The following is a 115,343-nucleotide window of genomic DNA, read 5'->3' as shown; positions in this document are numbered from 1 at the left end:
ACCGGGGAGACGGGGGGCGGACCCGTCTCCCCGGTCGTTTTCCGGGGTGTTGCGCGCAATCGCGCGGGGGGCTACTTCAGACCGTTGTTGATCGCGCCGACGAGTTCACCGTTGGCGGTGTCACCGCTGAACTCCCAGAAGAACGCGCCTCCCAGGCCCTGGCCCTTCGCCCAGGTCATCTTGGTGGCGATGGTGGCCGGGGTGTCGTAGCTCCACCAGTTGGTCCCGCAGTGCGCGTACGCCGTGCCGGCGATGGTGCCGGTGGCGGGACAGCTGGTCTTCAGGACCTTGTAGTCCTCGATGCCCGCCTCGTAGGTGCCGGGTGCGGCGCCGGTCGCGGTGCCGCCGGGCGCGTCCTGGGTGACCCCGGTCCAGCCGCGGCCGTAGAAGCCGATGCCGAGCAGCAGCTTCGAGGCGGGGACGCCCTGGGCCTTCAGCTTGGCGATGGCGTCGGCAGAGTTGAAGCCGGCCTGCGGGATGCCGTTGTAGGAGGTGAGCGGGGAGTGCGGGGCGGTCGGGCCCTTCGCGTCCCAGGCGCCGAAGAAGTCGTACGTCATCACGTTGTACCAGTCCAGGGACTGGGCGGCGCCCGCGTAGTCGGTGGCGTCGATCTTGCCGCCGGCGGAGGCGTCGGCGGTGATGGCGGCCGTCACCAGGTTCTTGGTCCCGAACTTCGCGCGCAGGGCCGAGGTGATGCCCTTCAGTGCGGCCGGGCCGCTGGTGTCGCAGGTCAGACCGCAGGCGTTGGGGTACTCCCAGTCGATGTCGATGCCGTCGAAGACATCGGCCCAGCGGGGGTCCTCCACCAGGTTGTAGCAGGACTCGGCGAAGGCGGCCGGGTTCTTCGCGGCCTCACCGAAGCCGCCGGACCAGGTCCAGCCGCCGAAGGACCACAGGACCTTGATGTTCGGGTACTTCGCCTTGAGCTTGCGCAGCTGGTTGAAGCTGCCGCGCAGCGGCTGGTCCCAGGTGTCGGCGACGCCGTCGACGGACTTGTCGGCGGTGTACGCCATGTCGTAGTCGGCGTAGGAGTCACCGATCGCGCACTTGCCGCCGGTCACGTTGCCGAAGGCGTAGTTGATGTGCGTGATCTTCGCGGCGGAACCCGAGGTGTCGAGGTTCTTGACGTGGTAGTTCCGGCCGTAGACGCCCCAGTCGGTGAAGTATCCGAGGTTGACCTTGCCGCCGGTGCCGGGGTCGGGGTTGCCACCGCCACCGGTGGTGTGGACCTTGACCGCGCCGCTGACCGGACCGGTCTGGTCAGCGGTGTCACGGGCCTGCACGGTGTACGAGTAGTCGGTTCCGGCCTTGAGGCCGGAGTCGGTGTACGTCGTGCCGGTGACGGTCGAGACGACGGCGCCGTCGCGCAGGACGTCGTAGTTCTTGATGCCGTGGTCGTCGGTCGCGGCGGTCCAGCTGAGCGTCACCGAGGTGTCGGTGACGGCGCTCGCGGTGGGGGTGCCGGGCGCCGAGGGGGCGTTGTCACCCGGGACGCTGCCGCCGTCGCAGGAGGCGCCGTTCAGCTTGCAGCCGGTGGGGGCGCCGGGACCGGTGCCGTTGAAGCCGAAGGAGACGCTGGCGCCCGGTGCGACCGAGCCGTTCCAGCCGAGGTTCTTGGCGGTCCAGTGGGTTCCGGAGCTGGTGACGGTGGCGTCCCAGGCGGAGCCGACCGCGGTGCCCGAGGGGAAGTCCCACTCGATGGTCCAGGAGGTGAGGGCGGTGGTGCCGGTGTTCTTCACCGTCCACTGGCCCTCGAAGCCGCTGCCCCAGTCGGACTTCTTGAGGTACGTGGCGGTTGCCGAGGTGGCGGCTTCGGCGGGGGAGGCCAGGCCGACCATCGCGGCGAGCGGAAGAAGCAGCGCGGTGAGTCCCGCGACCGCTCTGGATCTGGTGGCTCTTCCGGTCCCGAGTCCGAATCGGGTCCGGCGTAGGGGGGTTTCAGTGCTCAACGGTGCTCCTCGGGTGAGGTCCGGACAAACGGGGGTGGTCCGTGGACTGCAAACCCTGCGCCGCCCTGAGCGCGCCTTGTCATGGCGCACTCACCGCAGTGTGCTCGGTGAGATTAGGAAGGTCTGGACCAATCGTCAAGAGGTCCAGACCAAAGATCGTGATCGGAACACACGCTCCTGCTCCAGCCGAGCCGTCCCCGATCGCTGCGACTTGTCACCTCAGATGCCCAACTCCTGGGCCAATACCGCTGCCTGGACCCGGCTGCGCAGCTCCAGCTTGCCCAGCAATCGGCTGACATGCGTCTTCACCGTCGCCTCCGCCATCGAGAGCCGGACCGCGATCTCGGCGTTCGACAGTCCCGCGCCGAGGCAGCCGAGCACCTCCCGCTCCCGCCGGGTGAGGGCGTCGAGAACCGCCGGATCGGGGGTGTTCGTCACCCGCGCGGGGGTGGTCCCGGCGAACTCCGCGATCAGACGGCGTGTCACGGCCGGGGCGATCAGCCCCTCGCCGCGCGCCACGACGCGTACCGCTTCGAGCAGATCGCGCGCATCGGCGTTCTTCAGCAGGAAGCCCGCCGCCCCCGCCCGCAGCGCCCCGAAGACGTACTCGTCCAGATCGAACGTCGTCAGCACCAGCACGTCCGCGAGTCGCTCGGCCACCACCTGCCCGGTCGCCGACACTCCGTCGAGGCGCGGCATCGACACATCCATCAGCACCACGTCCGGACGCAGTTCACGTGCCAGACGCACCGCCTCCTCGCCGTCCCCGGCCTCGCCGACGACGTCGATGTCCGGTGCGCTGCGCAGAATGAGCACCAGCCCGGCTCGGACGGCCGACTGGTCCTCGGCGACCACAACCCGGATCGTCATGTTTCCAACGCCCCTTCCTCCGCAGGCAGTTCGGCCCGCACTTGCCAGGTTTCCGTCCCGTCGGCGGGACTGACCGGACCGGCCTCGATCGCGCCGCCCAGCAGCGCCACCCGTTCCCGCATCCCCACCAGGCCGGCCCCCGATCCGGGGGCGCGCGGCCCGGAGCGGTCCCCGAGCACACTGCTGACCTCCACGGTGAGCAGCGGCCCGTCCCGGCCCAGACGCACCACGACCGGGCCGGGCGCGGCGTGCTTGAGCGCGTTGGTCAGGGACTCCTGGACGATCCGGTACGCGGCCAGCTCGACCGGCGCGGGCAGCGGTCCCCGCTCGCCGCGGGTGTCCTCGAAGGTGCAGGTCAGTCCGCTCGACACGGCGTTCGTACGGGTCTGCTCGACCAGCGCGTTCAGCGAGGCGAGCGTCGGCGAGGCGCTCGGCTCACCGGCCGCGCCACCGGTACGCAGCAGTCCGATCAGCCGGCGCATCTCGGCGAGCCCGTCGACGCTGTTCTCCCGGATCACGCCGAGCGCCTCGCGCGAGGTCTGCGGCTCGTCGATGGAGAGCGCGGCGGTGGAGTGGATGGCGATGGCGGAGAGGTGGTTGGCCACCATGTCGTGCAACTCGCGGGCCATCCGGGCGCGTTCGGCGGTCACCGCCTGGGTACGGTCCATCTCGGCCAGCAGCGCGGTCTGATCGGCGCGCAGCCGGGCGCCTCGGCGGCGTCCCGGTGGTTGCGGACGCTGACCCCGGTGATGGCGGGCAGGAACGAGACCATGCCGGTGACGACGCCGATGAGCAGTGCCTGGGGATCGCGGAACCACGCCAAAAATCCGATGGTGACCGCGATCGTGATCAGGATCGTGGTCACCGGAATGCGGCGGGCGGCGGCCGGTGTCCCGTACAGCACGGCCGCGTACATGAGGTCGGTGAACATCATCACCGTCGCCAGGTTCCCGATCGTGAACTGGTCCGCGACCAGTGCGAGCGTACCGACGACCAGCGCCGTCTGTGGAGCGGTCCTGCGTACCAGTTCGAGGCCCGAGACGACGGCGAGCGGCAGCAGGGAGACCCAGGGCGCGACGAAGGCCCGGTCGCCCTGCGTGTGCAGCCCGAGCAGCCACAGGAACAGGCCACCGGACAGACCGGTGGCGGCGATGAGTACGTCGTGGCGGTGCGGGCGGGCGAGGGGGAGCACCCTCCCATCCAACGCGGCGGCCCGGCCCGGGACCTCCGTACCGGGGGTGAACAACAGTTCCCATTTCTTTCAGTGGATATCGGTCATTCTCGGTGAATATCCTGATGTTGTGAAGCTTTCCGAGTGGGCGGCGCGCAACGGCGTGCACTACCAGACCGCGTGGACCTGGGCGAAGGAGGGCCGTATGCCGGTCCCGGTTGTGCAGACGCCGTCGGGTACATGGCTTGTGGCCGAGTCGGTCCCGCACGCTGTGGGACGGGCCGTGGCGTACTGCCGTGTCTCGTCCGGTGACCAGAAAGCGGACCTGGAGCGCCAGGTCGCCCGGACCGTTCAGGGCGCAACGTCCCGGGGTCTCACGGTTGCTGACGTGGTGACGGAGATCGGTTCCGGCTTGAACGGGCGCCGTCGCAAGCTGCACCGGCTGCTCGCCGACCCGGGTGTGGGGACGATCGTGGTCGAGCACCGTGACCGCCTCGCCCGGTTCGGCATCGAGCACCTGGAGGCCGCCCTCTCGGCCTCGGGGCGGCGCCTGCTCGTCCTTGACCCGGCGGAGACGGCCGACGATCTTGTACGGGATATCACCGAGATCCTGACCTCGATGTGCGTACGCCTGTACGGCCGGCGTTCCGCGAAGAACCGTGCCGCCCAGGCAGTCGCCGTTGCCACCGGCCCGGAAGCGGCCGGATGAAGAAGTTCAAGTCCCGGCCCGGTTTCACCGTCCTCGCGCACAAGCTCGCGCTGGACCCGAACGCCACGGCCGGCCGCCGCCTGCACTCGCACGCAGGTGCCGCGAGGGCCGCGTACAACTGGGCCGTCGAGTACGTCACCGCCGCGTGGTGGCAGCGCAAGGCCGAGCAGTCCTACGGCATTCCCGAGGGCGAGCTGACACCGTGGCGGTCGTGGTCGCTGCCGTCGCTGCGGAAGGCGTTCAACGAGGACAAGCGCACCAACCCGCGTTTCGCCGGCTGGTGGGAGGAGAACTCCAAGGAGGCATACAACACCGGCCTGGCAGGCGCGTCGGCAGCGTTCGACAACTACGCGAAGTCGAAGAGGGGGAGGCGCAAGGGTCGCAAGATGGGCATCCCGCGCGTCAAATCGAAGCGGAGAGCACGCCCGGCCTGCCGGTTCACCACCGGGACGATTCGTGTCGAGCCTGACGGACGCCACGTCACCCTGCCGAGGATCGGCCGCGTCCGCGTCCACGAGAGCGCCTCCCGACTGCGGGCCCTCGTCGATGCCGGGCACCTGCGGATCCTGTCTGCGACAGTGCGCCAGGACCGGGGCCGCTGGTTCGTGTCGTTGCAGGCCGAGGAGAAGCACCAGCTGGTGAAGGTCGCCCGCCCGGACACGGCGGTCGGTATCGACCTCGGCATCAAGACCCTCGCCGTCCTCGCGGACAGCGACGGTGCCCTCGCTATGGAACCCAACCCACGCCACCTCGACCGCGCGCAGAAGCAGCTGCGCCGCGCCGGCCGTGTCCTCTCGCGCCGCCAGGGCCCCGACCGGCGCACCGGGCAGCAGGCATCGAAGCGCTGGGAGAAGGCCAACCGGACCCGGAACAAGGTGCATCACCGGGTCGCGAACCTCCGTGAGGACACTCTCCACAAGATGACGACCCGCCTTGCCCGCGAGTACGGCACGATCGTTGTCGAAGACCTCAACGTTGCCGGAATGGGCCGCAACCGGAGCCTGTCCCGCCGCGTCGCGGATGCTGCGTTCGGCGAGATCCGACGCCAGCTCACCTACAAGACCCGTCGGCACGGCACACGACTCGTCGTCGCCGACCGTTGGTTCCCCTCCTCGAAGACCTGCTCCCGCTGCGGTGCGGTGAAAGCCAAGCTGCTCCTCAGCATGCGCGTCTTCGAGTGTGACAACTGCGGCCTCGTCATCGACCGGGACGCCAACGCCGGACACAACCTGGTCGCTCTCGCGGCCCGCACAACAGGTACCGGAGTGGCCGGAGACCTGGACCCCGCCAACGCGGAGTCGAAGCCCCGTGGAGCCGACCACAAGACCCGCAGCACCCGCCCGCGCCGCAAGGCCGGGACGGGGCGGGCAGGTGGCACAACCCCCAGCCCCCGGGCCGGGAAGGAAACGGGAGACCGTCAACAAGCCACCAGGGCACAACTCGCACCCTGGTGACCCGTTACGGACCATTCCGGTGGAAACACCGGAATTACTGAGATCACTTGATGATCAAAGCAACGGTGAGGCATGAGTACATCGAAGGATGCAGTCGCGGTTCGTCACTGGTGACGACGATTCCGGGCGCCCCGGTGAGGAGGCTGGAGGGGACGGGAAGGAGAAGTGCCGTGATCGTCACGCTGATCGTGCTCTGTGAAGTCGGCTTCTGGGTGTTGCTGGCCGTGGGGCTCGCGCTGCGGTACCCGGCGAGGAAGCCGTGACTGGGCGCGGCCGTGCTGCTGTGCGAGCCGCTGCTGGAGGTCGTGCTGCTGGTGGTGACGGCCATCGACCTGAAGAACGGGGCGGAGCCCGACTGGAAGCACGGACTCGCCGCGGTCTACATCGGTTTCACGGTGGGGCTCGGCCACTCCACGATCCGCTGGGTCGACGCCCGGGTCGCCCACCGTTTAGCGGGCGGCCCGCCGCCGGTGAAGCCGCCGAAGTACGGGAGGGAGCGTGCGGCGCACGAGTGGCGGACCGCGGCGCGCTGGACGGTCGCGGCGGTGGTGGCGCTGGCGCTGCTGCAGGTGGCGATCTGGTACGTGGGCGGGGACGGGGACGTGTCGTCGCTCCAGGCGTGGCAGCAGAGGATGCTGTTGGTGATCGGGATCAATGTGGTGATCGCGGGGAGCTACACGCTGTTCCCGAAACGGGAGGGAGCGCGGCGCTGAACGGCCGGACGGATCCCGTGGACCGGGCCCGTCCGGCGTCTTCGCCGCGCATGGCTACCGCTCGCCGCCCGGTACCCACAGCACGTCGCCGACCTCCTTGTTCGCCGTCCTCGCGAGGATGAACAGCAGGTCGGAGAGCCGGTTGAGATACGTCGCCGTCAGCGCGTTCATCACCTCGCCGTGCACCTCCAGCGCCGCCCACGTGGACCGCTCCGCTCGCCGGACCACGGTGCACGCCTGGTGCAGCAGCGCCGCCCCCGGCGTACCGCCCGGCAGGATGAAGCTGCGCAGCTTCTCCAGCTCCTCCAGGAAGTGGTCGCAGTCCGCCTCCAGCTTGTCGACGTAACCCTGCTCGACCCGCAGCGGCGGGTACTTGGGATTCTCGACGACCGGGGTCGACAGATCGGCGCCCACGTCGAACAGGTCGTTCTGCACACGGACGAGCACCTTCACGACGTCCTCGGGGAGCCGGCCGAGCGCGATCGCCGTACCGATGACGGCGTTGGCCTCGTTGGTGTCGGCGTACGCCGAGATCCGCAGATCGGTCTTGGCGGTCCGGCTCATGTCGCCGAGGGCGGTGGTGCCCTGGTCGCCGGTGCGGGTGTAGATGCGTGTCAGGTTGACCATGCGGCCAGCCTAAGGGCTGTCCCCCGGATCAGGCCGGGCCCGCGTGCCCCGGCGTGATCCGGACGAGAGGCTCTAGGCCCGGTGGAAGACGCGGGTGCCCAGCGTCACGGCGAGGGCGGCGAAGCCGAGCGCCACCAGGACGCCGTACAGCATGTGCGCGGTGGCGTACGAGCCCACGTACGCGTCCCGCACCGCGTCCACGAGATAGCGGAACGGGGTGAGGTGGGAGAGCACGTCCAGCCAGTCGGGGCCCAGCGCCATCGGCAGCATCAGACCGGAGAGCAGCATGGCCGGCATGGTGATCGAGTTGATCACCGGTCCGAACTCCTGGGGCGTACGGACCTTCATCGCCAGGGCGTACGACAGAGAGGCCAGCGAGACCGTCAGCAGTCCGACGAACGCGAAACCGATCAGCACCCCCCACAGCGGTGCGCGCAGCCCCATGAGTACGGCGGCGAGGACCAGCAGCACCGCCTGGAACATGAACAGCAACGCATCCCGCAGGACCCGGCCCAGCAGCAGGGCCGCCCGGCTGACCGGGGTCACCCGCATCCGCTCCACAACCCCGTTCGTGTTGTCGATGATGAGGGCGAACCCGGCGAACGAGGCGCTGAACAGGCCGAGTTGGAGCAGCAGTCCGGGGACCAGGATCTGCCAGGAGTCACCGGCCGGACCGAGTGGCAGTCCGGTGAGCAACGGGCCGAAGAAGAGCAGGTACAGCAGCGGCATGAGGATGCCGAAGAGGATCTGGAACCTGGAGCGCAGGGTCTGCCGGGCGTACCGGCCGAAGATGAGTGCGGTGTCGTGGAGAAGCATCGGATTCCTCTGGGGCGGTCGGTCACAGTGCTGAGGGCTGTCCCGTCATCCGGGGCGCCCGCCAGGGATGACGGGACAGCCCTCAGACGGCGAGGGGCTGGGCGTCGGCGGGCGCGGGGGAGCGCCCGGTGATCGCGAGGAAGGCGTCCTGGAGCGAGGCGTCGGCCGAGCCCGCGTATCGCGTCTTCAGCGCGGCGGGTGTGCCCTCTGCCGCCACCTCACCGCCGTCGACCACGACCAGCCGGTCCGCGAGTGCGTCCGCCTCATCGAGGTAGTGGGTGGTGAGTACGACGGTCGTGCCGGATTCGTCGCGCAGTCGGTGGACCAGTGCCCACAGATCGGCGCGGCTGCCCGGGTCGAGTCCGGTGGTCGGCTCGTCGAGGAAGAGCACGACGGGGCGGTGGGTGAGCCCCATCGCGATGTCGAGCCGCCGCCGCTGGCCCCCGGAGAGCGTGGCCGTCTTGCGGTCGAGCAGCTCCGCCAGGCCCAGCTCGTCGGCGAGTTCTCCGGCGCGGGCCACCGCGGCGGACTTGCCGAGCCGGTACATCCGGCCCTGGGTGACCAGCTCCTCCCGCACGGTGATGTGGGGATCGACGCCACCGGACTGCGCGACGTAGCCGCACTTCTCCCGTACGCCCGCCGGATCCGTGAGCAGGTCGCAGCCGGCGACGGTGGCCGCGCCGCCGGTGGGGGCGAGCAGCGTGGTGAGCATGCGGAGGGTGGTGGTCTTGCCCGCTCCGTTGGGACCGAGAAGGCCGACGATCTCGCCGCTCGCGACCTTCAGATCGATGGAGCGTACGGCCGTCACCGGGCCGCTCCTGGTGTCGAAGGTCCGGGCGAGGCCGGCCGTGCTGATGATTGGCATAGTGACCACAAAAACAGAGTCACTGAAAAAATACAATGACTCCAAATATTCATGAACCCCATGAGAGCCCTACGATGGGCCCATGGCTGAGGGACTCAGGGAGCGCAAGAAGCGCCAGACCAGGCAGCACCTCTCGGATGTGGCGACCGGTCTCTTCCTGGAGCGGGGCTTCGACGCGGTCACGATCGCCGAGATCGCCCGCGCCGCCGACGTCTCGGTGAACACGGTCTACAACTACTTCCCGGCCAAGGAGGACCTCTTCCTGGACCGCAGCCGCGGCATCGTCGACCGCCTCTCCCGCTACGTCCGGGGCCGCGACAAGGGCGAGTCCGCGGCCGACGCCGTCCTGCGCGAACTGCGCATCCAGGTGGAGGGCGTGTCCCCGACCGTCGGTCTGATGGAGGGCTACGCGCAGTTCGCGCGGGTCATCGAGGGCGCCGACGGTCTCAAGGCGCGCCTCTGGCACGTGCAGCAGGAGGCCTTGCTGCACCTGGAGACGACGCTCCAGGAGGAGTCCGGAGCCGCGGCCGGTGACCCGACCCCGATCCTGGTGGCCGGTCAGCTCTCCTGGGTGCACAGCACGCTGATGGGGTATATCGGCCGTGAGATGGTCGCGGGCCGCAAGGCCGCCGATGTGTCGCGCGACGCGCTTGTCCTGCTCGACGAGATCGAGGACCTCCTCGGCGAGAAGGTCCTCAACTACGCCCGGCGCGCCGCCGAATGACGGGTGCCGGTGTGATGTCCGTCATGTGAGACGTGACGCGCATCTCTTCACGGCCACAGGGCCGCTCGCGGGTACTAATCTCCGCCGGAGAGCATGCGAACAACCATCAGGACCGGGCCGTGCAGGGACCAGCTGCAGGGGCGAACAGAAACCAAGGGGTGCATACGTGGCCAGGAAGCTCGCCGTCATCGGAGCCGGACTCATGGGATCCGGCATCGCGCAGGTCTCCGCCCAGGCGGGCTGGGACGTCGTGCTGCGGGACGTCACCGACGAGGCTCTGACCCGTGGTCGTGACGGCATCAAGGCCTCGTACGACAAGTTCGTCTCCAAGGGGAAGCTGGAGGCGGCCGACGCCGACGCCGCGCTGGCCCGCATCACCACCACCACCGACCTCGACGCGGTCGCCGACGCGGATGTCGTCGTCGAGGCCGTCTTCGAGAAGCTCGAGGTCAAGCACGAGATCTTCCGGGCCCTCGACAAGATCGTCCGGGACGACGCCGTCCTCGCGTCCAACACCTCCGCCATCCCGATCACCAAGATCGCGGCCGTGACGGAGCGCCCCGAGCGCGTCGTCGGTGTGCACTTCTTCTCGCCGGTCCCGATGATGCAGCTCTGCGAACTGGTCCGCGGCTACAAGACCAGCGACGAAACCCTCGCCACCGCACGGGAGTTCGCCGAGTCCGTCGGCAAGACCTGCATCGTCGTCAACCGTGACGTGGCCGGCTTCGTCACCACCCGGCTGATCTCGGCGCTCGTCGTCGAGGCCGCCAAGCTGTACGAGTCGGGCGTCGCCTCGGCCGAGGACATCGACATCGCGTGCAAGCTGGGCTTCGGCCACGCCATGGGGCCCCTCGCCACGGCGGACCTGACCGGCGTCGACATCCTGCTGCACGCCACGAGCAACATCTACACCGAGTCGCAGGACGAGAAGTTCGCCGCTCCGGAGCTGATGCGCCGGATGGTGGACGCAGGTGACATCGGTCGCAAGAGCGGGCAGGGCTTCTACACGTACTGATCGTTTTCGGTACTCCGGTCGCCTGATCTGCCGTTGGTCAGGCCCGGACGTCCGGGGGGCGTCTTTCGGATTCGGTGGGCCCGCTCGGGTCGTCGCCGGGCCTTGGCCACTCCACGGAGTGAATTCGGTATCGCTTCGCTTACAGACGGCAACTTCCCTGTCTCCACCGCAGTCAGTTGTGGGAGAGACAGAACAGACAGACGAACCTTGCTACGGAGTATTCCCGGGGAGCGCATATGCACATCAGGGGCGACCACGCCGAGCTGGTTGTCGGGGGCCGCCTCGACGTCCGAAGCGCGGCGGACGCCCGTACGGTCCTGCACTCGGCCCTCGACGACGGAGTCGGCGACCTGGTCCTCGACCTGACCGAGCTGGATTCCTGGGACGCCACCGGGCTCGGCGTCATCATGGGCGCACACCGCCGGGCCGGACGGGCCGGACGACGACTGGTGCTCCGCGGCGTGCCGCCGCAGATGCAGCGCCTGCTCGTGGCGACCCGGCTGCACCGCATCCTGGCGATCGAGGGCGGAATCGCCGCGGACTCCCTGCCGCGCGTGTAAGAGGAGCTCACGCAAGGGGAGTCCGATCCGCGAGCCGGGCGCCCATTGGGTGAGCTTCTCCAAGGGCATGTCCCGACCCGGCCAGGCGGACGGGTCGTGCCCGTACGGTCGGCCGAAGGCGCACATTCCGCACGAGAACGCGCGCTTCGGGCGGCGTGGCCCCCCAACTGTGCGCGGAGACAGTACGACGGTCTAGGGTTCGGCCGTCCGCCGATTGACGGGAACCCACCGGGCGGACACCGGACCAGAAGCGACAGCGGGGCGTGCGAGGCCGGGAGGGGCAATCGTGCGCGACGCGTCTGGGGGCTTTGGTGATGGACCCGACACATCGGGGGCCGGAAGAGTACGGCCGGGACAACGGCGGCTTCGGCGAGGAGGCCGACCGGCTACGGCTGTCCGGCGATCCTTCCCCAAGCTCTCAGCCCCGTTCGAGCAGGGGAGGCCCCATGAGTCCGGATTTCGGTCCGCAAACGCCGCAGCAGGCGCGTGTCGTCCGGCTCACATCGGGTGCCCACCTGCTCACCGTCAACCCGGTCGACGGCAGCGAGGTCGAGCTGTGCCCGCCGGGGGAGCAGCCCGAGCCCCCGGCCCGGCGCACCGCTGCCCAGCGCGCCGAACGCGAACGCGCCACCGCGCCGCCCGTGCCGCCGGGGCCGCCCGCCCCCCGGCTGCCGCTCCTCGAACGCGACGAGGAACGCGAACGGTTGGTGCGCCTGCTGGCCCGAGGCCGCTCGGTACGGCTCACCGGACCGGCCGGATCCGGTCGTACAGCACTGCTGAACGCCGTCGCCGCCGACTGCGCGGACCTCGCGCCCGACGGAGTCGTACGGCTCTCCGGCTACAAGCGGACCGTCACCGACCTGCTGTACGGGCTCTTCGAGGCCGTCCATGACGCACCGCTGCACCGGCCCGACCGCGCCGGTCTCCTCGACGGGGTCCGGCGCATCGGCGCCGTCGTCGTACTCGACGACCTGGAGGTCGGCGGAGCCGCCCTGGAGGAACTGCTCGACGCCACACCGGAGTGCGCGTTCCTGTTCGCGACGGATCCGGATGTCGCCGCATCCACCGCCGACTCGTACCTCGAAGAGGTCTTCCTCGCGGGCCTGGGCCGCGGCTCCTCGATCGAGCTGCTGGAACGGGTCGTCGAGCGTCCGCTCACCGACGAGGAGGCGAACTGGGCGGGAGACCTCTGGTTCGAGTCCGAGGGGCTGCCGCTGCGCTTCGTCCAGGCCGGCGCGCTGCTGCGCCAGCGCGACATGCTGCGCACCGACCCGGAGGCCTACGAGGGCCTCGACGACCGGATCGCCGACGTGCCCTTCGGGCACGACGAGGCCGTCGACGGCATCCACATACCGCTGCCCAGCCTCGGCGAGGGCGCGGCGCCCGCCGCGCTGCTCGCCTCGCGGCTGAGCGGACCCGCCCGTGACACCCTGCGCTTCGCGGTCGCACTCGGCGGCGAGGTGCCGCACCAGGCGCATCTGCCGGCGCTCGTGGGGGACACCCACGCCGACGCCGCACTCGGCGAACTGGCCGGCTGCGGGCTGCTCTCCCCGGCCGGCTCGCGCTACCGGCTGGCCGCCGGAGTCGTCGCCCAGCTGGAGGCCGCCGGATACGGAGAGGACAGCACCGACCGGGCCCGGACGGCGGCCCAGCATTATGCCTGGTGGGCCGGCCACCCCTCGGTCACCCCCGCACGGGCGACCGCCGAGGCCGATGCCGTCATCGCGGCCATGACGCGGCTCGTCCCCGGCGACGGGGCGGGCCGGACCAGCGCGGCCGTGCTGCTGGCCCGCAGCGCCTCCCCGGCCTTCGCGGCAGGACTGCACTGGGGTGCCTGGGCGCGGGCGCTGAGGATCGGTCAGGAGGCGGCCAGGATCGCCGGAGAAGTCGCCGAGGAGGCGTACTTCCACCACGAGTTGGGTGTCCTGGCACTCTGCGACGGCAATCCGGACCGGGCCAGGGCGGAGCTGGAGACAGCGATCAGCATGCGCGGGGCGCTCGCCGACAAGTCGGGCGCGGTGGCCGGACGACGCGCGCTCGCGCTGGTCGCCGACCTCTCCGGCGGCCCGCTGCCCGGCGGCCGTACCCCGGGCGTCGAGGACACGCCCGCCGCGCCGTACGAAGCGACCGTGCCGCCCGTCGCCGGTCCCGCGACGGCCGTGACACAGGCGCTGTCGAGGCCGTACGAGGACGCCACCGCGGTCATCTCCCGGCAGAGCGCCCCCGTGGGCCCCCGAGGCGCGCGGCGCGGTCGGTTCGCGGCGCTGCGCGGGGCCCGGCGCAATCTGGCCGCTGCGGGCGCGGGCGTGCTGCTCGTCGGCGTGCTCGGCACGGTGGTGGCGCTGGGGATGACGGGTGACCGTGACACCCCGGGGAACCCCGGTGTCACGACCGAGGAGTCGGTGGGCCGGGACGACGCCGGAGACGGAGCCCCGGCCGACAGCTCCACGGACGGCCCGGTCCCCGGAGGCGTGGCACCCAGTGGCAGCGCCGGGACGCCGGGCCCCTCGGGCGGGCAGACGACATCGAGCGGGAGCTCCACACCGTCCACGGACCCGACGGGGCCGGACGAGACCCCGTCGTCGTCCACGCCGGCCGGCGACAAGCCGTCGTCGGGCAGGCCGACCAAGACGTCCGGCCCGACGAAGTCGTCCACGCCGACGAAACCGGAGAGTCCGAGCCCGAGTCCGTCGGAAACCGACTCCCCGGACCCGACGGAATCGGCCAGCGAGCCCCCGCCGACCTCGCCGGACACCTCCGACTCGGCGAGCGGGCCCGCCGCGTCCTCCCCGGCGGCGACGAGCACGGACAGCGGTCCGACGGTGGCCTGAGCCGCCCCCAGAACCGCCGGACGCCGGACGGGCCAGGCCCGTCCGGCGTCGGCAGGGACCGGAAAACTCAGAACAGACGCAGCTTGTCGTCCTCGATGCCGCGCAGCGCGTCGTAGTCGAGCACCACACAGTCGATCCCGCGGTCCGTCGCCAGCACCCGGGCCTGTGGCTTGATCTCCTGCGCCGCGAAGATGCCCTTCACGGGGGCGAGATGGGGATCGCGGTTGAGCAGCTCCAGATAGCGGGTCAGCTGTTCCACGCCGTCGATCTCGCCGCGCCGCTTCAGCTCCACGGCCACGGTCTGCCCGTCGGCGTCCCGGCACAGGATGTCGACCGGTCCGATGGCGGTGAAGTACTCGCGGCGGATCAGGGTGTAGCCCTCGCCGAGTGTCTCGATCCGGTCAGCGAGGAGTTCCTGCAGATGCGCCTCGACGCCGTCCTTGATCAGGCCCGGGTCGACGCCCAGCTCATGGGACGAGTCATGGAGGATCTCCTCCATCGTGATGATCAGTTTCTCGCCCGCTTTGTTCACCACGGTCCACACACCGGCGGTGTCGTCCGTGCCCTCTTTGAGCGTGCAGGGCGGTGACATCCAGTTGAGGGGTTTGTACGCCCTGTCGTCGGCGTGGATCGAAACACTCCCGTCCGCCTTCACCAGGATCAGACGGGGAGCGGAGGGCAGGTGGGCCGTGAGCCGGCCGGCGTAGTCCACGGAGCAGCGGGCGATGACGAGACGCATGGTCGGCAACGCTACTCGACGACGGGGACTCCACGCGATTCTCCCCCGTCGCCCGCGACCACCCCGGACCAGGACGTTCCGGGCTTGCCCCTCTTTGTTCCCCTTCGTTATTGGCCGGTTGTGTTCCCAATCTCCTGGTGCGGCCAGGACTGCGCCCTTACCGTGTAAGCGGGAGGTCGCCGTGTGTGCACGCTGCGTCGCCGTCCTCCTTCCCTGCCCGTAAGGCCCCGGCTCGCTGTCGGGGTCGCGAGAGGAGAACCCATGTCGCTCGACGTCTCACCGGCGCTGTTGGAACAGGCCGAGCGAGGCGAGGTCGACGAAGCCGACTTCGTCGACTGCGTCCGGACCTCCCTGCCCTACGCATGGGAGATGATCAGCTCTCTGGTGGCTCAGCTGAAGGTCGACGGCGGCGAGTTCGCCGACAACCAGACGCCCCCGCCGGACGAGCAGGCACGTGGTCAGCTGCTGCGCGCGCTCGCGAGTGATGCGATACGCGGCGCGCTGCAGCGGCACTTCGGGGTGCGCCTGGCATTCCAGAACTGCCACCGCGTCGCGGTGTTCCCGCTGGACGCCTCGGTCGACGAGCGTCTGGCCCGCTTCACCTCGGTGAGGGGCCAGTTGCTCAATCAGTCGCCCGAACTCCGGGACTGCTAGGCCGTGTCGTCCTGGGACGACACCACTTAGGGGCGTTCTCGCGCCTGTGCCGGCGGATCAGGGTCGGACAGGGCGCGGCGTCCCGTGCGGTGCGTCGCGAGATGCCGGAACGTCCAGGACGGGATCACCCCTGCTCGAACGAGGTCGAGTGCTCGGGCAGGGTGCCGTTCGGATGTTCCGGCACGGCCGCGAGGTGCCGTGCCGGGCGTCGCATCCCGGCCATGAGCCGCCGGACACGCGCTGAACGCTTCTGCCGCTGTTCCGGGCCGTTGGGGGCGCGACCGGCTCCGGGGCGGCAGCCCCCGTACCCCTGACGAGTTCTCATGTGAGCAGTGGCAGTACTTCGGTGCCCAGCCGCGCTACGTTCTCCTCCGTGGCCGCCAGATCTCCCGAACCCTCCGTCAGGAGCGCGAATCGGGTGATGCCTGTCCGCTCGGCCGTGGCCGCGAGCCGGTCGGCCGCGAGCCGGGGCGGGCCCACCGGATGAAGGCCGCAGAGCAACTCCGTATAGGCGACCGGGTCGCGCATCACCCGGTGCCGGCCGTCGACCGTCACATGGGCGTCCAGGCCCTGCCGCAGCCAGCCCGGCATCGCCTTCACGAGCGTCTCCACGGCGTCCTCGGAACGGTCGGCGATCTGGGCCACCCCCGCGGACACGTGTCCGGCCTCGCGGACGCTCTCGGGCGAACGGCCCGCGGCGAGGGCCGCGGAGCGCCACAGAGCGATCATCCCGGCCTTCTCCTCGTCACCGCAGTGCATCCCGAGCAGTATCGGCAGACCGTTCTCCGCGGCGAGCCGTACCGTCTTCGGCGAGGTGCACGCGACGACGACCTCGGGGCCGCCGGGGCCCTCGCCGCCGTCCCGTTCGAGCAGTTCGTCGGCCCGGGGGACCACCGCCACCTCGCGGAAGTCGTAGCGCTCGCCGTTGCCCGCGACCCGTGGTTCGCTCAGCCAGTCCAGCAACAGCTCCAGGGCCTCCGGGAAGCCCTTCTCGTACGCCTCCAGGCCTCCGCCGAACACCTCCAGGTCCACCCAGGGGCCGCCCCGGCCGACGCCGAGCGTGAATCTGCCGCCGCTGGTGAGATGGAGCAGCGCGGCCTGTTCGCCCAGCGCGACCGGGTGCTGGGTCGGCAGCACGCTCACCGCCGTACCGACCCGGATTCTCCGGGTCCGGCCGAGCAGCAGCGCGGCCAGTGTGACGGCGGACGGGCAGACCCCGTACGGCACGAAATGATGTTCTGCCAGCCAGACCGAGTCGAGGCCGGATTCCTCCGCGACCTCGGTGGACCGGATCGCGCGATGCAGCGCTTCCCCCGGTCCCTGCCCCGGAAACTGGGCTGCCAGTACGAACGTTCCCACACGCATGGCCAATTGCCTCCTTGCGGCCGACGCGGCTCTCCCCTACCGGCAACAACGTCTGACACGTGCCAAAGGCACGGTCCAGTAGCAAGTTGTTGCGATTTTCCGGTAACTCACTCCGTCCGCGAAGCCGCCCCGGACGGTACGGACGCCCGCATCGGCCGAATGGCCCTACGCTGGACGGGAACTGCCCAGCCTGCCCCGTGAGGTGTCACGTGTCCCCGCGCCGCAACCGCCCACGAGGCGGCGAGAGTCCCCACGACAGCCCGGTGGAGCCCGGGGCCCGGTACGGGGGCGGCGGTCGGACGGAGGAGTGGCGCGGCGAGGAGTGGTCGGTCCGCCCGGTGAGTGGTGCGAGCGCGGCCGGAAAGCGCTACCGCTGCCCCGGCTGCGACCAGGAGATCCCGTCCGGCGTCCCGCACCTGGTGGCCTGGTCGGAGTACGGCGGGATCGACGACCGCAGGCACTGGCACAAGGCATGCTGGAACGCGAAGGACCGCCGCACCACACAGGTGCAGCGGTCCAGGAACGCGCCTCGCTACTGAGGTCCGGCGGCCGGCCCGACCGACCGGCGACCGGTCACACGTCGCGCTGGTCCAGCGTCGCGTAGGCGGCGGCCATGGCCACGGCCGTCAGCCCGAGCATGATCCACAGCGGGTCCCAGCCGGACGGCCCCGACCCGGTGACCGACGTGTCGTAGAACGCGCTGAGCTGGCTGGGGATCGAGTACTCGAGGAGTGCCTGGCGCAGACCGGCCAGCGAGTCCGAGAACATGAAGATGGCCAGCACGAGCGGCAGCAGCACCACCCCGATCATGATCGTGATCGCGCCCGCGGAATGCCGGACGAGCGCACCGATCGCCAGCGAGAGCAGGCCCAGCAGCGCGATGTAGAGGCCGACGCCGACCGTGGCGCGCAGCCAGTCGTCGCCGCTGGGCTCCTTGCCGTCCAGCATGGCCACCTGTACCGCACCGACCACGGCGGTCACCACGGTCGTGAGGATGAAGGTGAGCAGGAAGAAGACGATCGCCTTGGCGGTGAGCACCCGGCTCCGGCTGGGGCAGGCCGTCAGCGTCGTGCGGAACAGGCCCGTGCTGTACTCCGAGGCGGTGGTCAGCACGCCGAGCGTGATCACGCAGATCGAGCCCAGGAGCACGCCGAAGAAGCCGAAGCTGAGCTCCGGGACATCGCCGATGACGGCGTGGGTCATGGTCAGCAGGACCGCTGCCATGATGCCGAAGCCGAGGAGCAGCACGACCAGGACGCCGAGCGTCCACATCGTGGAGCGCACGGAACGGATCTTGGTCCACTCGGAGGCGAGCGCGTCGCCGAGGGTGGCGCGGCGGACCGGGATGGGGGAGGCGTAGAGCCCGTGCGCGTTCTGCTGCGGGGCGGGGGGCTGCTGGTACGGCGCCTGCGGGGGCGGCGGTGTGGTCATCGGGCGTCCTCGCTGGTCTCGCTCTTGGTCAGGTCTGCGGGGGCTGCGGCGGTCCCGGAGGGGGCCGGGGCGGTCTCGGACGGGGCCGGGGCGACGAGAGCCGCTGGGGCCCCCGCGTACGGGTTCTGTCCGGGCGGCGGCGGGGCGTACCAGCCCTGCTGCGGCATCTCCGGGACCGGCTGCTGAGGCGGTGCCCCGTAACCGGGCTGCGGTCCGTACCCGCCGTGCACCGGCTGCTGCAGCCCGGCCTTCTGGTCCTCCGTCGAGCGGTAGTCCACGGCGCCCTGCGTCATCCGCATGTACGCCTCCTCCAGCGAGGCCTGGTGCGGCGAGAGCTCCCACAGCCGGACGTCCGACCCATGGGCCAGATCGCTGATCCGCGGCAGCGCGAGCCCGGTGATCCGCAGCGCCCCGTCCGGCTCCGGCATGACCTGGCCGCCCGCCTCGGTGAGCGAGGCGGTCAGCTTCTCCCGCTGCTCCCGCGCGCCGTCCGCGACCCGCACCCGGGCGAAGTCGGCCGAATTGGCGGAAATGAAGTCCTTGACGCTCATGTCGGCGAGCAGCTGCCCGCGGCCGATCACGATCAGATGGTCGGCGGTGAGCGCCATCTCGCTCATCAGATGGCTGGAGACGAAGACCGTACGGCCCTCGGACGCCAGCGTCTTCATCAGGTTGCGGACCCAGAGGATGCCCTCGGGGTCGAGGCCGTTGACGGGCTCGTCGAAGAGCAGCACCTGCGGGTCGCCGAGCAGCGCCGCCGCGATGCCGAGCCGCTGGCCCATGCCGAGCGAGAAGCCCTTGGACCGCTTCCGCGCGACCTCGTGCAGACCGACGACACCGAGCACCTCGTCGACCCGGGCGGCCGGGATGCCGGCGAGCTGGGCGAGCGAGAGGAGGTGGTTACGGGCGCTGCGGCCGCCGTGCACCGCCTTCGCGTCCAGTAGCGCACCCACCTGTCGCGGGGCGTTCGGCAGGCTGCGGAAGGGGTGACCGCCGATCGTGACATGGCCGGCCGTCGGTCGGTCCAGGCCCAGCATCATGCGCATGGTGGTGGACTTGCCCGACCCGTTGGGACCCAGGAATCCGGTGACGGCACCCGGCCGCACCTGGAAGGAAAGGTTGTACACGGCCGTCTTCGCACCGTAGCGCTTCGTCAGGCCGACTGCCTCGATCATGCTCCAGCCCCATCGACTCTTGTCCGTCGTCGGGGCCCAGGCCGTCCGGCCACACGCCCCCCGTAAGAGTTAGGAGGATATCCAGGCCTTGACGGTTCCGGCCAAGTCGTTACAGGAGCGCGTCGCTCCGCGTCGGAGCGGACGGGATGCTTCCGGCCGGGGCGCGCAAGTCGCTCACCGGCCGTGCGCCCCGCCCCCGGCGAGCGTCCCGCCCGCACCCGTCACGCGTCCCGCGCCTTCAGTACGAGATAGCCGCCGACCAGTGCGGCCGCCACCCAGGCGAGCAGAATGCCGAACCCGCCCCACGGCCCGTACGGGGCTGGATTGCTGTTCATGGCGTCGGGCACCACCTGCATGATCTTGGACCCGGCTTGGTCGGGGAAGTAGCGGGCGACCTTCTTCGCGCCCGGTACCGCCGACAGGATCTGGGAGACCAGGAAGAAGAACGGCATCAGAATGCCGAGCGACAGCATGGAGCTGCGCAGCATCGTCGCCACACCCATGGAGAAGATCCCGATCAGGCCCATGTAGAGGCCACCGCCGACGACCGCGCGCAAGACGTGTTCCGCACCGATGTCCGTGCGGTGGTCGCCGAGGAGCGCCTGACCGAGGAAGAACGAGGCGAAGCTGGTGACGATGCCGACCACCAGGGCCAGCACCCCGGCCACGGCGACCTTGCTGAAGAGGAACGAACCGCGCTGGGGCACGGCGGCCAGCGAGGTACGGATCATGCCCGAGCTGTACTCCGTACCGACCACCAGCACACCGAAGACGACCATGGCCAACTGGCCGAGGACCATCCCGGAGAAGCTGATGAGCGTCGGGTCGAAGGTGGCCTGCTCCGCCAGGGGAAGGTCCTTGAACTGGGCGTTCATCAGGGCACAGAGCGCCGCGCTCATCGCGACGGTGACGACGAACGCGGCGATCAGGGTCCAGACGGTCGAGGAGACCGTGCGGATCTTGGTCCATTCGGAGGTGAGGACCGCGGGTACCGATGCCATCGTCGTCACACCCCCTTGCCGGTGCCGGAGACGTCGGAGATGCCGGAGGTACCGGAGATGCCGGAGGTGCCGGGCGCGCCCGGCACGCCGGGACCGGCCCGGTCGGAGGCCGTCCGCTGGTCGTACTGATCGCCCCAGTGCGGGCCCACGGGCGGTGCCTCACCGAGGTCCGAGTGCGCGTGGTACTCCACGGAATCCGCCGTCATCTGCATGAACGCTTCCTCCAGCGACGCCCGCTGGGAGCTCAGCTCGTGGAGCACGATCTGATGCCGGGCGGTGAGTTCGCCCACCGCCTCGGTGGTGGCGCCGTCGATCTCCAACGTGCCGCTGCCCGCCTCGACCACGACCATGCCCTCCTCGTGCAGCACATCGCGCAGCCGCTCCTGCTGCGGGGAGCGCAGCCGTACGTAACTGCGCGAGTTCTGGTGGATGAAATCGGCCATCGAGGTGTCGGCAAGCAGCCGTCCCTGACCGATCACGATCAAGTGGTCGGCGGTGAGTGCCATTTCGCTCATCAGATGCGAGGAGACGAAGATCGTCCGGCCCTCCGCGGCGAGCGCCTTCATCAGATTGCGGATCCAGTGAATGCCCTCGGGGTCGAGGCCGTTGACGGGCTCGTCGAAGAGCAGCACCTGCGGGTCGCCGAGCAGCGCCGCCGCGATGCCGAGTCGCTGGCCCATGCCGAGCGAGAAGCTCTTGGACTTCTTCTTCGCCACCGCGCTCAGACCCACGGTGTCCAGCACCTCCGCGACCCGGCTCTCCGGGATGCGGTTGCTCTGCGCGAGACAGAGCAGATTGTTGTACGCGCTGCGCCCGCCGTGCATCGACTTGGCGTCCAGCAGCGCACCGATGTACTTGAGGGGTTCTGCCAGGTCGCGGTAGTGCTTGCCGTCGATGCGCACCGAACCGCTGGTCGGGTTGTCGAGATCGAGCATCATCCGCATCGTCGTGGATTTGCCCGCCCCGTTGGGGCCCAGAAAGCCCGTCACCATCCCTGGCCTGACCCGGCACGAGAGCCGGTCGACGGCGACCTTGTTGCCGAAGCGCTTGGTGAGACCATCGAGCTCGATCATGCGTTCACGCTAGAACGGCCGCGCGCCCGGCGCCACCACAAAGGCGGAACCGGGCGCGCAAGAAGTACACGTGCGGTACTGCGGGGTCGGCCGGACAGCTGAGCGGTCAGCGAGTCCGCGCCGAGAGACTCAGCGGGTCTGCTGAGCCGGGACGCCGCGGGTGGCCGGCTCGTCGTCGGCCGGGGCGCCGGCGGCGGCCACCGCCGCACCGGTCAGCGTCGCCAGCATCTCGCGGACGTTGGTCAGCTGGGCGTTGATCGAGTCGCGGCGGTTGGTGAGCGCCGCCAGCTCGCGCTCCGATTCGCTGCGGATCCGGTCGGCCTTCGCGTTCGCGTCCGCCACGATGTCCTCGGACTGGCGCTGCGCGGTCTCCACCGTCTGACGGGCCCGGCGCTCGGCGTCCGTGCGGAGCTTCTCGGCCTCCAGACGGAGCTGCTCCGCGCGGTGCTCGATCTCGGCGAGGCGCTTCTCGGCCTTGGCCTGACGGGACGCGAGGTCGCGCTCCGACTGGTCGCGGCGCTTGGCCAGATTGGTCTCGAAGTCCGCGGCGGCCTGGGCGGCCTTGGCGCGGGTCTCCTCGAAGAGGGCGTCCGCCTCCTCGCGCTTCTGCGCGGCGTCCTTCTGAGCCTCCGTACGCAGCGAACCGGCCTCACCCTTGGCCTTCTCGACGATACGAACGCCCTCGTCCTCGGCCTTCGCCTTGCGCTCGGCGGCGAACGACTCGGCGTCGTTGCGCACCTGCTGGGCGGCCGACTCGGCGAGCTCACGGTGCTGCTCGGCGGCGCGACGGGCCTCCTCGCGCAGGTCCTTCGCCTCCTCCTCGGCCAGGCGGAGAATCTTCTCCACGCGTGCACCGAGGCCGGCGTACGACGGCTCCGCGTCGTTCACCTGCGCCTGGGCGTTCTGCGTTTCGAGGTGGAGCTCCTCGATGCGCTTTTCCAGAGACGTGATGCGGGTGAGAGCACTATCACGATCGGCGACGAGCTTGGTAATGCGGTCATCCACCTGACCGCGGTCGTATCCACGTCGCACGAGCTCGAAGCCGAAGGGGGAGGAAGGGTCGCTCATGAGGTTCCTGTCGAATGAGACCGGTGAGGTGTTAGGGGGAATCCTAGGGGTCCGGACGGCGTGTCATCGAGTGGATGCCCGTTTGATCTGGAGAATGACACCCCTTTTGAGTGGCTGACCCCCGTAACCCTTGCCACTCTCAGGGTTGAACGTCCTTGACGAAGCACGGGAGATGACAGGACGACTACCCCTCGGACGACTTGCCACTCGAACGAGTGCCGGCCGAGGCCCCGGCTTTGACGCCGCTCGTGGCGCCGCCGCCCGAGCTCTTGCCGCCTGTCGGCGTCTCGAACGACTCCAACGCCTCCAGTACGTCCTGGACTCGGGAGATCTCGGTGTTGATGTCCGCGCGCCGACGCACCAGCAGATCGAGCTCGCGCTTGCCCTCGTCCACCGTGCGCTTCGCCTCCGCCTCGGCGTCGGCCCGCAGCTTCTCGGCCTCGCGGACCAGCGTGGCCTTCTTCTGCTCGGCCTCCTTCAGCAGTGACTCGGCCCGCTTCACCGCCGCGATCCGGACCTTGCTCGCCTCCGAATTCGCGTCCGCCAGCAGCTCCTTGGCCTTGGCCGCCGCCTCGTCGCGCTGCTCGGTCGCCGCCTTCATCAGGTTGTCGACGCGCTCGCCCGCCGTCTTCATCTGCTCGGAGGTCTCCCGCCGGGCCCGGTCGTGCAGCTCCTCGATCTCGCCCTCGGTCCGGGTCCTGAGCTCCTCGACCCGTTCCCGGATGGCGGTGGCGTCCCGACGCGCGCCGACCAGCAGCTCGTCCGCGTCCGTACGGGCGCGCTCCACCAGGGAGTTGCCCTCGACGGTCGCCTCCGAGGTGATCCGCACGGCCTCCTTGCGGGCCGCGCCGACCATCGTGTCGGCCTGCTCCTCGGCCTCGGTGGCAGCGCGCAGCGCCTCCTCCTGGGCCTTGTTGACGAGCTGGTCCGCCTGCTCGGCGGCATCGGCACGGCGCTTCGCCGCGGCCTCCCGCGCCTCGTCCAGCAGCCGGTCCGCCTCCTGACGGGCCTCCGCCCGCATCTGCTCGGCCGCGGCCTCCGCCTCGGCACGCACCCGCTCGGACTCCTCGCGGGTACGGACCGCGTGCTCCTGCGCCGAACCGACGGTGGCCGCCGCCTCCGCGCGCATCCGCTCGGCCTCGTCCGCGGCCTCGTCCGCCAACCGGGCCGCCTGCTGCGTCGCCTCCTCGACCAGCCGGCGGGCCTGCTGCGTCGCCTCCTCGACGAGCTGGGTGGCCTGCTGCGTCGACTCCGTACGGATCCGCTCGGCCTCGCTCGTCGCCTCGCCCACCAGCCGGTCGGCCTGGGTCGCCGCGTCGGAACGCATCCGGTTGGCGTCCTCGCGGGCCTCGGCCCGGCTGCGCGCCGCGTCCTGCTCGGCCGAGGCCAGCGCGTCGGACGCCTCGGTGCGCATCCGCTGGCTGTACTCCGAGGTGTCCGCGCGCAGCCGCTCCGACTCGCTGATCGCGTCGGCGACGGTCCGCTCGGCCATCGCCTTCGCGGCCTCGGACTCCTCCCGCGCCTCCTGACGGATCCGGGACGCGTCCTCGCCGGCCCGCTCCCGCTCCGCGTGCGCGTCGGCGCGGACCCGGTCCGCCTCCTCCTGCGCCTCGGACTTCGTCCGCTCCGCGACATGCTCGGCGGTGGAGCGCAGCCCGGCGATCTCCTTCTCGGCCTGCTCCTGCAGCCCGCTGACCGAATCCCGTACCTGCTGGGCGGTCTGCTCGGCCGTGGAGACCAGTTCCGTCGCGCGGCTGTCCGCCTCCTCGACCAGGCGTTGCGCCTCGGCCTGCGCCTGGTCGACCCGCTTGCGGGCGGAGGCGAGGAGCTCCTCGCTCTGTTCGCGGGCGCGCTCGCGCTCCTGGTTCGCCTCGGTGCGTGCCCCGTCGAGGGTCTCCTCGGCCTCCCGGCGGCGGCGGTTGGCCTCCTCCTGGGCGGCGGCCAGTGCCTCGGCGGCCTCCGTGCCCACCCGCTCCGCGGCCGCGGCGGCCTCGGACCGCACCCGGTCGGCGCTCTCCTGCGCCTCGGACTTGAGCCGCTCCGCCTCGGCGGCCGCCTCGCCGCGCAGCCGCACGGCGGTGGACTCGCCCTCCGCACGCGACTGCGACGCGTCGGCCGCGGCCTCGTCGCGCAGCCGCTCCGCCTCGGTCTCGGCCTGCTCCCGCAGCGCCCGCAGCCGCTCCGCGGCCTCCGCGCGCAGCTGCTCGGACTCCTCGTTCGTCTCACGCCGGATGCGCTCCGCCTCGGCGCGCGCGTCGGTGAGCGCCTGCTCGGCGGTGGTGACCCTGGTCTCGGCCTCGGTATGCAGCCGGGTCAGCTCCTCGGCCGCCTCCGCCTGCCGGGCCGCGACCGCACGCTCGGTCTCCTCGCGCAGCTCCTGCGCGGCCTGCTCGGCCCCGGTGATGGTGGACCGGGCCTGCTCCTCGGCCTCGCCGCGCAGCTGCTCGGCCTCGGCGCGGGCGCGTTCCAGCCCCTCCTCGGCCTGCTTGCGCAGCACGCCGGCCCGCTCGGCCGCCTCGGTGCGGACCCGCTCGCTCTCGGTGGACGCGGTGCCGCGCAGCTCCTCCGCGTCCGCCTTCGCCTTGGAAAGCAGCTCCTCGGCGGTCTTCGCGCCCTCCTCGATCTGCTGCACGGCCTCGCGACGGGCCTCGCCGCGGATCCGCTCGCCCTCGGCGACGGCCTCGGAGCGCAGCTGCTCGGCCTCGCCGCGCAGCCTGCGCGCCTCCTCCTGCAGCTCGACCGTCTTGGCCCGGTACTCCTTGGTGTCGTCCTTGGCCGCGCCCTTGAGCTGGTCGGCCTGCTCGGCGGCCTCGCCGCGCAGCCGGTCCGCCTCGGCCTCCGCCTCGCGGCGGATCCGGTCGGCCTCCTCGCTCGCCGCGCCGGTGGTGGACTTCGCGTCCTCGGACGCCTTGGTCAGCACCTCCTCGGCGGCCCTGGCGGCCTTGGCGAGCTGGGCCGCGGCGTCCTCGGCGGCAGCCGTGCGGGCCTTCTCGGCCGCCTCGGACTTCAGCCGGTCCGCCTCGGCGCGGGCATCGGCGAGAGCCTGCTCGGCCTCCGCCTTGAGGTTCTCGGTCTCCTTGGTGGCCTCGCCGACCAGCCGGGCGATCTCCGACTTGGCCGTACGGGTGCGCTGCTCGTTCTGCGACTCGGCGGCGGCCAGCCGCTTGACGGCGGCCTCCTTCGCCTCCGCGGTGACCTTCTCGGCCTCCAGCCGGGCCTCGCGCAGCCGGGTCTCGGCCTCCTGCATGCGCTGCTCGGCGGCCCGGTTCAGCTCGGCGGTCTGCTGCCGGGTCTGCTCGGTCTCGGCCGTCGTCGACGTACGCAGCCGCTCGGCGTGGCTGGTGGCCTCCTGCGCCTGGCTGGAGGCGGCGCTCAGCAGCCGCTCTGCGTCCTTGCGGGCGCGCAGCAGGATCGACTCGGCCTCGGCACGGGCCGACTCCGCCTCGGCGCCGAGCCGCTGCCGGGTCTCGTCGGCCAGCCGGCCCGCCTCGGCGCGCGCGGCCCTCAGGGACTGCTCGGCCTCGGCCCTGGACTCCTCCAGCAGCCGACGCGCCTGGGACTCCGTCCGGGCCCTGAGCTGTTCGGCCCAGGCGACGTTCTCGTTGACATGGGACTCGACGGTCTGGCGGCGCTCGGCCAGCTCCTGGTCGAGCTGCTGGCGCCGCTGCACGGCCTCGTTGTGCAGCTCGGCCTGGAGCCGTGCCTGGTGCTCGGCGTGCTCCTGCAGGATCCGCTGCGTCTGCGCCCGCGCGTCGCGAAGCTCCCGCTCGGCGTCGGTCCGCAGCTGCTCGGCCTGGATCTGGGCATTACGGAGCAGCTGGTCGGCCTGGTAGCCGATGTCCGCGCTGTCGTAGGCGGGACGGGTCGCGAGATTGCGCCGAGCCTCGTGCAGCTTGGCGCGCAAGACCTCGACCTGGTAACCGAGGTCCTCGGCGTGCTGGACGGCCTTCTCCCGGTCGGTCTTCAGCCGGTCCATCTCGGCCTCGAACCGCGAGAGATGGTCGTCTTCAGCTCGGTGGCTCTCCTGGCGTTCGTAGCCCCGCACTGCGCGGTCCCATCCGTCCCCTGGTCGCAACTCTCCAACGAGTACCGTTCGCCGGCGAACGGTCCCCCGGGGAATGGTGACAGATCATCGGCTGGGGACGCGGCGCGGCCCCGACCCGGCCCCGGCCCGGAACGGCTCACTCTACCGGGCCGGGTATCCGGAGGTCAGTGCTCAGCTGCGGACGTGACCAGTTCGGTGAGGACGCCGTGGCAGTCCTTGGGGTGCAGAAAGGTGATGCGTGACCCCATGGACCCGGTCCTGGGCTCGTCGTAGAGCACCCTGACCCCCTTCTCCCGGATGTCCGCCGCGTCGGCGTCGACGTCCGCGGTGCCGAAGGCGATGTGATGGACGCCCTCCCCGTTCTTCGCCAGCCACTTGCCCACGGCCGAGTCCTCCCGCGTCGGCTCCAGGAGCTGGAGGTAGGAAGCGCCGCCGTCGGACGTATCGTTGATCTTGAGCATGGCCTCCCGCACGCCCTGCTCCTCGTTGATCTCGGAATGGAACACCTCGAACCCGTAGGTCGAGCGGTAGAACTCGACGGTCGCGTCGAGGTCGAAACAGGCGATCCCGATGTGGTCGATTCGCGTCAGCATGGAACCAGTGCAGCGCTCCGCCGATGGTTACGCAACGTGCGCGCGATCACACCCGCTGCTGGATGACGGGTGAGGTGGCGCTCAGTACATTCATGTAAACCCTCGTTCACTCCTCATCCCAAGGGGCTGCCCCTCATGTCAGGAACGACCGGTAACACCTCAGTGATCGTCGCGGGCGCGCGTACGCCCATGGGCCGCCTCCTCGGCTCGCTGAAGAGCTTCTCCGGGGCCGACCTCGGCGGTATCGCCATCAAGGCCGCGCTGGACCGGGCCGGCATCGGCGGCGACCAGGTCGAGTACGTGATCATGGGCCAGGTGCTGCAGGCCGGTGCGGGCCAGATCCCGGCACGCCAGGCCGCGGTCAAGGCGGGGATCCCGATGAACGTCCCCGCGCTCACCGTCAACAAGGTGTGTCTGTCCGGGCTCGACGCGATCGCGCTCGCCGACCAGCTGATCCGTGCGGGTGAGTTCGACGTCGTCGTCGCCGGCGGCCAGGAGTCCATGACGAACGCCCCGCACCTGCTCCCGAAGTCCCGCGAGGGCTACAAGTACGGCGCGATCGAGATGCTCGACTCCATGGCGTACGACGGTCTGACCGACGCCTACGAGAACATCCCGATGGGTGAGTCCACCGAGAAGCACAACACCCGCCTGGGCCTGTCCCGCGCCGATCAGGACGAGATGGGCGCCCTCTCCCACCAGCGCGCCGCCGCCGCCCAGAAGAACGGGCTCTTCGAGGCCGAGATCACCCCGGTCGAGATCCCGCAGCGCAAGGGCGACCCGGTCCTCTTCTCCAAGGACGAGGGCATCCGCCCGGAGACCACCGCGGAGTCCCTCGGCAAGCTGCGCCCGGCCTTCACCAAGGACGGCACGATCACCGCGGGCACCTCCTCGCAGATCTCCGACGGAGCCGCCGCGGTCGTCGTCATGAGCAAGGCCAAGGCCGAGGAGCTGGGCCTGGACTGGATCGCCGAGATCGGCGCCCACGGCAATGTGGCGGGCCCGGACAACTCGCTCCAGTCGCAGCCGTCCAACGCCATCAAGCATGCCCTGAAGAAGGACGGGCTGGAGGTGGCGGACCTCGACCTCATCGAGATCAACGAGGCGTTCGCGGCGGTCGCCGTCCAGTCGATGAAGGACCTCGGCGTCACCCCGGACCAGGTGAACGTCAACGGTGGTGCCATCGCGCTCGGTCACCCGATCGGCATGTCCGGTGCCCGGGTGGTGCTGCACCTGGCGCTGGAGCTGAAGCGGCGGGGCGGCGGCACCGGTGCGGCGGCGCTGTGCGGCGGCGGCGGGCAGGGCGACGCGCTGATCATCCGCGTTCCCAAGTAGGCAGGAACGGCCGCGGCAGGCCGTACGTAGTACGTAGTGCACGTGGAACACGCAGCGAGCGAACGGAGCGGTGATGGTAGACGTCCCCACCCTGGTCGAGCAGGCCCGTGCGGGCAGGCCGCGGGCCGTGGCCCGGCTCATCTCCCTGGTGGAGGGGGCGTCGCCGCAGCTGCGCGAGGTGATGGCGGCCCTGGCGCCGCTGACGGGCAACGCCTATGTCGTCGGCCTCACCGGTTCACCCGGTGTCGGCAAGTCGACATCGACGTCGGCTCTGGTCTCCGCCTACCGGAAGGCGGGCAAGCGGGTCGGCGTCCTCGCCGTCGACCCGTCCTCCCCGTTCTCCGGCGGAGCGCTCCTCGGCGACCGGGTCCGGATGTCGGAGCACGCCTCCGACCCCGGCGTCTACATCCGCTCGATGGCGACGCGCGGGCATCTGGGCGGCCTGGCCTGGTCGGCGCCGCAGGCGATCCGGGTGCTGGACGCGGCGGGCTGCGAGGTCATCCTGGTGGAGACGGTCGGCGTGGGCCAGTCGGAGGTGGAGATCGCCTCGCAGGCCGACACCTCCGTCGTCCTGCTGGCGCCCGGCATGGGCGACGGCATCCAGGCGGCGAAGGCCGGAATCCTGGAGATCGGCGACGTGTACGTCGTCAACAAGGCCGACCGGGACGGCGCGGACGCCACCGCGCGCGAGCTCAACCACATGCTGGGCCTCGGTGAGTCCCGAGGGCCCGGCGACTGGCGGCCACCGATCGTGAAGACGGTCGCCGCCCGGGGCGAGGGCATCGACGAGGTCGTCGAGGCGCTGGAGAAGCACCGGGCGTGGATGGAGGAGCACGGGGTGCTCGCCGAGCGGCGCACGGCGCGTGCGGCCCGCGAGGTCGAGACGATCGCCGTCACCCGTCTGCGCGAGCGGATCGGCGATCTGCACGGCGACCGCCACATCGGCGCGCTCGCCGAACGCATCGTGACGGGCAGCCTCGATCCGTACGCGGCGGCGGACGAACTGGTGGCGGGGCTCACCGAGGCCTGATCCGACGGTTCGACCGGACGGGACGACCGGGGGCGGCGTGCGGGCCGCTCCCCGGGGCCGCCCGGACGCGTGCGTTCGGGCTGGGCCTCGCCGTCGCCCGCGACGTCGCCTCCCGGCACGGGGGCCGACCGACGGTGGAGGGTGCGCGGGAGGGCGGCGCACGGTTCGAGCTGTGGCTGCCGAGCGTCGGCTGAACGCCGTCCCGGCGCGGGTCACGTCCCCGGCGACGCGCGGCCGCCGTCCGGGCGCGGGTCATGCCCCGGGCGACGCATTGCCGCCGTCCCGGCGCGGAGCACCTTCCGAGCAGCGTGGGGCCGCCTCGTCGCCGTCTCGTTCCGAGCCGTGCGAGCGCGCCGTCCTGCCGCGGGTCACACCTTGCCGCGTCGCCCCCGCAGGTGGTCGGCGACCGGGGCCAGCGCCGCGTGCAGATTCGCCAGCGCCTCCGGCGTCAACAGGTCCATGAAGTGCTTGCGTACCGACGCCACGTGATGCGGAGCCACTTTCCGCATCATCTCCGCGCCGTCCTCGGTGAGGACCGCGTACAGACCGCGTCGGTCTGATTCGCAGTTCTCCCTGCGGACCAGGCCCGCGCTCTCCATACGGGTGATCTGGTGCGAGAGCCTGCTCTTGGACTGCAGCGTCGCGGCGGCGAGGTCGCTCATCCGCATGCGCTGGTCGTCCGACTCCGAGAGGTTGACCAGGATCTCGTAGTCGTTGTTGGTCAGGCCGAACGGCTGGAGATCCTTCTCCAGCTGGTGCATCAGCAGCCTGCTGACGTCCAGGTGGGTGCGCCAGGCGCACTGCTCCGCGTCGTTCAGCCAGCGGGTGGCCGTCTCGGTCTCCATATATGGATTCTACCTAAGAAGTTGAAAGCCGGACGAAGTGGGGAAGTGTGACGCCCGGCACTCGCTCGGAGGCGGGCTCAGGTGCGGGGGTGCAGACGTTCGACGTCACACTCCGCAGACTACCGTTCACCAACCGAAGCGACGCTGGAGGTCCCCGAGCCGGCCGGGCGGACGGGGTGCGGAGCCAGGTTGACCCGGACCTCCGGGCACCCCGGCCTACGCCGGTGTCGCCCCCGTCGGCCGCTCGGGCATCAGCACCTCGGTCGACTGGAGCAGCACCGTCCCCGCCCCGACGAACTCGAACTGGTGCTCCTCGCCGGAGGTGCCGCCGAACCCCGTTATCGCCCGCAGCCCGCCCAGCACACCCGTCATGTAGCCGTGGTCGTAGTGGTGGCACGGCGAGGGGCAGTCCGCCCAGCCCACCAGGGCCTGCGGGTCGACCCGCAGCGGCGGCTCCATGAAGACCACCGGACCGTTGGAGGCGGCCACGAACCTGCCCGTGCCGATCAGCGTCAGAAAGCCCGGCACGATCGACTCCTTGAGAGCCAGTGTCGGCTCGTACGCCAGCAGGTTGCCGGACCGGACCGTCAGGTTCCCGTCGTCCAGGTCGTACGAGTTCACGTCGAAGGCGCGGTCCGCGAGCAGCATCTTGCCGCTGCCCTCGGCCACCACCCAGTCGCTCGCGTGCAGCGGCGAGTGGAAGCTCGTGCGGAGCAGCCGCTCGAAGTGGCCGTGGCCGATGCCGTCGAACTCGATGTGCCCGTAGTAGGCGATCATCTTGCCCTTCTGCAGGAACCACTGGCTCCCCTTGAGCTCCACACAGAAGGTGTACGCGTTGACGTTGTCGTCCGACGGCAGCGTCATCGGGTCGAAGACCACGGGCGTGCTCACAGCTTCTCCTCCGAGGCCTGGACGTACACCGTGCCACTGCCGCTCAGCTCCAGCTGGAACGCCTCGCCGGAGCCGCGCCCCACCATGTCGCGCCAACCGAGCGCGGTGGAGAGCTTGTTGCGCACGTCGCCGTGGTGCGCGACATACGCCTGCGGGTCCACGTGCACCTCGCGGCCCGGGGTGATCGGCAGCTCGATCACCCCGCCGTGTGCCATCACGGCGACCGCGCCATGTCCCTGGAGCGTGGTGGTGAACAGCCCCTGCCCGGTCACCTGGCCGCGCACCATGCCCATCACCCCGCCCTGCGAACCCATGAACATCGTGCCCTGTTGGAGCGTCCCGTCGAAGGCGAGCAACCGTTCGGCCTCCACGTACAGGGTGTCGCCGGACAGGTTGATCACCTGGATGTGGTGGCCGCCGTGGCCGAACATCACCGTGCCGCTGCCCTCCACCGTCATCAACGGGGTCGCCTCGTTGGCCACCCGGCGGCCGATCATCGACATCACGCCGCCCTGGCCGCCCTGGATGTTCGGCGTGAACGACACCTCGCCGCGACAGGCCAGCATCGCTCCGCGCTGGCTGTACATCTTCTGGCCGGGAAGCACCGTCGCCTCGACCATCTTCGAGTTGATCTCACGGAACGGCATCAGACGTCGCCCCCGATGGTGTTGCGCTCGCTCGGCTGGACGTAGACGACTCCCTCGCCCTCGAACCTGATCTGGAAGGACTCGCCCGAACCCTCGCCGATCAGCGTCCGGAAGTTCACCCCGGACTGGAAGTGCTGCTGCAGGCCGCCCTGGTGCGCGATGTAGGCGCCGGGGTCGACGAACAGTGGGTACTGGGCGGAGACCCGCAGCGCCACGGCGGAACCGTCCGACATGATCGCCACCTGGCCGGTGCCCTCGACGGTCGTGGTGAACAGGCCGTTGCCCGTCGCCCCGCCGCGCAGGCCGGTGAAGGTGGTGCCGGTGCGCAGCCCGGCCTCGGTGCACAGCAGATTGCTCGCCTCGACGTAGAGCTTGTCGCCGTGCAGCGAGACGAGGCTGATCTCGCTCGCGCGGTCGGCGAAGTAGCAGGTGCCCTGCCCCTTCACCTCCATCACGGACATGTGTTCGCCGGTCAGCCGGCGGGTCACCATGCCGCGCAGTCCGTCGCCACCACCGGTCATCTTCTTGAACGTCATCCGGCCGTCGTACGCGACCATCGAACCGTTCTTCGCCTTGACGGCGTCGCCGGTCAGGTCGACGGCGAGCGTTCTGCTGCCTTGGAGTCGGAACATTGCCACGGAGCCGACGGTAGCGGCCGGGCACCGGCCGGAACAGGGCCGCGGGGCGGAACCGGCACCCTGAACCGCCCCTGATACGCATTCGGTACGGGACCCGGACGCGATCGGGACGTGTCCGGTACGCCGCGACGGCGGAACGGGACGTGGCCCGGCGACACACGGCGGGGAGCGACGGTGGCCGCTCGTCCGGACACGACGGCGGAACGTGACCGGAGACATACGGCCCCCGACGCCGAGCACGCCCCGTGTCGATGCCACAATGGGGTGCGCTTGTGCCTCCATTCACAAGCTGTCACGACCCTCCCACCGAAGGTGCCCTCGTGGACATCAAGACCGCTACCGCCCTGCACCGGCTGCGCCTCATCTCGATTCCCGAGGCGCTCTCCTTCCCCGCGCTGATCATCTTCGGCTCGATCCTCAGCCGGGTCTCCGACATCGACTTCCTGATGATGCCGCTCGGCATCCTGCACGGCGTGCTCTTCGTGATCTACGCCGTCCTGCTCCTCGACGTCTGGTCCAAGACCAAGTGGCCGCTGAAGCGCGTCGCGTTCTTCTTCCTCCTCGCGCTGCTGCCGTTCGGCGGCCTGTACGGCGACAAGGTGCTCAAGCGCTACGAGGCCGACGGCGTCATCGCCGCCCGCGCCCGCCGGGAAGGCGTGGTCAGCGCATGATCGTCGCGTTCTCGGTCAGCCCGCTGGGCGTCGGTGAGGATGTCGGCGAGTATGTCGCCGACGCCGTCCGGGTCGTCCGCGAGTCCGGGCTGCCCAACCGGACGGACGCGATGTTCACCTCGATCGAGGGCGAGTGGGACGAGGTCATGGACGTCGTCAAGCGGGCCGTCGCCGCCGTCGAGGCCCGTGCCGGACGCGTCTCCCTCGTACTGAAGGCCGACATCCGCCCCGGTGTCACCGACGGCCTGACGTCCAAGGTCGAGACCGTCGAGCGGTACCTCGCCGACTGACGCAGCTGCGCACCCCCCAAAGGCCCCTCTCGCCGCACGGCGAGGGGGGTCTCCGTCACCCGGGGTGCGTTTTTTCGGGCTCCACCGCCAGCGCGATCCCGAGCGGCGTCCGCTCGTACAGCACCTGGTGCCCGTACCGCCGCGAGGTCAGCAGCCCGGCCGCCCGCAGCACGGACAGATGCTCCGACACGGAGGAGGGCGCGAGGCCGAGCCGGTGGGCGAGGGCGCTCGTCCCTGCCGGTTCGTCGAGCATGCACAGGACATCGGCCCGAGCCCGCCCGAGCAGCCGCGCGAGCGTCTGAGGCGTACGGTCAGCGGGTTCCGTCCACAGACCACCGATCCCGCGGGCCGGATAGATCACCGCGGGCTGGTAGGGCGGCTCGTACCCGCTGACCACATCCGGCCAGGCGAAGACGCTCGGCATCAGGACGAGACCCTGCCCGCCGAGCACCCGGGAGTGCCGGCCCCGCATACCGACGAGCGTGAGCGTCGAGTCCGCCCAGCTCAGCTGGGGACTCAACTCACCGAGCAGCCGCGCGAAGCCGACTGCGGCGAGCCGACGCGAGTGGTACGCGATGTCCGCCTCCAGCAACGCGCGCAGCCGCGGCCAGTCCGGCTCGACCAGGACCCGCCACGCCTGTTCCAGAAGCGCGGACAGCTCCCGCTGCGCGCGGGCGGGATCGTCGAGCATCGCCCGACCGGCGGGGGAATCCAGCGCCCCCGGCCGGTCGGCGAGCGTCAGCGCCAGATCCTCTTGGATGAGCTGCGGATCGATGGCGCGTACACCGGCGATCTCCTCCTCGAACGAGGCGTAGGGCCCGATCGGCGGCGGGCAGAGGAAGTCCGGATTGTGTCCGCTCTTCGGCATCAGCGACCACAGTGGTCCGAGGTCGAGCCCGGCTGCGGCGCTCCGGATGCGCCGCAGCCACGGCTCGTGGTAGCCGTGGTTCCCGGGGCGCAGGAGGGTGCGGACCGCCTGTTGCGTCTCCCAGAGCGGGGAGAGGGCGAACCTGCAGCGCAGCAGATCGCTCTCGTCGAAATGCAGATGGAACGGCATCGGCGCACCTCGCGAAGATTCGGTGTCAGCCGAAAGTCTATGGAGTGCGGGCCGTGCTCCTCCACGCTGCGTCCATGCCGAGCAACAGCCCCGCCCCTGCGGGCGGCCCCCGCGATGAGGTGGACCCCCCGAGCGGCCCGACGGGCCCATCACCCCAGGCATCGTCAGCCCCATGCCGCACAGCGAAGGTCGACCCCACGGGAGCGGCGCCGTCCCCGGCTCCGTCCCCGGAGCCCGCCGACCCCATGGACCCGAACCCGTCACCCGGACTCCGGGCTCCGGCTTCCGTCCCGGACCCCGGGACTCCCCGCGGTTACCGTGCCGTCTTCGCCGTAGGGGAGTTCCGTGCCGTCTTCGCCGCGCACCTGCTCTCCCTCCTCGGCGTCGTCGTCAGTGAACTCGCCCTCACCGTCCTCGTCTACGACCTCACCGGCTCTCCGCTGCTCTCCGCCCTCACCTTCGCGCTGGGCTTCCTCCCCTACCTCGTCGGCGGCACGCTCTTCGCCGGGGTCGCCGACCGCTACCCCGCCCGCCGGGTCCTGGTCACCTGCGATCTGATCTGCGCGGGCTGTGTCGCCGTCATGGTGCTGCCCGGCACCCCCGTCGGCGGACTCCTCGCGCTGCGCTGTGTCGTCGCCTCCGTGTCGCCCGTCTTCACCGGGACGCGTACGGCCGCGCTCACCTACATCCTCGGCGAGGGTGACCTCTATGTACTGGGCCGCTCGCTGCTGCGGATCGTCTCGCAGAGCGCCCTGCTGATCGGCTTCGGCGTGGGCGGTGTGCTGCTCGCCGCGGTGTCCGCGCGCGGGGCGATCACGATCACCGTCGGGACCTTCCTCTGCTCGGCGGTGCTGCTCCGCTTCGGGACCCGGGACCGGCCCGCGCGAAGCGGCGGCGACGGAGGTGGCGCCCTGCTCAAGGACTCGCTGGCCGGAGCCCGTACCGTCCTCGCCGACCGCAGGATCCGCGCCCTGATGCTGCTCTTCTGGCTGCCGGCGATGTTCGTCGTGGCACCGGAGGCGCTTGCCGCGCCGTACGCGGACGAGATCGGTGTCGGTCCGGTTGCGCTCGGACTCCTCATGTGCGCGATGCCGGTCGGCCACATCGGCGCCGAGCTGTACGCGGGCACCGTGCTCGCCCCGCGCCTGCGCTCCAGAATCGTGCTGCCGGCCGCCGCCACCGGGCTGCTGCCCCTCGGGCTGTACGGGTTCCGTCCCGGCGTGGTGCTGAGTCTCCTCGCGCTCGCGCTGGCCGGGGTGGGGGCGGCGTACATCATCGGTCTCGACCAGTGGTTCGTCGACGCCGTTCCGGAGGAACTGCGGGGCCGGGCCATGACCCTGCTCACCGCCGGGCTCATGACGGTCCAGGGCATCGGCATGGCACTGGCCGGGCTCGCCGCCGAATTCGTCCCCGTGCATCAGGTGGTCGCCGGGGCCGCTGTGATCGGTACGGTGTGCACGCTGCTGGTCGTCCGAGAGGTCAGGAGAACCGCGTCCGCCGACCGCATTCGGACCGAAGTTCGAGACGGAGCTGACCAGCATATGACCAGTGGGTAAGGTCGATGCCGTGCCGAAGCCGCTCAGTCTCCCCTTCGATCCCATCGCCCGCGCCGACGAACTCTGGCAGCAGCGCTGGGGCCCGGTGCCCTCGATGGGGGCGATCACCTCGATCATGCGCGCGCAGCAGATCCTGCTCGCCGAGGTCGACGCGGTCGTCAAGCCGTACGGACTGACCTTCGCGAGGTACGAGGCACTGGTGCTGCTCACCTTCTCCAAGGCGGGTGAGCTGCCGATGTCCAAGATCGGTGAGCGGCTCATGGTCCACCCCACCTCCGTCACGAACACGGTGGACCGGCTGGTGCGCTCCGGACTGGTCGCCAAACGTCCCAACCCGAACGACGGCCGCGGAACCCTCGCCTCCATCACCGACCGGGGCCGCGAGGTCGTCGAGGCGGCGACCAAGGACCTGGTCGCCATGGAGTTCGGGCTCGGGGTGTACGACGCCGAGGAGTGCGCGGAGATCTTCGCCATGCTCAGACCCCTGCGGGTGGCAGCGGGGGATTTCGAGGACGCGGGCTGAGGCCGGGGCGTAGCTTGGCGGCAGGTCGGCGTACGAAGGCCCTGCGCATGCGGGGATGGTCCGACCATTCAGGTGCGGAGCACCAGAAGCATGACGTGCTCCCCGTGCATGCGGGGATTTTTCGGGCGGTTACGCTCGTCTCCATGAAACGAAGCGTGCTCACCCGCTATCGGGTGATGGCCTATGTCACCGCCGTCATGTTGTTGATCCTGTGCGTGTGCATGATCTTCAAGTACGGCTTCCACACCGGTGAGGATCTGACGCTCGTCGTCTCCCAGATCCATGGCGTGCTCTACATCATCTACCTGATCTTCGCCTTCGACCTGGGCTCCAAGGCGAAGATGCCGATGGGCAAGCTGCTCTGGGTGCTGATCTCCGGCACCATCCCGACGGCCGCGTTCTTCGTCGAGCGCAAGGTCGTCCGCGAGATCGAGCCGCTGATCGCCGACGCCTCCCCGGTGACCGTCGAGGCCTGACCGCGCGGGCCGGGAGCCCGGCCGCACCGCACCACCGAACCGCCCCGTGCGAAGCACCGGGCGGTTTGCCATCGACATTTACTAGGACGTCCTAGTAAATTCGATGGTATGGACGCTGACGCGATCGAGGAGGGCCGCCGCCGCTGGCAGGCCCGTTACGACAAGGCCCGCAAGCGCGACGCGGACTTCACCACGCTCTCCGGGGACTCCGTGGAGCCCGTGTACGGCCCCCGCCCGGGGGACACGTACGAGGGCTTCGAGCGGATCGGCTGGCCCGGCGAGTACCCCTTCACCCGGGGGCTCCACCCGACCGGCTACCGGGGCCGGACCTGGACCATCCGCCAGTTCGCCGGCTTCGGCAACGCCGAGCAGACCAACGAGCGTTACAAGATGATCCTCGCCGCGGGCGGCGGCGGGCTCAGTGTCGCCTTCGACATGCCGACTCTGATGGGCCGCGACTCCGACGACCCCCGCTCGCTCGGCGAGGTCGGGCACTGCGGCGTGGCCATCGACTCCGCCGCCGACATGGAGATCCTCTTCAAGGACATCCCGCTCGGCGACGTCACGACGTCCATGACGATCAGCGGACCCGCCGTCCCCGTCTTCTGCATGTATCTGGTCGCCGCCGAGCGCCAGGGCGTCGACCCGGGCGTTCTCAACGGCACGCTCCAGACGGACATCTTCAAGGAGTACATCGCGCAGAAGGAGTGGCTCTTCCAGCCCGAGCCCCATCTGCGCCTCATCGGCGACCTGATGGAGCACTGCGCCCGCGACATCCCCGCCTACAAGCCGCTCTCCGTCTCCGGGTACCACATCCGCGAGGCCGGGGCGACGGCCGCGCAGGAGCTCGCCTACACCCTCGCCGACGGCTTCGGTTACGTGGAGCTCGGCCTCTCCCGCGGGCTGGACGTCGACACCTTCGCGCCCGGTCTCTCCTTCTTCTTCGACGCGCACCTCGACTTCTTCGAGGAGATCGCCAAGTTCCGCGCGGCCCGCCGGATCTGGGCCCGCTGGATGAAGGAGACGTACGGCGCGAAGACCGACAAGGCGCAGTGGCTCCGCTTCCACACCCAGACCGCCGGTGTCTCGCTCACCGCCCAGCAGCCGTACAACAACGTCGTGCGGACGGCGGTCGAGGCGCTCTCCGCGGTCCTGGGCGGCACCAACTCGCTGCACACCAACGCCCTCGACGAGACCCTCGCGCTCCCCTCCGAGCAGGCCGCCGAGATCGCGCTGCGCACCCAGCAGGTGCTGATGGAGGAGACCGGCGTCGCCAACGTGGCCGACCCGCTGGGCGGTTCCTGGTACGTGGAGCAGCTCACCGACCGGATCGAGGCCGATGCCGAGAAGATCTTCGACCGGATCAAGGAGCGCGGCACCCGGGCCCACCCGGACGGGCAGCACCCCATCGGGCCCATCACCTCCGGCATCCTGCGCGGTATCGAGGACGGCTGGTTCACCGGCGAGATCGCCGAGTCCGCCTTCCGGTACCAGCAGTCGCTGGAGAAGGGCGACAAGCGCGTCGTCGGCGTCAACGTCCATCACGGCTCGGTCACCGGCGACCTGGAGATCCTGCGGGTCAGCCACGAGGTCGAGCGCGAGCAGGTCCGGGTGCTCGGCGGTCGCAAGGACGCCCGCGACGACGCCCGGGTCAAGTCGGCGCTGGACGCGATGCTGGCCGCCGCCCGTGACGGCTCCAACATGATCGCGCCGATGCTCGACGCGGTACGGGCCGAGGCGACGCTCGGTGAGATCTGCGGGGTCCTGCGTGAGGAGTGGGGCACCTACACGGAGCCGCCAGGCTTCTGACGGGCGGGCGGCGGTCGCTGTCGCCTCCGGGGCGGCTGGGTGCAGCCGCGCTGCCCGTACCGCCTCCGGAGGCGGTACGGGGGCGTCGCCGTGCCTGGCCGCCGTGGACCGCCCCGGTCACGCGGAGGCCGCCGCGCCCAGCCCCGCGAGCAGCAGTACGGTGAAGCGCCGGGCCCAGTCCGTGTCGACGGGCTCGGCGCTCACCAGGACCCGGTGCACGACCGCGCCGGCGATCACATCGAAGATCAGATCGGCGGTCGTCGCCGCCACGGCCTCGTTCTGCTCGACGGGCAACTCCCCGCGTTCCTGGGCTCGTTGGCGCCCCTGGAGCACCAGCCGCTTCTGCCGGTCCACGATCGAGTCGCGGATCCGGGTCCGCAGTGCCTCGTCGCGGGTCGACTCCGCGACCACCGCCATCAGCGCCGTCCGGGTCTCCGGGCGCTCCAGCAGCGCGGCGAACTGCAGCACCACCGCCTGCACATCGGCCGACAGACTGCCCAGATCGGGCAGTTCCAGCTCGTCGAAGAGGACCGCGACGGCGTCCACGACCAGCTCGTTCTTACCCGCCCACCGCCGGTACAGGGTCGTCTTGGCGACTCCGGCCCGCGTCGCCACGTCGCCCATCGTCAGCTTCGACCAGCCGAGGTCGACCAGGGAGGCTCTGGTCGCCTCCAGGATCGCTTCATCGGCCGCGGCGCTTCGCGGACGCCCCGTTCGAGCGGGTTTGGGGTGGCTGTGGCTCAGCATGCCGCGACCATACCGGTCAGTAAGTAGAACCGACCGGCCCCGTTCACCGTGAGACAGATCACCGAACGCACTTGTGCGCGAAGGGTGCCCGGCAGTTACGCTACGGGTCGTAGCGTAAGGACGACGGTTGTGCCGTCATGACGCCACGAGCGAACGACAGCCGCAGGCACCGGGTGGGGACCCGGCGCCGGAACGGGTCTTTCAGGGGCCCTCGGACCGTGTCCGTCCGTGTCCCCCGCACACCGGCGGGGACCGCGGACGGGTGTGGTTCCCGTATCGCTTTCCGTATCGGTGCGCCAAGGGGGGAGGATGTACGTATGCAGCCTAGGAACATGTCCATGAGCGGCGTCGTCGACCTCGCCGCGGTGAAGGCGGCCGGCGAGGCCAAGGTGAAGGCGGAGCAGGCCCGTGCCGAGTCCGCCCGGCAGGGCGGTGGCGGTGCCGTGTCGCCGTCCGCCCTGGTGATCGACGTCGATGAGGCCGGCTTCGAGAGCGATGTCCTGCAGCGCTCCGCCGAGGTCCCGGTCGTCATCGACTTCTGGGCCGAGTGGTGCGAGCCGTGCAAGCAACTGGGCCCGCTCCTGGAGCGCCTGGCCCGTGAGTACAACGGCCGCTTCGTGCTGGCCAAGGTCGATGTCGACGCCAACCAGATGCTGATGCAGCAGTTCGGCATCCAGGGCATCCCGGCGGTCTTCGCCGTCGTCGCCGGGCAGGCCCTCCCGCTCTTCCAGGGCGCGGCCCCTGAGGCCCAGATCCGGCAGACGCTCGACCAGTTGATCCAGGTCGGCGAGGAGCGGTTCGGGCTCACCGGGATCGTGGTCGACCAGGACGCCGCCGCCGAGGGGGCCGACCAGGCTCCGGTCGAGGCGCCCGCGGGGCCGTACGACGCCCTGCTCGAATCGGCCGTACAGGCCCTGGACGCCAGTGACTTCGCCGGTGCCATCCAGGCGTACAAGAACGTCCTGTCCGACGACCCGGCCAACACGGAGGCCAAGCTCGGCCTCGCCCAGGCCGAACTGCTCGCCCGGGTCAAGGACATGGACCCGCAGCGGGTCCGCAAGGACGCCGCGGACAACCCCGCCGATGTCGCGGCACAGCTCGCGGCCGCCGACCTGGACCTCGTCGGCGGGCACGTCGAGGACGCCTTCGGCCGGCTCGTCGAGACGGTGCGCCGTCACTTCGGTGACGACCGGGACACGGCGCGGCTGCGGCTGCTGGAGCTGTTCGAGGTGATCGGCCCCGACGATCCGCGGGTCGGCGCCGCGCGCACGGCGCTGGCACGGGTCTTGTTCTGATCTGACAACGCGGCCGTGGCGCCCCCTGGGTGTCACGGCCGTTTTCGCGAGCGGGCGATAAGAGACGCCCCTGCTTTACCAAATCTTGATAAAAGTACGGCCTGTTACTCGCAGTAAATCGCCCCTCGGGATCTGTCCGCATAAGGGGCTCGATCCTCCCTTTCGTCCTCCCGTTCGGCACCACCCTGTGTGGCCGGGCGATGCCACCCGGTCGCGCATCGGTTATCGGGCCATTACTAGCGAGTAACGAACCCTCTTGTGTCACGGGCGGGAATGCACCACGATCGGCCACGCTCGGTCCAATAACGCCAGCCCGGCTGCCAGTCGGCGCGGCGGCCCTGTTGGGTCCCCACCGAGTGGGTCGGCGGTAGTGGCGCCGACTCCGGACAGGGGGGTTCCTGCCGCCTGGCAGGGCCTGTCCGAACAGGTTGCGCGCATGCGTGGCCAGTGGTTGTCGCTCGGGGGTGATCGCCGGTGATTCGGACGCGGTTCCTGCCTCCGTGCGCGGCGCTCTCTTTCCGAGGACGTAGCACTTCTCCCATCCCAGGACGGGCCGAGGCCCGGACCGGAGATGTACGTCCGAGAAGGAGGAAAATTTTATGAGTTCCCAGGTTCGTGGTGGCACCAGATGGAAGCGTTTCGCTCTGGTCATGGTGCCGAGCGTGGCGGCGACCGCAGCGGTGGGCGTCGGCCTGGCGCAGGGTGCGCTCGCGGCTTCGTTCAGCGTGTCCGGTCAGAGCTTCAAGGTAAGTGCGGACAGTCTCGTCGGCCACAACTTCGTGCAGTACGGCAGCGTGGCCACCGGCACGGACCCCGAGGGCAAGAACGGGGCGCACGCCGTGGCCGTGTCCGGCTTCAGCGACGCCACGATCACCAACATGTGCCAGTCGGTGGTCACTCCGAACCTTCCGTTCGGTCTCGGCACTGTCACGCTGGTGCTGAACGCGGGTACGAACCCGAAGAAGCCGGTCAGGGCGACCAACCTGTACCTGGATGTCGCCGAGCTCGACGCGGACGCCTCGTTCAGGAACATCGACATCGGTGTTGCTGCGGGTTCCCTCAAGGACCCGAACAACCCCAAGTCGATCGGCATCCAGCCGCGCACCCAGGCGAACCCGAACGGCTTCGCGCAGCGCGCCGAAGAGGCCAAGCTGACCAACGTGCAGCAGACGGCGTGGGCGACCACCGCCGGCACCTTCAAGCTCAGCAACCTGAGCCTGCGGCTGAAGTCCGGCGACAAGCCTTGCTACTAGGGCACTTGCCCAGGGTGGCCGGGGTGCCCGCCACGGACCTCCGGCCGCCCGCCCTTTCTCTTCTCACAGCAGTACCGGTTCCAGGGAGCTGTTTTCCATGAGCCCCGAGTCCACAGGGCAGAACGAGCACTACCTCCGCGTCTTCCGGCGGAGATTCCGCACCTGGCGGGGTAACCGGCCGTTCTGGGCGGGCCTGTTCACCATGGTGGGTGGTCTGCCCATCGCGTACTTCCCGTACGCCAACATGCACCTCGGCAACGTCACACTGGCGATGTCCACGACCGCCGGTGCCGGATCGCTGATCATCGGGGTCCTGCTGATCACGCTGGGCCTGACGATGTGGTTCCACCACATCGTCAGAGTGTTCGCCGGAGTCGCCGCGATCCTGCTGGCGCTGATCTCCATACCGGTCGCCAACATCGGCGGGTTCCTGGTCGGCTTCCTGTTCGCCCTGCTCGGTGGAGCGCTCTCCATCTCCTGGGCCCCGGGTGAGCCGAAGCCCGAACTCGTGGACGCCGGTGCGGAAGGCCACATGTCCAAGGACTCCGGTCCCGGCACGCAGCAGCCCGAACCCGAGTTCCACAGCACGGCGGCGGTGCCACAGCAGCGGCCGGAGCAGTACGACACGACAGTTGAGGTCGACGGCGGGAGGCATCGTGCGGGGTGACGAGACGCAGCTGAACTCGACCGGGGAGAATCTGCGGACGAGAAGCGGGCCGCGCCACGCGGCCCCCAGGAAGTCGTTGCTGACGAAGCTGCACATACCCGCGGGCAAGGCCTTCGCGCTCGCCGCGATGCCGACGGCCGTCTTCGTGGGCATGGGGCTCACCCCCAAGCTCGCGCTGGCCGACGACCACACGGATATTCCCTTCGCGCCCGGCCCCTGCGTGACCCGCTCCGACGAGCCGAGCGAGTCCCCGTCCCCGTCCTCGTCGGAGACGAAGTCGCCGTCCCCGTCCTCGTCCGCCACCGATTCCGGTGGCAAGGGCGACACGGCGACGCCGAAGCCCACGGCGACCCCGTCGGCGAGCGACGCTGCGAAGCCGGAGACGAAGACGAAGGCCGCCGACGCGGCCGCCGCCGTCGCGCCGGGCGCCTCGCCCACCCCCACGAAGTCGACGAACCCGCTCGACCCGCTGGGCGTCGGCGACGCGCTGAAGAACCTCTTCGACGGACCGGACAAGGCCACGGCGAGCCCGTCCCCGAGCGCGAGCACCGCGTCCCCGAAGCCGTCGCAGAGCGACACCGCCAAGCCGGCGGAGAAAGCCACGGAGAAGGCCGCAGGCGCCGCGAAGGAGACCGCCGACAAGACCGCCGCCGCCATCCGTGACGCCGCGGACAAGGCAGGCAAGCCGGTCAAGGAGCTCGACGACAGCGTCAAGGGACTCGACGCCAAGAAGGACGAGGACATCCCGGACGGCGCCAAGGAGCGTTTCCCGTGTCCGACGGCCGACCCCGAGGCGCTGGCCGCGGCCGATCTGGACACGGGCATCCCGCTCCTCCCGACCGACCCGTGGATCCTGGAGAGCTCGAAGCTCACCCTCAAAGGGCTCGACTACAAGGGCATCGTCGAGGTGAAGACGTACGACGGCACCGTCAAGAAGGTGCTGAAGTTCACCGCGAGCTCCATCGACATCGAGAATCTCCACCAGAAGACGGTCGGTCCGGCCGGTACCACGGCCCATGTCGAGGCGCGGAAGGGCTCCGAGTCCACTATCCGCAACGGCACGGTGACCATGTACACGGAGGAGCTGAAGGGCAACCTCTTCGGCCTCATCCCGGTCACGTTCAGCCCGGAGACACCGCCGCCACTGAACGTACCCTTCGCCATCTTCACCAAGGTCAAGGTGACCCAGGCGGGCCAGTTCGGCGGCACGCTCACGGTCCCTGGGCTGCACAACTACTTCACCGGCACCAACAGCTAGGGTCTTTCGTTCGGATCGAGCCCGGCATGATCCGAACGAGGGGCTCCGGCCGACACCGACCCGTTCGGGAGCCGCACAAAGGCTTGTGGGCCGCACTCCTTCCGGAGCGCGGCCCACAGGCCCTTCCGTACGGGTACGGGTCGCGTCAGTCGCGCGCCCCGCCGCCGACATGGTGCACCCGCACCATGTTCGTCGTGCCCGGGATGCCGGGGGGCGAGCCGGCCGTGATGACCATGGTGTCGCCCTCGTTGTAGCGGTCCAGCTTGAGGAGTTCCGCGTCGACCAGGTCGACCATCGCGTCCGTGTTGTCCACGTGCGGGACGACGTGGGCCTCGACGCCCCAGCTCAGGGCGAGCTGGTTGCGGGTGGACTCGTCCGTGGTGAAGGCCAGGATGGGCTGTGCGGCGCGATAGCGGGAGAGTCGACGGGCGGTGTCGCCGGACTTGGTGAAGGCGACCAGCGCCTTGCCGTTGAGGAAGTCCGCGATCTCGCAGGCGGCACGGGCCACCGAACCGCCCTGGGTGCGGGGCTTCTTGCCCTGCACCAGCGGCTGGAGGCCCTTGGAGAGCAGCTCCTGCTCGGCGGCGACGACGATCTTCGACATCGTCTTGACCGTCTCGATCGGGTAAGCGCCCACGCTGGACTCGGCCGAGAGCATGACCGCGTCCGCACCGTCCAGGATCGCGTTGGCGACGTCGGACGCCTCGGCGCGCGTCGGCCGCGAGTTGGTGATCATCGACTCCATCATCTGGGTCGCCACGATCACCGGCTTGGCGTTCCGCCGGCAGAGCTCCACCAGGCGCTTCTGCACCATCGGGACCTTCTCCAGCGGGTACTCGACGGCCAGGTCGCCACGGGCGACCATCACGCCGTCGAACGCCATGACGACGCCCTCCATGTGCTCGACGGCCTGCGGCTTCTCGACCTTGGCGATGACGGGGACCCGGCGGCCCTCCTCGTCCATCACCTTGTGGACGTCCTTGACGTCGCTGGCGTCCCGTACGAAGGAGAGTGCCACCAGGTCGCAGCCCATCCGCAGGGCGAAGCGCAGGTCCTCGACGTCCTTCTCGGACAGGGCCGGGACATTGACCGCCGCCCCGGGCAGGTTGATGCCCTTGTGGTCGGAGATGACACCGCCCTCGATGACGATGGTCCTGACCCGGGGCCCGTCGACCGCGACGACCTTCAACTCGACGTTGCCGTCGTTGATCAGGATCGGGTCGCCCTTGGCGACGTCGCCGGGCAGGCCCTTGTAGGTCGTGCCGCAGATCGACTTGTCGCCGGGGACGTCCTCCGAGGTGATGGTGAACTCGTCCCCGCGGACCAGCTCGACGGGGCCCTCGGCGAACTTCGCCAGGCGGATCTTCGGACCCTGGAGGTCGGCGAGGACGCCGACCGCACGGCCGGTCTCGGCGGCGGCCTTGCGGACCCGGTCGTAACGACCCTGGTGCTCCTCGTGGCTGCCGTGACTGAAGTTGAAGCGGGCCACGCTCATGCCGGCCTCGATCAGAGCGACGAGCTGCTCGTGGGAGTCGACGGCGGGACCGAGTGTGCAGACGATTTTGGAACGGCGCATGAGGCGGATCCTATCGGTTTGTTTCGCTACGGAATATTCCGTCTGGTGGAAGGTACAAAGGGGCGCGGGGGTGCTCAGTTGTGGTCCTGTCCGACGAGCGCGAAGGTCTGGACGGCGATCTCCAGCTCCTCGTCCGTCGGTACCACGGCGACCGCGACCCGTGCGTAGTCCGGCGAGATCAGCCGCGATGCGCCGGACCGTACGGCGTTCAGATCCGCGTCCACCGCCAGGCCGAGCTCCTCAAGACCGGCGATCGCAGCCTCCCGTACCGGTGCCGAGTTCTCCCCGACCCCCGCCGTGAACACCACGGCATCCACCCGCCCGAGGACCGCCGAATAGGCGCCGATGTACTTCTTCAGCCGGTGCACGTAGATGTCGAACGCCAGCGCCGCGCGCTCGTCGCCCGCGTCGATCCGGCGCCGGATCTCCCGCATGTCGTTGTCGCCGCAGAGCCCGAGCAGGCCGCTCCTCTTGTTGAGCAGTTCGTCGATCTCGTCCGTCGACATCCCCGCCACCCGCTTGAGGTGGAAGGTGACGGCCGGATCGATGTCGCCGGAGCGCGTCCCCATCACCAGCCCCTCCAGTGGGGTCAGCCCCATCGAGGTCTCCACGCACCGGCCGCCCGCCACTGCCGAAGCCGAGGCGCCGTTGCCCAGGTGCAGCACGATGACATTGACCTCCTCGGGGGTACGTCCCAGGAGCTCGGCGGCCTTCCGGGAGACGTACGCGTGCGAGGTGCCGTGGAATCCGTAGCGCCGGATCCGGTGCGCGTCGGCGGTCTCGGTGTCGATCGCGTACCGCGCCGCGTACTCCGGCATCGTGGTGTGGAAGGCCGTGTCGAAGACCGCCACCTGGGGAAGGTCCGGGCGCAGGGCCCGCGCGGTACGGATGCCGACGACGTTCGCCGGGTTGTGCAGCGGGGCCACCGGGACCAGGCGCTCGATCTCCGCCAGCACCTCGTCGTCGATGACCACCGGCTCGGTGAAGCGCAGCCCGCCGTGCACCACCCGGTGTCCGATCGCCGCCAGCGCGGGGGAGTCCAGGCCCAGCCCGTCGGCGGCCAGCTCCTCGGCCGCCGCCTTCAGCGCGGACTCGTGGTCGGCGATCGGGCCGACCCGCTCACGGGACTCGGCTCCCGCCCGTCGCCCACCACCACCCTCGATGGAGACCCTTCGGGCCGCCTCTTCTGATTCGACCAGCGGGGTGTGCACCAGCCGGGAGGTCTCCTCGCCGATCCGCTCGACCAGTCCGGCCGCGAGCCGGGAGTGGTCGCTCATGTCCAGGAGCTGGTACTTCACCGACGACGAACCGGAGTTGAGAACGAGAACGCGCTGCGCGGCCACGGTGGAAGGGCCTTCTGCAGTCGGGGTGCTCATGCGGTTCGCTCCTCGCTCTGTGCCTGGATCGCCGTGATGGCCACGGTATTGACGATGTCCTGGACCAGCGCGCCCCGGGACAGATCGTTGACCGGCTTCCGCAGACCCTGGAGCACCGGGCCGACGGCCACCGCGCCCGCCGAGCGCTGCACGGCCTTGTAGGTGTTGTTGCCGGTGTTCAGGTCCGGGAAGATCAGCACCGTCGCCTGGCCCGCCACCTCGGAGCCCGGCAGCTTCGTCGCGGCCACGCTCGGCTCCACCGCGGCGTCGTACTGGATGGGGCCCTCGATCCGGAGGTCCGGCCGGCTCTCGCGGACCCGGTTCGTCGCCTCGCGCACCTTGTCGACGTCGGCGCCCGATCCCGAGGTGCCCGTCGAGTACGACAGCATGGCGATCCGCGGCTCCACGCCGAAACGGGCGGCGGTGGCGGCCGACTGGATCGCGATGTCCGCGAGCTGTTCCGCGTCAGGGTCCGGGTTGACCGCGCAGTCGCCGTACACCAGGACCCTGTCGGCGAGGCACATGAAGAAGACGGAGGAGACGATCGAGGCGTCCGCCGGGGCCTTCCCGTCTCCCGCCGCCCCGCCCGCCGCGCTCGGGGCGGCCCCCTTGGTCTTGATGATCTCGAAAGCGGGGCGGATCGTCGCCGCCGTGGAGTGCACGGCCCCGGAGACCATGCCGTCCGCGAGCCCCTCCTGGACCATCAGCGTGCCGAAGTAGTTGACGTCCGCGACGACGTCGTACGCCAGCTCCAGAGTGACCCCGCGATGCGCGCGCAGCTGCGCGTACCGCTCGGCGAATGCCTGGCGCAGTTCGGAGGAGTGCGGGTCGATGAGCTGGGTGGCGGCGAGATCGATGCCGAGGTCGGCGGCCTTCTTGCGGATGACGTCGGGATCACCGAGGAGCGTGAGGTCGCAGACGTCGCGGCGCATCAGTACGTCGGCGGCGCGCAGCACCCGTTCCTCGGTGCCTTCCGGCAGGACGACCCGGCGCCGGTCGGCGCGGGCCTGTTCCAGCAGTTCGTGCTCGAACATCATCGGGGTGACACGGCCGCTGCGGGCCACCGAGATCCGGTCCAGCAGGGCGCCGGTGTCCACATGGCGCTCGAAGAGGCCGAGCGCGGTCTCCGCCTTGCGGGGCGTCGCCGCGTTCAACTTGCCTTCCATCGCGAAGAGTTGCGCTGCTGTGGGGAAGGAGCCGCCGGCCACCGAGATGACCGGGGTGCCCGGTGCGAGTCGCGCGGCCAGCTTGAGTATCTCCTCGCCGGGGCGTTCGTCCAGGGTCAGCAGCACACCCGCGATCGGCGGGGTCCCGGCGCTGTGCGCGGCCAGTGAGCCGATCACCAGGTCCGCCCGGTCCCCGGGCGTGACCACCAGACAACCCGGCGTCAGCGCGTTCAGCATGTTCGGCAGCATCGCGCCGCCGAAGACGAAGTCCAGCGCGTCCCTGGCCAGCCCGGAGTCGTCGCCGAGCAGCACCGTGCCGCCGAGCGCCGCGGTGATCTGGGTGACGGTCGGCGCGGAGAGCGCGGCATCGTCCGGCAGCACCGAACAGAGGACGGGGAGCTGGGCCGCCAGCCGTTCGGCGATGGCATCGCGGTCCTCGGCGGCCACCCGGTTCACGACCATCGCGAGGACGTCGCAGCCCAGACCTGCGTACGCGCGGTAGGCATTGCGGGCCTCGGCCCGTACGGACTCCGCGGTCTGGTCCTTCCCGCCGACCACCGCGATCACGGAGGCGCCGAACTCATTGGCGAGACGGGCGTTGAGCGCCAGTTCGTCGGGCAGCTGGGTGGCGGCGAAGTCCGTGCCGAGGACCAGTACCACCTCGTACTTCTGGGCCACCTGATGGAAGCATTCCACGAGCTGGGAGACCAGCTCGTCCGTACCCTGTTCCGCCTGGAGCGCGGACGCCTCGTGATAGTCCAGGCCGTAGGCCGACGCGGGGTCCTGGGGGAGCCGGTAGCGGGCCCGCAGCAGCTCGAACAGCCGGTCGGGTCCGTCGTGGACGAGCGGCCGGAACACTCCGACCCGGTCCACCTGACGCGTCAGGAGCTCCATGACTCCCAGATCGACGACCTGGCGGCCGTCTCCCCGGTCGATACCGGTCACGTACACGCTGCGCGTCACGCGTGCTCTCCCGTCCATTTTTGCGGTTTGGGATGGTATTGCCTTGTTGACGATACCTGTGGGGGTCGAGGCGCCGCCCGCCGGGCGAAAGGCCCTGTGCACAGTGGCTACAGACCCCCCGCCCGTCCGGTCGGACCGGCGTCGGATCCACTGCCACGTCCGGCGGAGCACCCGTGCGGGCACCTCGCGACGATCGGGAGCGCGAGGCCCGGACCTGACGTGGGACAATCGTGGTGGCTCACGGTACGGGGGATTCTGTAGTCGCCCCCGAAATGCACGACACTAGCGAGCAGGAGATACAGCACGATGCGCATCGGAGTTCTCACCGCAGGCGGCGATTGCCCAGGCCTGAACGCAGTGATCCGGTCGGTCGTGCACCGGGCCGTGGTGGGTCACGGCGATGAAGTCATCGGGTTCGAGGACGGGTTCAAGGGGCTCCTCGACGGTCACTTCCGCCCCCTCGACCTCAACGCGGTCAGTGGCATCCTGGCCCGTGGCGGGACCATCCTCGGCTCGGCCCGGCTGGAGCGCGACCGGCTGCGCGAGGCCGCCGAGAACTGCGCCGAGCTGAGCCGCCGTTACGGCATGGACGCGCTGATCCCGATCGGCGGCGAAGGCACTCTCACCGCCGCGCGGATGCTGTCGGACGCCGGAATGCCCGTCGTCGGCGTTCCCAAGACCATCGACAACGACATCTCCGCCACCGACCGCACCTTCGGCTTCGACACGGCGGTGGGCGTTGCCACCGATGCCATAGACCGCCTCAAGACCACCGCCGAATCGCACCAGCGGGTCATGGTCGTCGAGGTGATGGGCCGCCACGCCGGCTGGATCGCGCTGGAGTCCGGAATGGCGGGCGGCGCGCACGGCATCTGCCTTCCTGAGCGCCGCTTCCAGGTCGAGGACCTGGTCAAGATGGTCGAGGAACGCTTCGCGCGCGGCAAGAAGTTCGCGGTCATCTGCGTCGCCGAGGGCGCGCACCCGGCCGAGGGCTCCATGCCGTACGCCAAGGGCGAGATCGACCAGTACGGTCACGAGCGCTTCCAGGGCATCGGCAACCGGCTGGCCATCGAGCTGGAGACCCGGCTCGGCAAGGAGGCCCGGCCGGTCATCCTCGGCCATGTGCAGCGCGGCGGCACGCCGACGGCGTACGACCGGGTGCTCGCCACCCGCTTCGGCTGGCATGCGGTGGAGGCCGCGCACCGGGGCGACTTCGGCCGGATGACGGCCCTGCGCGGCAATGACATCGAGATGGTTCCGCTCGCCGATGCCATCACCCGGCTCAAGACGGTGCCCGCGGACCGGATGGACGAGGCCGAGTCGGTCTTCTGATCCCGGGCCCACGCGCGGCTGCGGCGCGTTGCGCCGCGGCATGGTGCGCCGCGGCGACGTAAGGAGTGGTCGACGGCCCCGCCCGTCCCTCGTGGACGGTCGGGGCCGTTTGCCGTGGGCGGTCAGGGCCGTTTGTCGTTCCCTCCGGTGGCCGGGGCCGATCTGCTCGCCGGAGAGGGCGTCGGCGCCGTCCACGGACGTGGCGATGGCGGCGATGACGGCGGCCCGGCCCGTGCTCCAACTGCTCCACGGTTTCGTGGAGTTCGCCGATCCGCTGCCGGGTGCCTTCCGGTCCGAGCGACGGCGGCGGCGCGGTCGCCGGGCGGTCGCTGGGCCGCCGGGCTGTCGCCGGGCTGTCGTCGAGCGGTCGCGCCCGGTGCGGCGCGTCGCCGCGTAGGCGGGGTGAAAATGCCAAAGGCGTACCCGACGCACCCGGAATGGAGAATTCCGCCCCTGTGTGATCATCCCAAACCGGTGTCGAAAAGTTGATGATCTTCTGGTTGATATCCCGGAAATAAACTCACGAGTAAAGTGCTACTTTTTCGTAGGACGCGCGGGTCCTCGTCGCCGGGGCGGGGGCCGGGGCGCTCACGGCCGCCCGCACCCTGCTGCGCAACGGCGTCACGCGGATCGCGCTGCTCGGCCCCTCCATCGCCGACCCGGGCGGCGTGCGAGCCCTCGACGAAGAGGTGCGCGCCCTGGTCGGAGCCGGGGTGTCCGCCCAGGTGGAGCAGCTGTCGCCGGACTGGGCCGACGGCTGGACGGACCAGGTGGCCGCCTGGCGGCCGACCGTCGTCCTGGCCACCGCCTACGGTGTGCCGGGGGCGCTGACCGGTCCGCTGGCCGGTCTCGCCCGCGACGCGGGCGCCGCCTTCCTCGCCGCCCGCGGCCTTGGGCGGATCGTCGTCAAGGGGCCGCTGGCCGGGCCGGGCGGCGGATCGGCCTGCTGGGACTGCCTGCGGCTGCAATTCGCCGCGAACGCCCCGGACGAGCTGGCCGCCCGGATACTGCGGGACGAGTCGCCGACCGGCGTCCACCACCGGCTCTTCGCCACACCGGCATCCCCGGCCGGGAATTCCGCACTCACGGCGATCGTGGATTCCGCCACCGGCAGTGAATTGGCCACGGAACTCATCAAATTCCTCTCGGGTGCATTGGATTCCGATCTCGTCGGCGCCGTGGTCGTCCAGGACGCGGAAAATCTCGAAACATGGTGCGAGTTGATTCCGCTTCGCGCGGACTGCCCTTCCTGTGGGCCAAAGGAATACGAAGAATCAGTCGGACTCAAGGCATTTCATAATGGCGATGCCGACCTCGACGAAAGCGCGGAGGAGCGGACGGCCCGCTACAGTGCGGTCCTCGCCCCGACCACCGGTCTGCTGCGCACGTTCGACGACGACGATTTGCCTCAGGCGCTCCTGCGCGCGGCCAGGCTGCTCACCTCGGCGTCCGCCGCGACCGACGTGTACGGGTTCAGCGTCGGCACCTCCCTCGACGCCCGTGCCGACGCCGTCGAACGCGCCCTGCGCCACGCCGCCGCCCACGCCCCCTCGCCCGTGCCCGTGAGCCGCACCACGGCTGCCCTGCTGCGCTCCGAGGGAGCCGTCGTGGCGCAGGCGCAGCCGCCGGGCCGTTCGGACGACGCCGCCCTCGTCACCGCCGCGAACGACGACCCGCCGAGGCCCTGGACACCGGCGCTGCGCCTGCGCGACGACGCCACCGTTTGGGTGCCGCTGGACCGTCCGGTCGCGGACGGCCCCACCGCGCTCGCGGGGTTCGGCGCCGGGGCGACCGCCCGGGAGGTCATCGGCGCTGCCCTGACCTCGGTGCTTCTGGCCGAGCGGCTCGACGACTGGCTCGACGGCGCGGCCCCTGCCGTGCCGGTCGACGCCGCCCGCGACATCGACGCCCTGCACGCACCACTCGCGCTCGCCCTGCGACGCACCGGCGTGCTCCGCGTCCAGGCCCTCACGGACCCCGAAGGTGACGACGGGGACGTCGCGGACGTGGTCGTCGCCCGCTACGAGGCCGAGGGGCGCGGCCTCCAGGTCGCGGCGGCAGGCCCGACGCGCCGGGCGTCCGTCGGTGCGGCCCTGCTCGAACTGGCCGGCAGGGCGGAGCAGTCCGATCCGTACGCCCATCCGGACGGCCCCGGGACCGTCCTGTGCCCTGCGCACTGGCCCGCCGTGGACCGCGTACCGCTCGGGGCGCCGGCACAGCCCGCGGACCGGCCGGACGCCGAGCCGTACGGCGCGGCCCCCGACCGGGTCGGGCGGGTGTCGACACCCCGCCGCCGCGCGCCCGACTCGAACGCTGGGACCTGCGCACCCGTACGCTCGCCACCGTGCGGGAGGGCGTCGACGCGTACGAGCCGGCCGGCGACGGCGGCCACCTGCTGGTCCACGACGGCCAGGACCTGCTCGTCCGTCCCACCGGCACCGACCGGCCGGACCGGCCCGTCGACCTGTCCCGGGTCCGTACCACCGTGGACCCGGCGGCCGAGTGGGCTCAGGCCTTCGCCGAGGACGAGCGGCTGATGCGGGACAACGTGTGGCGCCCCGACCTCCCCGAGCTCGACAGCGGCGAGGGCGGCCCCTGGGCCCGGCGCCGGCCGCTGCTCGAACGGATCGGCACCGCCGACGAGTTCACCGACCTGCTCTGGGACACGCACGGCGACCTGCGCTGCTCGCACGCCTACGTCTGGCCCCGGGCCGCCACCGGCCCGGTCGCCGAGCGGCCGGGCCTGCTCGGCGCCGACCTGGCCCGGGACGCGGACGGAATCTGGCGCATCGCGCGGATCGTGCCGGGGGAGAGCTCTGCACCGGGCGCCCGGTCGCCGCTGGCCGTTCCCGGTGCGGGACTGCGCGCGCGGGACGCGCTCCTGGCCGTGAACGGTTGCCCGGTGGACCCCGCGGCCGGGCCCGCGCCGCTGCTGCGGGGCACGGCGGAGCAGCCGGTCGAACTGGCGGTGCGTCCGGCGGCGGGCGGCCCGGTCCGGCGGGTGACGGTCCTGCCACTGGCCTCCGAGGCGGCCCTGCGCTACCACGACCTCATCCGTGGCCGGCGTGCCCGGGTGCGTGAGCGCAGCGGCGGGCGCCTCGGCTACCTCCACGTGCCGGACATGGTGCCGAACGGCTGGGCGCAGCTCCACCGGGACCTGCGTGCCGAGGCGGGCGCCGACGGTCTCCTGGTCGACTTCCGGGAGAACAGCGGCGGCCACCTCTCGTCCCTGGTCCTCGAACGCCTCGCCCGACGTCCCGTGGGCTGGCAGCTGCGCCGCGGCAGTCGGCCGCAGCCCTGTCCCGAGCCGGCGGCACGCGGTCCGCTGGTCTTCCTCGCCGACGAGCTGTCCGGCTCGGACGGCGACAACGTCGTGGCCGTGGTGCGCGCGACGGGCCTGGGCCCGGTGGTGGGCGTACGGACCTGGGGCGGGGTACGGGGGATGGAGGTCCGCCACCGGCTGGTCGACGGCACCCGCCTCGTCCACCCGCGTGGCGCCTTCTGGTTCGAGTACGGCGGATGGGGGCTGGAGAACCATGGCGTCGAACCGGACGTGGAGGTGCCGGTCGCCCCCCCCACGACCGGGCGGCGGGCCGGGATCCCCAGCTGGAGCGGGCCGTCGAGATCGCCCTGCGCTCCCTGGCCACCAGCCCCGCCCTCCGGGCTCCGGCGCTGCCCGCGCAGCCCGGATGACGGTGCCGGCCGCACCCCGGCCGCGGCCCGGCGGGCGTTCCGGGCCCTTGGGCCGCCCCGCCGAGGGCTACCGCAACCGCCGCGCTCACACTCACCCGGGCGGAAGGGGGGAGTCGGTTCTCCTTGCCCCGGCGGGCCCGGACACGGCCGGCCGCCGACGCGCGGCGCGGCCAGCGGAAGCGGGACGGTTCACACGGCCGTCCCCTGCACCCCCGCCGTCTGCCAGAACCGTTCCACGATCCTTGCCAGGAAAGCCCGTCCGGCGTCGCCCGTCGCCCCGGCGCTTTCCGTGCCCGTGCTGCTCCAGCTGAGCGTCGACACCATCAGCGCCTGGTAGTCGGCGTGCAGCTGTTCCAGTACGTCCTGCAGGAACCCGCGCTCCAGCGGCACCAGCTTCGCCACCGGCCGGACATGGGCCTGCCAGCGCGTCGTCACCGCGCCGCGCAACAGCTCCGCCAGCTCCTCCTCCCGGCCGGAGACCGCCACGAACCCGGCGGCCGTCAGCCCCAGCAGCTCGCTGAGAGCCGCGGACTGGCGTTCATTGCCGCGCCAGCGCCCCGACTCCTCCATCCGCAGATACGCCGAGGCGGTCAGCCCCAGCAGACGCGCCAGCTCCTCCACGGCCAGCTCCCGGGCCACCCGGTGCTCCCGCAGGGTGCGCGCGGCGGTGAGCAGCTCGCCCGGCGAGCACCACAGCACCCCGGCCAGCGCCGTGAGTTCGTGCTCGCTCGGAACGGCGAGCCCACGCTCCCAGGCGATCACCGTCTCGGCGCTGACGCGGAGTCCGTACTGGGCTCCGAGGCCGTACGCGACATGACCGGGAAGCATCCCCAGGGCCTCGCGGAGTCGGCGCGCGGCGGGGGCGTTGAAGGGCGGGGAGGGGTGCACGGCCCCACCGTAGGAGTCGATACGCCGTCTGACCACGGTGTGTTCCACCGATATCACGACTCGTAGGAACGTCCTAGGGTGTTCTACGGGAACGGCGTCATCCGTGCGGAGCGGGCGGACGGGACTTTCGAGACACCCCCTCGCGTCGCACGGCGCTCAGTGCGCCTGGGCCACCCACCGGTAGTGCAGCTCCGGACGCCCGATCTGGCCGTACTGCGGACTGCGCACCGCGCGCCCCACCGTCACCAGGTGCTCCAGGTACCGGCGCGCGGTGATCCGCGAGATGCCCAGCTCCGCCCCGGCCGCACCCGAGGTCACGCCGTCCGGCGCGGCCCGCAGGACACGGGTGACGGCCTCCAGCGTCGGGCCGCTCAGCCCCTTCGGCAGCCGGGACGGCTGCGGAGCGCGCAGGGCGCCGAGCGCCCGGTCCACCTCGTCCTGGCCGCTCGCCTCACCGGCCGCCGCGCGGAACTCGGCGTAGCGGACGAGCCGGTCGCGCAGGGTCGCGAAGGTGAAGGGCTTCAGTACGTACTGGACGACACCGAGCGACACCCCTTCCCGGACCACCGCGAGATCGCGCGCCGACGTCACCGCGATGACATCCGCCGAGTGCCCGGCCGCGCGCAGCGAGCGCAGCAACTGTAGACCGTGCCCGTCGGGCAGATACAGATCCAGCAGCAGCAGATCGACCGGCGTGCGGTCCAGCGCCCGCACGGCCTCGGCACGCGAGTGCGCGACCGCGGCCACCGTGAATCCGGGGACCCGGCCCACGTACAGCCGATGGGCGTCCGCCGCGACGGGATCGTCCTCGACGACCAGCACCTGGATCACGCGGTGGCCTCCTTCGTGGTCTGCGTCGTGCGGTCGCCGACGGCCAGCGGCAATCGCACCGTGAACTCCGCACCGCCGTCGGGGCCGCGGTCCAGCGTCACCGTCCCGCCGTTGCGGTGCACCGCCTGCTGGACGAGGGCCAGGCCGATGCCCCGGCCCGCGCCGCGCGTCGACCAGCCCCGGTCGAACACCTCGGCGGCGTCGTCCGGATCGATCCCGGCCCCGGTGTCGGCGACCCGCAGCAGCAGCTCGCCCTCGTCGGCGAGCGCGGTGACGGTGACCCGCGCACGGGCGCTCCGGCCCGGCCCGGCCGCTCGCGGGGCGGGCACGGATTCCGGACCGGGTGCACCGGTCACCGCCTCCGACGCCGCGTCCACCGCGTTGTCGATCAGATTGCCGAGGACCGTCACCAGATCCCGGTGCGGCAGCCTCGCGGGCAGGGCGCCGTCGTCGATCAGACTGTCGTCCGCCAGCACCAGCTCCACCCCCCGCTCGTTCGCCTGCGCCGCCTTGCCGAGCAGCAGCGCCGCCAGCACCGGCTCGGCGACCGCGTCCACCACCCGGTCGGTGAGGGCCTGGGCCAGCTCCAGTTCCGCGGTGGCGAACCCCACCGCCTCCTTGACCCGGCCCAGTTCGATCAGCGAGACGACGGTGTGCAGCCGGTTCGCCGCCTCGTGCGCCTGCGAGCTCAGTGCCTGGGTGAACCCCCGCTCGGAGTCCAACTCGCCGGACAGTGCCTGGAGTTCCGTGTGATCGCGCAGCGTCACCACCGTGCCGCGCTGCTCCCCGCCCACCACCGGGCGGGTGTTGACCACGATCACCCGTTCCGCCGTCAGATGCAGCTCGTCGACCCGCTCCTCGGAGGCGAGCAGCGCACCGGTCAGCCGGGCCGGCAGATCCAGCTCGGTGATCCTGCGCCCGACCGCCCCCGGCCCAAGACCGAGCAGCTCCCGGCCCGCGTCGTTGATCAACGCGATCCGGCGCCGCCCGTCGAGCATCAGCAGCCCCTCGCGCACCGCGTGCAGCGTGGCCTGGTGGTAGTCGTGCATCCGGCTCAGCTCGGCCGCGTTCATGCCGTGCGTGTGCCGCCGGAGCCGGGCGTTGATCACGTACGTCCCGAGGCCGCCGAGCGCCAGCGCCCCGCCCGCCGCCGTCCCCAGCGCCCCGAGCTGCGCCCGCACCTGCGAGGAGACCCGGTCGACCGTGATGCCCGCGCTGACCAGACCGGTGATCCGGCCGCCGTCCCGGATCGGGGTGACGACCCGGATCGAGGGGCCGAGCGTGCCGGTGTACGTCTCCGAGAACGTCTCGCCGCGCAGCGCCCGCGCGGTGTGCCCGAGGAACTTCTCCCCGATCCGGTCGGTATCCGGATGTGTCCAGCGGACCCGGTCCGGGGACATGATCGTGACGAAGGCGATCCCGGTGTCCGCGCGCACCGTCTCCGCGTACGGCTGCAGCACGGCGGACGGGTCCGGGGTGCGGATGGCCTCCCGTACGGACGGCGAGTCGGCGATCGCCAGCGCGGCGGCCCTGACCTGCCGGGTCGCGGTCTGGTTCGCCTGCTCGCGGCCGGAGACGTAGGCGAAGAACGCACACCCGACCACCACGGCCGTGAGCAGCACCACCTGCATGGCGAAGAGCTGGCCGGCCAGGCTGCGCGGGCGGGTACGGGGGCGGGGGAAGCGCATGGCCACAGTGTGCCTGGCCGAAAACATATGAACGAAATGTACGTAACAGTGACCGGCGTCACAGCGAAGCGGGATAGTCGCCAAGCCCCCCAGGGACGGGGGAGCGACCCTGACGAGCCGAGGAGAACCCCGTGGGAGTGGCAGCCGCCAAGCGGGACCGTACGCATTATCTGTATCTCGCCGTGATCGCGGCTGTGGGCCTCGGCATCCTCGTGGGCTTCGCGGCCCCGGACTTCGCCGTCGAACTCAAGCCGATCGGCACCGGCTTCGTGAACCTGATCAAGATGATGATCTCGCCCATCATCTTCTGCACGATCGTGCTGGGCGTCGGATCGGTGCGCAAGGCCGCCAAGGTCGGCGCGGTCGGCGGCCTCGCCCTCGGCTACTTCCTGGTGATGTCGACCGTCGCACTCGCCATCGGGCTGCTCGTCGGCAACCTCCTGGAGCCCGGCCAGGGCCTCCACCTCACCGAAGCGGTGCGCGCCGCCGGTGAGAAGCAGGCGGCGGGCGCGAGCGAGTCCACCGTCGACTTCCTGCTCGGCATCATCCCGACGACGATGGTCTCCGCCTTCACCGGGGGCGAGGTGCTGCAGACCCTGCTCATCGCCCTCCTCGCGGGCTTCGCACTCCAGGCCATGGGCTCGGCGGGCGAACCGGTCCTGCGTGGCATCGGCCACATCCAGCGCCTGGTGTTCCGGATTCTCGCCATGATCATGTGGGCGGCCCCGGTCGGCGCGTTCGGCGCGATGGCGGCGGTGGTCGGTGAGACCGGTGTCGACGCGCTGAAGTCGCTCGCGATCATCATGATCGGCTTCTATGTCACCTGCGCGATCTTCGTCTTCGTGGTGCTCGGCACGATTCTGCGGCTGGTCGCCGGGGTGAACATGATCTCTCTGCTGAAGTACCTGGGCCGCGAATTCCTGCTGATCCTCTCCACCTCCTCGTCGGAGTCCGCCCTGCCGCGGCTCATCGCGAAGATGGAGCACCTCGGGGTCAGCAGGCCGGTCGTCGGCATCACCGTGCCGACCGGCTACTCCTTCAACCTCGACGGCACCGCGATCTACCTCACGATGTCCTCGCTCTTCATCGCCAACGCGATGGGCGACCCGCTGAGCGCCGGTGAGCAGATCTCGCTCCTCCTCTTCATGATCGTCGCCTCGAAGGGCGCGGCCGGAGTCACCGGCGCGGGTCTCGCCACTCTCGCGGGCGGCCTCCAGTCGCACCGCCCCGGACTGGTCGACGGCGTCGGGTTGATCGTCGGCATCGACCGCTTCATGAGCGAGGCCCGTGCCATGACGAACTTCGCGGGCAACGCGGTGGCCACCGTCCTGGTCGGCACCTGGACCAAGGAGATCGACAAGGAGCGGGTGGACCAGGTCCTCTCCGGCGCGCTCCCGTGGAACGACGAGATGCTCAACCAGGACGCCGGGCACGGCGACGGCACGGACAGCGTTCCCCGGCCGCGCGACGGCGAGCGGGAGCCGGCCACGGCGAAGGCCTAGATACCCCCGGCCACACCACACGGGCACAGGGCCGTCGCGGAAGCCTCCGCGACGGCCCTGTGCCGTCTTCCGCTGCGCCTCCTCCTTGCCTTGACGTCCGCGTCAAGGTCTACGGTCGAGGACATGCGAATCGGGGAGCTGGCCGAACGGGCCGGGACGACCACGCGGACTCTGCGGTACTACGAGTCACGCGGACTGCTGCCCGCGCGGCGGGCCGACAACGGGTACCGCGCCTACGACGAGGACGATCTGCGCCTCGTCCAGCAGATCCGGACCCTGCAGGACTTCGGGTTCGAACTGGAGGAGACCCGGCCGTTCGTCGAGTGCCTGCGCGCCGGCCACCCGGCCGGTGACGCCTGCCCCGCCTCGCTCGCCGTCTACCGGCGCAAGCTCGGCGAGCTCGACTCGCTCATCGAGCAGCTCCGGGCAGTACGCGCCCAGGTGGGCGCACAGCTCGCGAGAGCCGAGCTGGAGGCCGCGGCAGAACTTCCGGGCGGCCCGGAACCACGTTGTGAACTGGGAGGATGACAGATGATTCATGCAGCAGAGGGTGTGGCCGAGGTCACCGATGCCACCTTCGACCACGAGGTGCTCGGCGCCGACCTGCCCGTCCTGGTCCAATTCACCGCCGACTGGTGCGGCCCGTGCCGCCAGCTCGCCCCCGTCCTCGGCGCCGTCGCCGCCGAGGAGGCCGGGCGTATCAAGATCGTCCAGATCGACGTCGACACCAGCCCCGGGATCGCGAGCCGGTACGCGGTGCTGGCGACACCGACCCTGATGGTGTTCCGCTCCGGCGAACCCGTGAGGTCGATGGTGGGCGCCCGGCCCAAGCGCAAGCTGCTCCAGGAGCTGGAGGACGTGTACGCGACGGTGTGAGCGGCGCGACTCCCGGGGGCCGGCCCCGCCGGGGCCCATTGCTTACCTCCCGGTGGGTATCCGACTTGGAAGTCGGTTCTTGTCGGCCGGTGTCACGGCGATGAGCATGGTCCGCATGACCGCCACGAACACCTCGTCCACACCCGTCACCGTCACCGTCATCGGCCTCGGCTCCATGGGCCGGGCCCTCGCCGGCGCTCTCCTGGACGCCGGCCGCCGCACGACCGTCTGGAACCGTTCCCCGGGCAAGGTCGAAGAGCTCGTCGCCCGGGGTGCGGTCCGCGCCGCGTCGGCCGAAGAGGCCGTACGCGCAAGCGAGTTGGTGGTCGTCTGCGTCGTCGACCACGAGGCCTCGCGGCAGTTGCTCGGCCCGCTGACGGACGCTCTCGCCGGGCGCGTCCTGGTCGACCTCACCTCCGACACCCCGGACCGGGTCCGCGCCTCCGCGGCCTGGGCGCAGGCTCATTCGCTCGACTACCTGGCGGGCGCGATCATGGTGCCCATCGAGGTGGTCGGTGGGCCGGAGGCGCTGATCTTCTACTCGGGTTCGCGGTCCGCGTACGGCAGGCACGAGGCCGTGCTCAAGGCGCTCGGCGCCAACGCCCCGTTCCTGGGGCCCGAGCACGCACTCGCCGCGGCCTACGACATGGCGATGCTGGACTTCTTCTACGGGAGCATGGCGGGGCTGGTCCACGCCTTCGCCCTGGCCGGGGCGGAGAACATCCCCGCCGCGGCCATCGCACCGTATCTGCGGACCATCGTGGACATCCTGCCGCCCATCGTGGCCGGGACAGCGGCCGACGTCGACGCGAAGCAGTACGACGGGGCCGGAGCCAACCTCGCCATGATGGCCGCCGGCGTCGATCATGTGCTGCACGCCGCCGCCGGCAGGGGCCTGGACACGTCCCAGCTGGAGGCGATCAAGGCCGTCTGCGAGCGTGCCATCGGCAAGGGGCACGGCGCCGATTCCTGGGCGAGCACGGTCGAGGCGCTCCGGGGCTGAGCGGGCCGGCCCGGCGGGGCCCGCGACCGGGAGGCGGCCGTGGGCCCCCGCCATCCGGTTCACACCGGCTTGAACCAGACCGTCGCCAGCGCTGGCAGCGTCAGCAGGATGCTGCCGGGGCGGCCGTGCCAGGTGACCGGCTCGGGCTTCAGCGGTCCGGGATGGCGCACATCGCTGCCGCCGTACCGCGCGGCGTCCGTATTGAGGACCTCCGCCCACGCGACCTGGTCACCGAGGACGTCCGGGACGCCGATGCGGTAGTCGTGCCGCACCACGGGGGAGAAATTACTGACGGCGAGCAGCGGCGAACCGTGCTTGCCGTAGCGCAGGAAGACGAAGGCGTTGTCCTCGGCCGCACCGCCGTCCACCCAGTCGAAGCCCCCCGGGTCGGTGTCGCGCTGCCAGAGCGCCGGGGTCGCCCCGTACACCGCGTTCAGGTCGCGGACCAGGGTGCGTACGCCCCGGTGGTCGGCCTCCGCCTCGTACGAGGGGTCGAGCAGCCACCAGTCCGGACCGTGCCCCTCCGACCACTCCGCACCCTGGGCGAACTCCTGCCCCATGAAGAGGAGTTGCTTGCCGGGGTGGGCCCACATGAAGCCGAGGTACGCCCGGTGGTTGGCGCGCCGCTGCCACCAGTCGCCCGGCATCTTGCTGACCAGAGCCTGCTTCCCGTGCACCACCTCGTCGTGCGAGATCGGCAGGACGTAGTTCTCGCTGTACGCGTACACCATCGAGAAGGTCATCTCGTTGTGGTGGTACTTGCGGTGCACCGGCTCCTTCGACACGTACTGCAGGGAGTCGTGCATCCAGCCCATGTTCCACTTCAGCCCGAAGCCGAGCCCGCCGAATCCGTCGGGGCCGACCTGATGGGTGGCGCGGGTGACGCCGTTCCAGGCGGTGGACTCCTCGGCGATGGTGACGACACCCGGATTGCGACGGTAGACGGTGGCGTTCATCTCCTGGAGGAACGCGACGGCGTCCAGATTCTCCCGGCCGCCGCGCTCGTTCGGCGACCACTGCCCGCTGTCGCGCGAGTAGTCGAGATAGAGCATCGAGGCGACGGCGTCGACCCGCAGGCCGTCGACGTGGAACTCCTCGCACCAGTAAGTGGCGTTGGCCACCAGGAAATTGCGTACTTCCGTGCGTCCGTAGTCGAACTCCAGGGTGCCCCAGTCCGGGTGCGCCGCCCGCGACGGGTCGGAGTGCTCGTACAGCGGGCGGCCGTCGAACTCCGCGAGCGCCCAGTCGTCGCGCGGGAAGTGCGCGGGCACCCAGTCGACGAGGACGCCGATTCCGGCCCGGTGCAGCGCGTCGACGAGGAAACGGAAGTCGTCCGGCGTGCCCATGCGCGAGGTCGGCGCGTAGAAACCGGTGACCTGATAGCCCCAGGAGCCGCCGAAGGGATGCTCGGAGACCGGCATCAGCTCCACATGTGTGAACCCCAGGTCCTTCACATACGGGGGGAGTTGCGCGGCCAGCTGACGATATGTCAGGCCCGGTCGCCAGGAGGGCAGATGCACCTCGTACACGGAGAACGGCGCCTCGTGCACCGGTACGTCCCCGCGGTGCGCCATCCACTCCTGGTCCCGCCACTCGTGGTGCGAGGCCGTCACGATCGAGGCGGTGGCGGGCGGCACCTCGGTGCGGCGGGCCATCGGGTCGGCGCGCTTGGTGTGCGAACCGTCCGGGCGGCAGATGTCGAACTTGTAGAGCGTGCCCTCCCCGATCGCGGGCAGGAACAGCTCCCACACCCCGGAGGAGCCGAGCGAACGCATCGGGAAGCCGGTGCCGTCCCAGTAGTTGAAGTCCCCGACGACCCGCACACCGCGGGCGTTGGGGGCCCAGACGGTGAACCGCGTGCCGACGACGCCCTGATGCTCCATGGGCTGCGCGCCGAGGGCCGTCCACAGCTCCTCGTGCCGCCCCTCGCCGATCAGATGCAGATCGAGCTCGCCGAGGGCGGGCAGAAAGCGGTACGGGTCCTGCACCTCGGTCTCGTCGTCCTCGTAGGCGACCAGGAGCCGGTACTCGGGAATGGAGGTCATCGGCAGCAGGCCCGAGAAGAGGCCGTCGCCGTCGTCGTGCAGCCGCGCCCGCAACCCCTTGGCGAGGACGGTCACGGATCGCGCGTACGGGCGCAGCACCCGGAAGGTCACACCGCCGCGGCCCGGATGGGCGCCGAGCAGGTCGTGCGGGGCATGGTGCTCGCCGGAGAGCAGCCTGGCCCGGTCGCCGGCGTCGAGCGGGCGTGCCTGGCGCACGCCCTGGCTGCCGACGGCTCCCCGGGGACGCGACGGCGCGGCCCCGGCGCCCAGCCCGGCCGCCGGCTTCTGCCGCCCGGCCGGGTCGGTGGAGGCGGTCGGGTCGGCCGGGGCTGCGGAGTCGGCTGTGGCCGCGGGGACGTCGGGGGCGGCCCGGGATGCCGGGGATGCCGTCTTCGCCGGTGCCGGCGGCCGGACTTCGGGGACCTCGGGCTCGGTGGGGGCGGGCGTCTTGCGGGACGGCTTGCGGGCGGTCACAGGGACAGCCTCCTCGGAGGTGTTGTCGGGGCGGAACGGGGCGAGGTGGGGGCGGGGCCGGGCGGTGGAGCGGGTGCGGCGACGGCGGGACCGCGCACGGCGGTCGGCACCCGGGCCGTCAGTCGGCGACGGTGGCCAGGCGGTGGATCGCCGCCATCGGGACCGGCAGCCAGTCGGGCCGGTGCCGTGCCTCGTACAGCACCTCGTAGACCGCCTTGTCGGTCTCGTGGGCGCGCAACAGCTCCGGTTCGCTGCGCGGGTCGACCCCCGCGGCCTTGGCGTACCCCTCGCAGTAGGCGGTCCGGCAGCACGCCGCCCACTCGGCGTTCCACGGGCGGTGCGAGCGGGCCGCGTAGTCGAAGGAGCGGAGCATGCCGGCGATGTCGCGCACCGGAGGCTGCGGCCGGCGGCGCTCGGTCAGCGGTCGGGCCGGCTCGCCCTCGAAGTCGATCAGCGACCAGAAGCCGTCGGCCGCGCGCAGGGTCTGGCCGAGGTGGAGATCGCCGTGCACCCGCTGCGCGGCCCAGCCGTGGCCCCGGTGTCCCAGCGCGGCCACGGCGTCGAAGGCGGCGCGCAGCCCGGGGACGTACGGCACGAGTGCCGGCACCGCCTGCGCGGCGGCCTCCAGCCTGCGCACCATCGCGGCGGCGAGATGCTGGGTCTGGGCGCGGCGCAGCGCGGGCGTCGGCAGGGCGGCGGCGAGCGCGGTGTGCACCTCGGCGGTGGCCCGGCCCAGCGCGTGGGCCTCGCCGGTGAAGTCGCGGCCCGCGGCGAGGGCGCGCAGGGCGAGCTGCCAGCCGTCCTGCGCGCCGCGCAGGAACGGCTGCAGGACACCGAGGGTGAGCGGCTCCGGGGCGGTGGCCTCGAACCAGGCGACGGGGGCGGGCACCCGTCCGCAGCCCTCGCGGGCGAGCGCGAGCGGCAGTTCCAGATCGGGGTTGGTGCCCGGGGAGATCCGGCGGAAGATCTTGAGGATGTAGGCGTCGCCGTAGACGAGCGAGGTGTTGGACTGCTCGGTGTCGAGCAGGCGCGGTGCGAGCTCCGCGGCGATGGGGGCGCCGCCCCGGTCGAAACGCAGGACGCCGAGGGTGCCCGGCGTGCGGAACCGCTCCAGCAGGAATGCGGCGAGACGCGGGTCGTGCAGGCCCTCGTAGACGGTGCGGCCCGCGAGCGGCCCGTCCGTCACATGGCCGATGAGCGCGGGCGCCAGCCGTGGCGGCAGCGTGGCCCTTACGCCGAGCAGCAGTTGGTAGCAGTCGTCCGGCGACTGGGCCGGCATGGACGGCTGGTGGGCCCGGACCAGCAGATGCAGCAGCCCGGCCCCGGTTCGGGCGCCGGTGGAATCGGTGTCCACCGGCAGTATTTCGGTCGCCGACACCAGCGAGAACGCGGTGATCGGTTGCCCCTTGCCCGCGAACCACCGCTGCCTGGGCAGCCATTCGTGCAGCAGGGGAGCGAGAGACGGGAGCAGGGCTGTGCTGGCGGCAGCCAGGGCGACCCGAGTGGAGGCAGCCTCCGACATGGCATCGCGTCCTTTCCCCGGGCACACCACAGGATGCGAAGAGTGTCCCGGATTGCGGCAATAGCTGTCCGGCTGTGCGGGACGTGTCGGGTCAGGATGGTCCGTACGGACTCGACTCGAAGGGATCGAAACGCCAGAGGGGCCCCGGAAGAGACCGGAAGCGCTCGATATGGGGGAGAGGGTGCCCCGTGCGGGGCGGTGGAAACCGCCCCGCGACGGGTGGTGCGCGGTGGCACCGGGTTAGCTCGGCGGCACGTCCTTGCGCAGTCGGAACCAGTAGAAACCGTGTCCGGCGAGAGTCAGCAGGTAGGGCCACTGACCGATGGCCGGGAACCGTACCCCGCCGATCAGCTCCACCGGATGCCGCCCGTCGAACGACCGCAGGTCGAGCTCCGTCGGCTGCGCGAACCGCGAGAAGTTGTGTACGCACAGCACGAGATCGTCCCCGTGCTCCCGGGTGAAGGCGAGCACCGCCGGGTTCGACGAGGGCAGTTCGTTGAACGAGCCGAGTCCGAAGGCGGGGTTCTGCTTGCGGATCTCGATCATCCGCCGCGTCCAGTGCAGCAGCGACGACGGCGAGGCCATCGACGCCTCGACATTGGTGACTTGGTAGCCGTAGACCGGATCCATGATGGTGGGCAGGTAGAGCCGCCCGGGATCACTGGAGGAGAATCCGGCGTTCCGGTCGGGCGTCCACTGCATCGGCGTGCGTACGGCGTCCCGGTCGCCCAGCCAGATGTTGTCGCCCATCCCGATCTCGTCCCCGTAGTAGAGGATCGGGGAACCGGGCAGGGACAGCAGCAGCGCCGTGAACAGCTCGATCTGGTTGCGGTCGTTGTCGAGCAGGGGTGCCAGCCGCCGGCGGATGCCGATGTTGGCCCGCATCCGTGGATCCTTGGCGTACTCCGCGTACATGTAGTCGCGTTCTTCGTCCGTGACCATTTCGAGGGTGAGCTCGTCGTGGTTGCGCAGGAAGATGCCCCACTGGCAGTTCTTCGGGATCGCCGGGGTCTTGGCCAGGACTTCGGAGACCGGATAGCGGCTCTCGCGCCTGACGGCCATGAAGATCCGGGGCATCACGGGGAAGTGGAATGCCATGTGGCACTCGTCGCCGCCCGCCTGGAACTCGCCGAAGTAGTCGACGACGTCCTCCGGCCACTGGTTGGCCTCGGCCAGCAGCACGGTGTCCGGGTAGTGCGCGTCGATCTCCTTGCGGACCCGTTTGAGGAAGTCGTGGGTCTCCGGGAGGTTCTCGCAGTTGGTGCCCTCGCGCTGGTACAGGTACGGCACGGCGTCCACGCGGAACCCGTCGATGCCGAGGTCCAGCCAGAAGCGCAGCGCGGAGATGATCTCCTCCTGCACCGCCGGGTTCTCGTAGTTGAGATCGGGCTGGTGGGAGAAGAACCGGTGCCAGTAGTACTGCTTGCGGACCGGGTCGAAGGTCCAGTTGGACGTCTCCGTGTCGACGAAGATGATCCGGGCGTCCGGGAACTGCTTGTCGTCGTCGGCCCAGACGTAGTAGTCGCCGTACGGTCCCTCCGGATCGGAGCGGGACTGCTGGAACCACTCGTGCTGATCGCTCGTGTGGTTCATGACGAAGTCGATGATCACGCGCATGCCGCGCTGGTGCGCGGCGTCGACGAACTCCACGAAGTCGGCCAGATCACCGAACTCCGGCAGTACCGCGGTGTAGTCGGAGACGTCGTAGCCGCCGTCGCGCAGCGGCGACTTGAAGAACGGCGGCAGCCAGAGGCAGTCGACGCCGAGCCACTGCAGATAGTCCAGCTTGGCGGTGATGCCCTTGAGGTCGCCGATGCCGTCGCCGTTGGAGTCCTGGAAGGACCGGACGAGGACCTCGTAGAAAACGGCGCGCTTGAACCAGTCGGGATCGCGGTCCTTGGCCGGGGTGTCCTCGAACAGGTCGTGGACGGGCTCATTGACGATCATGGTGTGGGTGACCCTCCGGTCGGCGGGGACGGTCGCAGGACGACGATGTGCGCGGGCGTGACGCCCGGCTCCAGGCGCACATAGAAGGTCCTGCCCCAGTGATAGGTGTCGCCGGTGAGCTCGTCGCGCACCGGCACGCTCTCGTGCCGGTCGAGGCCGAGTCGCGGCATGTCCAACGAGACCGTGGCCTCCTGGGTGTGGTGCGGGTCGAGGTTGGCGACCACCAGAACGGTGTTCGAACCCGAACGCTTGCTGTACGCGATCAGCGCGTCGTTGTCGACGGAGTGGAAGTGCACATCGCGCAGTTGCTGCAGCGCCGGGTGGCGGCGTCTGATGCGGTTGAGCCGGGTGATGAGCGGGGCCAGCGAGCGGCCCTCGCGCTCCGCCGACTCCCAGTCCCTGACCCGGATTTCGTACTTCTCCGAGTCGAGGTACTCCTCACTGCCGGGACGGACCGGAGTGTTCTCGCACAGCTCGTAGCCCGCGTACACACCCCAGGCCGGGGAGAGCGTCGCGGCGAGAACGGCTCGCGCCTCGAAGGCCGGGCGGCCCCCGTCCTGGAGATAGCCCGGCAGGATGTCCGGGGTGTTCACGAAGAAGTTGGGCCGCATGTAGGAGGCGGTCTCGCCCGACAGTTCCGTGACGTAATCGGTGATCTCCTGTTTGCTGTTGCGCCAGGTGAAATACGTGTACGACTGCTGGAAGCCGATGGCGGCGAGCGCATGCATCATCGCGGGCCGGGTGAATGCCTCGGCCAGGAAGATCACATCCGGGTCGGCCCGGTTGATTTCGGTGATCACCTTCTCCCAGAAGACCACCGGTTTGGTGTGCGGATTGTCCACGCGGAAGATCCGCACCCTGTGATCCATCCAGAACCGCAGAATGCGAACGCTCTCCTCGACCAGTCCGTCGAGATCCTTGTCGAAGGCGATCGGATAGATGTCCTGGTATTTCTTCGGTGGATTCTCGGCGTAGGCGATCGTGCCGTCCGCGCGGTGATGGAACCACTCGGGATGTTTCTCCACCCAGGGATGGTCGGGAGAGCACTGGAGTGCGAAATCCAGTGCGATCTCCATGCGCAGGGTGCGGGCGGTGCCGACGAAATGATCGAAGTCGTCGAGGGTGCCGAGGTCGGGATGGACGGCGTCGTGGCCACCCTCGGCCGAGCCGATCGCCCAGGGCACGCCCACGTCATGGGGAGCGGGGGAGAGCGAGTTGTTGGGGCCCTTGCGATGGGTGGTTCCGATGGGATGGATGGGAGGCAGATAGACGACGTCGAAACCCATGGCCGCGACCGCGGGCAGCCGCTCGGCAGCTGTACGGAAGGTGCCGCTGACGATTCTCTCCGGCCGGGCCGCCGCCGCCCTGCCCGCCCGGCCCTTCCTGGCCGCCCCGGCCCGCCCGGCCGGTTCGACCCCCGCCCCCTCCGAGCGGGGGAACAGCTCGTACCAGGAACCGAACAGGGCCCGTCGGCGCTCGACCACCAGGGGGAGCGGGGGAGACTCGGTGACGAGTTCGCGCAGCGGGTGACGGGTGAGGGCGGCCTGTGCCTCGGGGGCGAGTGCCGCGGCCAGCCGGGCGGCGGCCGGGCGGGACTCGTCGCGCAGCGCGTCGGCGGCGGCCAGCACCGCCTCGCGCCCGTCCCGCTTGGGTACGCCCTCGGCGGCCCGTTCGTACAGTCCGGCGCCCTCCGCCAGGACGAGCGCGGTGTCGCTCCCCGCCGGGATCTTGATCTCGGCGTGCTGCCGCCAGGTGGCGAGCGGATCGCTCCAGGCCTCGACCGTATACGTCCAGTGCCCCTCGGAGTCCGGGGTGACATCGGCGCCCCAGCGGTCGGTGCCGGGCGCGAGTTCGCGCATCGGCGTCCAGGGGCCGGGCCGCCCGGCCGGATCCAGCAGCACCACATTGGCGGCGACGGCGTCGTGGCCCTCGCGGAAGACGGTCGCGGTGACCTGGAAGGTCTCACCGGCAACGGCCTTGGCGGGCCTTCTGCCGCAGTCGACGAGGGGACGGACGTCGAGGACGGGAATGCGACCGATCATGGAATCACCTGGGGACTGGGGCTCGGGCTGAACGGGGCGCGACACGGCCGCGGAGCGCGGAATTCGCGCACCGCGAACGATGGGGTCCGTCCTTTCTAACTGTTCCGTTGACGGCTGATGGGGTGTGGGCATGGCCGCTCCTGTCCGCATTCACTCGAATGGCACTCGAACGGCTGGGGTGCGGATGTGTTTCGCGGAGGTAAACCGGATGGGCGCCGGTCCCGCAGGTGCCTCGCATTCAGAGGAGATCATGCAGCATTCGGGCGGCATTCGCGTGTTCCCGGGATGTGCTCGGAGTGTGTACCGAAGAAGCCTTCCCACAGTTCTCGGGGGGCCAATCCGGTGGTGTGTCAACTACTCGGGCGTATCCGCGACGATCTGAATGCGCCGAGGACCGCCCCGCGTGCGCGGGCTCACCGGAGCTCTTCCGGACGCCACCAGGCAGCTTTCTCCTTGGTGTGAAGTGCCACAAGACCGGACGAGGGAAGGGAATCGGCCATTACCTGTGTGACCGATGTGCCTTGACCGGTCGTGAGGGGCTCCGGGGGCGAATGAGGCGGGGTGGACGCGGGGGCGGGCAGGGCGGAGATCGCCCCGGAGCGGAGGCCGTGCGGGCGCCCCGTCCGGCGGCACACCCCGTGAGCCGTTCGCGCGCCGTGGCTGCGGAGTGCGGCCACCGTTAACGTCGGGGGTGACGGAGAGACGCACCCCGTGGTGCGTCCCGTCGGATTCGTACGTCCCCTGTAAAGGTGGAATGCGTGAAGGCCATTCGTCGATTCACCGTGCGCCCCGTCCTCCCCGACCCCCTTCAACCGCTCAGCGACCTCGCCCGCAATCTGCGCTGGTCCTGGCACACCGAGACCCGTGAGCTCTTCCAGGCCGTCGACCCCCAGGTGCGGCGGACGGCGGAGAGCGACCCCGTCCGGCTGCTCGGTGCCGTGCCCGCCGGACGACTCGCCGAGCTGGCCCGCGACCAGCAGTTCCTGCACCGGCTGGCCGAGGTCTCCGCCGACCTCCGGGACTACCTGGACGGGCCCAGGTGGTACCAGGAACAGCTGGCCCAGGGGGCCGGGCTGCCGGCCGCCATCGCCTATTTCTCACCCGAGTTCGGTGTGACCGCCGCGCTGCCCCAGTACTCCGGCGGCCTCGGCATCCTCGCCGGCGACCATCTGAAGGCCGCCAGCGACCTGGGCGTACCCCTGATCGGTGTCGGTCTGCTCTACCGGCACGGCTACTTCCGCCAGAGCCTGTCCCGCGACGGCTGGCAGCAGGAGCACTATCCCGTACTCGATCCGAACGAACTCCCGCTCACCCTGATGCGCGAGGCCGACGGCACCCCCAGCCGGGTGGTGCTCACGCTCCCCGGCGGCCGTTCGCTGCACGCCCACATCTGGCAGGCCCAGGTGGGGCGCGTACCGCTGCTGATGCTCGACTCCGGCGTGGAGGAGAACGCACCGGGCGAACGCGAGGTGACCGACCGGCTGTACGGCGGCGGCAGCGAGCACCGGCTGCTCCAGGAGATGCTCCTCGGCATCGGCGGCGTACGGGCCGTGCGGACGTACTGCCGCCTCACGGGGCATCCCGCGCCGGAGGTGTTCCACACCAACGAGGGGCACGCCGGCTTCCTCGGACTCGAACGCATCCGTGAACTCTCCGACACCGGGCTGGACTTCGACTCCGCGGTGGAGTCGGTGCGGGCCGGCACGGTCTTCACCACCCACACACCCGTGCCCGCCGGGATCGACCGGTTCGACCGCGAGCTGGTCGCCCGGCACTTCGGGGCGGACGGCGAGCTTCCGGGAGTGGGCGTCGAACGCATCCTGCAACTGGGCATGGAGACCTACCCCGGCGGCGAGCCCGAGCTCTTCAACATGGCGGTGATGGGGCTGCGGCTCGCCCAGCGGGCCAACGGGGTCTCGACCCTCCACGGCTCGGTCAGCCGGGAGATGTTCGCCGGGCTGTGGCCGGGCTTCGACGCGGCGGAGGTGCCGATCACCTCGGTGACCAACGGCGTCCACGCACCCACCTGGGTCGCACCCGAGGTCCTCCGGCTGCGCAACCGGTACGGCGGCACCCCGGGACGCTGGGACTCCGCCGCCGAGATCCCGGACCGGGAGATCTGGGACCTGCGGCGGCACCTGCGCGGACAGCTGGTCGCCGAGGTGCGCCGGCGGCTCCACGCCTCCTGGCGCACCCGGGGTGCGGAACCGGCCGAACTCGGCTGGATCGACGGTGTGCTGGACCCGGACGTGCTGACGATCGGCTTCGCCCGGCGGGTGCCCTCGTACAAGCGGCTGACGCTGATGCTGCGCGACCGCGACCGGCTGCGGGAACTGCTGCTCCACCCGGACCGCCCGGTCCAGATCGTCGTCGCCGGCAAGGCCCACCCCGCCGACGACAGCGGAAAGCGGCTGGTCCGGGAGCTGGTGCGGTTCTCCGACGATCCCCGGGTGCGCCATCGCATCGTGTTCCTGCCGGACTACGGGATGGCCATGGCGCAGAAGCTCTATCCGGGCTGCGACGTATGGCTCAACAACCCGCTGCGGCCTCTGGAGGCCTGTGGTACGAGCGGTATGAAGGCCGCGCTCAACGGGTGCCTCAACCTCTCGGTCCTGGACGGCTGGTGGGACGAGTGGTTCGAGCCGGACTTCGGATGGGCGATCCCCACGGCCGACGGTCTGGCCCTGGACGAGGACCGCCGTGACGATCTGGAGGCGGGCGCCCTCTACGAGCTGATCGAGGACCGGGTCGCACCGCGCTTCTACGACCGGGGCGGCGACGGGCTCCCCGAGCGCTGGATCGAGATGGTCCGCCGTACGGTGGGCACCCTCGGGCCCAAGGTCCTGGCGGGGCGGATGGTGTCCGAGTACGTGGAGCGGCTGTACGCGCCGGCCGCGCGCGCCCAGCGGGCACTGGACTCCGGCACCGCGCGGCAGCTCGCCGACTGGAAGGCCAGGATCCGGGCCGCGTGGCCGCGGGTCGCCGTCGACCATGTGGAGGCGGTGGCACCGGACGCCGCGGGCGGCTCGGCCGAGCTGGGCTCGGCGCTGGTGGTGCGGGTCAGGATCGCCCTCGGGGTCCTGGAGCCGGACGACGTGGAGGTGCAGGCGGTGGCCGGTCGGGTGGACGCGGCCGACGGGATCTCGGACACCCAGGTCTTCCCGCTGAAACCCGTCGGAGGCCAGGACCTGGAGGGACGCTGGCCGTACGAGGGGCCACTGGCCCTGGACCGCACCGGGCCGTACGGCTACACGGTGCGGGTGCTCCCCGCGCATCCGCTGCTGGCGACCGGCGCGGAACTCGGTCTGGTGGCACTGCCCGCGGAGACGATGGGGGACGGCGCGGGCCTGCTGATGCGCTAAGAGCCTGTCGGGCGGCCTTCGATCGGACAGCGGACGCGGGTCTGGTGCGTGCGAGGCCTTGGGGGAGTGCGTGCCAGGGCGTGGCCGCCCGATCAGAGGCCGCCCGACAGGCTCTGAGGCACCCCTTCCGGGCCCGGCACCCCCGTGGTGCCGGGTTCCTTCGTTGCTCGAACGCGGCGCCTTGACGCGCAGCAGCGCCCGGCCGGGTCCAACAACCTGTTCGTCGCCCGGGAGACCCTGACCCACGCGAACAACCCCGGATGACCGGCGCCCGCCGCGCACAGGGAACCGCCCGGGAGGAGCGAGAGCTCCTCCCGGGCGGCTGTTGCCGGGTCGGACCCGGCTTGGGGTTCAGAAGGTCAGCTTGAAGCTGTTGATCTTGCCGGTGTCGCCGGAGTAGACGTCCTGGACCTTCAGCTTCCAGGTGCCGTTCGCCGCCACCGCCGAGGCGTTGACCGTGTAGGTGGTCTGGACGTTGGCCGCCGAGTCGGAGATGGAGGAGTTCTTCAGCCGGTAGGTCGTCCCGTTCGGGGCGACGAGGTCGATGACCAGGTCACCGCGCCAGCTGTGGGTGATGTCCACGCCGACCTTGAGGGCGCTGGGCGCGTTGCCCGTGACGCCGGTGACGTTGACCGAGCTGGTGACGGCCGCGCCGTGGTCCGGGATCGCGACCGGGGTGGAGCTCTCGAAGACCGTGCCGGTGCCGGGGTCGGTGCCGCCGTCGGAGCGCGCCCCGACGTTGATGCCGGCCCAGGCGTCGGCGACCGCCTTGTACTCGGTGCTGGTCGTGCCGTACAGCTCACCGGCCGCGGCGAGGGTACCGGTGCGGGCCGACGCGTAGTTCGTGGTGGAGGTGAACTTGGTGGTGAGCGCCTTGAACCAGATCGCCGCGGCCTTGTCGCGGCCGATGCCGGTCACCGGCAGACCGTCGGAGGTGGGGGAGTTGTACGAGACCCCGTTGATGACCTTGGCGCCGCTGCCCTCGGAGAGCAGGTAGAAGAAGTGGTTCGCCGGACCCGAGGAGTAGTGGACGTCGACGTTGCCGATGCCCGAGTACCAGGCGTCCTTGGACGCGCCGTCCTTGCTCGGCTTGTCCATGTAGCGCAGCGGGGTGCCGTCACCGTTGATGTCGATCTTCTCGCCGATGAGGTAGTCGCCCGGGTCCGAGGGGTTGTTGGCGTAGAACTCGACCGCGGTGGCCATGATGTCGCTGGTCGCCTCGTTGAGGCCGCCGGACTCACCGCTGTAGACCAGCTTGGCGGTCGCGGCGGTGACACCGTGCGTCATCTCGTGCGCGGCCACGTCGAGGGCGGTCAACGGGTGCGCGTTGCCGCTGCCGTCGCCGTACGTCATGCAGAAGCAGCTGTCGTCCCAGAACGCGTTGACGTAGTTGTTGCCGTAGTGGACGCGGGAGTACGCACCGACGCCGTCGCCCCGGATACCGGTGCGGCCGTGGACGTTCTTGTAGTAGTCCCACGTCTCCGCCGCGCCGTAGTGTGCGTCGGCGGCGGCCGTCTCGGCGTTCTGCGCGGTGCCGTCGCCCCAGACGTCGGTGGTCTTGGAGAAGAGCGTCCCGGTGCCCGAGCTGCCGTGGTTCAGGTTGTACGTCTTGTGGTTGCCGCGGCCCGTGTCGGTCAGCGTGTACGACGGCGCGGTGCCGAGGGTGACCTGGCCGCTGTACTCGGTGTTGCCGACCCCGTTCTCGATGGCCTGCCACTCGTACAGCTTCGCGCCGGTGGTCGCGTCCGTGATGACGTGCAGCTCGTTGGGGGTGCCGTCCTCCTGGAGACCGCCGACGACGGTCTCGTAGGCGAGCTGCGGCTTGCCCTGGGCCATCCAGATCACCTTGCGGGGCGCCCGGTCGGCCTCGGTCTTCTTGGAGCCGTCGGCCCTGGCGAGCCCGAGCGCCTGCTTCTCGGCCGCGGCGGGGGCGACGTCGGCCTTCGTGTCCACGGCCTTCAGCGTGTTGCTGCTGACGCTGGACGCCTTGGTGACGCTCTCGGTCGCCCCGGCCTTGGACGCCTCGACGACCAGGTCGCCACCGAGAACCGGGAGGCCGGCGAGGGTGCGCTCGTAACGCGTGTGCGTGGTGCCGTCGTTGTCCTGGACGACGTCCCGGACGACGAGCTTCTCCTGCGAGCCGAGACCGAGCTCCTTGGCCGTGGCCGCCTTGGTCGCGTCGGCGTCACGGATCAGCTCGGCACGCTGGGACGGGGTGAGCTGCTTGGCCAGTGCACCGTGCTTGGCGCCGGCGGTCGCCGCCGCCGCGGTGGTGGTGCCGGGGGTGGCGGTGGCCGCACCGGTCTGGACGCCGACGGCGAGGAGGGCTGCTGCGGCTATCAGAGCGCCGGTCGCGGTGGCACGACGGCTGGGCGTGGATCTCACGCGGACTCCTTCTGCGAGGGGGGTACCGGCGGCAGGGCGTGCCGTCCGGGGAGTGCGAGAAGTGCGCAGAACGGGGTGAAGAGTGTCAGCCGGAGGACGGTCCTGTCAGGACCGCGTCAACAAGTTGGCCGGAAGTCGTCCGTTGTCGTAAAGGTCATGTTCGTTAAGCGGACGTTTCACCGAACATCATCGCGATGCCGTCCAGCGTCCTCCGCAGGCCGAATTCGAAGAGTTCGTCGACGTCGAGCTCGAACTCGCCCTGTTCGAAGAGCGAGTTGAGGAAGGGGTAGTCGCCACTGGCCGAGATGGCGTCGAACTGTGGCTCATTTCTTACCATCCACTCCTCTGTGGAGAGCCCGGTGTCCTGACGCGCCTGCGATTCCAGCTCGCCGGCCATCGCCAGTCCCTGGACATGGGCGAACAGCGTGAGGTGGATGTGCAGCTTGGTGTGCGACGGCAGCCCGGTTCCGGCGAGGGCGCGCAGCACCCACTCCGTGTACCGCATCGCGTGCGGTGTCGCCGTCGGCCGGGTGAAGGAGGCCACGGCCTGTGCCATCCACGGATGGCGCCCGTACACCGAACGCAGCCACCGGGCGGCGAGTTCCAGCCCCGGCCGCCAGTCGCGGGGCACGGCACCCAGCGGGCGCTCCCCGAAGACCTCGTCCGACATCAGCCGGACCAGCTCGGCCTTGCCCGGCACATGGCGGTACAGCGCCATGGTGGAGGTGGCCAGCGTGGTCGCGACCCGGCGCATGGACACCGCGGGCAGCCCTTCGGCGTCGGCCAGTTCGATGGCGGTGCACATGATGCGCTCGCGGCTCAGGGCCGGACCGCTCCCCGTACCGGCGGCCCCCGGGGCGCGCCGCTCGACGACGACCGTGCCGACCCCCGGCACCGCCCGTACGAGACCTTCGTGGCGCAGCGCCGACAGCGCCTTGGTGGCGGTCGCCATGGCGACATCCCACTCCCGGACGATCGCACGGGTGGACGGCACCCGGTCGCCCGGGGCGAGCTCGCCGGAGATGATCCGGCGGCGGATCTCCCCGGCGATGCCGAGGTAGGGCGGTTCGTTCTGCACGAGTGCACCGTACTAGTGCACCGGAAACGCCGTACACTCCGTCAACTCGAAGGATATGAGGGGCGGTACGAGGCGCCGGGAGGTGCACTACGGCGGTGTTTGCGGTGTACGCGGCGCCGCTGCTGTGCTCCCGGCATGACCTCAGGACCGCACATCCCGGCACCACCCGTATCCCCCTCCGGCTCCGGCGCACCCGAGCCCGCGGCCCCACGCGCCGGACGCCGTGAATGGACGGCGCTCGGCGTGCTGATGCTGCCGCTGCTCTTCGTCTCGATGGACGTCTCCATCCTCTTCTACGCGCTGCCCGCCATCGGAGCCGACCTTCGACCGAGTTCGACCCAGCAGCTGTGGATCCTCGACATGTACGGCTTCGTCCTCGCCGGACTGCTCATCACCATGGGGGCGCTCGGCGACCGCATCGGCCGTCTACGCGGGCGGGCTGGTCTCCGCGATGACGCTGTCCAACGAACTCGCCCTCGGCGCCGCACCGCCCGAGCGCGCGGGCTCCGCCGCCGCGGTCCTCGAATCGGGCCAGGAGCTCGGCGGCGCCCTGGGGATGGCGATGCTCGGCTCGGTCGGCGCCGCCGTCTACGGCCGGGACATGAGCGCTACGGCCCCCGGCGCACCCGACGCCGCGCGGGAGACCCTGTCAGGCGCGGTCGCGGTCGCCCGGCAGCTCCCGAACCAGCTGCGGGACGCGGTACTCCCCACGGCGTTCCGCGCCTTCACCCACAGCCTGAACGCGGCCGTGGCCGGGGCCGCCGCCGCGATGGCCGGGGCCGCCGTCCTCGCCGTCGTCCTGCTCCGGGGCACGGGTCCCGTACCGGCCGACGGACCGGGCGGCCGACGACCGTGCCACGGAGAAGGCAGCGTCGTGACGGAGCCCGCACCCCCGTGCGCGGTGCGGTGCGTCAGCCGGTGGTGAGTACCATCCGGAAGCGGGCGGCGCCGGACATCATCTTCCGGTACGCCTCGTCGACCGCGTCCAGCGGAACGGTCTCGGTCATCGGGCGGATTCCGCGCAGGGCGCTGAACGCCAGGGTGTCCTGGACGTCCTGCGCGGTGCCGGACGGGTGGCCCCGGACGACCTTGCCGCTCATGAGCAGCTGGGCCGGGCTGATTCCCAGCGGTTCGGGGTCCACGCCGATGACCACCAGCTCACCACGCGGGGAGAGTCCCTCCACGGTCGCCGAGATCGCCTCGGAGTTGGCCGCGGTGGCCAGGACCGCCTTGGCGCCGCCGAGGGCTTGCAGCGCGTCCGCCACGGAGGTGTCCGCCGTGCTGTCGACGTAGTGGTGCGCGCCGAGCTCCTTGGCGAAGTCGGCCTTGGCGGCTCCGCGGGCGATGGCCACGGTCTCGAAGCCCATCGCGGCCGCGTACTGCACACCCAGATGCCCGAGGCCGCCGATGCCCAGCACGGCGACCAGGTCACCCGGCCGGGCGGAGCTGCGCCGCAGCCCGTTGTACGTGGTCACCCCCGCGCAGGCCATGGGTGCCGCATCGGCCGCCGCCAGTGCGTCGGGGATCCGGGCCAGGGCGTCCACCGGTGCGACCACCGTCTCGGCGTAGCCGCCGTCGTACGCCCACCCGGGCACCTTCAGATACCGGCACACGATGAAGTCGCCCTGTCGGCAGGGCGTGCAGTGGCCACAGCTGCCGCCGAACCAGCCGACCGCCACCCGGTCGCCCACCCGCCAGGCGTTCTCCGCGCCCGCGCCGAGTTCCTCGATCCGTCCGGCGATCTCATGTCCGGGCACCACCGGAAACCGCACGCCCGGGAGCCCGCCGCCCACGAAGAGGGCGTCGCTGTGGCAGATCCCGCAGGCCTCGACGGCCACCCGTACGTGGCCCGGTCCGGGCTGCGGCACCTCGCGTTCCACGATCTCGAACGGACCATCGGCGGTGGCGACCTGCGCGGTTCGGTAGACGCTCATCTGGCTCTCTCCGGGATACGGGTGGACGGCTCCCCCGGATCAGGAGACCAGCTCCGGCCCGATCACGCGCGCCGGGCGACGCGGACGGGGGGCGGGCCCCGCCGCGACCGTGCCACGTCGGTTCAGGAGGTGGGCGGCCGTTCGCCGTGCCAGGAGTGCCAGAGCGCGGCGTACGCGCCGTCGGCCGCCACGAGCTCGTCATGGGTGCCCAGTTCGGTGATCCGGCCGTCCTCCATCACGGCCACCCGGTCGGCGTCGTGCGCCGTCTGCAGCCGGTGCGCGACGGCGACGACGGTCCGGCCTTCGAGCACGGCGGCCAGCGCCCGCTCCGTGTGCCGGGCCGTCCTCGGGTCCAGGAGCGCGGTGGCCTCGTCGAGTATCAGCGTGTGCGGGTCGGCCAGCACCACACGCGCCAGGGCGAGCTGCTGCGCCCACGCGCCGTCCGGCCGATGCGCCCCGTGGCCCAGATCGGTGTCCAGGCCGTCCGGCAGCTCGTCGGCCCAGTCGGCGCCGACGGCGGCGAGTGCCGCGCGCAGTTCGGCGTCGGTGGCAGGCTCTGAGGCGATCTTCAGGTTGTCCCGGACCGTGCCGAGGAAGACGTGGTGCTCCTGGGTGACCAGCACGACGTGCCTGCGCAGCCGCTCGGGGTCCAGCCCGGCGACCGGAACCCGTCCCACCGTCACCGATCCGGTGCGCGGTGCGTCCATTCCGGCCAGCAGCCTGCCCAGGGTGGTCTTGCCCACGCCGGAGGGACCGACGACCGCGAGCCGCTCGCCGGGACGGACCGACAGGTCGACACCGTGCAGGACGTCGCCCCCGCCGTCGTACGCGTAACGCACATCCGTCACCTCGATCCGGTCATCGGCCGGGGCGGGGGAGGCGGCCGGTGGTACCTGTGCCGCCAGGGCGAGGCCCTCGACCCTGGCGAAGGAGGCGCTGCTGCTCTGGAGCTGTTCCAGCCGCTGGAGGATGGTGTCCAGGGGCTGGGAGAGCTGCCGCAGATACAGGGCCGAGGCGACCACCGCGCCGAGGCTCACCGCGCCGTGGTCGTGCAGTACGCCACCGATCAGCAGGACACCGGCCACCGGAATGACGTACGAGACGTCCACGGCCGGGAAGAGCACACTGCGCAGGAACAGCGTCCTGGTCCGGGTCTTCCGGCACTCCTCGACGGCCTCCTCGCAGGCCGTGATATGGCGCTGCTGAAGCCCGAGGGCCTCGACGGTGCGGGCCCCGGTGGCGGTGGCCGCGAGCTGCTCCGCGAGCGCGGAGTTGGCGGCTCCCTCGGCCAGGTACGCGGTGAGCGCCCGGCGCAGATACCAGCGGGCGGCGAACCAGATCCCGAGCAGGCCGAGCACCCCGCACGCACCGAGCAGCGGGTCGAGCGCGAAGACCGCGCCGAGGATGAACAGTGCCTGGACCGCGGCGATGAGCACCTCGGGCCCGGCGTCCCGGAGGGTGGCGCCGACCGCGGCGACATCGGTGGTGCCGCGGGTCAGCAGATCGCCCGTGCCGGCCCGCTCGACCACCGGGGCGGGCAGCGCGAGCGCCCGGTCGGCGAACTCCTCGCGGATGCGCGCCAGGGTCCGCTCGCCGAAGCGGTGTCCTACGTAACCGGCGCAGCGGACCAGGAGGAGCTGCGCCACGGCGAAGACGAGGATGGTGAGCGCCAGGCGGTCCACCGCGGCCACCCCGACGCCGGCCCCGACCTCGTCGACGATGCGGCCGAGCAGCCACGGGCCGACGAGTCCGGCACCGGCGGCCAGTGCGTTGAGGCCGATCATGGCGGCGAAGACGCGGCCGTCCAGCCGGATCAGCCGGAGCGCCGCCCGGCGTATCCGGGACGGTTCGGCGATGGGCAGGGCCTGGGGCGTGGGCCCGGATCCGGCGGTCATCGCACGGCCTCCCTGGACGGCGGGACGGTTCCTTCGTCTCCTTCGCCGGCGGCTTCGTCGTCCGTACCGCGGGACACCAGGAGGCGGTAGTCGGGCTCCCGGCCCAGGAGTTCACGGTGGTTGCCGACGGCCGCGACGCGACCGTCGACCAGGTAGTACACGGTGTCCGCCCGGTCCAGCACGAGCGGTGAGGTGCTGGTGACGACCGTGGTGCGGCCGGAGCGTGCGGCGCGCAGCCGGGTCGCCATGGCCGCCTCGGTGTGCGCGTCGACCGCCGAGGTGGGCTCCACCGCCAGGAGCACCTCGGGATCGGCCAGCAGCGCCCGGACCAGCCGGACGCGCTGGCGCTGGCTCCGGAGAGGTTGCGGCCCTGCGCGTCGAGGGGAGAGTCGAGTCCGTCGGCAGACCGCGGACGATGTCCTGCGCCACGGCCGCGTACAGGGCGCGGCCGATGGACTCCTCGTCCCGGTCCAGGGCGCCGCCGATCACCTCGCGCAGCGGACCGGCGAACAGATCGGCCTCGTTGTCCGCGACCAGGATCCGCCGGCGCACCTGCGTCAGATCGATCTCGTCGAGGCGTATCGCGCCCCAGGTCGCGGCCGACTCGGTGAACCGGCCGAGCCGCTCGACCACCGCCGCGGACTCCGACGGCCGGGCGCCGGCCAGCGCGGTCAGCCTCCCGGGCGCCACCTCCACTCCGGACGCCGGATCACGCAGCGTGGACGGAGACCCCGGCCCGTCCGCTGCCGCCTCGCCGTCCGCGGAATCGGACTCCAGGTCCAGGAAACGAATGACCCGGCGGGCGGCGACCAGACCGCGGCTGAGGTCGTAGCCGCCCTCGATGAAGAACGAGACCGGCACCACCAGCACCGCGGCGTACCCATAAACCGCGACCAACTCGCCGACACTGATGGTGCCTTGAGCGGCCATCCGGGCCGCCAGCCAGGTCACGGCCCCGAGGAACAGCGTGGGCAGGCCGACGCCGAGGGCCTGGATCCAGCTGGTCACCGCACCGACGCGGTACCCCTCCGCCCGCAACTCCTGCGAGCCGCGCCGGTAGCGCTCGGCGTACACCTCCTTGCCGCCGATGCCGTTGAGGACGCGCAGGCCCCCGACCATGTCCTCGAAACGGCCGGCGAGCCCGCCCTGCCGCTCCCGGTACGCCGTCTCGACGCCCTGCAACCGCCCCAGCAGCGGGCCGACCAGCACCGCGAGCAGCGGCACCCCGAGCAGCACCACCGCGGCGAGCAGCGGCTCCACGCCCAGCAGGGCCGCGACCCAGCCGACCAGCGCGGGCCACCGCCCCGGTTGCAGCCCGTCGTCGATGGCGCGGGACAACAGGTACGGCGGAAGCGTCAGGCACACCATCCAGGCGCTGCCGAGCAGCGAACCGGCGGCGATCCGCCGACGCTGACAGACGATCAGCCACCACAGGTACCGCATGGCGCTGCGACGGTCGGGGGGTCGTACGGGGTGCAGCGAGCGATTCCTGATCTTGATCCCTCCCCGGGGTGGCAGCGGAACGTGGTCGCGGATGCCTGCTCCACGGATCGTACGGACAGGGTGTAGATGCAGTCCGTGTCGGGGACGACGACGAGCAGCGGGGCGCCGCTCTTGATGTGTGCGTGGGCGGCGCGTTGGCTCTCGCGGTCCTCGTACCAGGCGCGGAGTTCCGCGAGGTGGCCGAGGTGCGGGTCGAGGCCGAGCCGGTCCACGATCCACAGCGCCTGACCGCCGAGCCACCGCAGCGCGAGGACGGGTGAGATGGTCCGGAAGGTGCCCAGGACGTACCGCGCCGTCTCGTCGGTGCCGCACCCGATCCCTTCGGCGAGCGCCTCGCACTGGTAACTCGTCAGCTCGGGCTGCCCGTTCACGCCGGGCCGGCCACCCACATCACCGGTCACAGGATCCGCCCCGCGCTCCGGGCATTGCACCGTGAGGTCTCGGCCCGCAACCGCTCTATCGGGCTCGGCGGCCGCACGTTCCCGGGCTCCGCCTCCCATTCCGTCCCGCCGCAGACCGGTCGCAACGACCAGTACGGGCCGGCCATCCCCCGGAACTCTCCCACCTGGTCACGGCGGCTGGTGTCCACCAACAGCGTGCCGAGGGCGGGTACTTGTGGGGGCCTCTGCTCGTTCGGGGGGCCGTCTTTCGCAGACATGAGCCACTCCTCTCCGTAACGGTTCCGCTACCAAGGGGGATCAGCGTGGCTTAGAGTCAGGAACCCTTCAAGTAATCAGAACCGAAGGAAGGGTTGGGTGGCGGCGTGGTCAACCGCAAGCAGTTAGACCCCGAGAGCAGCCCCGAAGCTGCCTACGGAGCCCGCATGCGCAGGTTGCGGGAAGATCGCAGCTGGAGCCAGGAGGACCTGGCTGGAAGGCTGGCATATTCGAGTCAGCATATTTCGGCTGTTGAAACTGGTCGGAAGCCGCCAACCCTTCCCTTCTCGTGCAAGATCGACCTCGCCTTCGGCACTGCCGGTTCCGCCGATTCGTTCGAGCGCGAGTGGCGCGACATGCGGCTTGGCGTACTGCTGGAGGGCTTTCCGGAGTACGTCGGGTACGAGAGCCGGGCTGTGGAGATCAGGTTGTTTCAGATCGGGATCATCCCCGGGCTGTTGCAAACCGAGCAGTACGCAAGGGCGTTGGCGGACGGTGATGTGTGGCGCGGCTCCATCACGCCTGAGCAGGCGGATGAGCGTGTCTCGTTTCTGGCGCAGCGGCAGGAGGCACTGGTGAGGGCCCGGCCGCCCATGATGCTGGTGGTGATGGACGAGAGCTGTATCCGCCGTCCGATCGGTGGCCCCAAGGTCATGGACTCCCAGGTTCAGAAGCTGGTCGAGTTCGCGGCGCTCCCCAACACCGTTCTCCAGGTGGCGCCTTTCGGCATAGGAGAGCGTCGACCCTTCAACTTGCCGGTCAACTTGCTCACGCTTCCGGACCGGTCCATGGTCGCGTACGCCGAGTCCCACGCACAGGGGCACGTGGATCGCGAGAGCACGTCCGTTCTGCCCCTGCTGACGGCCTACCATCAGCTACAGGCCGAAGCGCTGTCCCAAGCGGCATCCGTGGTGATGATCGAGCAGGCATGAAAGGGAAGTCCCGTGACTAACGAGCCCCGCTGGCACAAGTCCTCGTACAGCTCCAACGGAGGCGATTGCATCGAGGTCGCGGCAAACCTGGCTGCCCTCCACGGCGTGGTCCCCGTCCGCGACTCCAAGAACCCGAGCGGCCCGGTGCTGAATGCCTCCGCCGCCTCGTTCGCCTCGTTCGTGGCGGGCGTCAAGGCTGGAGAGTTCGGCGCCGTCTGACGCCCGGCCGACGCCGGTGTTGCGTCAACGCCCCACCATGCGGCGCATGGTGGGGCGTTCGCGCGGGCAACCCACGCCGCCCGCAAGGCGATTCAGGCAGACGATCGGCCGGAGGCGGGGTCGTCACACCAGGCTCTCCCGCCACGCCCGGTGCAGCCCCGCGAAGCGGCCCGTACCGCCGATGAGTTCGGCCGGGGCGCCGTCCTCCACGATGCGCCCGTGCTCCATCACCAGGACCCGGTCCGCGATCTCCACCGTCGACAGGCGGTGGGCGATCACCACCGCGGTGCGGCCGTGCAGCACCGTGTCCATGGCCCGCTGCACCGCCCGTTCGCCGGGGATGTCCAGGGAACTCGTCGCCTCGTCGAGGATCAGCACCGCCGGGTTCGCCAGCAGGGCCCGTGCGAACGCGACCAGCTGGCGCTGACCGGCCGAGATCCGGCCGCCCCGCTTGCGTACGTCCGTGTCGTATCCCTCGGGCAGACCGGCGATGAAGTCGTGCGCGCCGATCGCCTTGGCGGCCTGCTCGATCTCCTCGCGGGTCGCGTCCGGGCTGCCGAGGCCGATGTTCTCGGCGACCGTCCCGGAGAACAGGAACGCCTCCTGGGTCACCATGACCACACCCCGGCGCAGCTCGGGCACGGCCAGCTCCCGCAGATCGGTCCCGTCCAGCAGCACCCGGCCGTCGGTCGGGTCGTAGAAGCGGGCCAGCAGCTTGGCGAGCGTCGACTTGCCCGCGCCTGTCGAACCGACCACGGCCACGGTCTGCCCGGCCGGGACCGTCAGATCGAAGCGGGGCAGCACCTCGCCGCCCGTGCGGTAGGCGAAACGCACCGAGTCGAAGACGACCTCGCGGCCCGGGTGCTCACCTGTGAGCGCGGGCAGCTCCCTCGGCTCTGACGGCTCGGGGACGGAGGGGGTCTGGGCCAGCAGACCCGCGATCTTCTCCAGCGAGGCTGCCGCCGACTGGTAGGAGTTGAGGAACATGCCGAGCCGGTCGATCGGGTCGTACAGCCGGCGCAGATAGAGCACGGCCGCGGCCAGCACACCGAGCGCCAGGGTGCCCGACGCGACGCGGTACGCGCCCCACAGCACGATCCCGGCGACCGCCGTGTTCGCGACCAGCCGGGAGCCGACGACATAGCGCGCCATCTCCAGCAGCGCGCCGCCGTTCGTCCACGCGTGTGTGCTGTTGAGGTCCTCGAAGTGACGGTCGTTGATCCGCTCGCGGCGGAAGGCCTGGACGGGACGGATGCCGTTCATCGACTCGGCGAACTTCACGATGACCGCAGCGATCGCCGTCGACCGCGCCGCGTAAAGCGTCCCGGCCCGCCGCTGGTAGAGGTGCACCAGCCCCCACAGGGGTACGAACGAGAGCACCGCGACCGCGCCGAGACCGAAGTCCAGCCAGAGCAGCATCAGCGAGATGGAGACGAAGGACAGGACGATGACGATCAGTTCCTGCAGCCCTTCGCTGAGCAGTTCCCGCAGCGACTCCACATCCGTGGTGGAACGGGAGATCAGCCGGCCCGAGGTGTAGCGCTCGTGGAAGTCCACGCTCAACGCCTGTGCATGGCGGAAGATCCGCCCGCGCAGATCGAGCAGCACGTCCTGATTGATCCGGGCGGAGGCCCGGATGAACGCGTACTGCATGCCCCCCGCGGCCGCCGAGCACAGCGCGTACCCCACGGCCACCGCGATCAGCGGCCCGTAGTCCTTGTCCCGGAAGGCGGGCACACCGCTGTCGATGGCGTACGCGACGAGCAGCGGGCCCGCCTGTACCGCCGCCTGCTGGATCAGCAGCAACAGCGCGGACACCATCACCCGGCCCCGGTGCGGCCGGAGCAACGACATCAGCAGGGCGCGGGTCGCACCACGGGGCGTGGGCAGATCGTCCCGGTCGAACCGGTCCCCGGCGCCGTCGGAGGGGGACGGGCTCTCGGGCGTCTCGCGCGCATCGCGCCGCTCGGCGGGCCCGGTCGTCGTACTGGTCATCGGGTGCGGCCCTTCTCGGCGGGGACGTCCGGCACGAGGCGGTCCTCGGCGGACGGGTAGGGGAAGGCGTCCTCGGCGAGGGCACCCTCCTGTGCGCTGGGGGCGCCCGCCATCAGCCAGGCGTACTCCGCACTGTCGCGCAGCAGTTCCTGATGGGTGCCGACGGCGATGATCCGGCCCTCCGACAGCAGCGCCACCCGGTCCGCCAGCATCACGGTGGACGGACGGTGCGCGACGACGATCGCCGTCGTTTCCTCAAGCACCTGCCGCAGGGCGGCCTCCACCAGCGCCTCCGTGTGCACGTCCAGGGCGGAGAGCGGATCGTCGAGCACCAGGAAGCGTGGCCGGCCGACCACGGCGCGCGCCAGTGCGAGCCGCTGCCGCTGTCCGCCGGAGAGACTGAGCCCCTGCTCGCCGACCTGGGTACCGATGCCCTCGGGCAGCTCGTACACGAAGTCGGCCTGCGCGACCGCGAGCGCCCGCCGCAGCTCTTCCTCCCCGGCGCCTTCGGCGCCCATCAGCACATTCTCCCCGACGCTCGCCGAGAAGAGCGTCGGCTCCTCGAACGCCACGGACACCAGCTCGCGCAGTTCCTCCCGGGGCATGGCGGTGATGTCTCTGCCGTCTAGAGTGATCCGCCCCGCGGTCGCCTCGTGCAGCCGCGGCACGAGGGCGGTGAGCGTCGTCTTCCCGGAACCCGTGGCTCCGACCAGGGCCATGGTCTCGCCGGGGCGGATGCGCAGATCGATCCCGGACAGGACGGGCTCGGAACCGGCCTGCGCGTCGGGGTAGCGGAACTCCACGCCCTCGAAGACCATCTCGCCGTGGACCGGCGTGTCTTCCGGAGCCGGGCCGTCGGCGGTGGCCGTGTCGTCCTCCTCGGCCACGTCCATCACCTCGAAGAACCGCTCGGTCGCCGTCGCCGACTCCTGGCTCATCGCCAGCAGGAACCCGATGGACTCGATCGGCCACCGCAGCGCGAGCGCCGTGGACAGGAAGGCGACCAGGGTGCCCGCCGACAGCCCGCCGTCCGCGACCTGGACCGTGCCGAGGACCAGCGCCGCCCCGATGGCCAGCTCCGGGATCGTGGTGATGGCGGCCCAGATGCCCGCGAGGAGACGCGCCTTGCCCAGCTCCGTGCTCCGCAGCCGCTGCGCGAGGGCGCGGAACGCGAGGGCCTGGCTGCGGTGCCGGCCGAAGCCCTTGATGATGCGGATGCCGAGCACGCTCTCCTCGACGACCGTCGTCAGATCACCGACCTGGTCCTGCGCCTGGCGCGCCACGACCGAGTACTTCGTCTCGAAGACCGCGCAGATGACCACCAACGGCACCACCGGGGCGAGCAGCACCAGCCCCAGCGTCCACTGCTGCATCAGCAGAATGATGAAACCGACCAGGATCGTCGTGCCGTTGACCAGCAGGAACGTCAGCGGAAAGGCCAGGAACATGCGCAGCAGCATCAGGTCCGTGGTCCCGCGTGACAGCAACTGCCCCGACGGCCAGCGATCGTGGAACGCCACCGGCAGCCGCTGCAGATGCCGGTACAGGTCGGCCCGCATCGCCGCCTCGACCCCCGCCAGCGGCCGGGCCACCAGCCACCGCCGTATCCCGAAGAGCAGGGCCTCGGCGATGCCCAGCAGCAGCAGGTACAGCGCGCCCAGCCAGACACCCCCCGGATCACGGTCCGCCACCGGGCCGTCGACGATCCACTTCAGTACGAGAGGGATCACCAGGCCGATACAGGAGGCGACTATCGCGACCAGCGCGGCGCCGAACATGCGGTTCCGCACGGGCTTCACATAGGGCCACAGTCGCAACAGTGAGCGTACGGTGGACCGTTCCTTGGGCTCTGCATCTTTTTCGGGCATCACAGGCGAGACTACGGTTCACCACTGACATTGCTCATGTGGTTTTCGGTTGTCCGGCGGTGCCGGAGCCCCGGAACGGATCCCGAGGGACCCGCAGGTCGTACCCCGTATCAACCGATCGGCCGATGTCCGTTCGAGCGCGATGGACGATGGTGCGCCGGTCCCCGCGACAGGATGCTCGTGGGCATGGCAATCATCGAAGTGAGCGGGGTGCGCAAGGCCTACGCCGGGCGCCCCGTGGTGGACGGCGTGAGCTTCGCCGTCGACGAGGGGGAGATCTTCGGGATCCTCGGACCCAACGGTGCGGGCAAGACCACCACCGTCGAGTGCGTCGAGGGGCTGCGGGTTCCCGACGCCGGTACGGTCCGCGTCGCCGGTCTCGACCCGGTCGCCGACCACGACCGGGTGACCCGGCTGCTCGGCGCCCAGCTCCAGGAGAGCGAGCTGCAGCCCAAGATCACCGTGGCCGAGGCGCTGGAGCTGTACAGCGCCTTCTACCCGGACCCCGCCGACTGGCGCGCGCTGGCCGAACGGCTCGGACTGCACACCAAGTACGGCACCAGGTTCGCCGAACTGTCCGGCGGTCAGAAGCAGCGGCTGTCCATCGCGCTCGCCCTGGTCGGCAACCCGAAGGTCGTGGTCCTCGACGAGCTGACCACGGGTCTGGATCCGCGGGCCCGCCGGGACACCTGGAAGCTGATCGAGGACGTACGCGACAGCGGCGTGACAGTCCTTCTGGTCACCCATTTCATGGAAGAGGCCACTCGGCTCTGCGACCGCGTCGCCGTGATCGACAAGGGCAAGGTCGTCGCCCTCGACACCCCGTCCGGGCTGATCAACCGGGCCGGCAGCGCCACGGCCATCTCGTTCACGCCCTCACAGCCGCTCGACGACACCGAACTCGCCCTGCTCCCCGGGGCGGCCTCCGTCGAGCAGAAGGACGGCCGGGTCGTCATTCAGGGCACCGACGAGACGGTCAACGCCGTGATCTCGCTGCTGGCCCGCCACCGCATCACCGCACACCGACTCCGTGTCTCCGAGGCGACGCTGGACGACGCCTTCCTCGACCTCACAGAACAGGCGGCCTGAGATGGCCACGGCGAACCCGGCCACGGCGACGGACGCACCGACGGACGCACCGACGGACGCACCGACGGACGCACCGACGCACACGCCGACCCCCTGGGCGGCGGTGCTCAGGTCCGAGACACGGCTCTTCCTGCGCGAGCCCGCCAGCCTGTTCTGGATCCTCGTCTTCCCTACCGCGCTGATGACGATCCTCGGCCTGATCCCCTCCTTCCGGCACCCCGACGACGCGCTCGGTGGCCGCCGCGTCATCGATCTCTACGTGCCGGTGTCGGTGCTCCTCGGCATGATCATGGCGGGGCTGCAGGCCATGCCGCCCGTCCTGACGGGCTACCGCGAGCGCGGGATCCTGCGCCGGATGTCGACCACTCCGGTGCCGCCGTCCGCCCTGCTCACCGCGCAGATCGCCCTGCACGGCGCAGCGGCCCTCGGCTCCGCCGCGCTGGTGATGGCCGTCGGCCGGATCGCCTTCGGCGTCACACTGCCCGGACAACCCTTCGGCTACGTCCTGGCGCTGCTCCTGTCGACGGCGAGCGTCCTCGTCCTCGGCGCACTGCTCTGCGCGCTCTCCCGCACCACCAAGGCCTCCGCCGCGATCAGCTCGGTCGTCAACCTCGTGATGATGTTCAGCGCCGGGGTCTGGATCCCGGTGCAGTCCATGCCCGACGCCCTCCGGCGCATCGTCGAGGTCACCCCGTTCGGCGCGGCCTCCCAGGCGCTGGACCGGGCGGCGTCCGGCGGCTGGCCCGGCTGGGTGCAGCTCGGCGTGATGGCGCTGTGGGCGGCCGTGGCGACCGGGCTTGCGACCCGTCTGTTCCGGTGGGAGTGAGCGTTCCTGGGGGGAGAATCCCCTCATGGACGCGGGGGACACGGCACAGACGGGCAGCACCGGAGCGACGACGGCCGCGCAGTGGTGGGAACGGTTCTTCCGGTACGGGCCGTACGGCCTGCTCGGCCTGGCTACCGCGGCCTCTGCCGTGTCCGCCGGCCTCATCATGTCCCGTTCGGACGTGTACGCCGTTGCGGCGCTGATTCCGGTGGCACTGGTCCTCCAGCTCTGGTGGGGACGGTACGGGACGGCGGTCACCCCGCCGTCGCGGACGGCGCAGTTCTACTTCGTCGCCCGTACGTCACTCGCCCTCGGACTGACCTGGTGCAACCCGTTCTTCTCCATCTTCGCGGTGCTCGGCTACTTCGACGCCGGCAGGCTGCTTCCACAACGGGCCATGCGCGCGGGGCTGCTGGCCACCGCCGTCATCATGGCGGGCTCGCAGTCCGGCAGTGGCCTCCCGCCGGCCGGCCTCATGAACTGGATCGCCTTCGGCCTCCTCTTCGCTCTGCACGCAACCCTCACCATGGTGTTCGCCCAGATCGGCGACCAGGAGGCCGACCACGCGCGCACCCAGGTCGACACCATCGCCCAACTGGAGTCCGCCAACGCCCGCCTCGAACAGGCCATGGCGGAGAACGCCGGCCTGCACGCCCAACTCCTCGTCCAGGCCCGCGAGGCGGGCGTCGCCGACGAGCGGCGCAGGCTCGCCGCCGAGATCCACGACACGCTCGCGCAGGGCCTGACCGGCATCATCGCCCAGCTCCAGGTGGTGACTTCGGTCGCCGACACCGACCCGGTACGGGCCCGGCAGCACCTCGACCGAGCCGCCGCGCTCGCCCGGCACAGCCTGGGCGAGGCCCGCCGCTCGGTGCGCGATCTCGTTCCCGCCGCCCTGGAGCACGACGATCTGCCGGGCGCGCTGAAGAAGACGGTCGCCGACTGGGGGGAACGCCAGGGGATCCGGGCCGAGTTCACCGTCACGGGGACCGTCGAGCCGGTCCACGACGAGATAGCCGCCACCCTGCTCCGCATCGCCGAGGAGGCCCTCGCCAACAGCGGCCGCCATGCCGAGGCCTCGCGGGTCGGTATCACCCTCTCCTTCATGGGCGACGAACTCACCCTGGACGTACGGGACGACGGCCGTGGCTTCGACCCGGCCGCCCTGCCGCCGTACAGCGGCGCGGGCGGTTTCGGGCTCGGCGGCATGCGGGCCCGCGCCGAACGCGTCGCGGGCACCGTCGAGGTGGAGACGGAGCCGGGCTGCGGAACGGCCGTCTGCGCCCGGGTCCCACTGGTTCAGCACAGCCGATGACCAGTACGGTTGGCCTGTCATGGCTGAGGATTCCGCACGCGTCATCACGCTCGTCGTCGTCGACGACCACCCCGTCGTACGGGACGGTCTGCGCGGCATGTTCGATTCGGCCCCGGGGTTCCGGGTCCTCGGGGAGGCGTCGAACGGGGTGGACGGTGTCGATCTCGTGGCCCGGCTCGACCCCGATGTCGTGCTGATGGACCTGCGGATGCCGGGCGGCGGCGGAGTCGCCGCCATCGCCGAACTGACCCGCCGCGGTGACCGGTCCAAGGTGCTCGTCCTCACCACCTACGACACCGACTCCGACACCCTGCCCGCGATCGAGGCCGGTGCGACCGGCTATCTGCTCAAGGACGCCCCGCGCGACGAGTTGTTCAACGCCGTCCGAGCCGCGGCCGACGGCCGTACCGTCCTCTCGCCCGCCGTCGCCTCCCGCCTCGTCTCACGGGTGCGCACCCCGGCGGCCCCGGGCAACGACGCGCTGTCGGTCCGTGAGCGCGAGGTGCTCGCACTCGTCGCGAGGGGCACCTCGAACCGCGCGATAGCCGCCGAGCTGTTCATCAGCGAGGCCACGGTGAAGACCCACCTCACGCACATCTTCGCCAAGCTGGGCGCCAACGACCGTGCCGCCGCCGTCGCGATCGGCTACGACCGCGGCATCCTCGGCTGACCCCCGCTCCCGGCCGCTCACTCCCTGACCCGCAGCAGCAACACCGATCTCTCCGGCACGGTCAGTGTCCCGCCACCGGGATGGACGGTGCCGGGGGCCGCCTCCTGGTCCTCCCGCGAGGTGTCCAGGACGAGTTCGTAGCTCTGCGCCCAGGGCGGCCCGGGGAGCAGGAAGCCGGCCGGCCGGTGGTCCGCGTGCAGGATCGCCAGAAAGCTGTCGTCCGTGACCGGTTCGCCGCGCGCGTCCCGGCCGGGGATGTCGCGTCCGGAGAGATAGAGCCCGAGCGTGGCCGCCGGTGCGTACCAGTCCTGCTCCGTCATCTCCGCGCCCTGCCGGGTGAACCACGCCAGGTCCCGCAGCCCGTGGGCCGCTTGTGCCCGCCCGGAGAAGAACGCGCGACGGCGCAGCACCGGGTGGTTGTGGCGCAGGGTGAGCACCCGTGAGGTCAGTTCGGTCAGCGCCCGCCACTCGGGCTGTTCGAGCAGGGACCAGTCCACCCAGCCCACCTCGTTGTCCTGGCAGTAGGCGTTGTTGTTGCCGCCCTGCGTACGGCCCATCTCGTCGCCCGCGACCAGCATCGGCACCCCGGTGGACAGCAGCAGCGTGGTGAGCAGGTTGCGCAGCTGGCGGCGGCGCAGCGCGTTGACGCCGGGGTCGTCGCTCTCGCCCTCGGCGCCGCAGTTCCAGGACCGGTTGTCCGAGGTGCCGTCCCGGTTGTCCTCGCCGTTGGCCTCGTTGTGCTTCTGCTCGTAGCTGACCAGATCGCGCAGCGTGAAGCCGTCGTGCGCGGTGACGAAGTTGACCGAGGCGTACGGGCGCCGGCCGCCCCAGGCGTACAGATCGCTGGATCCGGTCAGCCGGTAGCCGAGATCCCGTACGTCGGGCAGGGCGCCGCGCCAGAAGTCCCGCACGGCGTCCCGGTAGTGGTCGTTCCACTCGGTCCACAGCGGGGGGAAGGCGCCCACCTGGTAGCCGCCGTTGCCGATGTCCCACGGCTCGGCGATCAGTTTCACCCGGCGCAGCACCGGGTCCTGGGCGATCACCGCGAGGAACGGGGAGAGCATGTCCACGTCGTGCATCGAACGGGCCAGCGCCGCCGCCAGATCGAAGCGGAATCCGTCGACGCCCATCTCCGTGACCCAGTAGCGCAGCGAGTCCGTGATCAGCCGCAGGACGTGCGGCTGGACCACGTGCAGGGTGTTGCCGCAGCCGGTGTAGTCCGCGTATCTGCGGGCGTCGGGCTGGAGGCGGTAGTAGCCGCGGTTGTCGATGCCGCGCAGTGACAGCATCGGACCCAGCTCGCTCGCCTCCGCGGTGTGGTTGTAGACCACGTCGAGGATCACCTCGATCCCGGCGTCGTGCAGGGCCCGCACCATCCGCTTGAATTCGCCGACCTGCTGGCCCGCGGTCCCGCTGGCGGAGTAGTCGGCGTGCGGGGCGAAGTAGCCGATGGAGTTGTAGCCCCAGTAGTTGCGCAGGCCGCGCCGGAGCAGATGGTCCTCGTGGGCGAACTGATGCACCGGCAGCAGTTCCACCGCCGTCACACCGAGCCGGAGCAGATGGTCCAGGGCGGCCGGATGGGCGAGACCGGCGTATGTGCCCCGCAGTTCCTCCGGGATTCCGGGGTGCAGCCTGGTGAAGCCGCGTACATGGAGCTCGTAGATGACGGAGTCCGCCCACGGGGTCTTGGGGCGGCGGTCCTCCGCCCAGTCGTCGTCGTCGTGGACGACGACCCCCTTGGGCACGTACGGAGCGGAGTCCCGCTCGTCGCGCACGGTGTCCGCGACCTGCTGGTGCGGCCAGTCCCTCACATGGCCGTACACCTCGGCCGGGAGGGTGAACGAGCCGTCCACGGCGCGGGCGTACGGATCGAGGAGCAGTTTCGCCGCGTTCCACCGGGCACCGGTCCAGGGGTCCCAGCGGCCGTGCACCCGGTAGCCGTACCGTCGGCCCGGCCGTACGCCCGGCACGAAACCGTGCCAGATCTCATGCGTCAGCTCGGTCAGCGCAAGGCGCGTCTCGCTTCCCTCCTCGTCGAAGAGGCAGAGCTCGACGGCCTCCGCGCCGCCCGCCCAGAGCGCGAAATTGGTGCCCGCCACTCGGTCGGGGCCCACCCGGAAGCGGGCTCCGAGCGGCGTCGGCGCGCCGGGCCACACGGTGGGCGGACGCCCCGTCACGGCCTGCCGCGCGCGCTCCCGCACGGGCGTCGGCTCCGTTTCCTGTACTGCTTCCTGCTCGGCTGCGCTCGACACCTGCTCGCCTCCCGCGGCTCGTGGGGACCCGCACCGAAGAGGGGCGCGCGGCGTCCCGGCCGCGGCTCCCCGAGTGTGGTCCTCCCCTCTGTTCTGCCCACACCCGCGCCCGCACTCACGTTTCCCCCGACCGGCCCCCGTCGTTGGGGGGACGTGAACCACGTAGCGAAGAGGGCGGTGGCGAACGCGGCCACCGTGCCGACATGGGCAGGACTGTTCGCCGTGCTGGCTCTGCTGAGCGGCTGCACCGGCACCGGAACCGTCTTCAGCGGGAAGGCGCGCTCCCCGCAGGACGCGATCCGGATCGTCCCGAGGGACGGGGCGAGCAACGTCGGTCCCGACGACCGGATGGAGGTGGAGGTCCCCGACGGGCGGCTGGAGAGCGTCAGGGTGACGCGGATCGAGGACGCGCACAGCCAGGAGGTACCGGGCCGGATCGCGCACGACGGCCGCTCCTGGACGCCGCGGGAAAAGTCGGGCCGGCTCGGGCTCGCCGCCAAGTACCGCGTCGACGCGGTCGCCCTGGACGGCGCCGGACACCGCTCGGCCCGCCACACCACCTTCACCACGGCCGTCCCCGAACACCGCTTCATCGGCTACTTCACACCGGAGAACCGGTCCACGGTCGGCACCGGAATGATCGTTTCCTTCAACTTCAGCCGCCCGGTCAGGAATCGCGCGGCCGTGCAGCGCGCCATCCGGGTGACCTCGGATCCGGCGGTCGAGGTGGTGGGGCACTGGTTCGGCGCCGGCCGCCTCGACTTCCGCCCCGCCGCCTACTGGGAGCCGGGCACCGAGGTCACCGTGATGGTGGGGCTGCGCGATGTGGAGGGCGCGCCGCACGTGTACGGATCCCAGAACAAGACGGTCTCCTTCGAGGTGGGCCGCTCCCAGATCTCCCGGGTGGACGCGGCCGCCCACACCATGGAGGTGCGCCGCGACGGCCGGCTCCTGTCCACGGTCCCGATCACGGCGGGCTACCCGGGCATGGAGACGTACAACGGCAAGATGGTGGTCAGCGAGATGTACGACGTGACCCGGATGGACGGCAGGACTGTCGGCTTCGGCGGCGAGTACGACATCAAGGACGTCCCGCACGCGCTCCGGCTCACCAACTCCGGCACCTTTCTGCACGGCAACTACTGGTCGGACGACGACGTCTTCGGCTCGACCAACGTCAGCCACGGCTGCGTCGGGCTGCGCGATGTGCAGGGCGGCGGCGACGACACCCCGGCCGGCCGGTTCTTCGACCGGACACTCATCGGCGACGTGATCGAGGTCGTCAACTCCAAGGACAAGCAGGTCGCACCGGACAACGGGCTCGGAGGCTGGAACCTGAGCTGGGCCCGGTGGAAGGCCGGCTCCGCCCTGCGCTGAGGCCCCGTCGGACCGTCCGGGGCCCGTCCGGCGCACGAGGACGGACCCCCGGCCGGCCCCGCGGCACCCCGTACCCCGTGTCACCTGGCGAAGTCCCGGACAACTTGGGACTGAACGGTGACATCCGCGGGGTCAACTCCTCCGGGTCGGTGTGATTATCTTTCGCTGAGCGCGCATGTGCAGCGCGCGGGGGTGGGGACCTGCGGGTTCCCAGGGCCTTGGCGGGGCCGGGCCGTGTGAGGGGAGACGAGCACATTGAACGGGCAGCCGATATCGGGGACATCGGCCGGGGTGAACAGCGGGCGGCGCGGGCGAGGAGCCACCGGAACGCTGGCTCTGGCACTGGGGGCGCTGTTGTTCCTGGTGACGGCCTGCGGCGGGGGAGACGCCGGTGACGCGGGCAAGGGCGGAAAGGCCGAGGACACCTCGGCCTCGCAGGCCGTGGTGACCGTCGCGCCGAAGGACGGCGCGGACTCCGTCGCCACCAGCGGGGCACTGAAGATCTCGGCCGCGCAGGGGAAGCTGACCACGGTCAAGGTCGCCGACCCCAAGGGGGCCGAGGTCGAGGGGAAGATCGCGGCGGACGGTGCGAGCTGGACGCCGGACCAGCATCTGGCCGCCGCGACCAAGTACAGCGTCCACGCGATCGCCAAGGACGCGAAGGGCCGTGAGTCGGCGAAGGACACCAGCTTCACGACGCTGGTCCCGCAGAACACCTTCATCGGGCAGTACACCCCGGAGGACGGCTCCACGGTCGGTGTGGGCATGCCCGTGTCGATCCACTTCACCCGGGGCATCACCGACCCGGCCGCGGTCGAGCAGGCCATCAAGGTGACGGCCGAGCCGTCCGTGCCGATCGAGGGCCACTGGTTCGGCAACGACCGGCTCGACTTCCGCCCCGACGCGTACTGGGCCGCCGGTACCAAGGTGACCGTGAAGCTCAACCTCGACGGCGTCGAGGGACGCCCCGGTGTCTACGGCAAGCAGGCCAAGACGATCTCCTTCACCATCGGCCGCAGCCAGGTCAGCACCGTCGACGCGAGCACGCACCGGATGAAAGTCGTCCGCGACGGCAAGCAGATCAAGGACATCCCGATCTCGGCGGGCGCCCCGGCGACCACCACGTACAACGGTCAGATGGTCATCAGCGAGAAGCTGAAGGTCACCCGGATGAACGGTGACACGGTGGGCTTCGGTGGCGAGTACGACATCAAGGACGTGCCGCACGCCATGCGCCTGTCCACCTCGGGGACCTTCATCCACGGCAACTACTGGGGCGGCGCCGGTGTCTTCGGCTCGGCCAACACCAGCCACGGCTGTGTCGGCCTCCAGGACGTGCGCGGCGCGTGGAGCAAGCAGACCTCGGCGGCCTGGTTCTTCGACAACTCGCTCATCGGCGACGTCGTGGTCGTGAAGAACTCGAAGGACCGGACGATCCAGCCGGACAACGGCCTCAACGGCTGGAACATGTCCTGGTCGGAGTGGACCAAGTAGCTCCCGTCGTACGGAAACACGAGCGGGCCCGGTGCTGTGACCGACAGCACCGGGCCCGCTCGCGTGAGCCCCGGTTAACCTGCCTCCCATGACCGTAACCCTCGAAGTACGCGACGGCGTCGGCACGATCCTGCTGGACCGCCCGCCCATGAACGCCCTGGACGTCGCCACCCAGGACCGGCTGCGTGAACTCGCCGAGGAGGCCACCGGGCGCGACGACGTCCGCGCCGTGGTCCTCTACGGCGGCGAGAAGGTGTTCGCGGCGGGCGCGGACATCAAGGAGATGCAGGCGATGGACCACACGGCGATGGTCGTACGGTCCAAGGCGCTGCAGGACTCCTTCACCGCGGTGGCCCGGATCCCCAAGCCGGTCGTTGCCGCAGTCACCGGCTACGCGCTGGGCGGCGGCTGCGAGCTGGCGCTCTGCGCCGACTACCGGATCGCCGCCGACAACGCCCGGCTGGGCCAGCCCGAGATCCTGCTCGGGCTGATCCCCGGCGCGGGCGGCACCCAGCGCCTCGCCCGGCTGATCGGCCCCTCCCGGGCCAAGGACCTGATCTTCACTGGCCGCCATGTGAAGGCCGAGGAGGCCCTGTCGATCGGTCTGGTGGACCGCGTGGTGCCCGCCGCCGAGGTGTACGAGCGGGCGCACGCCTGGGCCGCCGCGCTGGCGAAGGGACCGGCCCTCGCGCTGCGCGCCGCCAAGGAATCCGTCGACGCGGGCCTGGAGACGGACATCGACACCGGGCTCACGATCGAGCGGAATTGGTTCGCGGGTCTGTTCGCCACCGAGGACCGGGAGCGCGGAATGCGCAGCTTTGTGGAAGAGGGGCCGGGCAAGGCCAAATTCCTCTGACCGAACGACAGTTGGGCACGGGTTGACGCGGATTCATCCGTGCGGGCGGATTAGCCGGACCTTAAGGCAACCTTAAGGTCCGGCTGTCCGAGGCGGCTGGCGAACTCGTCCGGACGCGATATCCATGCAGGTCAGCATGGGTGTGAGAGGCCGCATTCTGCCACTGGCATATGCCTATCGACCTCTGCGGAATGATGTATTCCGGGGTGCGGATTCCCTCGGAACGGCCCCGGAGCGCCCGCCGTGCGGCCATGATGGTGCGCATGGCGGGCCTGGAGGGTATGGAGCAGCCGCGACCGCGCAGCGGCGCGACAGCGGCGCGGTGGATGCCGACCGTCGAGGACGAACAGGCGTTCAAGGCGCTGGAGTTGTTCGGGAATCCGGCGGAGGGCGAGGTCCGGCTGCCGTCCCGTCCCCAGTCCGCGGCCACCGCCCGGCGGCTCACCTCGTGCGTGGTGCTGCGCCAGTGGGCGCTCTCTCCGCAGACCGCCGAATACGCCGTGCTGCTCGTCTCGGAGCTCGTCGGCAACGCCGTGCGGCACACCGGCGCCCGGGTCTTCGGGTTACGGATGCTGCGCCGTCGTGGCTGGATCAGGATCGAGGTGCGCGACCCCTCGCGCGGGCTGCCCTGTCTGATGCCCGTCCAGGTGATGGACGTCAGTGGGCGCGGGCTGTTCCTCGTCGACAAGCTCTCCGACCGATGGGGCGTGGATCTGCTGCCGCGCGGCAAGACCACGTGGTTCGAGATGCGGATCTCCGACCGCTGACCCCGCGGGCCCGGACCGTATGCACAGAAGCCCCCGGTCCGCCGTGGTGGGGCGCTTCGGGGGCTGCTGTGTGGGGGCCGTGAAATGGGGGGTGTGTTCACGGCCGCTTGTGACGACCGGGCTCGGGTCGGTGCGGTCGTGTGACCGACTATGGCAGATGGGGGACCTCATCGCCAAAGGTGCAAACCGTGCATTAATGGACATCGGGGGGCGTTTCTCGGGTGAATCTTAGGTGCGATGGGTCACTTGCCTGGAAAAGCATGAATATTTATGGGATTCAGCGAATGATTCATTCGCGTTACCTATAAGTCTTCAATAATATCTTCTGACCGTTTCGTGCCTACTGTTCTGCACATGAACGCCTCCGACAGACCGGTGCACCGCCGCAGCGCCCTGCGCGCCGGAGCGGGGGCCGCCCTTGCCGGTGTCCTCACTGCCGGATGCGCGGACCATGGCGATGCCACCGTGTCGGCCGGGACCGCCTCGACCACCGAGAGCCCGCAGAGCTCCGCCACCGCGTCCACCGGGCACCCCGCCCCGCACCCCGCGCCCGCCCCGCGCCGCCTCCCCGGACAGCCGGCCCAGATCGAGCACGGCCCCCGCGACCGCGCCCGCGTCGCCCTCACCTTCCACGGCCAGGGCGACCCCGCCATCGCCCGGACCGTGCTCGCCGAGGTCGAGCGGGCCCACGCCCGGATCACCGTCCTCGCCGTCGGCAGCTGGCTCGACGAACACCCCGAGATGGCCCGCCGCATCCTCGACGGCGGGCACGACCTCGGCAACCACACCCAGCACCATGTCGACATCTCCTCGATGGGCGAGACCGAGGCGTACGAGGAGATCACCGGCTGCGCCCAGCGACTGCGCCGGCTCACCGGCTCCATCGGCACCTGGTTCCGGCCCTCGCGCGCCAGGTACGCCACCCCGCTCGTCCAGCGGCTCGCCGCCGCGGCGGGCTACCCGCACGTCCTCTCGTACGACGTGGACTCCCTCGACTTCACCTCTCCCGGCGCCGCGGCCGTCACCCGAAAGGTGGCCGGGGAGATCCGCAACGGATCGGTGGTGAGCCTGCACTTCGGCTACGCGGACACGGTCGCCGCCCTGCCTCTCCTCCTCACCGAAATCGACCGCCGCCGACTGCGCGCGGTGACGACCACGGAGCTGCTGACCTGATGCCTTCCTCCACCAAGCACACCGCGGCCCTGCTCGGGGGCGTCCTCCTCGCGGTACTCACCGGTTGTGGCTCCCCCGCCGAGAAGGGGAACGTCGAGGCCGTCGGCAGCGGGGCCGCCGTACCTCCCGGCAGGGCGGAGGGCCTCACCCCGCCCGCACCGCCGGGGCTGCCCGGCATGCCGCCGGTGCTCGACGCCAAGGACATCTACGCGGCCGACCGGCCGGGGAAGTTCTCCCCGGCCGTCAAGGGCTTCCCGTCCCGGGTGTACGTCCCCAACACCAACTCCGACACGGTGTCGGTGATCGACCCCGCGACATACAAGGTCATCAAGACCATCAAGGTCGGCCGCCAGCCGCAGCACGTCGTCCCGTCCTGGGACCTGAAGACCCTCTGGGTCAACAACGACATCGGTGACAGCCTCACGGCCGTCGATCCCGCCACCGGGAAGAAGGGCCGCACGGTACCCGTCTCCGACCCGTACAACCTCTACTTCACCCCCGACGGCAAGTACGCCGTGGTGATGGCCTCGATGGATCGTCAACTGGTCTTCCGCGACGCCCATACCATGAAGACCGTCAAGGCCGTCCCGGTCAAATGCGGGGGAGTCAACCACGCCGACTTCTCGACGGACGGCCGGTACTTCATCGTCTCCTGCGAGTTCTCCGGTGAACTCCTCAAGGTCGACACGGCGAAGATGGAGGTCGTCGCCCAGCAGAAACTGCCGTTCGGCGGCGCGATGCCGCAGGACGTGAAGCTGTCACCCGACGGCGGCACGTTCTACATCGCGGACATGATCGCGGACGGGGTGTGGGTCCTGGACGGCAAGAAGTTCACCACCCCGAAGCTGCTGCCCACCGGCAAGGGCGCCCACGGCCTCTACGTCAGCCGCGACTCCAAGGAGATGTACATCTCCAACCGGGGCGAGGGCACCATCTCCGTCTTCGACTTCGCCCAGCGCAAGCTGGTGAAGAAGTGGCGCCTGCCGCACGGCGGCAGCCCGGACATGGGCGGAGTCTCCGCGGACGGCAAGGTCCTCTGGCTGAGCGGCCGTTACAACTCCGAGGTGTACGCGATCGACACCGCCACCGGCAAACAGCTCGCCCGGATCCCGGTGGGCAGCGGCCCGCACGGACTCGCCGTCTACCCGCAGCCGGGCCGGTACTCGCTGGGCCACACCGGCGTCTTCCGCTGAATCCGCACGCCACCCGGGGACGTGCGCCCGCCCGGAGCCGCCCGGCCTGGACCGCTCACCCCGCGACCCACAGGGCCTCCGAGCCCACCGGCCGGTAGCCCGCCGTCTGGAACGTCCGCACACTGCGGGCGTTCCCCGGCGACTGCTGGGCCCACACCACCGAGTCCGGCACCAGATGCCGGGCCGCCCGCGCCAGCCGCTCGCCCAGGCGGCGGCCGCGTGCCTCCTCGGCCACCTCGATCGCTGTCTCCCAGCGCCCCGCGACGCCCCGGCCGAGGATCACCACACCGCCGTCGGCGGACCAGACCCGCACCTCGTCGCGGTACTTCATCGCCCGTGCCACCCGCGGATGCTCCGGGTCCTCGATCTCGCGCAGCGCGATCTCCGGCTCGCCCGGCAGCGCGTCCGCGACCGTGAGCAGATCGATGGTGTTCATGTGCCGGCCGCTCCGGGCCAGCAGCGCGCTCAGGAAGTACGGATTCATCGTCGCGGCGAGCGGGTCGCCGGGGGTGGCGGCCAGGACGGCCCGCACCCACCCCGGATCCTCGTCGGTGAACACCACCGAGTGCGCGGTGAACGCCAGCACGCCCGCGTCCCGTGTGTTGGGCTGCCCCACCACCGTCGTGGCCCCGTCCGCGGGCGGAAACCGTCCGTGGCCCGCGGCGGTCAGGATCCGTACCAGCGTGTCGTCCATCGGCGTCCCACTCCCCGGCCATGTCGCGGCCCGCCGGGCGGCGGACCCCCACCCATGATCGACGACCGGCCGCCGCGACCGCCATCCACCGGGCCCGTCAATCTGACCACCGTCAGTCAGACACTGGTCGGACTCCGACCAGGCACGGGTGTTGCATCATGAAGATCACGGCGGAACCGGTCGCGTCGGGCCGGTCCAGCCGCGAGCGCCGCCGCTGCCCGTCAGGAAGCGAAGAACCGTGACAGCGACTCCCGCCGGTCGACCTCCATCAGGTCGGGGCGGGTGTAGCGCTCCGCGCGGGCGTGGTAGTCGAAGTCGCCCCTGACCAGCCCGCGGTAGTCCTGCACGCACCGCTCCAGCGCGGCCCGGGTCGGGCCGTGGATCCCGGCCGCCTCTATTTCCTCGATCAGTTCCTTCTCGGCACGCCGGACCCGTTCCGCTATCTCCGCGAGCTGTGCCCCGGCCTCGTCGACCGCCTCCTGGAGAGTTGATCCGTGGTCGCGCTGAATGAGGCGTACCGCATTGTGCTCGTACCCGAGCAGTGCCTCCTTCTCGAAGGAGCAGATATCGTTGCAGAGCCCCGAATGATCGGTCACGGCGTTGCGCAGGGCGATATACGCCGGAAGGCTGCGGGCGGATTCCGGAAGGTCGATTCCGGCGGTGATCTCATGCAGGTCCAGGAAGGGCTGCATGGCCACCGAATCCCGCCGGTGCTTCACGAATTCGGACCTGGTCGGCACCTGCCCGGCGGCCCGTTCCACGGCCTCGGCGTAGTAGGTCCACAGCCAGGCGACCGTGTCCCGCCGGAACTGCCGGATCCAGCGCGTCGGACGGTCCGGGTACGTCCGGGCCCGCAGTCCCGCGAGCGCGTGCTCCATGGCGCCGCGCGGCGGGGCGCCGTCCAGCACGGTCACCAGCCGGTCGATCGCCGCCTCGCACATGCGTGGATCCCGTCCGGCGGGTCCGTCGTCGAACTCGTCATCGACGAGGAAGGCCCAGAAGAGCCACTGGCAGAAGAGATCGAGATGCTGCTGCGAAGCGGTGGGGAATATGAGCGATATCCAGAGTTCGGGTCTTGTCCGGATCATCTTCTTGCGGGCCACCGGAGAGAGTGTGAGGCCATTGGTTTCGGCCCATTCCCATGCGGCCTTCCTGGTCTCCTCGATGCCGGGGTTGCACCCGGCGCTCGGGAACGGCATATGAAACTCTGGCAGCGCGATCTGGCTCATTGATGCCCCTCGTCGAAACGATGCGGATGAACGATACGAGCGTCGATCTGATCGAATTCACGCGTCGAAGCCATGACGCACGGGGAGACGGGCCGCCCGTTCCCGAGCGATCCCGGCCGGAGGCTCACCGCAGGAGTCGAGGCGGTCATCCCTGCTCACTGTCCTCCGCCGGGGTCGGGGCATCGGGGCCGGGCTCGCGGGCCCGCGGTGGCGAACGCCCTTGGCGCAGGACGACAGCATCACCATGCGTGACTCCCAGTCAACCCCGAGTGGGCGAGGGAGGGAAGCCATGGGTGACCGGAATTGCGTGGTCGCCAGGGAGGCGTGAACAACTCTGAGCAGTCGGCGATCACGTCGCGCGATCGACGCACCGACCGTGCGGACGGCTGCGGAAATCATCGATTCTGCGCCATCCCGGTGCGGCCCTCGCGACGTCCCGGGCGAGGCCGATGAGCCCCCTGGCCCCGGGGGCCCGCCGCACATCAGGCTGAGAGGAGTTCAGGCGCCCTTCAGATGGCGCATCAGCCGCTCGAAGTCCTGCCACCCCGACAGGTCCGACGGGTCGCCCGGCAGCGGGTAGTACAGCGACGGACGGGTGCTCGGGCCGAGCTGGACCGGCGGCTCGGACAGCGGTGTGCGCCGGGCGCGGTCGCCGGGCATCTCGCGGACCTCCTCCGCGCCGAGCACGAAGGCCAGCGGGACACCGGGCCCCTCGAAGCGGGGCGGCACGGCCAGGTCGCGGCGGGCCTTGCGGAGCTGGATGAGCATCGACTGCAGGTGGTGACGGGTGGCGAGGACCTCCGCGGCCCGGGGCAGGGCGTCCAGCGGTGGCTCCTCGTCGGGGCCGTAGCCGAACGCCAGCGTGACGTCCTCCTCCACACCGGCCTTCGTACGGCTGATGCGGACCGTCGCCAGGCCCCGCCGGTCCGGGCCGCCGACCACCACGAGCCAGGTCGGCTCGGGCGCCCGCTCGTGGGCGACATCGGTCAGTCGGCGCAGCGACCAGGGCAGGTTGGCGGGCTCCGCGGTGCCCCAGCCGGCCGGCGCCTCACCGGTCAGCTCGCGCCACACCGACTCCAGGGCCCCGCCGAGCACCAGCCGGTCGTCCGCGGGGTGGACCGTGCGGAACGAGACGGCCAGCTGACGCTCGCCGGTGGTCGCGACCTCCTGATAGGCGGCGGCCACCGGGGTGCGCGGGTCCCCGGGCACCGGGTCGGCCGCCTCGATCGGCGAGAACAGCCCGTTCTGCCAACGCAGTACGGCACCGGACAGCCCGTCGTAGTAGCCGTCCTTCTCGTCCTGCACCACCCAGCGCGACGGCCAGCCGGTCAGGCTGTTGCGTACGGCGGGGGAGAGGGTGGCCCCCGGCGAGGTGACGATCTGGAGGCCCAGTTCGGCGTTGGCGGCGGCCCGGAACGCGTCCGAGAGCCAGGCCGTCATGGCGATCACCGGACGGTCCTGGATGACGACGGCCACCTTGTCGGTGAGGGCGTCCACGGCGGGCTGCGCGGCGGCGGGCGTGGGCGCCACACTCACACCGTCGGTCTTCACCACGGCGAGGGAACGCGCGGCCTCCGGCGGCCAGGCGGAACCCCCGGCCAGCGTGGCGAGCCGGGCCGCGAAGGTGCCCGCGAGCAGCTCGGCCTCCTCGACACCGGTGGTGGCACGGGCCTCCGTCCACCAGAAAGGAACCGGGGGAGCGGTGGCCCCGAGCAGCCGCTCGGCCTCGCCCGCGACCTGGACCAGCAGCGGTGCCTCGACGGAGACGAGCGGACGGCCCTGCTCGTCGCAGAGCTGCACGACGGCATCCTCGCCCGCCGTCCCCACCAGCTTGTCGGGGCCGCCCGAGAGCAGACCGGCGAGCACGGTCAACGGGTCGGGCATGCGCGGGGTGAGGGCGATGACGTCCTTGGTCATGTGGTCGGCCGTTCCTTCTTCGTCCGGGGTGCGGATGTGCTGCGTGCGGGGCGCGCCCCGCGGGTACGGGACGGCTCCCCGGTGCGTCACTCGGCGGTGTACACGGTCTGGATCAGGCGGTTGGGCCGGCCCCGCTGGATGAACACACCGCGGCCCGGCGGCTGCTGCGCGGCGTACACACCGGGGAACAGCTGACCCTCGCTGCGGTCGCCCGCCATCAGGAGCGCCGAGGCGCCCGACTCGCGCAGCCCCAGCACCAGCGGGTCGTACATGCCGCGCGACGCGCCCGCGACCCGGCGCGTCAGGACGAAGTGGAGCCCGATGTCGACCGCGGACGGGATGTACGGCAGGAACGGGTCGAGCGGCGCCTGGCCCGCGGTGGTCAGCACGTCGTAGTCGTCGACGAGGATCACGATCCGCGGACCGCTGCCCCAACTGCCGGGCTCCAGGTCCTCGGTGTCCGCCCGGTCGTCGGGCAGCCGCTTCTCCAGCTCGGTGGCGATACCGGCGGCGAGCCCGGCGCACATCTTGGGGTTGTACGCGTAACCGCCCCGGAACTCCTCCGGAATCGCGCCGCGCAGGCCGCGTCGCGGATCCATGACGGCGAAGACCAGCTCCTCCTCGCCGTAGCGCTCGATGAGCCCACCGGCGATGGTCTTCAGCAGGTTCGTCTTGCCGCACTCGCTGTCGCCCATGATCAGCAGATGCTGGTCGTGGTGGAACAGGTCGAGCAGGGCGGGCGCCAGCGCCGTCTGGTCCAGCCCGAGCGGCACCCGCCGGGGCTCGGCGACCGGGCCCGGCAGCAGATGCGGCTCCAGCACGTGCGGCAGGATCCGGACCGGCTGGGCGACCTCGCCGCTCCAGGTGGCGCGGACCGTGCGGGCCGTGTGCTCCAGGACGGCACCGAGGTCCGAGGTGTCGGCCAGCCCGTCCGTGCGCGCCAGCGCGACCTGCGCGAAGAGCTTGCCGTCGGTGAGGATGCGGCCCGGCTCGTCCGGCGACAGGGTCTGGGCGAGCTTGCGGTCGATGCTGGACTCGCTGGGGTCGTTGAGCCGCAGCTCGACCCGGGTGCCGAAGTTCGACTGGGTGGCGATGCGCACGTCGTTCCAGCGGAGCATGCCCGCGACGACATGGATGCCGTAGCCGCCACCGCGCTTGAGGATGTCGACGACGGCGTCGTCCAGCTCGTCGAAGTCGTCGCGCAGCGCGCCGAACCCGTCGATGACGAGCACGATCTCGGCCGACGCCAGCTGCGGCAGCCGGCCCGCGGCGTGCAGGGAACGCAACTGCTCCACGGAGTCGATGCTGTGCTCGCGGAACAGCTCCTCACGGATCGCGAGCATGCCCCGCACCTCCTCGACGGTACGGGCCGCGCGCTCCCGGTCCGCCCGGCCGGCCACCCCGCCCACGTGCGGCAGGCCCGACACGGCCTGGAGACCGCCACCGACCAGATCGAGGCCGTAGACGCCGACCTCCTGAGGGGTGTGGGTCAGCGAGATCGAGAGGGCGAGCGTGCGCAGGAGCGTGGTCTTGCCGGACTGTGGGCCGCCGATGATCGCGGCGTGACCACCCGCCACCGTCAGGTCCAGGTACCACTGGCCCTGCCACTGCTTGGTCGGGTCGTCCAGCAGCCCGAGCGGCACCTGGAGCGGGCCCCGCCGCTTGGCGAGCTGCATTCCGCGCGGGCCCACCTCCAGCGGACCCGCGACCTTGTCCAGGGCGATGGCGTCGGGCAGCGGAGGCAGCCAGATACGGCGCACCGGACCGGCCGCCTCGCGCAGCTGATCGACGATGACGCCCATCTCGGTCGGCCCGGTCTCCCGGCGCCGCGCCTTGGGCTCCTCGCTCGCGCTCTGCGGCTCGGCCAGGGTGTTGTAGGCCTCGTACTCCAGGGCGAGCGGACCGGAGTCGGCCTCCTCCGTACGTTCCACCGGACCCCGGTACGCGCCCGAGACGTAGCTCGCCTTGAAGCGCTCGTAATGGCTGGTGTCGACCTTCAGATAGCCGAACCCGGGCAGCGGCGGCAGATGGAAGGCGTCCGTGGTGTCCAGGACCGTACGGGACTCGTCGGCCGAGAAGGTGCGCAGACCGAGCCGGTACGAGAGATAGGTGTCCAGGCCCTTGAGCTTGCCGCCCTCGATGCGCTGGCTGGACAGCAGCAGATGCACCCCGATGGAGCGGCCGATGCGCCCGATCGACAGGAACAGATCGATGAAGTCGGGCTTGGCGGTCAGGAGTTCACCGAACTCGTCGATGACGACGAACAGATGCGGCAGCGGGTCCAGATCGGGCCGCCGGTCCGCGCGCAGCGCCGCGTAGTCGCCGATGTCGGCGACATTGCCCGCGTCCTTCAGGACCTGCTGGCGGCGCTTCACCTCACCGGCGAGCGAGGCGTGCACACGCTCGACGAGGCCCGCCTGGTTCTCCAGATTGGTGATGACACCGGCCACGTGCGGCAGGTCGGCGAACGGCGCGAAGGTCGCACCGCCCTTGTAGTCGACGAGGACCAGGGCGAGATCCTCCGGCGGATGCGTGGCCACCAGGGCCAGGACGAGGGTGCGCAGCAGCTCCGACTTGCCGGAACCCGTGGCGCCGACGCACAGCCCGTGCGGGCCCATGCCCAGCTCGGAGGACTCCTTCAGGTCGAGGAGCACCGGCTGGTGGGAGTCGCTGATGCCGATCGGCACGCGCAGGAAGGCCCGTTCGCCGCGCGGCGCCCACAGACGTGACAGATCGAGCTGCGCCACGTCGTCGATGCCGAGCAGGTCCGCGAAGTCGACGGGCCCCGACAGCGGGGCGTCGACGAGGGACTCGGCGGACAGCCGCATCGGCGCCAGCATCCGGGCCAGCCCCTCGGCGAACGGGATGCCGACCTCGTCCACGGTGCCGTGGGCACTGATCGGTTCCTGCTCCCGCAGATCCTCGATCACCACCCCGTCGCCGTCGACGGTGATCCGGACGCTGACGTGTCCCGGCTCCTGCACCCGGTGTTCGAGCAGATGCAGCACGCTGACGCTCATCTCGCGCAGCCCGACCGCGTCGTCCGGGCGCGGCAGATCGACGGCGTCCTCGCCGTGCCCGTCGGTGACGACGAGCAGCCGGGACGTCATGGACAGCGCGTCCTTGCCGGACAGGCCGCGCCGCACCTCGGCCGCGTACGAGGCGCGGCGGCGCAGCTCCGGGCCGATCTGACGGGCGAGCTGGGGCGCCGAGGGGGCGATCCGGCGCGCGGCGACGGGACCGTCGAACTGCTCCGGGTCGAGCAGGTGCGGCATCCACTTGGCCCACTCCCAGTCGGCCAGCCGGTCGCCGGGCACGGCGAGGGCCATCGCCACGTCGTCGGGGGCGTGGGTCGCGGCGGTCTGGACGAGCAGGGCGCGCGCGACGCGCAGGCAGTCCTCGCGCGGACCGATGACGCTGATGTTGCCGACCCGGTCGAGCGGGACGGTGAGCGGGAGTTCGGTGCCGGTACGGAAGCGGTCCATCAGCGCCGACGCCTCGTTGAGCATGAACGTGTCGGGCGGGGAGAGGACCGACGAGCCCTGCTGGGCGACCTTCAGATCGCGTACCGGCATCTCACCCGTGCCGACGCGCACCCGCAGGAAGTCGCCGTCGAGACGGCGGCGCTCCCACACCCGGGCCGGGTCGCGGACTATGTCGTACAGCGCGTGCGGCGGGGGGTTGAGGACATCGGCCCGTTCCGCCCGTTCGCGTTCCTCGACGGAGAGTTCCTCGCGCAGGTCCTCCAGATAGGCGAGGTAGGCCTCGCGCTGGGTGCGGCGGGTGCGCTGGGCCTTGCCGCGCTGGGAGAAGACGAGCGCGACGGACCCGATGACGGTGACGACGAGGATGATCGCGCCGAGCCCGGCGAACTGACTGTTGCGCACGACCGTCATCATCACGACGGACGACATCACACCGGCGACGGGCAACAGCGACATCGCGATGTTGCCCGACTTGCCCTCGGGCAGGTTCGGCGGGGCCTCGATGGTGCGTGCCTCGGAGGCGGCCGGCGGCCGGGTGGTCCTGGCCGGGCGGTGGATCAGTCGGGTACTCATCGTCGTCCGTCACTCGGGGTCGGGCTCGGCATCGGGGATCAGTGGGCGACCGGGGATCAGCGGTGCCGCCGACCGTCGTCGGTGGTGCCCCCGGTCGTGGTCAGTGGTGCTGCTGGGAGAGCCGGAACACGTCCGCGGCGAGACGGGTGGCGGCCTCCCTGGTCGCGTGCGCCAGGAGTTCGGTACGGATCGCGCCGCCGGCCGCCAGATGCCGGTCGTACGGCAGGACCTGGACGCCCGCTCCGGTCGCCTTGAGCTTCTCGGCGGCCTCGGCGAGGTCGAGTCCGGGATGTGGCACGAGTTCGCTGAGCACGACGACCGTGCCGGCGATCACCTGCCGAGGCAGCGACTGCATCCACTGCAGCACCGCGTACGTACTGGTGATGCCCTCCAGCGTGGCGGGGGCGGCCAGCACGCGGGCCTGCGCGGCGGACAGCGCGACCCGGGCGACCTCGGCGGGCAGCGTCTCGCAGTCGACGACGGTGACGCCGAAATAGCGGCGCAGCGAGACCATGACCCGCTCGTACGCCCTGCTGTCCAGCATCGCGCCGATCTGGCCCTGACTGCCGGGCAGCAGCCAGGCGTTGCCGGGGAGCTGCACGAGATAGCCGGTGATGTCCATCAGCGACATCTGCGGCTCGATGATGTCCGCCAGGTCGCCGGTGGTCCAGCGCAGCGTCTCGGCGCCGAGCCGCAGCGGCAGCGAACCGAGCGCCGGGTCGGCCTCGACGAAGAGGACCGGGTCCTGCCGGTAGTGCGCGTACGTGGTGCCGAGCAGCGCGGCGACGGTCGACTTGCCCGCGCCGCCCCGGATCGAGGTGACGGCGATCTGCCGGCCGGTCGTCACGGGCTGCTGGAGCATCTCGGCGGTGGCGGTGGTCCGGGCGACCTCGCGGGCGGCCGACGAGGACACGCTCACGCGCAGGGCGCGTGCCGCCCGAGCGGTGAAGGGCTCGCCACGGCGCGCCTTGCGGCCGACGGCGGCGAGGCCCTTGTCCACCACGGGCCGGGAGTCGGGCGTGCGGTGGGGGCGGGTGCCGGGGGTGTACGCGGCCTGGGCCTGGGCCGGTTGTGGCTGCTGCTGACCGACGGGGTGGGGCGCCGCCTGCTGCTGTCCGGCGGGGCCGGGGCGCTGAGGCGGCTGCGGCCGGTGCTGTTCGGGGTGGCCGGGATACGGGGCTGCCTGCTGCGCGTGCTGCTGTTCCTGCTGTCCGGAGTACGGGGCGGCCGGCTGCTGCTGTTGCTGGTGGCCGACCTGCTGCGGGGGCGTCCCGTACGTGGCGGCGCCCTGCGCGGGGAGGCCGGGGGCCGGCGCGGGATACGGCTGACCGCCCGGCCCCTGCGCGGGGGCACCGTACCCCTGCCCGCCGGGGCCCTGCGCGCTCTCCTGGGCGGCACCGCCCCGCATGGCGCGCAGCACATCGCCCTGCCAGTTGTCTTCGTTCGGCATGTCTGCCCTTCTTTTTCGCCCTGCTGCCCCGCCCGGAGCACCTGCGCGTCGAGTCAGAACTTGTTGAGCAGCTGTCCGTACACGCCGAACACACCGACGGCGAGCGGGAAGAGCCCCACCACGCCGATGGATTCGACCAGATCGGCCATGCGGCGCAGCCGGACCTGCACATGCTCGGGCGGCTGCACCGCCAGGACGAGCAGCGGCAGCACCGCGGCCACGCACAGCAGGGCGAGCGGCCCGGCACCCCCGGCGTGCCGCGTCCACAGCATGACGAGGCGCACGACCAGGATCGCGGCGGCGGCGAAGAGCGCCACGACCTCGGCGACCAACGGGAAGGCCCGTGCCCGGGAGAGCAGCACGAGGGCCACGAGCGAGGGGAGCGCCACGGTCCACACGGACGGTTTGTCCGCCAGGGTGAGCAGCCAGCCGCCCGCCGCCGCGGAGACCGCGGTGACCATCGTCGCGAGGGCCAGGCCGCGGTGGGTGGCCGCGAGCGCGTTGCCCACCTGGTGGCGGCTGACGGAAACGCCGCCGGAGCGGCGGTCGTCGAGGGCGGTGAGCCCGGACGCCGCCAGCGCGAGCCGGGGAAGCAGCCCGAGCAGCACCACGGAGAAGACGGCCATGACGGCGCCGAGCCGGGCCGGATCGTCCTGGACGGCGGCAACGGCCTCCCACACCACGACGATCGCGGTGGTCGCGGCGGCGCCGATGAGTCCGCCGCGGCCGAGCGGCGAGAAGTAGCCGAGCAGGACCAGCATCAGGACGAGCGCGCCCGCGACGGCCGCGAGCCGTGCCGTTCCCGACCAGTCGTAGGCGTCGGCGGCGGTCCACGCGGTGACGATGCCGAGGCTGCCGGAGGCGAGCAGGAGCGCGGTCGACAGGCCCCGGTTGCCCTGCCCGATCCTCGCGAAGAACGCACCGGCCGCCAGCAGGACGACCGTGGCGGCCACGAGGGCGCCGGTCAGCGCGTCGAGCGCGAACTCGCGGCGGGCGAGCAGCGCGGCGACCACCGCGAAGGCCACCGACGCCACACCCGCACTGGTCCGGCGCGCGGCGGGACGCCAGCGCCAGGCCTGCAGATCGAGGTCGTCGGCCACCAGATCGGTGACGTCGTGCACAACGGGAGCGGGCGGCGCGGAGTGGGCCCGGACGAGGCGCAGCACGGCGCCGTCCGCGATCCCGGCCGAGGACAGCGTGCTGTCGTGCGGCAGCGCGGAGCCGTCCGACGTGATCAACTGCCGTGTCATCGGACGCGCTGCGGCCCGGTCGTCCAGCAACTGAAGAATGTCCGGCAGCAGCTGCCCGATCGGCGTATCGGACGGCAGGACGATATCGGCCCGGCGTCGTTCGCCGACCAGGGTCACCCGGCTGAGCTGCGCTCGGGAAGTCGTTGCTGTGCTCACCACTTTACGGGAACCTATCATCGCGACGTTGGAGGAGTCGGGCAGCTTGGCGTGCCCATGCTACTAGCGCCTTCTCCGGCCCCTTTGTGAGGAACTCTTTCTGAATGGGCCGGAGTTATTGAGCTATTGGGGATTCTTCGTCGATTCCCCGTTTTTCTCCGGTTGTGGTGATTTCGCGGGCTGCTGGTACTGCTGCTCCTGGCGCTGCTGCTTCTGCTGCTCGGCCTTCTGCTTCTCCAGCATGTTCTGGACGAAGGACCACCCGACACATCCCGCGCACAGCACGGCCGCGATGGCGATCCCTGCGAACACCTTCCCGAGCCGCTCGTCCGCCGTACGCCGAGCCCGCTGCGCGCCGAACAGCAGCGCGTCCCGCATCCTGCGTCGGCGTACCGCCACCGACTCCAGAAGCTGGCTGTCGTAATCCCGTGCCATTCGTCTCGTCGTCCGTTGCCTCAGTCGTACGTGGTGTCGGTCGTGGTCGCTACGTCAACGGCCCTCGGCGCGAGGAACGGCGGCCGGGGCCGGGTCTCTTCCGTGCATTCCGGGGGAGCGGCATATTCCGCATCAGTCGGCGGGCACCGTACGGGAAACCCCTATTTCACTCCTGCAACATAAGGCATGGGCGAGCAGGCAGTACAGCCCGGGTTGCGGCACGAGCGAGCACGGCGAACGCGCATTCCGTATGCGTCAGGGATCGTCCCGCGGACCGTCGGCCACGGCCTCGTACCAAGCGCACAACGACTCGGCCACGGCGTCGAGAAGACCGCTCTGCGCCGCCTGGGCGATCGTCCCGTCGGAGAACCGTTCCCCGCGTACCACGGCCGTGGCCGCGCGCACCGCGTCGGCCGGACTCAGCCGTCCGTCGGCGGGCACGGCCGGCGGCGGGTTGTCCTGCCACAGGTACGCGGGCGTCACCGCGCCGACGGCGGACAGTGCGCGCACCAGGCGTCGGAGCCGCTCGCTGTGGAGCGGGTGGCTCATCCGCCAGGTGCCGTCGGGCTGCTGCCCGCCCTCGGACCACCGCACGACGTGGTCCTCGTCCGTGAGCCCGGCGAGCGCCTCCCTCAACTCGCGCCATGCGTCGGCGTTCTCGCAGTCGAGCTGAGCCAGCAGACGCCGGTTGTCGGCCTCGGTTACGACACGGGCCAGCTCCGTGAGCGAGGCCAGGGACGGGGCCGTCGTCAGGGAGCCCGGGACGACATGACTGACGCGCCTCGGGTCCGAGCCACGGGCCAGCTCGGCGAGCGCGGCCGTGGGAAGGAGCCCGCGCGCCTTGGCCGTGTTGAGCTTTGCGGACCATTCGAGCCCCTCGCTGAACCCGGTCCGGTCACCGGCGGGCCGCAGGCACCAACCGGCGGCGTCGTCCTCGTCGTTGGCCCACAGGTAGCCCATCGGCTCGCCGCAGGCGTCGGCGACGGTGAGGTGATGAACCGGCTTGTCGGTCTCGGCGCGGTAGCGCGGTGCCTCGGGTTCGTACGTCATGGTCAGCTCGCGGCGGCGAGACTCCTGACCACATCGACGTTCGGCGCCTCGGTCAGGGAGCCGGGCACGACATGGCTGCTCTTCGAAGGGTCCGATTCCTTGATCATCTCTGCCAGGGCAGCCGTCGGGGTGATACCCCGGGCCTTCGCGTCGTGGAGCTTCCGGGCCCACCTCGCACCCTTGTTGAACGCCTCGTCGCCGCCCGCCTTGCGGACCAGCCACCCGGCGGCGTCGTCCTCGTCGTTCGCCCATACGTAGCCGATCGCCTCGCCGTCCCTGTCCGCCACGGTCAGGTACTGGACCGGTTTGTGGGACTGGGAGCTGTAGCGCGGCGGCCCGCCGGGCGCCTCGTTGAACAACAGATCCTCGTTCAGTCGCGGATTGGGCCGCTGCTCGCTGCTCATTCGTGTACCACTCCCTTATTCGGCGGCAGGACTTCCCCGTAGACCTGGACCTGGCCATTCTCCATAAAGACGCGGGTCACCTTGAACTCGGAACCGCGGGCCAGGAGCAGCTCCCGCTCCGACACGTCGAACTTGGAGACCTTCTCCAGCCACAGGGCGGGCGTCCCCTTCGGCACGCGGAGGTGCAGGATCGCCTCCTTGCCGGCGAAGCCGGACACCGGGTGGTTGCCGAGGGACGTGGAGGTGTAGCCCTTGTCCGGGTACGTCTTGCCCAGCATGTCGAGCGGGGAGTCCAGCTCGAGGTGGCCCAGTCCCGTACCCCGGACGACCATGATGTCGTCGGGCACGGGACGCGTCGACATGACCCTGTCCATCTCGGCAATGTCGTGCAGCACCTCCGGCTTCGGACCGAATCCCGGAGTGCCGCGCAGATGACCGTTCATGTCGTGGTACGACGGGAACGTCTCACCGGTGTAGTCCCAGAGAGCCTGCTTCGCGGACGGGTCCAGATTGTCCACGTAGTCGTTCCAGTAGTCCTGGCCGTACTTGATCGCCGCCGTGTCGTTGGCGAACGGGACCGTGCCCTCGGTGAGTTCGGCCGCGGCGACGCGGTGCTTCTCGGCCGTCGTGAGGTCGTCGAAGTCGTCGGCGGAGATGTGCGGGGTGTACTTGAAACCGTCACCCGGACCGCCGTTCCCCACCCCGTCCCCACCGTGGTGGCCGGCCGTCGTCGCGTCGTCGGCGCCGTGTGTGAGGTCGTCGGCGGCGCCGTGCGGGTCGACGTGGCTGCCGTGGTCGCCGGCGTGGGCCGCGTCGTCGGCGTGCGCGGCCACGTCGTCCGCGTGCCCGCCGTGCGAGGTGTCGTGGCCGCCACCGTGCGAACCGTCGTGCCCGTGCATGCCCGGTCCGTCGTGGCCCGGGGTGTGCGGGGCGTCCGGGGTGTGCGGGTTGCCGTGGGGCAGGTCGTGACCCGGCCCGTGCGGGCCGGTGGGCGGCAGATCGTGCCCCGGAGCCGTGTGACCGGGGATGTCGTGCCCGGCGCCTGCGGGGAAGTGGTTGGTGGGAACGTGACTGCCGACGCCGCCCGGCATGTGGCCGGGGGTGCCGTCCGGTACGTGGCTCGCCGGGTCGAAGTGTGCCGGGGCGGGGCCGAACGATCCGTTCGGTACGTGGTTGGGTACTCCGCCCGGCACATGGCTGCCCGGACCGTACGGCACATGGTCGAAGCCGCCGCCGGGGGTGTGCGGCGCCATGTCGGGGAAGCCGCTTCCCGCGTGGACGCCCGTCGGCACCGGCTGCTGTATCTGCCAGGACGACGGCAGGCCCGATGTATGGGGGACCGTGTCGTGCGGGATCGGGGTCGTGTCGACCACGCCGTTCGGGGCGACCAGATTGCCGTTGGGCTCCAGGAGACGACCGTCGGGCAACTGCACCGAACCGTCAGGGAGTTTGGGGATCTCGATGTTGCTGATGCCTTTGAGGCTCTTGGTGATGTCGCCGATCTTGGAGAGGCCGGCGCCGGCGCCCTTGGCGATGTAGGTCATCGGGTCGATGACCTTGCCCGCCTTCCCCGCGACGGACAGCACCTTCGCGACCGCACCCGCTTTCCCCGCACCTGCGGCGGCGCCGCCGGCGCCGCCGGTGAAGACGGTGGTCAGGACGTTGAAGGTGACGGCTCCGGCGGCTCGGCCGGGGTTCTTGCCCCACTCGTCCCAGGCGACCAGGGCTTTGCCGGTCTCCTTCATCGCGGTGCGTGAGTCACGCAGCCAGGAGGGGAGTTTGTCGTCGGGCAGTGCCCAGAACAGGGTGCCCGCGCCGGGGATCGCGGTGATCACGAGGCCGGTGGCGAGCTGGGCCAGTCCTTTCCACGCCTGGCCCATGGCGTCCCAGCCACCGAAACCGACGAGGGTGCCCAGGCCCTTGATGGTGCCCCATACTCCGTCGACGATCAGCCCGTCCCAGACGAACGACTTGACCCAGTGCCCGACTTCCCAGACATGGTGCTTCTCCTCGACCGGGTCGCCCCAGGGGAGCTTGGCGTTCTTCAGGTCGTCCGCGTTGAACCCGTACTGGTCCTTGCGTTCGGATCCGTCGCCCGCGACCATCTGGACGCCGCCGGGGATCAGGGCGGTGATCTTGTTGTGGCAGGTGCGCTCGGCGGCCCAGAACGCGGCGACGGTCGCGGTGATGTCGTCGCGGAGCTGGTTGTGCTCATCGACCTTGTCCTCGTCGTATTCCCAGTCGTCGTCGTCCTTGTTCGCGTTCACGAACTTCGTCGCGTCCGCCTTCAGCTGCTCCAGCTTCGTGACCAGCGGGCGGATCTCCGTCGCGTAGTCCGACAACGAGGAGGCGACCTTCTCCAGATCGTCCGCGAACCCGTCGGCACGGTCCTTGACGGGCTTCGTGGACGCGAACAGCTGCTCGGCCTCGGGGGCCTTGTAATAGGCGGACAGGCCCTGGAAATGGGTGTGGACGGACGATCCGGTGTCCCGGATGTGCCC

89 protein-coding genes and 7 pseudogenes are annotated in these 115,343 nt (G+C 70.8%); 45 read left to right on the top strand and 51 right to left on the bottom strand.

The window, feature by feature from the left end; all coding sequences use genetic code 11:
* Positions 1–71: 71 nt before the first annotated feature.
* From ABZ826_RS01930 to ABZ826_RS01920, 3 genes and pseudogenes are all read right to left on the bottom strand, one after another.
* The gene (locus tag ABZ826_RS01930; protein ID WP_361440688.1) at positions 72–1,949 is read right to left on the bottom strand and encodes a glycoside hydrolase family 18 chitinase; all 1,878 of its coding nucleotides are present in this window, start codon (positions 1,947–1,949) and stop codon (positions 72–74) included.
* Positions 1,950–2,168: 219 nt separating this feature from the next.
* Positions 2,169–2,819 (bottom strand): response regulator transcription factor, encoded by a 651-nt coding sequence (locus tag ABZ826_RS01925; RefSeq protein ID WP_361440685.1) that lies wholly within the window; start codon positions 2,817–2,819, stop codon positions 2,169–2,171.
* Positions 2,816–4,011: pseudogene (locus ABZ826_RS01920) on the bottom strand (histidine kinase). Before ABZ826_RS01920 ends, ABZ826_RS01925 begins: the two are co-directional and overlap by 4 nt.
* Before the next feature lie 109 nt (positions 4,012–4,120).
* On the opposite strand from ABZ826_RS01920, the gene ABZ826_RS01915 reads away from it, so the two are divergent.
* The 3 genes and pseudogenes from ABZ826_RS01915 (at position 4,121) to ABZ826_RS01905 (ending at position 6,866) form a co-directional block, all read left to right on the top strand.
* The gene (locus tag ABZ826_RS01915) at positions 4,121–4,699 is read left to right on the top strand and encodes an IS607 family transposase (protein WP_361440682.1); all 579 of its coding nucleotides are present in this window, start codon (positions 4,121–4,123) and stop codon (positions 4,697–4,699) included.
* Positions 4,696–6,153, top strand: coding sequence for an IS607 family element RNA-guided endonuclease TnpB (gene tnpB, locus ABZ826_RS01910; RefSeq protein ID WP_361440679.1), 1,458 nt, complete (start codon positions 4,696–4,698; stop codon positions 6,151–6,153). Before ABZ826_RS01915 ends, tnpB begins: the two co-directional genes overlap by 4 nt.
* Positions 6,154–6,323: 170 nt before the next feature.
* Positions 6,324–6,866: pseudogene (locus tag ABZ826_RS01905) on the top strand (hypothetical protein).
* Between the two features lie 54 nt (positions 6,867–6,920).
* On the opposite strand, the gene ABZ826_RS01900 reads toward ABZ826_RS01905, so the two are convergent.
* From ABZ826_RS01900 to ABZ826_RS01890, 3 genes are all read right to left on the bottom strand, one after another.
* Positions 6,921–7,493 (bottom strand): cob(I)yrinic acid a,c-diamide adenosyltransferase, encoded by a 573-nt coding sequence (locus ABZ826_RS01900; RefSeq protein WP_361440676.1) that lies wholly within the window; start codon positions 7,491–7,493, stop codon positions 6,921–6,923.
* A 72-nt stretch (positions 7,494–7,565) separates the two neighbouring features.
* Positions 7,566–8,309, bottom strand: coding sequence for an ABC transporter permease (locus ABZ826_RS01895; protein ID WP_361440673.1), 744 nt, complete (start codon positions 8,307–8,309; stop codon positions 7,566–7,568).
* A gap of 82 nt (positions 8,310–8,391) precedes the next feature.
* Positions 8,392–9,174, bottom strand: coding sequence for an ATP-binding cassette domain-containing protein (locus ABZ826_RS01890; protein ID WP_361440670.1), 783 nt, complete (start codon positions 9,172–9,174; stop codon positions 8,392–8,394).
* An 82-nt stretch (positions 9,175–9,256) separates the two neighbouring features.
* Here ABZ826_RS01890 and ABZ826_RS01885 point away from each other — a divergent pair, with 82 nt between their 5' ends.
* From ABZ826_RS01885 to ABZ826_RS01870, 4 genes are all read left to right on the top strand, one after another.
* On the top strand, positions 9,257–9,898 hold the full coding sequence (locus ABZ826_RS01885; protein ID WP_361440667.1) for a TetR/AcrR family transcriptional regulator: 642 nt from the start codon (positions 9,257–9,259) through the stop codon (positions 9,896–9,898).
* A 166-nt stretch (positions 9,899–10,064) separates the two neighbouring features.
* On the top strand, positions 10,065–10,913 hold the full coding sequence (locus ABZ826_RS01880; RefSeq protein WP_361440664.1) for a 3-hydroxyacyl-CoA dehydrogenase family protein: 849 nt from the start codon (positions 10,065–10,067) through the stop codon (positions 10,911–10,913).
* A 236-nt stretch (positions 10,914–11,149) separates the two neighbouring features.
* Positions 11,150–11,473 (top strand): STAS domain-containing protein, encoded by a 324-nt coding sequence (locus ABZ826_RS01875; protein ID WP_250967584.1) that lies wholly within the window; start codon positions 11,150–11,152, stop codon positions 11,471–11,473.
* A 314-nt stretch (positions 11,474–11,787) separates the two neighbouring features.
* Positions 11,788–14,304: an ATP-binding protein gene (locus ABZ826_RS01870; protein WP_361440661.1), complete on the top strand. Its 2,517-nt coding sequence runs from the start codon at positions 11,788–11,790 to the stop codon at positions 14,302–14,304.
* A 67-nt stretch (positions 14,305–14,371) separates the two neighbouring features.
* Here the strand turns inward: ABZ826_RS01870 and nucS are convergent, their stop codons facing one another.
* Entirely contained in the window at positions 14,372–15,043 is a 672-nt protein-coding gene (gene nucS / locus ABZ826_RS01865; protein WP_361440658.1) for an endonuclease NucS, read from the bottom strand.
* A 261-nt stretch (positions 15,044–15,304) separates the two neighbouring features.
* Here nucS and ABZ826_RS01860 point away from each other — a divergent pair, with 261 nt between their 5' ends.
* Entirely contained in the window at positions 15,305–15,697 is a 393-nt protein-coding gene (locus ABZ826_RS01860) for an SCO5389 family protein (protein WP_030971516.1), read from the top strand.
* Positions 15,698–16,018: 321 nt separating this feature from the next.
* Here the strand turns inward: ABZ826_RS01860 and ABZ826_RS01855 are convergent, their stop codons facing one another.
* Positions 16,019–17,062 carry an LLM class flavin-dependent oxidoreductase gene (locus ABZ826_RS01855; RefSeq protein WP_361440655.1) on the bottom strand — a complete coding sequence of 348 codons (1,044 nt, stop codon included), beginning with the start codon at positions 17,060–17,062 and terminating at the stop codon, positions 16,019–16,021.
* A gap of 209 nt (positions 17,063–17,271) precedes the next feature.
* Between ABZ826_RS01855 and ABZ826_RS01850 the strand changes: the two genes are divergently transcribed.
* A complete protein-coding gene (locus ABZ826_RS01850; RefSeq protein ID WP_361440652.1) occupies positions 17,272–17,601 on the top strand; it encodes an ATP/GTP-binding protein in 330 nt (109 codons plus the stop codon).
* Positions 17,602–17,635: 34 nt separating this feature from the next.
* Here the strand turns inward: ABZ826_RS01850 and ABZ826_RS01845 are convergent, their stop codons facing one another.
* The 7 genes from ABZ826_RS01845 to mce form a co-directional block, all read right to left on the bottom strand.
* Positions 17,636–18,493 carry an ABC transporter permease subunit gene (locus ABZ826_RS01845; RefSeq protein WP_361440649.1) on the bottom strand — a complete coding sequence of 286 codons (858 nt, stop codon included), beginning with the start codon at positions 18,491–18,493 and terminating at the stop codon, positions 17,636–17,638.
* A complete protein-coding gene (locus tag ABZ826_RS01840) occupies positions 18,490–19,668 on the bottom strand; it encodes an ABC transporter ATP-binding protein (protein WP_361440646.1) in 1,179 nt (392 codons plus the stop codon). The genes ABZ826_RS01845 and ABZ826_RS01840 overlap by 4 nt, the downstream gene beginning before the upstream one ends.
* 221 nt (positions 19,669–19,889) lie before the next feature.
* Complete coding sequence (locus tag ABZ826_RS01835; protein WP_361440643.1) at positions 19,890–20,669, bottom strand: ABC transporter permease subunit; 780 nt, start codon at positions 20,667–20,669, stop codon at positions 19,890–19,892.
* A 5-nt stretch (positions 20,670–20,674) separates the two neighbouring features.
* Positions 20,675–21,742 carry an ATP-binding cassette domain-containing protein gene (locus ABZ826_RS01830; protein WP_361440641.1) on the bottom strand — a complete coding sequence of 356 codons (1,068 nt, stop codon included), beginning with the start codon at positions 21,740–21,742 and terminating at the stop codon, positions 20,675–20,677.
* Positions 21,743–21,871: 129 nt separating this feature from the next.
* Positions 21,872–22,810, bottom strand: coding sequence for a cellulose-binding protein (locus ABZ826_RS01825; RefSeq protein WP_361440638.1), 939 nt, complete (start codon positions 22,808–22,810; stop codon positions 21,872–21,874).
* A gap of 184 nt (positions 22,811–22,994) precedes the next feature.
* The gene (gene scy, locus ABZ826_RS01820) at positions 22,995–26,855 is read right to left on the bottom strand and encodes a polarized growth protein Scy (protein ID WP_361440635.1); all 3,861 of its coding nucleotides are present in this window, start codon (positions 26,853–26,855) and stop codon (positions 22,995–22,997) included.
* Positions 26,856–27,019: 164 nt separating this feature from the next.
* Positions 27,020–27,448, bottom strand: coding sequence for a methylmalonyl-CoA epimerase (gene mce, locus ABZ826_RS01815; RefSeq protein ID WP_361440632.1), 429 nt, complete (start codon positions 27,446–27,448; stop codon positions 27,020–27,022).
* Between the two features lie 135 nt (positions 27,449–27,583).
* Here mce and ABZ826_RS01810 point away from each other — a divergent pair, with 135 nt between their 5' ends.
* The 3 genes and pseudogenes from ABZ826_RS01810 to ABZ826_RS01800 all read left to right on the top strand — a co-directional run.
* Positions 27,584–28,783, top strand: a complete 1,200-nt coding sequence (locus ABZ826_RS01810; protein ID WP_361440629.1) for an acetyl-CoA C-acetyltransferase — start codon at positions 27,584–27,586, stop codon at positions 28,781–28,783.
* Between the two features lie 73 nt (positions 28,784–28,856).
* Positions 28,857–29,813: a methylmalonyl Co-A mutase-associated GTPase MeaB gene (meaB, locus tag ABZ826_RS01805; RefSeq protein ID WP_361440626.1), complete on the top strand. Its 957-nt coding sequence runs from the start codon at positions 28,857–28,859 to the stop codon at positions 29,811–29,813.
* A 77-nt stretch (positions 29,814–29,890) separates the two neighbouring features.
* Positions 29,891–30,007, top strand: a pseudogene (locus ABZ826_RS01800) (ATP-binding protein); the annotation flags it as partial.
* 174 nt (positions 30,008–30,181) lie between these two features.
* Here ABZ826_RS01800 and ABZ826_RS01795 read toward each other — a convergent pair.
* From ABZ826_RS01795 to ABZ826_RS01780, 4 genes and pseudogenes are all read right to left on the bottom strand, one after another.
* Complete coding sequence (locus ABZ826_RS01795; RefSeq protein ID WP_361440623.1) at positions 30,182–30,658, bottom strand: MarR family transcriptional regulator; 477 nt, start codon at positions 30,656–30,658, stop codon at positions 30,182–30,184.
* A 126-nt stretch (positions 30,659–30,784) separates the two neighbouring features.
* Positions 30,785–31,549 (bottom strand): annotated as a pseudogene (locus ABZ826_RS01790) (AIM24 family protein).
* Positions 31,546–32,196, bottom strand: coding sequence for an AIM24 family protein (locus ABZ826_RS01785; protein ID WP_361440620.1), 651 nt, complete (start codon positions 32,194–32,196; stop codon positions 31,546–31,548). The pseudogene ABZ826_RS01790 and the gene ABZ826_RS01785 overlap by 4 nt, the downstream one beginning before the upstream one ends.
* Positions 32,196–32,828 carry an AIM24 family protein gene (locus tag ABZ826_RS01780; protein WP_361441124.1) on the bottom strand — a complete coding sequence of 211 codons (633 nt, stop codon included), beginning with the start codon at positions 32,826–32,828 and terminating at the stop codon, positions 32,196–32,198. Before ABZ826_RS01780 ends, ABZ826_RS01785 begins: the two co-directional genes overlap by 1 nt.
* A 326-nt stretch (positions 32,829–33,154) precedes the next feature.
* Here ABZ826_RS01780 and ABZ826_RS01775 point away from each other — a divergent pair, with 326 nt between their 5' ends.
* Positions 33,155–33,505 carry a DUF3817 domain-containing protein gene (locus ABZ826_RS01775; RefSeq protein ID WP_351084937.1) on the top strand — a complete coding sequence of 117 codons (351 nt, stop codon included), beginning with the start codon at positions 33,155–33,157 and terminating at the stop codon, positions 33,503–33,505.
* On the top strand, positions 33,502–33,795 hold the full coding sequence (locus tag ABZ826_RS01770) for an MTH1187 family thiamine-binding protein (RefSeq protein WP_030971479.1): 294 nt from the start codon (positions 33,502–33,504) through the stop codon (positions 33,793–33,795). The genes ABZ826_RS01775 and ABZ826_RS01770 overlap by 4 nt, the downstream gene beginning before the upstream one ends.
* 55 nt (positions 33,796–33,850) lie before the next feature.
* On the opposite strand, the gene ABZ826_RS01765 is transcribed toward ABZ826_RS01770, so the two are convergent.
* A complete protein-coding gene (locus ABZ826_RS01765; RefSeq protein WP_361440616.1) occupies positions 33,851–34,852 on the bottom strand; it encodes a DUF5937 family protein in 1,002 nt (333 codons plus the stop codon).
* A 245-nt stretch (positions 34,853–35,097) separates the two neighbouring features.
* Between ABZ826_RS01765 and ABZ826_RS01760 the strand changes: the two genes are divergently transcribed.
* From ABZ826_RS01760 to ABZ826_RS01745, 4 genes are all read left to right on the top strand, one after another.
* Positions 35,098–36,408 (top strand): MFS transporter, encoded by a 1,311-nt coding sequence (locus ABZ826_RS01760; protein WP_361440613.1) that lies wholly within the window; start codon positions 35,098–35,100, stop codon positions 36,406–36,408.
* A gap of 10 nt (positions 36,409–36,418) precedes the next feature.
* Positions 36,419–36,931, top strand: a complete 513-nt coding sequence (locus tag ABZ826_RS01755) for a MarR family transcriptional regulator (protein WP_361440610.1) — start codon at positions 36,419–36,421, stop codon at positions 36,929–36,931.
* Between the two features lie 143 nt (positions 36,932–37,074).
* Positions 37,075–37,407 (top strand): DUF3817 domain-containing protein, encoded by a 333-nt coding sequence (locus tag ABZ826_RS01750; protein WP_361440607.1) that lies wholly within the window; start codon positions 37,075–37,077, stop codon positions 37,405–37,407.
* A 108-nt stretch (positions 37,408–37,515) separates the two neighbouring features.
* The gene (locus tag ABZ826_RS01745) at positions 37,516–39,216 is read left to right on the top strand and encodes a methylmalonyl-CoA mutase family protein (protein ID WP_361440604.1); all 1,701 of its coding nucleotides are present in this window, start codon (positions 37,516–37,518) and stop codon (positions 39,214–39,216) included.
* A 117-nt stretch (positions 39,217–39,333) separates the two neighbouring features.
* On the opposite strand, the gene ABZ826_RS01740 is transcribed toward ABZ826_RS01745, so the two are convergent.
* Positions 39,334–39,963, bottom strand: coding sequence for a TetR/AcrR family transcriptional regulator (locus ABZ826_RS01740; RefSeq protein ID WP_361440601.1), 630 nt, complete (start codon positions 39,961–39,963; stop codon positions 39,334–39,336).
* A 317-nt stretch (positions 39,964–40,280) separates the two neighbouring features.
* Between ABZ826_RS01740 and ABZ826_RS01735 the strand changes: the two genes are divergently transcribed.
* From ABZ826_RS01735 to ABZ826_RS01720, 4 genes are all read left to right on the top strand, one after another.
* Entirely contained in the window at positions 40,281–41,258 is a 978-nt protein-coding gene (locus ABZ826_RS01735; protein ID WP_361440598.1) for a tetratricopeptide repeat protein, read from the top strand.
* Positions 41,259–41,857: 599 nt separating this feature from the next.
* On the top strand, positions 41,858–42,511 hold the full coding sequence (locus ABZ826_RS01730; RefSeq protein WP_361440595.1) for a DUF6230 family protein: 654 nt from the start codon (positions 41,858–41,860) through the stop codon (positions 42,509–42,511).
* Positions 42,512–42,608: 97 nt separating this feature from the next.
* A complete protein-coding gene (locus ABZ826_RS01725; protein ID WP_361440592.1) occupies positions 42,609–43,178 on the top strand; it encodes a DUF6114 domain-containing protein in 570 nt (189 codons plus the stop codon).
* On the top strand, positions 43,168–44,436 hold the full coding sequence (locus tag ABZ826_RS01720) for a hypothetical protein (RefSeq protein WP_361440589.1): 1,269 nt from the start codon (positions 43,168–43,170) through the stop codon (positions 44,434–44,436). Before ABZ826_RS01725 ends, ABZ826_RS01720 begins: the two co-directional genes overlap by 11 nt.
* A gap of 145 nt (positions 44,437–44,581) precedes the next feature.
* Here the strand turns inward: ABZ826_RS01720 and pyk are convergent, their stop codons facing one another.
* From pyk to pta, 3 genes are all read right to left on the bottom strand, one after another.
* Positions 44,582–46,012, bottom strand: a complete 1,431-nt coding sequence (gene pyk, locus ABZ826_RS01715) for a pyruvate kinase (protein WP_361440586.1) — start codon at positions 46,010–46,012, stop codon at positions 44,582–44,584.
* A 74-nt stretch (positions 46,013–46,086) separates the two neighbouring features.
* Complete coding sequence (locus tag ABZ826_RS01710) at positions 46,087–47,388, bottom strand: acetate kinase (protein ID WP_361440583.1); 1,302 nt, start codon at positions 47,386–47,388, stop codon at positions 46,087–46,089.
* Positions 47,385–49,517 (bottom strand): phosphate acetyltransferase, encoded by a 2,133-nt coding sequence (pta, locus tag ABZ826_RS01705; protein WP_361440580.1) that lies wholly within the window; start codon positions 49,515–49,517, stop codon positions 47,385–47,387. The genes ABZ826_RS01710 and pta overlap by 4 nt, the downstream gene beginning before the upstream one ends.
* A gap of 306 nt (positions 49,518–49,823) precedes the next feature.
* On the opposite strand from pta, the gene ABZ826_RS01700 reads away from it, so the two are divergent.
* From ABZ826_RS01700 to ABZ826_RS01685, 4 genes and pseudogenes are all read left to right on the top strand, one after another.
* The gene (locus tag ABZ826_RS01700) at positions 49,824–50,849 is read left to right on the top strand and encodes an ATP-dependent 6-phosphofructokinase (protein ID WP_351074711.1); all 1,026 of its coding nucleotides are present in this window, start codon (positions 49,824–49,826) and stop codon (positions 50,847–50,849) included.
* 205 nt (positions 50,850–51,054) lie between these two features.
* Positions 51,055–51,246, top strand: coding sequence for a hypothetical protein (locus tag ABZ826_RS01695; RefSeq protein ID WP_361440577.1), 192 nt, complete (start codon positions 51,055–51,057; stop codon positions 51,244–51,246).
* 271 nt (positions 51,247–51,517) lie between these two features.
* Entirely contained in the window at positions 51,518–53,386 is a 1,869-nt protein-coding gene (locus ABZ826_RS01690; protein ID WP_361440574.1) for a hypothetical protein, read from the top strand.
* Positions 53,386–54,351, top strand: a pseudogene (locus ABZ826_RS01685) (PDZ domain-containing protein); the annotation flags it as partial. The gene ABZ826_RS01690 and the pseudogene ABZ826_RS01685, both read left to right, overlap by 1 nt.
* Before the next feature lie 380 nt (positions 54,352–54,731).
* Here the strand turns inward: ABZ826_RS01685 and ABZ826_RS01680 are convergent.
* The 3 genes from ABZ826_RS01680 to ABZ826_RS01670 form a co-directional block, all read right to left on the bottom strand.
* Positions 54,732–55,370, bottom strand: coding sequence for an XRE family transcriptional regulator (locus tag ABZ826_RS01680; RefSeq protein ID WP_361441121.1), 639 nt, complete (start codon positions 55,368–55,370; stop codon positions 54,732–54,734).
* Positions 55,371–55,586: 216 nt separating this feature from the next.
* Positions 55,587–56,261 carry a response regulator gene (locus ABZ826_RS01675; RefSeq protein ID WP_361440571.1) on the bottom strand — a complete coding sequence of 225 codons (675 nt, stop codon included), beginning with the start codon at positions 56,259–56,261 and terminating at the stop codon, positions 55,587–55,589.
* Positions 56,258–57,949, bottom strand: coding sequence for a sensor histidine kinase (locus tag ABZ826_RS01670; RefSeq protein WP_361440568.1), 1,692 nt, complete (start codon positions 57,947–57,949; stop codon positions 56,258–56,260). Before ABZ826_RS01670 ends, ABZ826_RS01675 begins: the two co-directional genes overlap by 4 nt.
* 131 nt (positions 57,950–58,080) lie before the next feature.
* On the opposite strand from ABZ826_RS01670, the gene ABZ826_RS01665 reads away from it, so the two are divergent.
* From ABZ826_RS01665 to ABZ826_RS01650, 4 genes are all read left to right on the top strand, one after another.
* Entirely contained in the window at positions 58,081–59,451 is a 1,371-nt protein-coding gene (locus ABZ826_RS01665; RefSeq protein ID WP_361440565.1) for a cation:dicarboxylase symporter family transporter, read from the top strand.
* Between the two features lie 123 nt (positions 59,452–59,574).
* Complete coding sequence (locus ABZ826_RS01660; protein ID WP_361440562.1) at positions 59,575–59,979, top strand: MerR family transcriptional regulator; 405 nt, start codon at positions 59,575–59,577, stop codon at positions 59,977–59,979.
* Between the two features lie 3 nt (positions 59,980–59,982).
* The gene (gene trxA, locus ABZ826_RS01655; protein WP_361440559.1) at positions 59,983–60,327 is read left to right on the top strand and encodes a thioredoxin; all 345 of its coding nucleotides are present in this window, start codon (positions 59,983–59,985) and stop codon (positions 60,325–60,327) included.
* Between the two features lie 115 nt (positions 60,328–60,442).
* Positions 60,443–61,330 (top strand): NAD(P)-binding domain-containing protein, encoded by an 888-nt coding sequence (locus ABZ826_RS01650; protein WP_361440556.1) that lies wholly within the window; start codon positions 60,443–60,445, stop codon positions 61,328–61,330.
* Positions 61,331–61,389: 59 nt separating this feature from the next.
* Here ABZ826_RS01650 and glgB read toward each other — a convergent pair whose 3' ends face one another.
* From glgB to ABZ826_RS01630, 4 genes are all read right to left on the bottom strand, one after another.
* The gene (glgB, locus tag ABZ826_RS01645; RefSeq protein WP_361440553.1) at positions 61,390–63,849 is read right to left on the bottom strand and encodes a 1,4-alpha-glucan branching enzyme; all 2,460 of its coding nucleotides are present in this window, start codon (positions 63,847–63,849) and stop codon (positions 61,390–61,392) included.
* Between the two features lie 118 nt (positions 63,850–63,967).
* Complete coding sequence (locus ABZ826_RS01640) at positions 63,968–65,371, bottom strand: maltokinase (protein ID WP_361440550.1); 1,404 nt, start codon at positions 65,369–65,371, stop codon at positions 63,968–63,970.
* Between the two features lie 240 nt (positions 65,372–65,611).
* On the bottom strand, positions 65,612–67,318 hold the full coding sequence (gene treS / locus ABZ826_RS01635; protein ID WP_361440547.1) for a maltose alpha-D-glucosyltransferase: 1,707 nt from the start codon (positions 67,316–67,318) through the stop codon (positions 65,612–65,614).
* A complete protein-coding gene (locus tag ABZ826_RS01630) occupies positions 67,315–69,360 on the bottom strand; it encodes an alpha-1,4-glucan--maltose-1-phosphate maltosyltransferase (protein ID WP_361440544.1) in 2,046 nt (681 codons plus the stop codon). Before ABZ826_RS01630 ends, treS begins: the two co-directional genes overlap by 4 nt.
* A gap of 758 nt (positions 69,361–70,118) precedes the next feature.
* Here ABZ826_RS01630 and glgP point away from each other — a divergent pair.
* Entirely contained in the window at positions 70,119–72,722 is a 2,604-nt protein-coding gene (gene glgP / locus ABZ826_RS01625) for an alpha-glucan family phosphorylase (RefSeq protein ID WP_361440541.1), read from the top strand.
* A 351-nt stretch (positions 72,723–73,073) separates the two neighbouring features.
* Here glgP and ABZ826_RS01620 read toward each other — a convergent pair whose 3' ends face one another.
* Both ABZ826_RS01620 and ABZ826_RS01615 read right to left on the bottom strand, forming a co-directional pair.
* Positions 73,074–75,107 carry a M4 family metallopeptidase gene (locus ABZ826_RS01620; protein ID WP_361440538.1) on the bottom strand — a complete coding sequence of 678 codons (2,034 nt, stop codon included), beginning with the start codon at positions 75,105–75,107 and terminating at the stop codon, positions 73,074–73,076.
* A 163-nt stretch (positions 75,108–75,270) separates the two neighbouring features.
* Complete coding sequence (locus ABZ826_RS01615) at positions 75,271–76,185, bottom strand: TetR/AcrR family transcriptional regulator C-terminal domain-containing protein (RefSeq protein WP_361440535.1); 915 nt, start codon at positions 76,183–76,185, stop codon at positions 75,271–75,273.
* A 135-nt stretch (positions 76,186–76,320) separates the two neighbouring features.
* Here ABZ826_RS01615 and ABZ826_RS01610 point away from each other — a divergent pair.
* Positions 76,321–76,611 (top strand): annotated as a pseudogene (locus tag ABZ826_RS01610) (hypothetical protein); the annotation flags it as partial.
* 25 nt (positions 76,612–76,636) lie between these two features.
* Complete coding sequence (locus tag ABZ826_RS01605; protein WP_361440532.1) at positions 76,637–77,110, top strand: hypothetical protein; 474 nt, start codon at positions 76,637–76,639, stop codon at positions 77,108–77,110.
* Here the strand turns inward: ABZ826_RS01605 and ABZ826_RS01600 are convergent.
* From ABZ826_RS01600 to ABZ826_RS01580, 5 genes and pseudogenes are all read right to left on the bottom strand, one after another.
* Positions 77,097–78,119 (bottom strand): alcohol dehydrogenase catalytic domain-containing protein, encoded by a 1,023-nt coding sequence (locus tag ABZ826_RS01600; protein ID WP_361440529.1) that lies wholly within the window; start codon positions 78,117–78,119, stop codon positions 77,097–77,099. The two genes, ABZ826_RS01605 and ABZ826_RS01600, sit on opposite strands and share 14 nt — an antisense overlap.
* Positions 78,120–78,241: 122 nt before the next feature.
* Positions 78,242–80,014 (bottom strand): ABC transporter ATP-binding protein, encoded by a 1,773-nt coding sequence (locus tag ABZ826_RS01595; protein WP_361440526.1) that lies wholly within the window; start codon positions 80,012–80,014, stop codon positions 78,242–78,244.
* Positions 80,011–81,457 (bottom strand): annotated as a pseudogene (locus ABZ826_RS01590) (ABC transporter ATP-binding protein). Before ABZ826_RS01590 ends, ABZ826_RS01595 begins: the two are co-directional and overlap by 4 nt.
* Positions 81,436–81,888, bottom strand: a complete 453-nt coding sequence (locus tag ABZ826_RS01585; protein ID WP_361440523.1) for a hypothetical protein — start codon at positions 81,886–81,888, stop codon at positions 81,436–81,438. The pseudogene ABZ826_RS01590 and the gene ABZ826_RS01585 overlap by 22 nt, the downstream one beginning before the upstream one ends.
* 26 nt (positions 81,889–81,914) lie before the next feature.
* Positions 81,915–82,175 (bottom strand): hypothetical protein, encoded by a 261-nt coding sequence (locus ABZ826_RS01580; RefSeq protein WP_361440520.1) that lies wholly within the window; start codon positions 82,173–82,175, stop codon positions 81,915–81,917.
* A gap of 105 nt (positions 82,176–82,280) precedes the next feature.
* Here ABZ826_RS01580 and ABZ826_RS01575 point away from each other — a divergent pair, with 105 nt between their 5' ends.
* Together ABZ826_RS01575 and ABZ826_RS01570 are read left to right on the top strand one after the other, a co-directional pair.
* Positions 82,281–83,105, top strand: coding sequence for a helix-turn-helix transcriptional regulator (locus ABZ826_RS01575; RefSeq protein WP_361440517.1), 825 nt, complete (start codon positions 82,281–82,283; stop codon positions 83,103–83,105).
* Positions 83,106–83,117: 12 nt separating this feature from the next.
* Positions 83,118–83,324, top strand: coding sequence for a DUF397 domain-containing protein (locus ABZ826_RS01570; protein ID WP_361440514.1), 207 nt, complete (start codon positions 83,118–83,120; stop codon positions 83,322–83,324).
* 123 nt (positions 83,325–83,447) lie between these two features.
* Here the strand turns inward: ABZ826_RS01570 and ABZ826_RS01565 are convergent, their stop codons facing one another.
* Both ABZ826_RS01565 and ABZ826_RS01560 read right to left on the bottom strand, forming a co-directional pair.
* Entirely contained in the window at positions 83,448–85,319 is a 1,872-nt protein-coding gene (locus ABZ826_RS01565; RefSeq protein ID WP_361440511.1) for an ABC transporter ATP-binding protein, read from the bottom strand.
* The gene (locus ABZ826_RS01560; RefSeq protein ID WP_361440508.1) at positions 85,316–87,187 is read right to left on the bottom strand and encodes an ABC transporter ATP-binding protein; all 1,872 of its coding nucleotides are present in this window, start codon (positions 87,185–87,187) and stop codon (positions 85,316–85,318) included. Before ABZ826_RS01560 ends, ABZ826_RS01565 begins: the two co-directional genes overlap by 4 nt.
* Positions 87,188–87,373: 186 nt before the next feature.
* Here ABZ826_RS01560 and ABZ826_RS01555 point away from each other — a divergent pair, with 186 nt between their 5' ends.
* Genes ABZ826_RS01555 through ABZ826_RS01540 form a run of 4 tightly spaced genes read left to right on the top strand, consistent with a single transcriptional unit; the run spans position 87,374 to position 91,087 of the window.
* A complete protein-coding gene (locus ABZ826_RS01555; protein ID WP_361440505.1) occupies positions 87,374–88,276 on the top strand; it encodes an ABC transporter ATP-binding protein in 903 nt (300 codons plus the stop codon).
* A gap of 1 nt (position 88,277) precedes the next feature.
* On the top strand, positions 88,278–89,102 hold the full coding sequence (locus ABZ826_RS01550) for an ABC transporter permease (RefSeq protein ID WP_361440502.1): 825 nt from the start codon (positions 88,278–88,280) through the stop codon (positions 89,100–89,102).
* Positions 89,103–89,127: 25 nt separating this feature from the next.
* Positions 89,128–90,417, top strand: coding sequence for a sensor histidine kinase (locus ABZ826_RS01545; protein ID WP_361440499.1), 1,290 nt, complete (start codon positions 89,128–89,130; stop codon positions 90,415–90,417).
* A gap of 19 nt (positions 90,418–90,436) precedes the next feature.
* Entirely contained in the window at positions 90,437–91,087 is a 651-nt protein-coding gene (locus ABZ826_RS01540; RefSeq protein WP_361440496.1) for a response regulator transcription factor, read from the top strand.
* A gap of 17 nt (positions 91,088–91,104) precedes the next feature.
* Here ABZ826_RS01540 and glgX read toward each other — a convergent pair whose 3' ends face one another.
* Complete coding sequence (gene glgX / locus ABZ826_RS01535) at positions 91,105–93,339, bottom strand: glycogen debranching protein GlgX (protein ID WP_361440493.1); 2,235 nt, start codon at positions 93,337–93,339, stop codon at positions 91,105–91,107.
* Between the two features lie 153 nt (positions 93,340–93,492).
* Here glgX and ABZ826_RS01530 point away from each other — a divergent pair, with 153 nt between their 5' ends.
* The 6 genes from ABZ826_RS01530 to ABZ826_RS01505 all read left to right on the top strand — a co-directional run bounded on the left by ABZ826_RS01530 (position 93,493) and on the right by ABZ826_RS01505 (position 100,199).
* On the top strand, positions 93,493–94,716 hold the full coding sequence (locus tag ABZ826_RS01530; protein ID WP_361440490.1) for an Ig-like domain-containing protein: 1,224 nt from the start codon (positions 93,493–93,495) through the stop codon (positions 94,714–94,716).
* Positions 94,717–94,971: 255 nt separating this feature from the next.
* Positions 94,972–96,210 carry an Ig-like domain-containing protein gene (locus ABZ826_RS01525; protein ID WP_361440487.1) on the top strand — a complete coding sequence of 413 codons (1,239 nt, stop codon included), beginning with the start codon at positions 94,972–94,974 and terminating at the stop codon, positions 96,208–96,210.
* 88 nt (positions 96,211–96,298) lie between these two features.
* On the top strand, positions 96,299–97,066 hold the full coding sequence (locus ABZ826_RS01520) for an enoyl-CoA hydratase-related protein (protein ID WP_361440484.1): 768 nt from the start codon (positions 96,299–96,301) through the stop codon (positions 97,064–97,066).
* 251 nt (positions 97,067–97,317) lie between these two features.
* Positions 97,318–97,833, top strand: a complete 516-nt coding sequence (locus ABZ826_RS01515; protein ID WP_361441118.1) for an ATP-binding protein — start codon at positions 97,318–97,320, stop codon at positions 97,831–97,833.
* A gap of 354 nt (positions 97,834–98,187) precedes the next feature.
* Positions 98,188–99,006, top strand: coding sequence for a polysaccharide deacetylase family protein (locus tag ABZ826_RS01510; RefSeq protein ID WP_361440481.1), 819 nt, complete (start codon positions 98,188–98,190; stop codon positions 99,004–99,006).
* Positions 99,006–100,199 (top strand): hypothetical protein, encoded by a 1,194-nt coding sequence (locus ABZ826_RS01505; RefSeq protein ID WP_361440478.1) that lies wholly within the window; start codon positions 99,006–99,008, stop codon positions 100,197–100,199. The genes ABZ826_RS01510 and ABZ826_RS01505 overlap by 1 nt, the downstream gene beginning before the upstream one ends.
* A 55-nt stretch (positions 100,200–100,254) precedes the next feature.
* On the opposite strand, the gene ABZ826_RS01500 is transcribed toward ABZ826_RS01505, so the two are convergent.
* From ABZ826_RS01500 to ABZ826_RS01455, 10 genes are all read right to left on the bottom strand, one after another.
* Entirely contained in the window at positions 100,255–100,893 is a 639-nt protein-coding gene (locus ABZ826_RS01500) for a GNAT family N-acetyltransferase (protein ID WP_361440475.1), read from the bottom strand.
* A gap of 221 nt (positions 100,894–101,114) precedes the next feature.
* Positions 101,115–102,092: a terpene synthase family protein gene (locus ABZ826_RS01495; RefSeq protein WP_361441116.1), complete on the bottom strand. Its 978-nt coding sequence runs from the start codon at positions 102,090–102,092 to the stop codon at positions 101,115–101,117.
* A 528-nt stretch (positions 102,093–102,620) separates the two neighbouring features.
* Positions 102,621–104,039: a DUF6177 family protein gene (locus ABZ826_RS01490; RefSeq protein WP_361440472.1), complete on the bottom strand. Its 1,419-nt coding sequence runs from the start codon at positions 104,037–104,039 to the stop codon at positions 102,621–102,623.
* Between the two features lie 86 nt (positions 104,040–104,125).
* Positions 104,126–108,097 carry a type VII secretion protein EccCa gene (eccCa, locus tag ABZ826_RS01485; RefSeq protein ID WP_361440469.1) on the bottom strand — a complete coding sequence of 1,324 codons (3,972 nt, stop codon included), beginning with the start codon at positions 108,095–108,097 and terminating at the stop codon, positions 104,126–104,128.
* 100 nt (positions 108,098–108,197) lie between these two features.
* Complete coding sequence (locus tag ABZ826_RS01480; RefSeq protein WP_361440466.1) at positions 108,198–109,547, bottom strand: MinD/ParA family protein; 1,350 nt, start codon at positions 109,545–109,547, stop codon at positions 108,198–108,200.
* Between the two features lie 53 nt (positions 109,548–109,600).
* Positions 109,601–110,974: a type VII secretion integral membrane protein EccD gene (gene eccD / locus ABZ826_RS01475; protein WP_361440463.1), complete on the bottom strand. Its 1,374-nt coding sequence runs from the start codon at positions 110,972–110,974 to the stop codon at positions 109,601–109,603.
* Positions 110,975–111,076: 102 nt separating this feature from the next.
* Positions 111,077–111,388 (bottom strand): hypothetical protein, encoded by a 312-nt coding sequence (locus ABZ826_RS01470; RefSeq protein ID WP_361440460.1) that lies wholly within the window; start codon positions 111,386–111,388, stop codon positions 111,077–111,079.
* Positions 111,389–111,643: 255 nt separating this feature from the next.
* Positions 111,644–112,438, bottom strand: coding sequence for a DUF6508 domain-containing protein (locus ABZ826_RS01465; protein WP_361440457.1), 795 nt, complete (start codon positions 112,436–112,438; stop codon positions 111,644–111,646).
* 2 nt (positions 112,439–112,440) lie between these two features.
* On the bottom strand, positions 112,441–112,842 hold the full coding sequence (locus tag ABZ826_RS01460; protein WP_361440454.1) for a hypothetical protein: 402 nt from the start codon (positions 112,840–112,842) through the stop codon (positions 112,441–112,443).
* A partial coding sequence (locus ABZ826_RS01455; RefSeq protein ID WP_361440451.1) for an ADP-ribosyltransferase occupies positions 112,839–115,343 on the bottom strand: 2,505 nt, incomplete at its 5' end. The genes ABZ826_RS01455 and ABZ826_RS01460, both read right to left, overlap by 4 nt.

This window comes from Streptomyces sp. NPDC047515 (assembly GCF_040643055.1).
Taxonomy (GTDB): Bacteria; Actinomycetota; Actinomycetes; order Streptomycetales; family Streptomycetaceae; genus Streptomyces.
Note: the sequence above shows the minus strand (reverse complement) of the source record. Positions and strands in the feature narration are given on the sequence as shown.

Bases quoted from the DNA above. Each gene is read 5' to 3' on its own strand.
- ABZ826_RS01925 (WP_361440685.1), bottom strand. From the start codon at position 2,819: ATGACGATCCGGGTTGTGGTCGCCGAGGACCAGTCGGCCGTCCGAGCC.
- tnpB (WP_361440679.1), top strand. From the start codon at position 4,696: ATGAAGAAGTTCAAGTCCCGGCCCGGTTTCACCGTCCTCGCGCACAAG.
- ABZ826_RS01900 (WP_361440676.1), bottom strand. From the start codon at position 7,493: ATGGTCAACCTGACACGCATCTACACCCGCACCGGCGACCAGGGCACC.
- ABZ826_RS01895 (WP_361440673.1), bottom strand. From the start codon at position 8,309: ATGCTTCTCCACGACACCGCACTCATCTTCGGCCGGTACGCCCGGCAG.
- ABZ826_RS01890 (WP_361440670.1), bottom strand. From the start codon at position 9,174: ATGCCAATCATCAGCACGGCCGGCCTCGCCCGGACCTTCGACACCAGG.
- ABZ826_RS01885 (WP_361440667.1), top strand. From the start codon at position 9,257: ATGGCTGAGGGACTCAGGGAGCGCAAGAAGCGCCAGACCAGGCAGCAC.
- ABZ826_RS01875 (WP_250967584.1), top strand. From the start codon at position 11,150: ATGCACATCAGGGGCGACCACGCCGAGCTGGTTGTCGGGGGCCGCCTC.
- ABZ826_RS01870 (WP_361440661.1), top strand. From the start codon at position 11,788: ATGGACCCGACACATCGGGGGCCGGAAGAGTACGGCCGGGACAACGGC.
- nucS (WP_361440658.1), bottom strand. From the start codon at position 15,043: ATGCGTCTCGTCATCGCCCGCTGCTCCGTGGACTACGCCGGCCGGCTC.
- ABZ826_RS01860 (WP_030971516.1), top strand. From the start codon at position 15,305: ATGTCGCTCGACGTCTCACCGGCGCTGTTGGAACAGGCCGAGCGAGGC.
- ABZ826_RS01855 (WP_361440655.1), bottom strand. From the start codon at position 17,062: ATGCGTGTGGGAACGTTCGTACTGGCAGCCCAGTTTCCGGGGCAGGGA.
- ABZ826_RS01845 (WP_361440649.1), bottom strand. From the start codon at position 18,493: ATGACCACACCGCCGCCCCCGCAGGCGCCGTACCAGCAGCCCCCCGCC.
- ABZ826_RS01840 (WP_361440646.1), bottom strand. From the start codon at position 19,668: ATGATCGAGGCAGTCGGCCTGACGAAGCGCTACGGTGCGAAGACGGCC.
- ABZ826_RS01835 (WP_361440643.1), bottom strand. From the start codon at position 20,669: ATGGCATCGGTACCCGCGGTCCTCACCTCCGAATGGACCAAGATCCGC.
- ABZ826_RS01830 (WP_361440641.1), bottom strand. From the start codon at position 21,742: ATGATCGAGCTCGATGGTCTCACCAAGCGCTTCGGCAACAAGGTCGCC.
- ABZ826_RS01825 (WP_361440638.1), bottom strand. From the start codon at position 22,810: ATGAGCGACCCTTCCTCCCCCTTCGGCTTCGAGCTCGTGCGACGTGGA.
- mce (WP_361440632.1), bottom strand. From the start codon at position 27,448: ATGCTGACGCGAATCGACCACATCGGGATCGCCTGTTTCGACCTCGAC.
- ABZ826_RS01810 (WP_361440629.1), top strand. From the start codon at position 27,584: ATGTCAGGAACGACCGGTAACACCTCAGTGATCGTCGCGGGCGCGCGT.
- meaB (WP_361440626.1), top strand. From the start codon at position 28,857: ATGGTAGACGTCCCCACCCTGGTCGAGCAGGCCCGTGCGGGCAGGCCG.
- ABZ826_RS01795 (WP_361440623.1), bottom strand. From the start codon at position 30,658: ATGGAGACCGAGACGGCCACCCGCTGGCTGAACGACGCGGAGCAGTGC.
- ABZ826_RS01785 (WP_361440620.1), bottom strand. From the start codon at position 32,196: ATGCCGTTCCGTGAGATCAACTCGAAGATGGTCGAGGCGACGGTGCTT.
- ABZ826_RS01780 (WP_361441124.1), bottom strand. From the start codon at position 32,828: ATGTTCCGACTCCAAGGCAGCAGAACGCTCGCCGTCGACCTGACCGGC.
- ABZ826_RS01770 (WP_030971479.1), top strand. From the start codon at position 33,502: ATGATCGTCGCGTTCTCGGTCAGCCCGCTGGGCGTCGGTGAGGATGTC.
- ABZ826_RS01765 (WP_361440616.1), bottom strand. From the start codon at position 34,852: ATGCCGTTCCATCTGCATTTCGACGAGAGCGATCTGCTGCGCTGCAGG.
- ABZ826_RS01760 (WP_361440613.1), top strand. From the start codon at position 35,098: ATGGACCCGAACCCGTCACCCGGACTCCGGGCTCCGGCTTCCGTCCCG.
- ABZ826_RS01750 (WP_361440607.1), top strand. From the start codon at position 37,075: ATGAAACGAAGCGTGCTCACCCGCTATCGGGTGATGGCCTATGTCACC.
- ABZ826_RS01745 (WP_361440604.1), top strand. From the start codon at position 37,516: ATGGACGCTGACGCGATCGAGGAGGGCCGCCGCCGCTGGCAGGCCCGT.
- ABZ826_RS01740 (WP_361440601.1), bottom strand. From the start codon at position 39,963: ATGCTGAGCCACAGCCACCCCAAACCCGCTCGAACGGGGCGTCCGCGA.
- ABZ826_RS01735 (WP_361440598.1), top strand. From the start codon at position 40,281: ATGCAGCCTAGGAACATGTCCATGAGCGGCGTCGTCGACCTCGCCGCG.
- ABZ826_RS01730 (WP_361440595.1), top strand. From the start codon at position 41,858: ATGAGTTCCCAGGTTCGTGGTGGCACCAGATGGAAGCGTTTCGCTCTG.
- ABZ826_RS01725 (WP_361440592.1), top strand. From the start codon at position 42,609: ATGAGCCCCGAGTCCACAGGGCAGAACGAGCACTACCTCCGCGTCTTC.
- pyk (WP_361440586.1), bottom strand. From the start codon at position 46,012: ATGCGCCGTTCCAAAATCGTCTGCACACTCGGTCCCGCCGTCGACTCC.
- ABZ826_RS01710 (WP_361440583.1), bottom strand. From the start codon at position 47,388: ATGAGCACCCCGACTGCAGAAGGCCCTTCCACCGTGGCCGCGCAGCGC.
- ABZ826_RS01700 (WP_351074711.1), top strand. From the start codon at position 49,824: ATGCGCATCGGAGTTCTCACCGCAGGCGGCGATTGCCCAGGCCTGAAC.
- ABZ826_RS01695 (WP_361440577.1), top strand. From the start codon at position 51,055: ATGGCGGCGATGACGGCGGCCCGGCCCGTGCTCCAACTGCTCCACGGT.
- ABZ826_RS01680 (WP_361441121.1), bottom strand. From the start codon at position 55,370: ATGCTTCCCGGTCATGTCGCGTACGGCCTCGGAGCCCAGTACGGACTC.
- ABZ826_RS01670 (WP_361440568.1), bottom strand. From the start codon at position 57,949: ATGCGCTTCCCCCGCCCCCGTACCCGCCCGCGCAGCCTGGCCGGCCAG.
- ABZ826_RS01660 (WP_361440562.1), top strand. From the start codon at position 59,575: ATGCGAATCGGGGAGCTGGCCGAACGGGCCGGGACGACCACGCGGACT.
- trxA (WP_361440559.1), top strand. From the start codon at position 59,983: ATGATTCATGCAGCAGAGGGTGTGGCCGAGGTCACCGATGCCACCTTC.
- ABZ826_RS01650 (WP_361440556.1), top strand. From the start codon at position 60,443: ATGACCGCCACGAACACCTCGTCCACACCCGTCACCGTCACCGTCATC.
- ABZ826_RS01640 (WP_361440550.1), bottom strand. From the start codon at position 65,371: ATGTCGGAGGCTGCCTCCACTCGGGTCGCCCTGGCTGCCGCCAGCACA.
- treS (WP_361440547.1), bottom strand. From the start codon at position 67,318: ATGATCGTCAATGAGCCCGTCCACGACCTGTTCGAGGACACCCCGGCC.
- ABZ826_RS01630 (WP_361440544.1), bottom strand. From the start codon at position 69,360: ATGATCGGTCGCATTCCCGTCCTCGACGTCCGTCCCCTCGTCGACTGC.
- ABZ826_RS01605 (WP_361440532.1), top strand. From the start codon at position 76,637: ATGACGCTGTCCAACGAACTCGCCCTCGGCGCCGCACCGCCCGAGCGC.
- ABZ826_RS01600 (WP_361440529.1), bottom strand. From the start codon at position 78,119: ATGAGCGTCTACCGAACCGCGCAGGTCGCCACCGCCGATGGTCCGTTC.
- ABZ826_RS01595 (WP_361440526.1), bottom strand. From the start codon at position 80,014: ATGACCGCCGGATCCGGGCCCACGCCCCAGGCCCTGCCCATCGCCGAA.
- ABZ826_RS01580 (WP_361440520.1), bottom strand. From the start codon at position 82,175: ATGTCTGCGAAAGACGGCCCCCCGAACGAGCAGAGGCCCCCACAAGTA.
- ABZ826_RS01565 (WP_361440511.1), bottom strand. From the start codon at position 85,319: ATGACCAGTACGACGACCGGGCCCGCCGAGCGGCGCGATGCGCGCGAG.
- ABZ826_RS01560 (WP_361440508.1), bottom strand. From the start codon at position 87,187: ATGCCCGAAAAAGATGCAGAGCCCAAGGAACGGTCCACCGTACGCTCA.
- ABZ826_RS01555 (WP_361440505.1), top strand. From the start codon at position 87,374: ATGGCAATCATCGAAGTGAGCGGGGTGCGCAAGGCCTACGCCGGGCGC.
- ABZ826_RS01550 (WP_361440502.1), top strand. From the start codon at position 88,278: ATGGCCACGGCGAACCCGGCCACGGCGACGGACGCACCGACGGACGCA.
- ABZ826_RS01545 (WP_361440499.1), top strand. From the start codon at position 89,128: ATGGACGCGGGGGACACGGCACAGACGGGCAGCACCGGAGCGACGACG.
- ABZ826_RS01540 (WP_361440496.1), top strand. From the start codon at position 90,437: ATGGCTGAGGATTCCGCACGCGTCATCACGCTCGTCGTCGTCGACGAC.
- ABZ826_RS01520 (WP_361440484.1), top strand. From the start codon at position 96,299: ATGACCGTAACCCTCGAAGTACGCGACGGCGTCGGCACGATCCTGCTG.
- ABZ826_RS01515 (WP_361441118.1), top strand. From the start codon at position 97,318: ATGATGGTGCGCATGGCGGGCCTGGAGGGTATGGAGCAGCCGCGACCG.
- ABZ826_RS01510 (WP_361440481.1), top strand. From the start codon at position 98,188: ATGAACGCCTCCGACAGACCGGTGCACCGCCGCAGCGCCCTGCGCGCC.
- ABZ826_RS01505 (WP_361440478.1), top strand. From the start codon at position 99,006: ATGCCTTCCTCCACCAAGCACACCGCGGCCCTGCTCGGGGGCGTCCTC.
- ABZ826_RS01500 (WP_361440475.1), bottom strand. From the start codon at position 100,893: ATGGACGACACGCTGGTACGGATCCTGACCGCCGCGGGCCACGGACGG.
- ABZ826_RS01495 (WP_361441116.1), bottom strand. From the start codon at position 102,092: ATGCCGTTCCCGAGCGCCGGGTGCAACCCCGGCATCGAGGAGACCAGG.
- ABZ826_RS01490 (WP_361440472.1), bottom strand. From the start codon at position 104,039: ATGACCAAGGACGTCATCGCCCTCACCCCGCGCATGCCCGACCCGTTG.
- eccCa (WP_361440469.1), bottom strand. From the start codon at position 108,097: ATGAGTACCCGACTGATCCACCGCCCGGCCAGGACCACCCGGCCGCCG.
- ABZ826_RS01480 (WP_361440466.1), bottom strand. From the start codon at position 109,547: ATGCCGAACGAAGACAACTGGCAGGGCGATGTGCTGCGCGCCATGCGG.
- eccD (WP_361440463.1), bottom strand. From the start codon at position 110,974: ATGATAGGTTCCCGTAAAGTGGTGAGCACAGCAACGACTTCCCGAGCG.
- ABZ826_RS01470 (WP_361440460.1), bottom strand. From the start codon at position 111,388: ATGGCACGGGATTACGACAGCCAGCTTCTGGAGTCGGTGGCGGTACGC.
- ABZ826_RS01465 (WP_361440457.1), bottom strand. From the start codon at position 112,438: ATGACGTACGAACCCGAGGCACCGCGCTACCGCGCCGAGACCGACAAG.
- ABZ826_RS01460 (WP_361440454.1), bottom strand. From the start codon at position 112,842: ATGAGCAGCGAGCAGCGGCCCAATCCGCGACTGAACGAGGATCTGTTG.